At 32.4% G+C, this 115,343-nt stretch carries 116 protein-coding genes and 1 tRNA gene (2 of these 117 only partly in view); 66 read left to right on the top strand and 51 right to left on the bottom strand.

Annotation, left to right across the window (positions count from 1 at the left end; all coding sequences use genetic code 11):
- The 5 genes from ABNT22_RS00765 to ABNT22_RS00785 form a co-directional block, all read right to left on the bottom strand.
- Positions 1-282, bottom strand: the 5' portion of a protein-coding gene (locus tag ABNT22_RS00765) for a succinate dehydrogenase cytochrome b subunit (RefSeq protein ID WP_348716688.1). Its footprint begins 396 nt before the window's first position; 282 of the gene's 678 nt are visible here — the first part of the coding sequence; its start codon is at positions 280-282; its stop codon lies beyond the left edge, outside the window.
- A 110-nt stretch (positions 283-392) separates the two neighbouring features.
- Positions 393-830, bottom strand: a complete 438-nt coding sequence (locus tag ABNT22_RS00770) for a hypothetical protein (RefSeq protein WP_348715477.1) — start codon at positions 828-830, stop codon at positions 393-395.
- A 42-nt stretch (positions 831-872) separates the two neighbouring features.
- Positions 873-1,559 carry an alpha/beta hydrolase gene (locus ABNT22_RS00775; RefSeq protein ID WP_348715479.1) on the bottom strand — a complete coding sequence of 229 codons (687 nt, stop codon included), beginning with the start codon at positions 1,557-1,559 and terminating at the stop codon, positions 873-875.
- 1 nt (position 1,560) lies between these two features.
- Positions 1,561-2,184 (bottom strand): DUF6973 domain-containing protein, encoded by a 624-nt coding sequence (locus ABNT22_RS00780; protein ID WP_348715481.1) that lies wholly within the window; start codon positions 2,182-2,184, stop codon positions 1,561-1,563.
- An 18-nt stretch (positions 2,185-2,202) separates the two neighbouring features.
- Complete coding sequence (locus ABNT22_RS00785; protein WP_348715483.1) at positions 2,203-3,006, bottom strand: LexA family transcriptional regulator; 804 nt, start codon at positions 3,004-3,006, stop codon at positions 2,203-2,205.
- A 311-nt stretch (positions 3,007-3,317) separates the two neighbouring features.
- Here ABNT22_RS00785 and ABNT22_RS00790 point away from each other — a divergent pair, with 311 nt between their 5' ends.
- The 17 genes from ABNT22_RS00790 (at position 3,318) to ABNT22_RS00870 (ending at position 22,144) form a co-directional block, all read left to right on the top strand.
- Positions 3,318-6,872, top strand: coding sequence for a hypothetical protein (locus tag ABNT22_RS00790; RefSeq protein WP_348715485.1), 3,555 nt, complete (start codon positions 3,318-3,320; stop codon positions 6,870-6,872).
- A 235-nt stretch (positions 6,873-7,107) separates the two neighbouring features.
- The gene (locus ABNT22_RS00795; RefSeq protein WP_348715487.1) at positions 7,108-9,714 is read left to right on the top strand and encodes a hypothetical protein; all 2,607 of its coding nucleotides are present in this window, start codon (positions 7,108-7,110) and stop codon (positions 9,712-9,714) included.
- A gap of 19 nt (positions 9,715-9,733) precedes the next feature.
- The gene (locus ABNT22_RS00800) at positions 9,734-10,180 is read left to right on the top strand and encodes a hypothetical protein (RefSeq protein ID WP_348715489.1); all 447 of its coding nucleotides are present in this window, start codon (positions 9,734-9,736) and stop codon (positions 10,178-10,180) included.
- Positions 10,181-10,474: 294 nt separating this feature from the next.
- Positions 10,475-10,870 (top strand): hypothetical protein, encoded by a 396-nt coding sequence (locus tag ABNT22_RS00805; RefSeq protein WP_348715491.1) that lies wholly within the window; start codon positions 10,475-10,477, stop codon positions 10,868-10,870.
- Positions 10,871-11,098: 228 nt separating this feature from the next.
- On the top strand, positions 11,099-11,530 hold the full coding sequence (locus ABNT22_RS00810) for a TIGR02594 family protein (protein WP_348715493.1): 432 nt from the start codon (positions 11,099-11,101) through the stop codon (positions 11,528-11,530).
- A complete protein-coding gene (locus ABNT22_RS00815) occupies positions 11,523-11,951 on the top strand; it encodes a phage holin family protein (RefSeq protein ID WP_348715495.1) in 429 nt (142 codons plus the stop codon). The genes ABNT22_RS00810 and ABNT22_RS00815 overlap by 8 nt, the downstream gene beginning before the upstream one ends.
- A gap of 68 nt (positions 11,952-12,019) precedes the next feature.
- Positions 12,020-12,487: a hypothetical protein gene (locus tag ABNT22_RS00820; protein WP_348715497.1), complete on the top strand. Its 468-nt coding sequence runs from the start codon at positions 12,020-12,022 to the stop codon at positions 12,485-12,487.
- 84 nt (positions 12,488-12,571) lie between these two features.
- Complete coding sequence (locus ABNT22_RS00825; protein WP_348715499.1) at positions 12,572-14,122, top strand: hypothetical protein; 1,551 nt, start codon at positions 12,572-12,574, stop codon at positions 14,120-14,122.
- Positions 14,123-14,129: 7 nt separating this feature from the next.
- Positions 14,130-14,279, top strand: a complete 150-nt coding sequence (locus ABNT22_RS00830) for a hypothetical protein (protein ID WP_348715501.1) — start codon at positions 14,130-14,132, stop codon at positions 14,277-14,279.
- Positions 14,280-14,354: 75 nt separating this feature from the next.
- Positions 14,355-15,881: a hypothetical protein gene (locus tag ABNT22_RS00835; protein WP_348715503.1), complete on the top strand. Its 1,527-nt coding sequence runs from the start codon at positions 14,355-14,357 to the stop codon at positions 15,879-15,881.
- Between the two features lie 95 nt (positions 15,882-15,976).
- Entirely contained in the window at positions 15,977-17,983 is a 2,007-nt protein-coding gene (locus tag ABNT22_RS00840; RefSeq protein WP_348715505.1) for a hypothetical protein, read from the top strand.
- A gap of 169 nt (positions 17,984-18,152) precedes the next feature.
- A complete protein-coding gene (locus ABNT22_RS00845; RefSeq protein WP_348715507.1) occupies positions 18,153-18,752 on the top strand; it encodes a hypothetical protein in 600 nt (199 codons plus the stop codon).
- Between the two features lie 14 nt (positions 18,753-18,766).
- Positions 18,767-18,892 (top strand): hypothetical protein, encoded by a 126-nt coding sequence (locus ABNT22_RS00850; RefSeq protein WP_348715509.1) that lies wholly within the window; start codon positions 18,767-18,769, stop codon positions 18,890-18,892.
- A 104-nt stretch (positions 18,893-18,996) separates the two neighbouring features.
- The gene (locus ABNT22_RS00855; RefSeq protein ID WP_348715511.1) at positions 18,997-19,479 is read left to right on the top strand and encodes an SMI1/KNR4 family protein; all 483 of its coding nucleotides are present in this window, start codon (positions 18,997-18,999) and stop codon (positions 19,477-19,479) included.
- Positions 19,480-19,664: 185 nt separating this feature from the next.
- Positions 19,665-20,513, top strand: coding sequence for a helix-turn-helix domain-containing protein (locus ABNT22_RS00860; RefSeq protein ID WP_348715513.1), 849 nt, complete (start codon positions 19,665-19,667; stop codon positions 20,511-20,513).
- Between the two features lie 680 nt (positions 20,514-21,193).
- On the top strand, positions 21,194-21,751 hold the full coding sequence (locus tag ABNT22_RS00865; RefSeq protein WP_348715515.1) for a carboxymuconolactone decarboxylase family protein: 558 nt from the start codon (positions 21,194-21,196) through the stop codon (positions 21,749-21,751).
- A 30-nt stretch (positions 21,752-21,781) separates the two neighbouring features.
- Entirely contained in the window at positions 21,782-22,144 is a 363-nt protein-coding gene (locus tag ABNT22_RS00870) for a plastocyanin/azurin family copper-binding protein (protein ID WP_348715517.1), read from the top strand.
- 113 nt (positions 22,145-22,257) lie between these two features.
- Here the strand turns inward: ABNT22_RS00870 and ABNT22_RS00875 are convergent, their stop codons facing one another.
- The 3 genes from ABNT22_RS00875 to ABNT22_RS00885 all read right to left on the bottom strand — a co-directional run bounded on the left by ABNT22_RS00875 (position 22,258) and on the right by ABNT22_RS00885 (position 24,532).
- Entirely contained in the window at positions 22,258-23,550 is a 1,293-nt protein-coding gene (locus tag ABNT22_RS00875; RefSeq protein WP_348715519.1) for an aminopeptidase P family protein, read from the bottom strand.
- 73 nt (positions 23,551-23,623) lie between these two features.
- Positions 23,624-24,196 carry a Crp/Fnr family transcriptional regulator gene (locus ABNT22_RS00880; protein WP_348715521.1) on the bottom strand — a complete coding sequence of 191 codons (573 nt, stop codon included), beginning with the start codon at positions 24,194-24,196 and terminating at the stop codon, positions 23,624-23,626.
- A gap of 84 nt (positions 24,197-24,280) precedes the next feature.
- Entirely contained in the window at positions 24,281-24,532 is a 252-nt protein-coding gene (locus ABNT22_RS00885) for a hypothetical protein (RefSeq protein WP_299105542.1), read from the bottom strand.
- Between the two features lie 153 nt (positions 24,533-24,685).
- Between ABNT22_RS00885 and ABNT22_RS00890 the strand changes: the two genes are divergently transcribed.
- Positions 24,686-25,141: a nuclear transport factor 2 family protein gene (locus tag ABNT22_RS00890; RefSeq protein WP_348715523.1), complete on the top strand. Its 456-nt coding sequence runs from the start codon at positions 24,686-24,688 to the stop codon at positions 25,139-25,141.
- Positions 25,142-25,145: 4 nt separating this feature from the next.
- Here the strand turns inward: ABNT22_RS00890 and ABNT22_RS00895 are convergent, their stop codons facing one another.
- Together ABNT22_RS00895 and ABNT22_RS00900 are read right to left on the bottom strand one after the other, a co-directional pair.
- On the bottom strand, positions 25,146-26,108 hold the full coding sequence (locus ABNT22_RS00895) for a succinylglutamate desuccinylase/aspartoacylase family protein (RefSeq protein WP_348715525.1): 963 nt from the start codon (positions 26,106-26,108) through the stop codon (positions 25,146-25,148).
- Complete coding sequence (locus ABNT22_RS00900; RefSeq protein WP_348715527.1) at positions 26,089-26,976, bottom strand: RimK family alpha-L-glutamate ligase; 888 nt, start codon at positions 26,974-26,976, stop codon at positions 26,089-26,091. Before ABNT22_RS00900 ends, ABNT22_RS00895 begins: the two co-directional genes overlap by 20 nt.
- Positions 26,977-27,108: 132 nt before the next feature.
- Between ABNT22_RS00900 and ABNT22_RS00905 the strand changes: the two genes are divergently transcribed.
- From ABNT22_RS00905 to ABNT22_RS00935, 7 genes are all read left to right on the top strand, one after another.
- Positions 27,109-29,931 carry a VPS10 domain-containing protein gene (locus ABNT22_RS00905; protein WP_348715529.1) on the top strand — a complete coding sequence of 941 codons (2,823 nt, stop codon included), beginning with the start codon at positions 27,109-27,111 and terminating at the stop codon, positions 29,929-29,931.
- Between the two features lie 46 nt (positions 29,932-29,977).
- Entirely contained in the window at positions 29,978-30,190 is a 213-nt protein-coding gene (locus ABNT22_RS00910; RefSeq protein WP_348715531.1) for a zinc ribbon domain-containing protein, read from the top strand.
- 23 nt (positions 30,191-30,213) lie between these two features.
- Complete coding sequence (gene folB / locus ABNT22_RS00915; RefSeq protein ID WP_348715532.1) at positions 30,214-30,576, top strand: dihydroneopterin aldolase; 363 nt, start codon at positions 30,214-30,216, stop codon at positions 30,574-30,576.
- A 55-nt stretch (positions 30,577-30,631) separates the two neighbouring features.
- Positions 30,632-30,702, top strand: a tRNA-Cys gene (locus ABNT22_RS00920).
- Between the two features lie 78 nt (positions 30,703-30,780).
- Positions 30,781-31,626 carry an MBL fold metallo-hydrolase gene (locus ABNT22_RS00925; RefSeq protein WP_348715534.1) on the top strand — a complete coding sequence of 282 codons (846 nt, stop codon included), beginning with the start codon at positions 30,781-30,783 and terminating at the stop codon, positions 31,624-31,626.
- Positions 31,627-31,638: 12 nt separating this feature from the next.
- Positions 31,639-33,261, top strand: coding sequence for a S8 family peptidase (locus tag ABNT22_RS00930; RefSeq protein ID WP_348715536.1), 1,623 nt, complete (start codon positions 31,639-31,641; stop codon positions 33,259-33,261).
- Between the two features lie 79 nt (positions 33,262-33,340).
- A complete protein-coding gene (locus ABNT22_RS00935) occupies positions 33,341-35,173 on the top strand; it encodes a M1 family metallopeptidase (protein WP_348715537.1) in 1,833 nt (610 codons plus the stop codon).
- Positions 35,174-35,230: 57 nt separating this feature from the next.
- Here the strand turns inward: ABNT22_RS00935 and ABNT22_RS00940 are convergent, their stop codons facing one another.
- The gene (locus ABNT22_RS00940) at positions 35,231-36,049 is read right to left on the bottom strand and encodes an AraC family transcriptional regulator (protein WP_348715539.1); all 819 of its coding nucleotides are present in this window, start codon (positions 36,047-36,049) and stop codon (positions 35,231-35,233) included.
- Between the two features lie 85 nt (positions 36,050-36,134).
- Here ABNT22_RS00940 and ABNT22_RS00945 point away from each other — a divergent pair, with 85 nt between their 5' ends.
- From ABNT22_RS00945 to ABNT22_RS00975, 7 genes are all read left to right on the top strand, one after another.
- Positions 36,135-36,695 (top strand): YceI family protein, encoded by a 561-nt coding sequence (locus ABNT22_RS00945; RefSeq protein ID WP_348715541.1) that lies wholly within the window; start codon positions 36,135-36,137, stop codon positions 36,693-36,695.
- Positions 36,696-36,775: 80 nt separating this feature from the next.
- Entirely contained in the window at positions 36,776-37,315 is a 540-nt protein-coding gene (locus ABNT22_RS00950; RefSeq protein ID WP_348715543.1) for a PepSY-associated TM helix domain-containing protein, read from the top strand.
- 10 nt (positions 37,316-37,325) lie between these two features.
- Entirely contained in the window at positions 37,326-38,381 is a 1,056-nt protein-coding gene (locus tag ABNT22_RS00955; RefSeq protein WP_348715545.1) for a helix-turn-helix domain-containing protein, read from the top strand.
- 87 nt (positions 38,382-38,468) lie between these two features.
- Positions 38,469-39,320, top strand: coding sequence for a hypothetical protein (locus ABNT22_RS00960; RefSeq protein WP_348715546.1), 852 nt, complete (start codon positions 38,469-38,471; stop codon positions 39,318-39,320).
- Between the two features lie 11 nt (positions 39,321-39,331).
- Positions 39,332-40,204, top strand: a complete 873-nt coding sequence (locus ABNT22_RS00965; protein WP_348715548.1) for a hypothetical protein — start codon at positions 39,332-39,334, stop codon at positions 40,202-40,204.
- A gap of 268 nt (positions 40,205-40,472) precedes the next feature.
- A complete protein-coding gene (locus ABNT22_RS00970) occupies positions 40,473-41,078 on the top strand; it encodes a hypothetical protein (protein WP_348715550.1) in 606 nt (201 codons plus the stop codon).
- A 113-nt stretch (positions 41,079-41,191) separates the two neighbouring features.
- Positions 41,192-42,880, top strand: a complete 1,689-nt coding sequence (locus ABNT22_RS00975) for a glutamine--tRNA ligase/YqeY domain fusion protein (protein ID WP_348715551.1) — start codon at positions 41,192-41,194, stop codon at positions 42,878-42,880.
- A gap of 63 nt (positions 42,881-42,943) precedes the next feature.
- Here the strand turns inward: ABNT22_RS00975 and ABNT22_RS00980 are convergent, their stop codons facing one another.
- The gene (locus tag ABNT22_RS00980) at positions 42,944-44,542 is read right to left on the bottom strand and encodes an Ig-like domain-containing protein (protein WP_348715553.1); all 1,599 of its coding nucleotides are present in this window, start codon (positions 44,540-44,542) and stop codon (positions 42,944-42,946) included.
- Between the two features lie 52 nt (positions 44,543-44,594).
- Positions 44,595-45,185, bottom strand: a complete 591-nt coding sequence (locus ABNT22_RS00985) for a ComF family protein (RefSeq protein ID WP_348715555.1) — start codon at positions 45,183-45,185, stop codon at positions 44,595-44,597.
- A 138-nt stretch (positions 45,186-45,323) separates the two neighbouring features.
- Here ABNT22_RS00985 and ABNT22_RS00990 point away from each other — a divergent pair, with 138 nt between their 5' ends.
- From ABNT22_RS00990 to ABNT22_RS01010, 5 genes are all read left to right on the top strand, one after another.
- A complete protein-coding gene (locus ABNT22_RS00990; protein WP_348715557.1) occupies positions 45,324-45,884 on the top strand; it encodes a class I SAM-dependent methyltransferase in 561 nt (186 codons plus the stop codon).
- A 53-nt stretch (positions 45,885-45,937) separates the two neighbouring features.
- Positions 45,938-46,843, top strand: a complete 906-nt coding sequence (locus tag ABNT22_RS00995) for a hypothetical protein (RefSeq protein ID WP_348715559.1) — start codon at positions 45,938-45,940, stop codon at positions 46,841-46,843.
- Between the two features lie 45 nt (positions 46,844-46,888).
- Entirely contained in the window at positions 46,889-47,791 is a 903-nt protein-coding gene (locus ABNT22_RS01000; RefSeq protein ID WP_348715561.1) for a hypothetical protein, read from the top strand.
- Between the two features lie 100 nt (positions 47,792-47,891).
- On the top strand, positions 47,892-49,436 hold the full coding sequence (locus ABNT22_RS01005; RefSeq protein WP_348715563.1) for a glycine--tRNA ligase: 1,545 nt from the start codon (positions 47,892-47,894) through the stop codon (positions 49,434-49,436).
- Between the two features lie 81 nt (positions 49,437-49,517).
- Positions 49,518-49,742 carry a hypothetical protein gene (locus ABNT22_RS01010; RefSeq protein WP_348715565.1) on the top strand — a complete coding sequence of 75 codons (225 nt, stop codon included), beginning with the start codon at positions 49,518-49,520 and terminating at the stop codon, positions 49,740-49,742.
- A gap of 45 nt (positions 49,743-49,787) precedes the next feature.
- Here the strand turns inward: ABNT22_RS01010 and ABNT22_RS01015 are convergent, their stop codons facing one another.
- Both ABNT22_RS01015 and ABNT22_RS01020 read right to left on the bottom strand, forming a co-directional pair.
- Positions 49,788-51,443: a G-D-S-L family lipolytic protein gene (locus tag ABNT22_RS01015; protein ID WP_348715567.1), complete on the bottom strand. Its 1,656-nt coding sequence runs from the start codon at positions 51,441-51,443 to the stop codon at positions 49,788-49,790.
- Between the two features lie 11 nt (positions 51,444-51,454).
- The gene (locus tag ABNT22_RS01020) at positions 51,455-54,235 is read right to left on the bottom strand and encodes a TonB-dependent receptor (protein WP_348715569.1); all 2,781 of its coding nucleotides are present in this window, start codon (positions 54,233-54,235) and stop codon (positions 51,455-51,457) included.
- Between the two features lie 193 nt (positions 54,236-54,428).
- Between ABNT22_RS01020 and ABNT22_RS01025 the strand changes: the two genes are divergently transcribed.
- Both ABNT22_RS01025 and serS read left to right on the top strand, forming a co-directional pair.
- On the top strand, positions 54,429-55,361 hold the full coding sequence (locus tag ABNT22_RS01025; protein ID WP_348715571.1) for a bifunctional riboflavin kinase/FAD synthetase: 933 nt from the start codon (positions 54,429-54,431) through the stop codon (positions 55,359-55,361).
- 58 nt (positions 55,362-55,419) lie between these two features.
- Positions 55,420-56,694, top strand: a complete 1,275-nt coding sequence (gene serS / locus ABNT22_RS01030; protein ID WP_348715573.1) for a serine--tRNA ligase — start codon at positions 55,420-55,422, stop codon at positions 56,692-56,694.
- Positions 56,695-56,794: 100 nt separating this feature from the next.
- Here serS and ABNT22_RS01035 read toward each other — a convergent pair whose 3' ends face one another.
- Complete coding sequence (locus ABNT22_RS01035) at positions 56,795-56,938, bottom strand: hypothetical protein (protein WP_348715575.1); 144 nt, start codon at positions 56,936-56,938, stop codon at positions 56,795-56,797.
- Positions 56,939-57,161: 223 nt separating this feature from the next.
- On the opposite strand from ABNT22_RS01035, the gene ABNT22_RS01040 reads away from it, so the two are divergent.
- The 5 genes from ABNT22_RS01040 to mgtE are packed head-to-tail and all read left to right on the top strand — an operon-like array spanning position 57,162 to position 61,600.
- Positions 57,162-58,901: a tetratricopeptide repeat protein gene (locus ABNT22_RS01040; protein ID WP_348715577.1), complete on the top strand. Its 1,740-nt coding sequence runs from the start codon at positions 57,162-57,164 to the stop codon at positions 58,899-58,901.
- A gap of 20 nt (positions 58,902-58,921) precedes the next feature.
- Entirely contained in the window at positions 58,922-59,251 is a 330-nt protein-coding gene (locus tag ABNT22_RS01045) for a DUF4286 family protein (RefSeq protein WP_348715579.1), read from the top strand.
- Between the two features lie 5 nt (positions 59,252-59,256).
- Positions 59,257-59,454 (top strand): hypothetical protein, encoded by a 198-nt coding sequence (locus ABNT22_RS01050; protein WP_348715581.1) that lies wholly within the window; start codon positions 59,257-59,259, stop codon positions 59,452-59,454.
- Positions 59,455-59,457: 3 nt separating this feature from the next.
- The gene (gene rsmA, locus ABNT22_RS01055) at positions 59,458-60,270 is read left to right on the top strand and encodes a 16S rRNA (adenine(1518)-N(6)/adenine(1519)-N(6))-dimethyltransferase RsmA (protein WP_348715583.1); all 813 of its coding nucleotides are present in this window, start codon (positions 59,458-59,460) and stop codon (positions 60,268-60,270) included.
- On the top strand, positions 60,251-61,600 hold the full coding sequence (mgtE, locus tag ABNT22_RS01060) for a magnesium transporter (RefSeq protein WP_348715585.1): 1,350 nt from the start codon (positions 60,251-60,253) through the stop codon (positions 61,598-61,600). The genes rsmA and mgtE overlap by 20 nt, the downstream gene beginning before the upstream one ends.
- Before the next feature lie 16 nt (positions 61,601-61,616).
- Here the strand turns inward: mgtE and ABNT22_RS01065 are convergent, their stop codons facing one another.
- Both ABNT22_RS01065 and ABNT22_RS01070 read right to left on the bottom strand, forming a co-directional pair.
- On the bottom strand, positions 61,617-62,273 hold the full coding sequence (locus tag ABNT22_RS01065; RefSeq protein ID WP_348715587.1) for a LysE family translocator: 657 nt from the start codon (positions 62,271-62,273) through the stop codon (positions 61,617-61,619).
- Positions 62,274-62,290: 17 nt separating this feature from the next.
- The gene (locus ABNT22_RS01070; protein ID WP_348715589.1) at positions 62,291-63,334 is read right to left on the bottom strand and encodes a ferredoxin--NADP reductase; all 1,044 of its coding nucleotides are present in this window, start codon (positions 63,332-63,334) and stop codon (positions 62,291-62,293) included.
- Between the two features lie 143 nt (positions 63,335-63,477).
- Between ABNT22_RS01070 and ABNT22_RS01075 the strand changes: the two genes are divergently transcribed.
- The 3 genes from ABNT22_RS01075 to ABNT22_RS01085 are packed head-to-tail and all read left to right on the top strand — an operon-like array spanning position 63,478 to position 65,192.
- On the top strand, positions 63,478-63,816 hold the full coding sequence (locus tag ABNT22_RS01075; protein ID WP_348715591.1) for a PadR family transcriptional regulator: 339 nt from the start codon (positions 63,478-63,480) through the stop codon (positions 63,814-63,816).
- An 11-nt stretch (positions 63,817-63,827) separates the two neighbouring features.
- A complete protein-coding gene (locus tag ABNT22_RS01080; protein ID WP_348715593.1) occupies positions 63,828-64,493 on the top strand; it encodes a hypothetical protein in 666 nt (221 codons plus the stop codon).
- Between the two features lie 6 nt (positions 64,494-64,499).
- Positions 64,500-65,192, top strand: coding sequence for a hypothetical protein (locus ABNT22_RS01085; RefSeq protein WP_348715595.1), 693 nt, complete (start codon positions 64,500-64,502; stop codon positions 65,190-65,192).
- 8 nt (positions 65,193-65,200) lie between these two features.
- On the opposite strand, the gene rsmI is transcribed toward ABNT22_RS01085, so the two are convergent.
- Positions 65,201-65,872 carry a 16S rRNA (cytidine(1402)-2'-O)-methyltransferase gene (gene rsmI, locus ABNT22_RS01090; RefSeq protein WP_348715596.1) on the bottom strand — a complete coding sequence of 224 codons (672 nt, stop codon included), beginning with the start codon at positions 65,870-65,872 and terminating at the stop codon, positions 65,201-65,203.
- A 66-nt stretch (positions 65,873-65,938) separates the two neighbouring features.
- Here rsmI and dxs point away from each other — a divergent pair, with 66 nt between their 5' ends.
- On the top strand, positions 65,939-67,708 hold the full coding sequence (gene dxs, locus ABNT22_RS01095; protein ID WP_348715598.1) for a 1-deoxy-D-xylulose-5-phosphate synthase: 1,770 nt from the start codon (positions 65,939-65,941) through the stop codon (positions 67,706-67,708).
- 8 nt (positions 67,709-67,716) lie between these two features.
- Here dxs and ABNT22_RS01100 read toward each other — a convergent pair whose 3' ends face one another.
- From ABNT22_RS01100 to gdhA, 24 genes are all read right to left on the bottom strand, one after another.
- On the bottom strand, positions 67,717-68,217 hold the full coding sequence (locus ABNT22_RS01100; protein WP_348721658.1) for a hypothetical protein: 501 nt from the start codon (positions 68,215-68,217) through the stop codon (positions 67,717-67,719).
- 70 nt (positions 68,218-68,287) lie between these two features.
- Positions 68,288-69,148: an ATP synthase F1 subunit gamma gene (gene atpG / locus ABNT22_RS01105; RefSeq protein WP_348715602.1), complete on the bottom strand. Its 861-nt coding sequence runs from the start codon at positions 69,146-69,148 to the stop codon at positions 68,288-68,290.
- Positions 69,149-69,210: 62 nt separating this feature from the next.
- Positions 69,211-70,791, bottom strand: coding sequence for a F0F1 ATP synthase subunit alpha (gene atpA / locus ABNT22_RS01110; RefSeq protein ID WP_299105451.1), 1,581 nt, complete (start codon positions 70,789-70,791; stop codon positions 69,211-69,213).
- A gap of 21 nt (positions 70,792-70,812) precedes the next feature.
- Positions 70,813-71,370: an ATP synthase F1 subunit delta gene (gene atpH / locus ABNT22_RS01115; protein ID WP_348715605.1), complete on the bottom strand. Its 558-nt coding sequence runs from the start codon at positions 71,368-71,370 to the stop codon at positions 70,813-70,815.
- Positions 71,371-71,377: 7 nt separating this feature from the next.
- The gene (locus ABNT22_RS01120; RefSeq protein ID WP_348715606.1) at positions 71,378-71,878 is read right to left on the bottom strand and encodes a F0F1 ATP synthase subunit B; all 501 of its coding nucleotides are present in this window, start codon (positions 71,876-71,878) and stop codon (positions 71,378-71,380) included.
- A 97-nt stretch (positions 71,879-71,975) separates the two neighbouring features.
- Entirely contained in the window at positions 71,976-72,167 is a 192-nt protein-coding gene (atpE, locus tag ABNT22_RS01125) for an ATP synthase F0 subunit C (protein ID WP_348715608.1), read from the bottom strand.
- A 35-nt stretch (positions 72,168-72,202) separates the two neighbouring features.
- Complete coding sequence (atpB, locus tag ABNT22_RS01130) at positions 72,203-73,324, bottom strand: F0F1 ATP synthase subunit A (protein WP_348715610.1); 1,122 nt, start codon at positions 73,322-73,324, stop codon at positions 72,203-72,205.
- A gap of 127 nt (positions 73,325-73,451) precedes the next feature.
- Entirely contained in the window at positions 73,452-73,841 is a 390-nt protein-coding gene (locus ABNT22_RS01135) for a DUF6168 family protein (protein ID WP_348715612.1), read from the bottom strand.
- Positions 73,834-74,064 carry an AtpZ/AtpI family protein gene (locus ABNT22_RS01140; protein WP_348715614.1) on the bottom strand — a complete coding sequence of 77 codons (231 nt, stop codon included), beginning with the start codon at positions 74,062-74,064 and terminating at the stop codon, positions 73,834-73,836. Before ABNT22_RS01140 ends, ABNT22_RS01135 begins: the two co-directional genes overlap by 8 nt.
- Complete coding sequence (locus ABNT22_RS01145; protein WP_348715616.1) at positions 74,033-74,443, bottom strand: polymer-forming cytoskeletal protein; 411 nt, start codon at positions 74,441-74,443, stop codon at positions 74,033-74,035. The genes ABNT22_RS01140 and ABNT22_RS01145 overlap by 32 nt, the downstream gene beginning before the upstream one ends.
- 22 nt (positions 74,444-74,465) lie before the next feature.
- Positions 74,466-76,697, bottom strand: coding sequence for a tetratricopeptide repeat protein (locus ABNT22_RS01150; RefSeq protein WP_348715617.1), 2,232 nt, complete (start codon positions 76,695-76,697; stop codon positions 74,466-74,468).
- Positions 76,698-76,786: 89 nt separating this feature from the next.
- Positions 76,787-77,482: an ABC transporter ATP-binding protein gene (locus ABNT22_RS01155; RefSeq protein ID WP_348715619.1), complete on the bottom strand. Its 696-nt coding sequence runs from the start codon at positions 77,480-77,482 to the stop codon at positions 76,787-76,789.
- Between the two features lie 16 nt (positions 77,483-77,498).
- Complete coding sequence (locus tag ABNT22_RS01160; protein ID WP_348727304.1) at positions 77,499-78,965, bottom strand: DUF5687 family protein; 1,467 nt, start codon at positions 78,963-78,965, stop codon at positions 77,499-77,501.
- A 106-nt stretch (positions 78,966-79,071) separates the two neighbouring features.
- Complete coding sequence (locus ABNT22_RS01165) at positions 79,072-79,572, bottom strand: DUF1761 domain-containing protein (RefSeq protein WP_348715623.1); 501 nt, start codon at positions 79,570-79,572, stop codon at positions 79,072-79,074.
- 94 nt (positions 79,573-79,666) lie between these two features.
- Entirely contained in the window at positions 79,667-80,656 is a 990-nt protein-coding gene (locus ABNT22_RS01170) for a DUF4837 family protein (RefSeq protein WP_348715625.1), read from the bottom strand.
- Positions 80,657-80,720: 64 nt separating this feature from the next.
- Entirely contained in the window at positions 80,721-82,037 is a 1,317-nt protein-coding gene (locus tag ABNT22_RS01175) for a lytic transglycosylase domain-containing protein (protein ID WP_348715627.1), read from the bottom strand.
- Positions 82,038-82,135: 98 nt separating this feature from the next.
- Entirely contained in the window at positions 82,136-82,897 is a 762-nt protein-coding gene (locus ABNT22_RS01180; protein WP_348715629.1) for an exodeoxyribonuclease III, read from the bottom strand.
- Positions 82,898-82,966: 69 nt separating this feature from the next.
- Positions 82,967-83,623, bottom strand: a complete 657-nt coding sequence (locus tag ABNT22_RS01185) for a CoA transferase subunit B (protein WP_348715631.1) — start codon at positions 83,621-83,623, stop codon at positions 82,967-82,969.
- A 3-nt stretch (positions 83,624-83,626) separates the two neighbouring features.
- On the bottom strand, positions 83,627-84,328 hold the full coding sequence (locus ABNT22_RS01190) for a CoA transferase subunit A (RefSeq protein ID WP_299105420.1): 702 nt from the start codon (positions 84,326-84,328) through the stop codon (positions 83,627-83,629).
- Positions 84,329-84,343: 15 nt separating this feature from the next.
- Positions 84,344-86,638 (bottom strand): transglycosylase domain-containing protein, encoded by a 2,295-nt coding sequence (locus ABNT22_RS01195; RefSeq protein WP_348715634.1) that lies wholly within the window; start codon positions 86,636-86,638, stop codon positions 84,344-84,346.
- Positions 86,638-87,135, bottom strand: coding sequence for a gliding motility lipoprotein GldH (locus ABNT22_RS01200; protein WP_412766890.1), 498 nt, complete (start codon positions 87,133-87,135; stop codon positions 86,638-86,640). Before ABNT22_RS01200 ends, ABNT22_RS01195 begins: the two co-directional genes overlap by 1 nt.
- Positions 87,116-88,594 carry a regulatory iron-sulfur-containing complex subunit RicT gene (locus tag ABNT22_RS01205; protein ID WP_348715638.1) on the bottom strand — a complete coding sequence of 493 codons (1,479 nt, stop codon included), beginning with the start codon at positions 88,592-88,594 and terminating at the stop codon, positions 87,116-87,118. Before ABNT22_RS01205 ends, ABNT22_RS01200 begins: the two co-directional genes overlap by 20 nt.
- A gap of 181 nt (positions 88,595-88,775) precedes the next feature.
- Positions 88,776-89,618 (bottom strand): alpha/beta hydrolase, encoded by an 843-nt coding sequence (locus ABNT22_RS01210; RefSeq protein WP_348715639.1) that lies wholly within the window; start codon positions 89,616-89,618, stop codon positions 88,776-88,778.
- An 82-nt stretch (positions 89,619-89,700) separates the two neighbouring features.
- Positions 89,701-91,041 carry an NADP-specific glutamate dehydrogenase gene (gdhA, locus tag ABNT22_RS01215; RefSeq protein WP_348715640.1) on the bottom strand — a complete coding sequence of 447 codons (1,341 nt, stop codon included), beginning with the start codon at positions 91,039-91,041 and terminating at the stop codon, positions 89,701-89,703.
- Positions 91,042-91,230: 189 nt separating this feature from the next.
- Between gdhA and pheS the strand changes: the two genes are divergently transcribed.
- The 3 genes from pheS to ABNT22_RS01230 all read left to right on the top strand — a co-directional run bounded on the left by pheS (position 91,231) and on the right by ABNT22_RS01230 (position 93,395).
- Positions 91,231-92,250, top strand: a complete 1,020-nt coding sequence (gene pheS, locus ABNT22_RS01220; protein WP_348715642.1) for a phenylalanine--tRNA ligase subunit alpha — start codon at positions 91,231-91,233, stop codon at positions 92,248-92,250.
- 77 nt (positions 92,251-92,327) lie between these two features.
- Positions 92,328-92,723, top strand: coding sequence for a hypothetical protein (locus ABNT22_RS01225; protein ID WP_348715643.1), 396 nt, complete (start codon positions 92,328-92,330; stop codon positions 92,721-92,723).
- Positions 92,724-92,768: 45 nt separating this feature from the next.
- Positions 92,769-93,395 carry a hypothetical protein gene (locus ABNT22_RS01230; RefSeq protein WP_348715645.1) on the top strand — a complete coding sequence of 209 codons (627 nt, stop codon included), beginning with the start codon at positions 92,769-92,771 and terminating at the stop codon, positions 93,393-93,395.
- 6 nt (positions 93,396-93,401) lie between these two features.
- On the opposite strand, the gene ABNT22_RS01235 is transcribed toward ABNT22_RS01230, so the two are convergent.
- Positions 93,402-93,761 (bottom strand): cupin domain-containing protein, encoded by a 360-nt coding sequence (locus ABNT22_RS01235; protein ID WP_348715647.1) that lies wholly within the window; start codon positions 93,759-93,761, stop codon positions 93,402-93,404.
- A 108-nt stretch (positions 93,762-93,869) separates the two neighbouring features.
- Here ABNT22_RS01235 and ABNT22_RS01240 point away from each other — a divergent pair, with 108 nt between their 5' ends.
- Entirely contained in the window at positions 93,870-95,234 is a 1,365-nt protein-coding gene (locus ABNT22_RS01240; RefSeq protein ID WP_348715649.1) for an alanine/glycine:cation symporter family protein, read from the top strand.
- Here the strand turns inward: ABNT22_RS01240 and ABNT22_RS01245 are convergent.
- The gene (locus tag ABNT22_RS01245; protein ID WP_348727206.1) at positions 95,221-96,930 is read right to left on the bottom strand and encodes a M28 family peptidase; all 1,710 of its coding nucleotides are present in this window, start codon (positions 96,928-96,930) and stop codon (positions 95,221-95,223) included. The two genes, ABNT22_RS01240 and ABNT22_RS01245, sit on opposite strands and share 14 nt — an antisense overlap.
- Before the next feature lie 77 nt (positions 96,931-97,007).
- Entirely contained in the window at positions 97,008-97,727 is a 720-nt protein-coding gene (locus ABNT22_RS01250) for a M50 family metallopeptidase (RefSeq protein ID WP_348715652.1), read from the bottom strand.
- 130 nt (positions 97,728-97,857) lie between these two features.
- Between ABNT22_RS01250 and aspS the strand changes: the two genes are divergently transcribed.
- Complete coding sequence (gene aspS / locus ABNT22_RS01255) at positions 97,858-99,612, top strand: aspartate--tRNA ligase (RefSeq protein ID WP_348715654.1); 1,755 nt, start codon at positions 97,858-97,860, stop codon at positions 99,610-99,612.
- 129 nt (positions 99,613-99,741) lie between these two features.
- On the opposite strand, the gene ABNT22_RS01260 is transcribed toward aspS, so the two are convergent.
- On the bottom strand, positions 99,742-100,215 hold the full coding sequence (locus tag ABNT22_RS01260; protein ID WP_348715655.1) for an OsmC family protein: 474 nt from the start codon (positions 100,213-100,215) through the stop codon (positions 99,742-99,744).
- A gap of 141 nt (positions 100,216-100,356) precedes the next feature.
- Here ABNT22_RS01260 and ABNT22_RS01265 point away from each other — a divergent pair, with 141 nt between their 5' ends.
- From ABNT22_RS01265 to ABNT22_RS01290, 6 genes are all read left to right on the top strand, one after another.
- Positions 100,357-100,827: a DinB family protein gene (locus ABNT22_RS01265; RefSeq protein WP_348715656.1), complete on the top strand. Its 471-nt coding sequence runs from the start codon at positions 100,357-100,359 to the stop codon at positions 100,825-100,827.
- A gap of 4 nt (positions 100,828-100,831) precedes the next feature.
- A complete protein-coding gene (locus ABNT22_RS01270) occupies positions 100,832-101,521 on the top strand; it encodes a helix-turn-helix transcriptional regulator (protein ID WP_348715657.1) in 690 nt (229 codons plus the stop codon).
- A 38-nt stretch (positions 101,522-101,559) separates the two neighbouring features.
- Positions 101,560-102,114, top strand: a complete 555-nt coding sequence (locus ABNT22_RS01275) for a hypothetical protein (protein ID WP_348715658.1) — start codon at positions 101,560-101,562, stop codon at positions 102,112-102,114.
- Positions 102,086-102,916 carry a tetratricopeptide repeat protein gene (locus tag ABNT22_RS01280; RefSeq protein WP_348715659.1) on the top strand — a complete coding sequence of 277 codons (831 nt, stop codon included), beginning with the start codon at positions 102,086-102,088 and terminating at the stop codon, positions 102,914-102,916. Before ABNT22_RS01275 ends, ABNT22_RS01280 begins: the two co-directional genes overlap by 29 nt.
- Positions 102,917-103,007: 91 nt before the next feature.
- Positions 103,008-103,712 (top strand): DUF6503 family protein, encoded by a 705-nt coding sequence (locus ABNT22_RS01285; protein ID WP_348715661.1) that lies wholly within the window; start codon positions 103,008-103,010, stop codon positions 103,710-103,712.
- A 59-nt stretch (positions 103,713-103,771) separates the two neighbouring features.
- Positions 103,772-105,547 carry a chloride channel protein gene (locus ABNT22_RS01290; protein WP_348715663.1) on the top strand — a complete coding sequence of 592 codons (1,776 nt, stop codon included), beginning with the start codon at positions 103,772-103,774 and terminating at the stop codon, positions 105,545-105,547.
- On the opposite strand, the gene glpQ is transcribed toward ABNT22_RS01290, so the two are convergent.
- From glpQ to ABNT22_RS01310, 4 genes are all read right to left on the bottom strand, one after another.
- Positions 105,537-106,517 (bottom strand): glycerophosphodiester phosphodiesterase, encoded by a 981-nt coding sequence (gene glpQ, locus ABNT22_RS01295; protein WP_348715664.1) that lies wholly within the window; start codon positions 106,515-106,517, stop codon positions 105,537-105,539. The two genes, ABNT22_RS01290 and glpQ, sit on opposite strands and share 11 nt — an antisense overlap.
- A gap of 31 nt (positions 106,518-106,548) precedes the next feature.
- Positions 106,549-107,460 (bottom strand): glutaminase, encoded by a 912-nt coding sequence (locus ABNT22_RS01300; protein WP_198938382.1) that lies wholly within the window; start codon positions 107,458-107,460, stop codon positions 106,549-106,551.
- A 154-nt stretch (positions 107,461-107,614) separates the two neighbouring features.
- Positions 107,615-109,513: an amidophosphoribosyltransferase gene (locus ABNT22_RS01305; protein ID WP_348715665.1), complete on the bottom strand. Its 1,899-nt coding sequence runs from the start codon at positions 109,511-109,513 to the stop codon at positions 107,615-107,617.
- Between the two features lie 78 nt (positions 109,514-109,591).
- A complete protein-coding gene (locus ABNT22_RS01310; RefSeq protein WP_348715667.1) occupies positions 109,592-110,518 on the bottom strand; it encodes a PfkB family carbohydrate kinase in 927 nt (308 codons plus the stop codon).
- A gap of 74 nt (positions 110,519-110,592) precedes the next feature.
- On the opposite strand from ABNT22_RS01310, the gene ABNT22_RS01315 reads away from it, so the two are divergent.
- The 7 genes from ABNT22_RS01315 to ABNT22_RS01345 all read left to right on the top strand — a co-directional run.
- Entirely contained in the window at positions 110,593-111,018 is a 426-nt protein-coding gene (locus ABNT22_RS01315) for a SufE family protein (protein WP_348715669.1), read from the top strand.
- A 19-nt stretch (positions 111,019-111,037) separates the two neighbouring features.
- On the top strand, positions 111,038-111,775 hold the full coding sequence (locus tag ABNT22_RS01320; RefSeq protein WP_348715670.1) for a hypothetical protein: 738 nt from the start codon (positions 111,038-111,040) through the stop codon (positions 111,773-111,775).
- 4 nt (positions 111,776-111,779) lie between these two features.
- Positions 111,780-112,100 (top strand): DUF59 domain-containing protein, encoded by a 321-nt coding sequence (locus ABNT22_RS01325; protein ID WP_348715672.1) that lies wholly within the window; start codon positions 111,780-111,782, stop codon positions 112,098-112,100.
- A 1-nt stretch (position 112,101) separates the two neighbouring features.
- A complete protein-coding gene (locus ABNT22_RS01330) occupies positions 112,102-112,611 on the top strand; it encodes a DUF2480 family protein (RefSeq protein ID WP_348715674.1) in 510 nt (169 codons plus the stop codon).
- A gap of 19 nt (positions 112,612-112,630) precedes the next feature.
- Positions 112,631-113,479, top strand: a complete 849-nt coding sequence (locus ABNT22_RS01335) for a DUF3078 domain-containing protein (protein ID WP_348715676.1) — start codon at positions 112,631-112,633, stop codon at positions 113,477-113,479.
- Between the two features lie 83 nt (positions 113,480-113,562).
- Positions 113,563-114,411: a DUF3078 domain-containing protein gene (locus ABNT22_RS01340; protein WP_348715678.1), complete on the top strand. Its 849-nt coding sequence runs from the start codon at positions 113,563-113,565 to the stop codon at positions 114,409-114,411.
- Between the two features lie 89 nt (positions 114,412-114,500).
- A protein-coding gene (locus tag ABNT22_RS01345) for a hemolysin family protein (RefSeq protein ID WP_348715680.1) crosses the window boundary here: on the top strand, positions 114,501-115,343 show its 5' portion. Its footprint extends 285 nt past the window's final position; only the first 843 of its 1,128 coding nucleotides appear in the window; its start codon is at positions 114,501-114,503; its stop codon lies off the right edge, out of view.

Raw genomic sequence — 115,343 nt, forward strand, 5'->3', positions numbered from 1 at the left:
TTTAGCATACTTTACTTGACGAGCACTGTTGTTCTTAATTTCTAAAACGAATCCCATTACAAAGTGAAATACTACACCGAAAATTAATACGGGTTGCATTACGTATTGTACTACTGCATTAGTTCCCATGAAGTGAGATAACTTATTGAAAGTTGATCCGTTATCAGGAAAAATTGATGTTAAATTGATTGCAAAATGCTGTAGTAAAAAGAACATTAAGAAAAATGCCGAAAGTGCCATGGCAAATTTTCTTCCGATAGAAGATTTTAATAATCCCATTATTTTGTTTATTGATTAAATAATAAGCACAAATTTAATGGCTATACACTACTTGCACAAACTTTGCGAATTATTTTGTTAAATATTTAGAATGGGTATAAATAATAAAAAAACTAATCTTTTAATTGAAAGGGTTCAATAGCAATTTCTACTGTTTTCCAAGTGTCAAAAATAGCAGTTAACTTTTTTGTAAAGACCAAACTATCATTGGTTTGCTTAATAGAATCGAAAAGCGAATGCATTTCTCCTCTTAAAAGTGTATGATTATCGGTTACTGCTTTCATGTCTTTCCAAGCAGAAAGATGATTTTGGAATGCTTTATTAAAGTCTTTAGAACAATCTGAAAAGTGTAATTTTTCTACAGAAGAAATATATTTATCTATAGTACTGCTCAAACTGATTTTTTTGCTATCGTGATTTCTTATACTTCCAAGAGAATCGTCTTTTTTCACAATAAGCTCAACACAATTTTTGGTTTTAGTAAATGTGTGCTTGTTGTTTTTACAATTAGCAAGTATGAGTAAACAAGCAAATAAGAATAGAAGTCTCATGAGAGTGTTTTTTTACTAATTTATATTTTAAAAAATTAAAAATCAAGTAATTGTTTGGTTTAAGATAACCGATAATGCTTTTCCTTTTTCAAGAGGAATCATATGTCCGCAGTTTTTTAGATTGACAAAAATTCCTTTTTTTGAGCTTTTAGCAGTTGATTTGATTTCTGAAGATTTTACTAAAATATCATTCTCTGCGGCAATATAATGTATCGGGATTTGTAATTGGATCACCTCTTTTGTTATATCAATTCTCGTAGAAGTGGCTTTGAGTTGACGAATAAGGACATCTTTACCTAGGTCGGCATCCATTTTTTTTATGATATCGATGAGTTTTAGATTTTGATGATTATCTGGGTGCAGAAATTGTTGAATCCTTATTTGTGAAATTCCTTTATAGGAATGCTTTTCTAAAAATTCAATAGTACTGTTTCTGAGTTGGATTTCTTTTTCTTTTAACCCATTCGTGTTTGCAGCAACAATAAATAATTTTTTGACCATTTTTGGGTATTGTGTTGCAAAATTCATTGCAGAAAAACCACCTAAAGAAAAGCCTACAATAATTGCTGGTTCAGATATTTCAGACAGTATGATTTGATTAATGTCTTCAAAAGAATGTGCAGATGTAATATCAATATATGCAGGAAGTATATTTTCTAAATTTGGAAAAACAAATTGCCATAAATCTATTGTACACATTGTACCAGAAATAAAATATACTTTCTGCATTCTAAGGAGTATTGTTTGTGTTAATCAAACACTTATTGTTTTCCCATTTTCCTTTGAGAGAATCCCAAGGGATTTTTTTACCCTCACAAGTTAAAAAGTTACCTTTTACATCTTTTCGAATCATTTTGAGTTTACCCTTGTGGATAGCATTAATGATTTTATATATCAGTCCATCTTTGGTAAGGTTACTTCCTTTGGAGGTAAGACTTAGGCCTACTTCATTATTAAATAAATCCATAGTAGAAGCTATTTTATCTGGAACTTCTCCATCTTCAAGTTTTCGTTTTTTATAGGTTTGGTAGTTTTCTTTTTCATGTGCTTTCCCTAATGATCGAGCTGCGTTTTCACCAATTTCTTGATGTAACCTAGCCATCCAGTAAGCATGACGAAAGGCATCTACTTGTCCACCAGCAATATCACCATCTAGTAGAGGAGATGTTTTAATAGAGTCAGTAACATAGTTGGCTTCTTTTGAGATAGCTAATGCTTTTTGAGCTTTAAAAGGATGCCAAATAACCCACCATTTTTTAGGAGAAGAAAGTTTTGTAAATTTCTGAAAAGAAGATTGAGAAAAAGAACAAATACTTATTAGAAATAGGCCAATAAAAACAACATGTTTCATCATAAAAATAATCGAAACAATTTAGTTTTGTTGCCTGTATAGGTTTTCTTGTAACTCAATAACCCTACTTTCAAGTTCGTGCAATCTATCGTAAATATCTACAGGTTCTGGCATTTGTTTAGAAGCAAACATAGTTACGTACCAAACCTCCATAACTTCTTCAATGTTTATGGTGTAAGTAGGGTAGTTACCGTCTTTATTATCACTTTTTAAAATAAGTTTTCCACGTTCTTCAATACGATTAATAACACGTTTTAAAACAATGCCATCATTTTTACTTACAATAATATATACACGTCCATCTTTAATATCATTAAGGTTTTCAACATATTTCCCAAACACTAAATCACCATCAAAAAAAGTACGGACCATTGAGTTTCCTTGAACTTCAAAACAACGATAGGTACCGTTATTTAAATGGGGCATATGAAAAGAAGGAAGTTGTTCAATATAATCAACATCTCCATAACCATTTAAATACCCTGCCCTAGCTTGAATAGGAACGTATACAACATTTTCGTTTCCTGAATTGTTTACGGCAACTACTTGTGGAACTCCAGAATATGTTTGAATTTGAGAAGTTTCTGATTTTAACATAACTTCACTTTTTCCAAAAAGATAGTCTGGATTTATGTCAAAAACATTGATAATAGAAGATAGAACGTCGTAGCCAGGTTTTGTTTTTTTTCTACTGCCGTCATTTTGCGGACGCCCATTAATAATACTGTCTACAGTGGTTCCGGTGACCCCAATCTTTTTTGAGAATGAAAAATTGTTTAGGTTGAATCGATCTCTAATTGCCGTTATTTTTTCTGAAATTCCCATAATAAGTTAAAATTGACACAAAATACAAAATTAATAAAACTTTTGTTTGTTTATATTGTAAAATGTTGTATATTTGCATTGTTAATGAATTGCTAATATACGAAAAAACTTTAATAATCAAACATTTGTGTAGTTTTAGCGATTGTGTTTTTAAGATTTCAACTTGAATTTCTTCACTTTTTTGAAATCTATACTCGTTTATTCAAACATTTTGTTGAATAAAAAATTAAATCAAGAAAAAAGAACTGTTAGAAAAGCAACAAACAGGGCTCTTAAGAGCTTGATTAAAAATTAATTAAAATTTAAAAGAAATGAGTAAAAAACCAATCAAATCAAACCTATTTAGGTTTGTTACATTACGTAGTCCACAGTTAATTGAAGATAAAGAAACAGGGTTTGTTTCTTTCCCAGAAAGTAAAAAAGCAGAAAGTTTAGCTTTTAAAGCAATTGAATCGGCTACTACAGAAGAAGAAAGAAAAACAGCGTTAGAAGGAGCTTTTGATACTGGTTTTACCCCAGTTGCTGGCAGAATCGAATTGAAAAACATGCATGAAGCATTGTATGTTTTTTCTGGTTGGTTAATGCGTAACAAAACAAGTTTATCTTATGCGAGCATTCAATCAAACCTTTCTGGAGCAACAGCGCTTACATTAGATCAAGAGCGTGTTATTTGGGATAATTTGTTTTATCAAACGATTAAAAAAGAATCTGTATCGGTAAGAGAGCGTTTAATTCAATTATTGGTAACCAATCAGTTCTTAAAAGCATTTAATCTATTTACTAGCGGGTTTAACCAAGAAACAGATGGGGAAATTGTATTTACTGAAGAAAATGAAAAAGAATTTATACGTAGAGCAAACGCAAGTGTTATTATTCCAAAAGATTTACTTGTAGTAACAAGAAAAGAATTGGTGAAATCTGAGGCGGCACCATCATCGGATGCGTTAAAATATATGCAGGCAGATTTAGAAGTGGCATTGGCTAAGGAAAGAGCACAACAAATTGAGGTTTCAATTAAAGAGTTAGAACAAGCTGAAACGGCATATAAAAAAGCGGAAAGTGTACGCTACGATGCTGAATTAAAAGTTTATGAAGATTCTATAGAGCAAATAAAAGCAGATGCTACTCCAGAAATTCAAAGAATTGTAAAGGAAGATGGTTTTTCACGAGAATTAAAAATTTATCCAGAATTACAATTACCAGAATTTGAATTTGTAAAAGGAGCAGAAATTAATAGAGGCGCTGATTCTACATTGTCACCACAAACATTAGAATTGTTAAAATCTGATGAGTTAAAATCATATGAAACATTCGGAGAAGTTAAAAATGTATTACGTGATAAGGCAGAACAGGAGTATCAGTTGGTGTATAAAAAAACACCTCAAGCTTCTCAAAAAGTGAGTATTGGTGGAACGTCTGTATCAATTGACCCTTTAAAAGGAGCACAATTGTATTCTTTTTCAGGATTAGTAGCACCAGCATTGGTTGTTAATAAGAACTCCTTGTCAATGAGTTTAAATGTTGGTTATACAAATGCATATGTTGTAAGTGCGTCTTATGAATTGAAAAGAAAAGACGGAACAAGTACGTTAACAAATACTCAGGTGGAGAAGTTAGGAGAAAATAAAAACCTATTGAGTTTAAAGTTTTTTCCAAATGGAGAAACGTTAACCCGCGGAGAGTATGTGTTTTCTGGTGAACTAACGTTAGATAATGGAATTGAATTAACGTTTAGTGCAGATATGTTTGTAGACGTTAAATTAACAACAAATATATTCCTTTTTAACTTTGCACAGGTTATTGGAAAGTATGCTGGTGTTGCAAAATTAGCTTCTAGTGGAGGTCAAGATACTGGTGGTGATTCGGCGGCTGAAGTAGCTACAGAGGATAAAAACTTATATGGAGTATCTCAGTTAGGAATTGCAGATTTTAGACGTGTAGAGCAAGAGGTTTGTTGTTATGTGCCAGGTGAAGTTTCACATATTGAAAATATCATGGCGCGTGAATATAAAGAACGTTCAACTAGAAAATTAACATCTTCTGAAAGAACTACAGAGAAAACTACAGAAAGAGAAGTTGAAAACTTAACAGACACTACCTCAACAGAACGTAATGAATTGCAAAATGAAACATCATCAATTGTAAATAGCGATAATGCAACTAGTTTTGGAGCTAATGCAAGTGTTTCAGGAGGGTTTGGTAAGACAACGTTTAATGCTGGAACAAATTACAATAATGCTTCATCAAATTCAACATCAAATTCAAACTCACAGGCGCAAACCTATGCACAAGAAGTAACAGAAAGAGCCTTAGAGCGTGTAGTACAAAAAATTAGTACCAAACGTACCTCTCGTATTTTAAGAGAATTTGAAGAAAATAACACGCATGGTTTTGATAATCGTAAAGGAGATAAGCATGTAACTGGAGTGTATCGTTGGGTAGATAAGATTTACAAAAATAAATTGATCAATTATGGTAAGCGTTTAATGTATGAGTTTGCTTTACCAGAACCAGCAAAGTTTTATATTGAATCTTATTTAAAAGTAGATAAACCTGATACACCTAAAGGATTAATTTTTCCAAAGAAACCATTACATCCAAGTGAAATAAAATCTTTTGGAGTTAAAAACGCAAGTGAATTAAATGCAAGTAATTATTTGTTATTAGCATCTGAATATAACTCTGAGATTTTAACAAAACCAAAAGAGATGATTTATGTGAGTGAATCGTATAAATTAGATGCTACAAAAACGGTTGGTGCGTATGAATCATCATCAATTAATGATAATATCAAAATTCCAGAAGGCTATACTTCAAAAGAAGTTACGGTAAGTTACTCTGGGGTTGAAGATGATAGAGCAGCAAGTGCTAAAGGGTTCTTTATCAATGTTGGTAATATTACTATTTCAGATAGAGAAAACCAGCCGAAGCTGCATAAAAAGGTAGTTAGAACGATGTTAAACTTTACTGGAGATGTAGCTGTTTCTGCAACGCAGGTAGATTTTTTCACAGGAAGTATTAATGTTGCTATTGAATGTAAATTATCTGATGAAGGATTAAAGCAATGGCAAAATGAAGCGTATAAAGCTATTATGGATGCCTATAATGAGCGCATGCAAGAATACAATGAGTTTATTATAAATCAAAACATTGGAGAAGAGCCAACTGAAAAGAAAAAAGAATTAAGCTCACAAATTAATAGAGGTATTGAAAAACGTGAATTAAAGCGTATTGCTATTGACTTGATAACAAAACCATTTGAGGTTGTTGCTTCTCGCGATAATTATAAAAAAGATGGAGAGAAGAAAGATTACAGGTATGTAGCAAGAACACCAGAATTTCAAAAGCATACAGAAGTAGTAAAGTTCTTTGAACAAGCTTTCGATTGGGAAATTATGGCGTATACATTTTACCCATATTTCTACGGAGAAGATACGAGTTGGGATGCAAACTTTGAGTATAATGAAGGAAGTGATCCTATTTTCCAAGCCTTTTTACAAAGTGGAATGGCAAGATCTGTAGTGCCAGTACGTCCGGGGTTTGAAGAAGCCGTAAACTGGTATATGAAAACTGGAGAAATCTGGAACGGTCAAGGAATGGTAACTGATATGGATGACGATTTATATGTATCTATTGCAGAAGAAATGCAAACTATTGAAGGAGAAGTTGAAGGAACTTGGGAAACAAGAGTTCCTACTACTTTAACTGTATTGCAAGCAGACTCTGTAGTGTTAAAAGAAGGTGGTTTGCCATGTAACCCTGATTGTGAAGGACAAGGTTTATTTGATGTGAGTACCTACAAAATTGGTGATGGACCAGATGGTGTAGATTATGATATTGTTGGAGACACCAATAATGTAGCGTAAACCTTTGTAGAAAAATGTTTGTTTGAAAACATTTTTCTACACACAATACAGCAACCCTTACCCAAAGTTTTGAAATGTCGTGCAAACTTAGCAAAGTAATCTCTTATCAGAAATACTTAACGTAAAGAGGACTTCCCTCTGCATTTATAACATTACAAATACATCCTCTTCTCTTTGAAATTAAAGAGAAGAGTAGGGTAAGGTTTGTTTTTAATAAACCTTAAAAACAAAAAAAATGCATGCACATATATATGGAAAAAAACACTTTAAACACAAAACCAATTTTAAAGACTTGGTCGTGTTTTCAGATGTAACACAAAATAAAATTGCAACAGAACTGCCCAGTGAAACCCTGTATTTTGAAATAGAAAAAGGATATGACGATGCTGATAAATGGTTTATTCATTTGAATAGCACATTGTCTGGAGAGTATGGAGATTTTTATACTCAAGAAAACCCAACTCCAGTTGGAGAAATAAAGAAATTACAATACGATACCGATAATGATATCAGTGCTTTAAATGGTTTTTTAATAGATGGTGCATTACCCTATTATAAAATTAACGAACGATTTTATGTAAAAATAGAAAACGCAGCACTTTTAGATGAAGTGTTTGTGGGTAAACAATCCAAAAGTAACCAAAAAAGTATTGAATACGATGCTTTTACTACGGTGTTTATTTCAGAAGATGGAGCACAACTATTACAAGCCTATGAGGCGATACAGCAAGTAAATGCACATGAAGTAGTCATTTTTATCGAACGTAATTCGGGCACCAATGCGTTTGGAACAGTATTTAGAATTAAAAAAGGAGCAAATGTAAAAGCACTTATAGAAACAAACAGAACTCGAATTGCTGAAATAGCAAGAGCGTATGGAGTTGATGTTCTTGCAAATGAGTTAAGTACCATGATTGCCGAGGAGCTCAAGAAGCAAAAAGAAAGTAAGTTTTACTTTATGTTGCCTTCAGGAGGAGGTAGGATTATTCGTTGGACGGCAAATGCTACCTTAGGAACTGTTTCAGAAATATTCAAAGAAGTGAGTAGTGGAATAGAAGGTTTTAAGCTAGGAGATGATTATTGGAAAACAGAAGTTGATGGAAAAGAAAACCCTAAGTACAACCCTTTGTTACCGAAACTGAATTTCAATAAAAGTTTTTCGTCAGAAGAACTGGCAAACAAAATATACAAAGAACGTATAGTACCATTAGAAATACCCATTGTAAGTTTTGCAAAAGAACTCAATGAACATTGGTTGTTTAAAAAAATAGTTCCTTTTAAAAGCGAACGAATTTTAAAGTTGTTTCAAAACATACCTAGTATTCTTAAAGAGTTTTTTGACGGAGTAAAAAACAACCTTCAAAACTCCTATAATTTTGTTAATGGATTGCTGGTAGGACTGCTTAACAGTATTATTGATTTTTTCAAGTCTATCTTCGATATTTTAGCTATTTTGGTAGATGTTTTGAATGGAATTATCCAGTCAACAAAGTTCTTTGAAAAGCCAGGGTATTACTTTAGTATGTTGGTAGAAGGTTTTGAAAACCTGATAGATTTGGTACTTAATACGTTTACACTAAAAAACTTAAAAGCCTGGGTACAATTTCTAATATACTTACCAATAGCAACAGCACAAGTGTTAGTAGGTTTGTATACAAAAGCTTCCAATACAAGTGTTACTATCGATCCTGGAGCACTGGGTTATTATACCGGATTTTTGGTAGGATTTATTGCTTCAGAAGTAGTACAGTTTATTGCTACTGGAGGAACCGCCAATATTGCAAAAGCAACCAGAGCAGTATTAAAGTCTTATAAAGAATTAGCGAAGGTAGTTGTTGAAAAAACAGTACAAACAACAGAGCTAACGGTAGAGATAGTGTTAGCAATGTATAGGAAGTTAGATGAGTTTGTTAAAAATATTCCTAAACATTTAGATGATTTAAAAACTTGGGTAAAGGAGTTTGTTGCTGGTCTGCAAGCTAAGGCTTTGGTTATAGATAGTGTAACCTATACTTTAGTAGACCCGCTTTCGATATTCGCTAATAGTCTTTTTAAGCTGTTCAAAGCAAATGCATGGAAAAAACTGAATAATATTGGGGTTTCTATGTTGAAAAATGAAGAGGGGCTGTATACTTTTTATTATAATGATAAAAAACTAGAAGAAGGGTTAACTCAAGATCAAGCTGAAGAATTCTTAAGGGAGTTATTTGTAAAGTCTAAGGATAAATCAGATGAAACTGTTAAAAGATATTTGGATGAAATTTTAAATATTGTGGGGGGAGCGGTTGATATTTTTTCAAAAGGTAAAATTATTGCAAAATTTACTAAAGGGAAAGAGTTAAAGCTTTTAGGAAGGAAGTTTAGAAGAATTTATGGAAGTTCTACTATAGAGCTTAAGCCTAATGCTACTGTAGCTATAACAGGTTTGTTAAAAGATGTTATGAGGATTAAGGAGCTTGGGGAGAAGGTGCCAGGTTTATGGAAGCAAGGGATAAATATTGGAGGAACGGATTTACTGTCATCCCCAATTTGGTTTAAGATTAAAGAAACTTATAAAGGAATTGAAAAATCTGATCCTAAATTGTATTGGAAAAATGTAACGGATGATTTTTGGGATCAGGTAAATAAACCGTGGTTAGATGAGGTAATAAGTAGAGGAGATGATGTTCGTTTTGTGACAAACCCTAACTTAGAAACTGCTAAATATGTTTACTTGAAAGAGTTAGATAAATATGCTGTTGGAGTTGATGGAAAAAAGGTTAAGACGATTTTTGGAAGAGAAGTAGATTATTTAAAAGAAAATGGCTATCAAATAATAGGTGAAATAGCATCAAAAAAATAAAATTAAAGATTATAGTATTATGAATAGTGAAGAAAAATATATTCCAAAGAGTTATCTCACAGTAGAAATGATTAAGGAAGTTATGGAAGAGTTTGATTGGCCTTCTCAGTACGAGGTATTTGAGGATGATGAAATGGTGAATACTTTTATCGTTAAATTTTTAGCATGTGAAATTGAGTTATATGATGTTCCAGAAGATGGAATTAATCTGACTTTTTTAACTTATGATTTTGGTAAAAAATTAGATGCTGAATATTCAGAGGTGGTGTATTTAGAGTGTATAGATAATTATAATCCAGAAAAAGATATAGATGTTGAGTATAATAGTTATACGGATAGGGTGGATGATACAAGAAGAATGGTTAGAAACAAAATGAAAAACTTACAGTATTATCATTTAGGATTTATTAAAGGAGATAATCATGACTGGGTTAATAAATTCTTAGATAGAAAAAATAGTTTGTAAAGAGTTGTTGTTTTTATTGATTCTGGAATTATGGAGAATGAAGAGTTTGGTTTGTTAACAGATGATAGACCTACGAATAAACCTTGGGAGCAATAATTAGAAATTAATATGTAAAAACCCACCTAAATTTAGGTGGGTTTTTTATTGGAAGATGTTGGGTGTTGTTTATTAATTTAAAACGTATTCTTAATTAAAAACAACGAATTCTTATTTTAACAAAACAATATAAAAGTGTTAACAAAGTTTTAAAACATATGTTAATATGTTTATATTAGTCTAATGAAAAAAATAGTTATGAAAAATCCAAAAATTAGTTATGAGAGGTTATTTAAAATAACCTGTAAAAAAAGTGTTGTTTGTTTGGCAGGATCTATGTCTGTTATAAATGGAAAAGTATCTGAAAAGAACTTTGAAAACGAAGTTTACAAGGTTACTTTTTCTGCAATTGTAAAAGATATAAAAATAATGAAAAGTATTATGTTTACTGCTAATGAATGTATTTGTGAAATAGAAATTAAGAAGCTCAAAGAACAACTAGGAATTGTTTTAGAAGGAGATGGAATGCGTTTTAAAATAGTTTCTTTTAAGCATAATTTTACACTTCAGTTTGATCAATTGAATAGTGCTTTTGTAAATACCAGTTCTGTAAAAAATGGAGTAATTTTCTTTGATAAGGATAAATTAGAATAATTCTAAACTAAAACATTATACAAAATAAATTGTAATTTGTTTTGTTTAGTATGTAATATGTTGTATATTTGTATTGCTTTTCTAATAGTTTAATTATTTATTAACCCATTATGTTACGCAGAAACTAAAAAAGTTGAGATTAACCCCGAATCTGGTCAAGAAAAATGAAAAAGAATCTAAAACTTCAAAGTTTATATCTGCTAACGCTTAAAAGAATCAAACATTTGTATGAATAGTTTATTATCAACAGCGTTATCGCAATACGGAGTTAAAGAGGTAAATGGCTCCAAAGATCATCCACAAATTCTAAATTATTTTAAATCTTTAGGATTTGAAGAGTCTAAATTTAAAGACGAAACTGCTTGGTGTAGTGCCTTTGCAAATTGGGTAGCAAAACAAGCAGGTTATGAATACTCTAATAAATTAACAGCGCGTAGCTGGCTAGCAGTTGGAGCTTCTACAAGCAACCCACAACCAGGAGATGTTGTAGTGCTATGGAGAGAAAGCCCTAATAGTTGGAAAGGGCACGTTGGTTTTTTAATAAAAGAAACCAAACGCTATGTGTATTTGTTAGGAGGTAATCAAGGAAATAGTGTAAGTATAAAGGCATACCCTAAAAATAGGGTACTAGATGTAAGAAAGTTGAAAAAGAATGGATAAGTTATCACATATCATTTTTTGGCTATTAGCTTTACTATCGCCTTTAAATGGAGTGTTAACAACCATGATGTTATTAATAGTAGTTGATTTTATTACTGGGTCATATGCAGCCATAAAAAATAATGTTCCTATTCGAAGTATTCGTTTGGGACATACAGTATCTAAATTTTTTATATATAACCTTGTAATAATTTCAGCATATTTTTTAGAAAAACACATTGTAAATGAAGTTCCTTTTTTAAAAATAATAGCAGGATTCATTGCTGTGACTGAGATTAAATCAATTTTAGAGAACTACAATAAAATTTATGGAGTAAACCCCTTTAGAGCATTGCATAATTTGTTAAAACAAACAGGTTTGCAAAGTACCTTAGAGCAAGGTGCCGAAAAACAAAAGAACGAAGAAAAAGAAAAAGTTTAGTCGCTAACATAGTTTTTAGCGCCTCTTTTTTATCAAAAACAATTTAAAAACGATAAAAAAGAAGAAAAATGAAAAAAAGCAAAGAAGAATTAAAACAATTTTTTGAAACAGGTGACAAACCTACACAACAACAATATGCCGATTTAATCGATAGCTATATCGATGCCAAACAACCACAAGGAGAAGCTAATAGAAGATTTGTAATTGATGAAACAGGAGAAGTAAGTGTTGCTTTAGATACGCAAGGAGGAGATACTATTGTAAAAGTATTTGATCTTGCTGCCTTAAATGCAATTGATAGTGTTTCTTATGAGTTAGCACATAATTTTAATATTAAAACTCATGTCAGAGTTGATGTATTAACTGGAGATGGATATCTAGATGCTCCTTTATCTACAAGTTTGCGTCAAAAAGTTGTATTAGACAATGCTGGAGTGATAACTTATGGAGCAAACTTATTAGAGTTTTCTGGTTGGGAAATACCTGCAAATGAGTTGTCAAGTCATAAATTGTTAATAGAATATATATCAAATTAATTAAAACAAAGTTTAGTCGCTAGCATTGTTTTTAGCGCCTCTTTTTTATCAAAAACAATTTAAAAACGATAAAAAAGAAGAAAAATGAAAAAAAGCAAAGAAGAATTAAAACAATTTTTTGAAACAGGAGACAAGCCTTCACAAGAGCAATATGCTGATTTAATCGATAGCTATATCGATGCTAAACAACCACAAGGAGAAGCTAATAGAAGATTTGTAATTGATGAAACAGGGGAAGTAAGTGTTACTTCTGAACAAAAAAGTCCTAGCTATCAGGCAGGAACAAATATCAGCATTGATAATGCAGATCCTAACAATCCAGTTATTAATGCTACGGTAGGAGAAACTGTAGACACGAGTAATTTGGTTCCTTTTACAGGAGGAGTTAAACAATTAGATTTAGCTAATGATATTAAGTTAGGTTCATTGTTAACGAAGGTAGGCAAAGCCAGACATAATGTTTATTTAAAGGATAAAGCAACAGGAAATAATATTGTAAAACATCAAAATGAGTATTGGGATGGTTCTAAATGGCTACCAACATCTGGAATGATGATTGGTTTCAATACAGGAATAAATAACACAGGAGTAAATGCTAGTGGTTATGGAACGAACTCTTTAAAAGACAACACAGGAATAAATTCTAGCGGGTTTGGTAATGGAGCATTACAAAATAACGTTGGAGCAAATTCCAGTGGTTTTGGTGTATCAGCTCTTTTTAATAACACAGGAGTAAATGCCAGTGGTTTCGGATTGAATGCACTGAGTAGTAATACAGGTCATTATGTCAATGCTGTAGGAATAAATACGATGTTACTTAATACGGGTGATAATTCGAATGCTTTTGGATCGGGAGCACTAAGTAATAACTTAGGAGATAGATCTAATGGTTTTGGAAATTACGCGTTACAATTTAATACTCAATATGATTGTAATGGATTTGGATATCATGCTTTGAATAAAAACTCTGGAATCAATTCAAATGGTATCGGAACTAACGCATTAAGATATAATTCAGGAAACGATTCTAATGGGATAGGTAACTCTGCTTTAATTAATAATCTTGGGGCAAGATCTATTGGAATAGGTAGTTATGCTTTAAGGTATAATGAAGGAGGTGATAATATTGCTATAGGTTATAGCTCGTTTGGGAGTTTTTACCCTGATATTTCAAAAGCCAAAACAATTCTGTCTTCTGAAGTTGATATTAATAATAATAGGGTTACCATGCTTAATCATGGGTTTGGAAATAATGGTAGTTTAGTGAACCTAAGATATAGTACAACAGGAACTGCTATTGGAGGACTAAATATCAATGGTATTTTCGTCTTTAAAATTATTGATTCTAACACATTAGAAGCTTCGAGTAATCTAATAAATGAAGGATCGGGACAACATACCTTTACACCTCAATACACTTTTGTAAATACAACAACAATTGGTAATAATTCTCAACCTACAAAATCTAATCAAATAGTTTTAGGGAATACAAGTCTTAACGAAGTAACAACTTCTGGAGATTATGTAAGTACAGGTATTGGTGGTAAAGGTTTGATATTAACCACGCCAGATGGTACAAAACAATATCGCATTAGCGTTGATAACTCAGGTAGTATAATAACAACTTTAATTTAAATTGATAATGAATAAAGAACAAAAAGAAGCGATGACATTTTTAATTAGATGTACAGAATTTGCGCAAGGAAAGGGAATCTTAAGTTTATTAGAGGCTAATAAAGCATTTAATTCAATAAATGTATTAATACCACTGTTAGAGGAAAAAGAACAATAAGAAATTTTAAAAGTTTAGTCGCTAGCATTCGTTTTTGGCGCCTCTTTTTTATTAAAAACAATAAAAAAGAAGAAAATGAAAAAAAGTAAAGAAGAATTAAAACAATATTTTGAAACGGGAGACAAACCTACACAAGAACAATATGCCGATTTAATCGATAGCTATATCGATGTAAAACAACCTGCAGGAGAAGCTAATAGAAGATTTGTAATTGATGAAACCGGAGAAGTAAGTGTTGCTTCGGAACAAAAAACTCCGGAATATACTTTGTCAGATATTGATAATAATAAGTTATCTCTATTAAAAGATGGGGTTAAAGTGAAAGAAATAGACTTAACAACTTATTTAGATGATACGAATTTAGCAAGATTAGTTTCTGGGTCTATAGATGCAAATGGGATTGCAACTTTTATACGTGATGATAGTACCACATTTATAGTTGATTTAAGTAATTTAAAAGAAGATACAACACATTTTGCTAAATTAAATGCAGAGAATAATTTTACTGAACAACAAGTAATACAGTTATCAGGAACAACTAGTGTGGTTGATACGCTAAACTTAAATACTTTTGGTAATAGTGGATTGGGAAGAGGAACTGGAATTTTGTTTAACATTCCGGGAGCAGCTTCTACAGTAAAAGGAGGAAGAATTGCTGTTTTAGGTGATGGTGGAGGAGCAATGACGTTCAATACTGCGCCTAATTATTTAGATTCAGAACCTGTTGAAAGATTGCGAATTAAATCAGACGGTAGTTTTGATTTTAAATCTGGAAAAGTAAATTTTGGAGGAGATTTAAAATTAGAAAATAAGTTATTAGTTGGAGCTTCTACACCAATTGCGGGCGCTCTTGTTACAATGGTAAAAGAAGAAGCAGAAGGAGCCAATAATGTAGGAGCATTTTTCGATCTTAATAATACTTTTGCTGGATCTAATACTAATTTTACTTATGCAAGTGTATCAAGAGCAGATTATAAAGGAACAGGTACTTCCGGAAACATTTATGGAGCTCAATTAATAGGAAGAAATTCAGGAACAGGTACTTCTGGGTTACTGGTGGGATCATACGCTGTAGGAAGTTTTAAGGGTTCAGGAAATACTTCAAATGTATATGGAGCTTTAGGGTATGCAGAAATTGAAGGTTCTGGAACTCCAAATATTGAAACGGTACTTGGAACTTGGTCAAAAGGAGAATTGTCAAATGCAGGAGCAACCATACAAGATGTATTTGCGTCACACTCAGACGTTCGCTTAATAGGAGGAACAGTTACTGGAGATGTTACTTTAAATTATTTAGACTTAAAGTATGATAGCGCAAATGCAGCAGATGTATCGGTTAACAATCTATACTACATCAAGGCAAACAACGATAACTTACCTAGTGTTTCAGGTGAAGCTTATTTTATAAAGTCTGATGTTGCTTTACCAAGTAAATTAAGTGGAGAGTTGGAAACTACATCTTACAAAGTAAGTACTTTAAATACTGCTCCTGCTTCAGCTTCAGACACTGGAAAAACAGGAGAAATTAGATATACTACAGATTACATTTATGTATGTGTTGCAACTGATACATGGAAAAGAGTGCCATTATCAACTTGGTAGTAATATAATAAATACAAAAGTTTAGTCGCTAGCATTCGTTTTTAGCGCCTCTTTTTTATCAAAAACAATTTATAAACAGATAAAAAAGAAGAAAAATGAAACAAAACAAAGAAACTTTAAAGAAATTTTTTGAAACAGGTGATAAACCTACGCAACAACAGTATGCCGATTTAATCGATAGTTACATCGATGCAAAACAACCCGATGGAGAAGCTAATAGAAGATTTGTAATTGATGAAGTAGGAGAAGTAAGTATTGCTTCTGAACAGAAAAATCCGGAATATACTTTATCAGATATTGTGAATAATAAATTATCATTGTTAAAAGATGGAGTTCTTGTTAAAGAAATTGATTTAACAAACTATATAGATGACACCAATTTAGCGCGTTTAGTTTCAGGAACAGTAGATGTAAATGGTATGGCAACTTTTACAAGAGATGATAATACAACTTTTACAGTGGATTTAAGTGGTTGGAAAAATGATCAATCACTACAAGAAATAACAGATAATGGAGCTACCACCACAAATGATATTACTTTAATATCAAATAAAGGAGGGTACATTGCTGAGCAAGTTAATCTACCAAATAATAAATCTATTCAAAATTTTGGGTCTATTTATTTTCAAAATGAATTTGGTATGGCAACAGCTTATGGAATTGATGATTGTCATTACATTGAAACAAATCCAGTACGCAAACAGATAAGAGTGACCCCAGAAGATAAATTTAAGTCATCTTCAGAGCCGGGAACAACAAAATTAGAATATCCTTACAAAGGGAATGGGACCTTTATGTTGGTGACAAAAGATGAAATTCCGGAATATCAAGAAGGAGTTAATATCACTATTGATAAAACCAATCCTTTACAACCCGTTATTAGTGCTTCTGGAGGAGCTTCAACAGGACTAGAACAAGTTACAGAAGAAGGAAAAAAAGGATGGAGATTAATAGGTAAAGACCCTGCTAAATATGGTAATATAGGTTCTAATGCTTTAGATTTATCCACATCAACAATACCTACTACGAACTTTGGAGCTAGAGGTGATAATTCCTTAGCAGCAGGTTTTAATACAATTGCTTCAGGTGCTAACTCTTTTTCAGTAGGAGAAAATTCGAACGCTGGAGGAAAAGGAGCAGTAGCATTAAATAGAAATACTAACGCTGGAGGAATAGGAGCATTAGCTGTTAATTTTAATACTAATGCATCAGGACTAGGAGCTTTTGCATCAGGAGATAGGTCTATAGCATCAGGTAGTTATTCAAATTCATCGGGAGTTAGAGCTATAGCTAGGTCTCTTGGTGAAATTGCAACAGGAATATATAATACTGATTATACCCCTGGTTCAGCTACAACATTGGTTACAACAGATAGAGTATTTGTTGTAGGTAATGGTGCTGATACATCTAATAGAAGTGATGCTCTTATTATTTTAAAAGATGGAACAATTACTGCTCCAAGCTTAACCAATACATTAATAAATACAGCAGGTAATAAATCGCTAATAACTAAAGAATATGCCGATGCAAATTATGCTAGCGGAGGAACTACAGATTTATCTTATGACGCTTCTACTAGAACATTAGCTTCTAGTACAGGTATAGATGCAGTATTACCAGTTGCAGATGCTTCTAATGCAGGATTGATGAAAGCAAATTTTTATGAAGAGGGAACTTTTACTCCCACTATTTCGGGAGTTTCGGGAAGTACTATAGTAAATTACACCTCAAGTGGTTTAAATACCGGAAGATTTGTAAGAGTTGGTAATAAAGTAACAGTAATTTATAGTATAAACTCTCTTAGTGGAGGAGGGGCTAGTTCAGGGTCTTTATTAATAAATGTTCCCAATTCTGTCCCTTTAACAATCGGATTAGACACTCATATTAGTAATATTGATCATTTTAATACAGGAACAGGAGGTACTGCAGTAAATATAGATGGTTTAAAAACAACTAGAGTAGATGGTTTTAGGTTTAGTTTTATTGAACAAGGAGATAGTTCGGTTTTAGATAACATAACTTTTGTAGACACAGGGAACCCTAATACATCAGGGGCAATACATTTAACAATTACTTATTTAACAAACGTATACACTCCTTAAATCAAACTAAAGTTTATAGCCACTAACAATAGTTTTTAGTGGTTCTTTTCTAGTAAAAATTTTAGTGTTTTTTGTTGTTCTAAGGAAGTTTTAATTGCCAGGTTGAGTGCAGTCGAAATCTATCTTTTTTGAGAATAACAAACACCTTTTAACCTAAAACATCAATGCTATGAATTTTTTTAAAACGAAAACCGATAGGTTACTATTGGGGGCAATTATATTATTGTTACTCATTAATTTATTTACAAAGCAAAAAGAAAAAAGAGTACCGCAAGAACCTAAAATAACTATTGTAAGAGATACCGTTTGGCAAACCAAAATAGATACGTTTAAAGTTCAAACAGTAAAATATAAAAAGGTATATGTACATAAGAATGATGTCACCAAAATTATAAAAGATACCATTTTTATAAAAGATACCACCAATTATATAGCTGCTAAAATATACAGAGATACCCTAAATAATACTGATGTAGAAATTTATAGTTATGATTTGGTAAAAGGAAAATTGTTAGACAGTCAACTTTCATATAAACTTAAAGTACCTCGAGAAATTACCATTACAAAAACAATAGAGCATCCGAAAACTTATAGAAGCGGATTATACCTCTTTTCGGAAGTTGGAGGAAATGCGCAAACTTTTGACAATCTAAGTTTTGGTTTACAATACAACAGAAAAGGAAAATGGTTTGCAAGCTACAGAGTCAATTTAAATCAGATACAACAACCAACACATAATGTTGGAGTTGGAGTTCGATTGTTTGACTAAAAAAGAGAAAAAGAATGAATAAAGTAATAACCACAAAAGATCTTGTCAACTACTTAAAAATCCCAGATTTTATACAAAAAGTAAACCAAGAGATCGTAGTCGTAAAAATAACAAAAGAAAAAGAAAAGTTTCAAGAATAAGTATATGATATTAAAAGTATAGATGTCAAAGCAGTTTGGAATGCAAAAGAGGGTAGATTTGTACAAGGTAATAAAGGATTACAAGAATTAAATTTAATAGAATAATGGAAATAAAATATTTAGAGAAATTAGTTGAAAATTCTACTATTGGAAAATCAACGATTAGAGGGGTTTCAGAAAAAGAAATAGATAAAATAGAGGAAAAGTATGGTATAAAATTTCCTCAAGCTTATAGAGAGTTTTTGTTTTTAGCAGGAGATTATTGTGGTGCTTTACCATTATATGATACAGCAGATTTAAAAACAATAGGATCGGACTGGCACCAAGAAATCATGAAAGAAACAATGGAGGAGTTTGGAACAGAAATAGAAAAACCTTTTTGGTTATATGCTGAAAGTAATGGGTGTGAGCAGTTTGTTTTTTTCTATTTAGATGAAGGAGATGATCCATATATTTATGTTGTAGATTATGACCATAATAGCAATTATGAAAAACAAAAAATAGTTAAATCTGAATATACTTTTAGTAAAGGGATAGAAGGAGCTATAAAACAAGCTTATGATATTGTTGAAAAAGGTCTTTGGTAAAATTTTTTCAGCAATGAAAAAGCCACCCGTAAACAGGTGGCTTTTCTTGTTTTGTAAAGTTTAATGTTTTTATTAATTTCAAATACGAAACACAGCAATTAGTTAAACATGATAATGCAGTAACTTTAAAGAAAAATGTTAGCTATCTCGATTTTTCCGACCAATAAAAAAACTATGTAAAGGCCATGGCGGTACAAGATATTATTTCCTATACCTATAAAGATATTTTTAGTTTGCAAACAGTACAGTTTGAAAAAGCTTGTGTGGTAAATGAACCGGAACAAATGCAACAACTAAAAATTATATGGATAAAAGAAGGAAAAGGTACTTATAACATCGACTTTAAAACCTACTCTTTTTCAAATGGAGTGTTGTTTTTTTTATCACCAGGACAAGTGTTTTCTGTAGAATCTGAAAAGATAAAAGAAGCCTATCAACTAAGTTTTCATAAAGATTTCTATTGTATTCAAAATCATGATGCTGAAATTTCTTGTAATGGAGTGTTGTTTAACAATGTATATGAAACACCCCTAATAAAACCCGAAGAAGCAGATGTTGTTAAGTTAGATATGATTATTGATAATATGATTGAAGAATTTCAACAAAAAGAAGCTGCTCAATATGACATGTTACAAGCCTATTTAAAACAATTTATTATTTCAGCAGTTCGAATTAGAAAAGAGCATGATGTTGTAAAAGATGATACAGAAACCAAATTATTCAAAGATTTTAGCATACTCGTAGAGCAAAACTTTAAAAAACTACACAGCGTAACAGATTATGCAAATAGATTAGGTATTTCGCCAAAATCACTTACCAAACATTTTCAAAAGATAGGTGTACAAACACCAAGCGACTTTATTAAAAACAGAATTATTACTGAAGCCAAAAGACAGCTGTTATATTCTTCAGAAGCTGTAAAACATATCGCTTTCGACTTAGGGTTTAATGACCCAGCATATTTTTCAAGATTCTTTACTAAAACTACAGGAAAGTCTCCAAAACAATTTCAAAAAGAAAAAACCACGCTGTAATACACACGTGGATTTTTTGGGGATTAATGAAATAAGGGGAATAAAAAATGTTTCGCAAAAGTAAATTGCATTTTAATTTTTAATGTTAAGAAAAGATTAAGAAATAAAAAAACTCGCAACTTTGGGGGCTACGAGTCGTAAGGGGTTTACATTAGGGGAATGTATAGAGGGGATCTATTATTCATATTTACACTACAAAGATATAAGGTTTTTACAATCAACCAATTAACATAGGTTAATAAATGTGTTTTTAGAAAAAAAACAGGATAAACACTGTAAGATAAAGCACAAAAAAAACTCGTAATACTTGGGGTACACGAGTTTAAGGGGTTTACTATTATAGGGGAAATATATAGAGGGGAATCTATATATAGATGCAACAAATATACATGAGATTTACAATTAAGCAATTAACATATGTTAATAAATGAAAAATATGTAAAATAAATGTTGTCCAAGTATAAGGAACTTTTGTCCATTTTTTGAGGTGTATTCTCGTCGCATCTTTGTATCAGAAATTTTAACCAAGGATTATTTGGTTAACAAAAAAAGAAGAAAGATGAAAGAACAAATAAACATTCAATGCCCTAACTGTTGGGGATACCAAGAATACGATGAGCAATTCTCAGATAGAGAATTATGTAACTGTAAATAATAATAACCTAAAAAAATCTATAAAAATGAGTACAAGAATTCAAACATTAAATCCAGAAACAACTACAGGAGCGTCAAAAGAATTATTTGATGCAGTACAAGGTAAATTAGGATTCATTCCTAACTTAATTAAGGTAATGGGAAATTCTCCAGCTTTATTAAAAACATATTTGACTTTAGGAGAGTTAAATGGAGAAGGAAACTTTTCTAATAAGTTTAGAGAGCAATTGGCCTTGGCTATTGCAGAAGAAAATACATGTAACTACTGTTTATCTGCCCATACAGCCATAGGAAAAATGAATGGTTTAACTGAAGCAGAAACTGTTGAAAATAGAAAAGGATTGTCTTCAGATGCAAAAGTACAAGCAGCACTAAACTTTGCACAACTTGTTACTAAGAATAGAGGAAATGTTACTTCTGATCAAATTGCTGAGGTAAAAGCGGCAGGATATAATGATGAAGATATTTTAGAAATCTTATTAAATGTTGTAGTAAACACATTAACAAATTACGTAAATCACATAGCAGAAACTGAAGTTGATTTTCCAAAAGTAGAAGCAGGAAAGTTTTCAGTGGAAGCATAACCTAAATTATAAACTTAAAATAATATACAAATGAGAAAAATAATAGCAATTTTAGTAGTAGTGATGGGATTCGCATTCCAAGCACAAGCACAAGAAGTAAAAACAGTTTCTTTAGAGCAAACTAAAGGAGAGTTTACCCAAAAATCAATCACTTTAGAAGAAGGAACATACATTTTTGAGATTTCAAACTCTAATGTTGGTCATGATGTAGGATTTGTGTTAGCTCCGAAAGGAAAAACCGACCAAAAGCACCATATCAAGAATGCATATGTTACTTCATTAGTTAAAAATAACTCTAAATCAACATCAAAGAAAGTAGCATTAACAAAAGGCGAGTATGTATATTTCTGTCCGTTAAATCCGACTCCTCAATATACATTACGAGTAGAATAGGTAGATTTTAAAGTTTAATGCTAAGACTCCCACTTTTGGTGGGAGTTTTTTTTGATACATAAAAAAGCCAGATCAATGTAAATTAATCTGGCTTTTTAGAAACGGTACGTTTTTTATTTATTCATAATGTCTTCAATTTCTTCTGCTTCTATAGGAATATTGCGCATTAAATTAAATGGTTCACCAGTTTCTTGGATGACAACATCATCTTCTAAACGGATTCCAAACCCTTCGTCAGGAATATAAATTCCAGGTTCTACAGTAAACACCATATTCGCTTGCATTGGTTCGTGCAATAGTCCATAGTCATGCGTATCTAACCCTAAATGATGAGAAGTACCATGCATAAAATACTTTTTATAGGCTGGCCAGTTCGGATCTTCATTAGCAACATCAGCTTTGTCTATTAAGCCTAACCCTAACAATTCAGAAGTCATAATTTTTCCTACTTCTACATGATAGTCTGCCCAAATAGTTCCAGGTACAAGCATTTTAGTAGCTTCATTTTTTACTCTGTTAACTGCATTGTAAACCTCTTTTTGTCGGTCTGTAAAACGTCCAGAAACAGGAATCATACGAGACATATCTGATGAGTAATTTGCATATTCTGCTCCTACATCTAATAAAATTAAATCACCAGCTTTACACTGTTGGTTGTTTTCGATGTAGTGCAAAACATTGGCATTATTTCCACTGGCAATAATTGGTGTGTATGCAAATCCTTTAGAACGATTTCTTAAAAATTCATGAGCAAACTCTGCTTCGATTTCATATTCCCAAACACCTGGTTGTACAAACTCTAGAGCTCTGCGATATCCTTTTTCTGTAATGTTACACGCTTGTTGCATTAACTCAAGCTCAATAGCGTCTTTTACAGAACGTAAACGTTGTAAAATAGGATTACTTTTAGCTACTGAATGAGCTGGATATTTATTTAATAACCATTTTGTAAAACGAGCTTCGCGCGTTTCTGTTTCTACAGAAGCACGATAATGTTCGTTGGTATTAATGTAAACCGTATCTGCCAAGGCCATCATTTCTGCAAGTACCTTTTCTAAATCTTGTAACCAAAAAACGGTTTTAATTCCGCTCGTTTCAAAAGCTTTTTCTTTAGTAAGCTTTTCTCCTTCCCAAACAGCAATATGCTCGTTAGTTTCTCTTAAAAAAAGAACCTCTCTAAGGTTTTCTTTTGGACAATCAGGAAAAACAACTAATATGCTTTCTTCCTGATCTACACCACTTAAATAAAAAATATCTCTATGTTGTTGAAAAGGTAAGGTAGAATCTGCACTAACTGGATAAATATCGTTTGAATTAAAAACAGCTAAACTATTTGGCTTCATTTGCGCCATAAAGTTTTTACGATTTTTAATAAATAACTGGCTGTTTATAGGATGGTATTTCATAATTGTTTCAATTTATTGTAAAGTTGTTTTCAAAAATACAGAAACAATTTATGTAAAATTAAGCCATTTGGCACTATTTGATAAGTTTTCGAATTCTACTCATATGTCTTGTGGAAATTCCTAAAAAAGAAGCCAAATAATGTAACGGAACTGTTTGTAATAATTCAGGTTCTGTTGTAAGTAATTTTTGATAACGCTCTTCTGGAGACAATGTAAGTAAGTCAATTCTATAATCATCAATTAGAAAAATCTGATTTTCAATCAAATTGAAATAAAATTGATGGAAAGCTTTGTTGCTTTTTAAAAGCTCTTTAAAATCTGTTACGGAAATAACCCAGAGTGTACATTCGCTTAAAGCTTTGATGTTTTTGCGAGAAGGCTTTTTGTGTAAGAAGCTTTGCAGGGCTGAGGTACAGGTGTTTTTTAAACCGAGATAGGTGGTTTTCTCTTCACCAGAAATTTCTATGGAATGTTGAAGGATACCACTTTCTATAAAGCAAAAGTATTTACATACATTACCTTCTTTTACGAAATATTCATTTTTACCAAGAGTTATTGATTTAAAGCAAGAAACGATTTCAGGAATGAACTCGTTTAAAGAATTTTCTTTGATAACAAGTTGTAAGTATGTTTGCAAAGGTGTCACTTAAAAACAGAATTAAAAAGTATGTTTTAAAGGTATAAAAAAAGCCCAACAAAATGTTAGGCCTTGTTCGTTTTATGTTGCTAATTATTTCTTCATGGCAGACTTAATTAAACCAATAATAACCATTAAGACAGCACCTCCAACACCACTACCTGCAATGTTTCCAATTATACCTGAAATGTCAATATTTAGCATACCTAACAGTTGGGAACCTAATCCTCCACCAAGTATACCCACTACTGAGTTCCACAGTGTACCCATTGAAAACTTTTTTAGCAAAGCACCTGCAATATTACCACCTACGGCACCACTTAATAAGCTAATAATTAATTCCATAATTTGTTGTTTTTAATTAGTTAATAGATAATAAATTAACAATAATTTAATTAATAAAGCAAATTGAGGTTAAGTGCGGTTGTTGAAAAACACTTATGATAACTTTAACAAAATCAAACATTTAAATGAGTAACTTTGAGAAAAACCAGTAATATGAGAACAATTGTTGTTATTTTAGTTGTTGCATTTTCTGCAAATATTTTTTCTCAAGAAAAAAAACTAGCAGTGAAAGAAGTAACTGAAGCTGCTAGTAATTATATCAATACTTTTTACAAAGCAGATACCACTTTAGCTTATAAAAGTGTACATCCAAAACTTAGAAAAGTTGGATGGTGGTTTAACAAGAAGAAAGAGCAATATTCAAATGCTTCTGAAATGTCTTTTGATCGACTGATTGGTTTAGCAAAAAGATGGAATGCAAAAGGAGATAGAGCAAATGATAATAGTATACAAAAAGTAGAAATTTTAGATGTATGTGATAAAATTGCAGTGGCAAAAGTTACCGCAGTTTGGGGAATTGATTATTTAAATATGGTACATACAAAAGATGGCTGGAAAATAATCAATATTGTATGGCAATCTGAACCTAAATTTTCAATAAGAGAATAAAATCTTAGCTTCCAAAATGAAATAATGCATCTCCCATATTAACAATTGGGAAGTTGTTTTTTGCAATAATGTATCCGTCTTTTTGAGCTCTTACAGGGAAATTAGTTTCACCGTAGGTGTCCATAATGTTACCAAGAATTTCGCCTTTTTTAACATGAGCTCCATTATTAACTTTAGTATTAAAAATACCTGCCACGCGAGCGCGAATCCATTTTCTTGATTGGATGTGAATTGTTTTTTTTCCTTCAGACACAACTACGCTTTCATGAATCATTTTAAAATGTTTAAGAATACGCAATGTTCCATTGATTCCCTCTTGAATAGCATTTTCTTCTAGTCGTAAAGACTCACCACCTTCATAAACAATAACAGGAATGTTGTTTTTATAACATTCATTTCTAAAAGATTTTGCAATTAATTTCGAGCCAAACATAAGAGGAGCATTAAACAACTTGGCAAGTTTAAACCCTCGCTCATCTTCAGGAGTAAATCGTATTTGAGGAAAATTATTGCGTTGTGCTCCGCCTGTATGAAAATCGATAGCGAAATCTACATTTTTAATAATCTCTTTCATTAAGTAATACGCCATTCTACTAGCTAAAGAACCCTTTCTTGACCCTGGAAAACTTCTATTTACATCTTTTCCATGCATATCTCTAGAGAGATTTAAGAAACCAAAAACATTCAGTAATGGAACAACAATAACACATCCTCGATGTATTTTATAAGACTTGTCAATTAGCATTCTACGAACTAATTCTACACTATTTACTTCATCTCCATGCAATCCTCCTTGAAGTAAAACAGTAGGGCCTGGTTCTTCACCATTAAAAACATATACTGGAATTTCTATTAAAGTACCTGTGGGTAATCGATCTACAGGTATCTTGATGAGTTTAGATTCTCCTAATTCAATTTTTTGCCCCCTAATTTCTACGATCTCGTTTTTATATGCTTTTTGAAACATGCTCTTCTAAAAATTTAACAATAGCTCTGGCTATATCTACTTTGGTATACGCTTCAATTCCTTGTAAACCAGGAGTCGAATTTACTTCAATAAGTAAAGGACCTCGTTTTGATCGAATCAAATCTACTCCGGCTATGTCAAGATTTAGAAGTTGAGCAGCTTTTATCGCTATTTCTTCTTCTTCTGGAGTCAAGTCAATTTTAAACCCACTACCACCTCTATGAATATTAGAACGAAAATCATCTTCAAGTCCCTTGCGTTTCATTGCGGCTACGACTTTATTACCAACTACAAAAGCACGAATGTCTTCACTATTACTTTCTTTGATAAACTCTTGAAGCAAAATATGTGTATTGGTACTATACATGGTATCGATTATAGATTTAGCCGATTTTTTACTTTCAGCTAAAATTACACCAGAACCGTGGGTGCCTTCTTGCAGTTTTATAATGATAGGAGCACCTCCTAGCAAGTCAATTTGTTCGCCAATATTTTCTGGATTTACAGAAAAAAGAGTACTTGGAATTGGTATAGATTCTTTATTCATAATCTGTAAAGTGCGCACTTTATTTTGTGCTCTCAAAATTCCTAAGGAAGAAGCAGTGGTATACACATTGTTCATTTCAAATTCTTTGACAACATCTGAACCGTGGCGAGTTGCTGAAGCGCCTATTCTAGGAATAATAATATCAGCTTTTTCACTAATGTTTTCACCGTCGTAAAAAATTTGATGTTCTCCTTTGCTAAGCTTGATTGAGCATTTTAAATGATTAATAACGTTAACCTTATGCCCGCGTCTTTTAGCTTCTTTAAATATTCTTTGTGTAGAATATATATATTCACCAACCGAGAGAATAAAAATGTTCATAGCTTAAAATAATTGTGCTCTCACAAATCTAATCTTTTATTTTTTATGTTACGAAAAGAATTTAGTATCTGTTAATTTTTTTGATTTAAGATAGTGATGTAGTAACTTCATCCCTTTCTAAACCAAACTCTAATGAAACAAATTATATGTGGATTAGGTTTTTTACTAACCACCACAACCATAATAGCTCAAAATTCAGCTACTTCAGCAGCAATAGTTCAAAAAGCACTTGAGCAAAAGGCACAACTAACCCAAAAATCAACGGTAAAAAATATACCTTTTGAAAATATAGGTCCAACAGTAATGAGTGGACGTGTAGTTGATATTGATGTAAACCCAAATAATACTACAGAGTTTTATGTAGGTTATGCCTCAGGAGGTGTTTGGTATACCAATAACAATGGAACCACGTTTACACCTGTTCTAGATAGTTCTCCAACGCAAAATGTTGGTGATATTGCTGTAGATTGGAAAAATGGAACACTATGGGTTGGTACAGGAGAAAACAATTCATCTCGCTCATCATATGCTGGAATTGGAATTTTAAAGTCTATCGATAAAGGGAAAACCTGGGTTAATGTAGGTTTACATGATTCTCATCACATAGGAAGAATTTTACTAAATCCGAATAATCCAGATGAAGTAGTAATTGGAGTCATAGGACATTTATATTCGTCAAATGTAGAAAGAGGAATTTTTAAAACTACGGATGGCGGGAAAACATGGAAAAAGACCTTATTTATTAACGAAAATACAGGTGTTATAGATGTACAGCAAGCTCCAGATAATTTTAATGTGCTGTATGCAGCAGCATGGGAACGTGATAGAAAAGCTTGGAACTTTGATGGAGATGGAAGAAACTCTGCAATATATAAATCAACTGATGCAGGAACTACTTGGACAAAAGTGTCCGAAAACAATGGTTTTCCAAATGGAGATGGAGTTGGTAGAATAGGATTGGCAGTTTTTGATGAGAACACAGTGTACGCTTTTCATGATAGCCAATTCCGCAGAAAAAAAGAAAATAAAAAGAAAGGAGATTCAAAAGCATTGTCGAAAGATGACTTTAAAACAATGACGGTTTCTGAGTTTTTAAGCTTAAAGGATAAAAAATTAAATACCTATTTAAAAGCAAATGGGTTCCAAGAAAAATATCGAGCCGAAAATGTAAAGCAAATGGTACGAGCGGGATCTGTAAAACCTATTGACTTAGCAAAGTATTTAGAAAATGCAAACGCCTTATTATTTGATACTCCAGTAATTGGAGCTGAGGTTTTTAAAACAGACAATGGAGGTAAATCATGGAAGAAAACACATGAAGGATATTTAGATGATCTTTACTATTCATATGGATATTACTTTGGAGAAGTACGTGTAGACCCACAAGATAAAAATGCAATTTATGTGTTAGGAGTTCCAATATTAAAATCGAAAGACGGAGGAAAAACCTTTACTTCTATTAGTAAAGAAAATGTGCATGCAGATCATCAAGCATTATGGGTAAACCCTAAAAAACAAGGACATTTAATTGATGGTAATGATGGAGGATTGAATATTTCGTATGATGATGGTGAAAATTGGATCAAGTTAAATCAACCAGCAGTTGGACAGTTTTATACTGTGTATGCAGATAACCAAAAGAATTATAAGGTATACGGTGGACTGCAAGATAATGGCGTTTGGGTAGGAAGCCATAATGCAAAAATGGATAAAAGATGGCATCAAACAGGTAAAAATCCTTATGAAAGCATTATGGGAGGTGATGGAATGCAAGTAGCTGTTGACGATAGAGACCCAAATATTGTATATACAGGATATCAATTTGGAAACTATTATAGAATTAACAGAAAAACAGGACAAAACAGGTATATACAACCAAAGCATAATTTGGGAGAAGCACCATATCGTTTCAATTGGCAAACACCAATACATTTGTCAAAACACAACCAAGATATTTTATATCTAGGAGGAAATAAATTACATCGTTCTTTAAATAAAGGAAACGATTGGCAAACTATTTCTGGCGATTTAACACAAGGAGGTAAAAAAGGAAATGTAGCTTACGGAACTTTAACAACAATTGCAGAAAGTCCATTTCAATTTGGAGTGTTGTATGTAGGATCTGATGACGGATTGGTACATGTTTCTATGAATGGAGGAGGTAGTTGGGAAAAAATTTCTAATAGTTTCCCAAAGAATTTATGGGTAAGCAGGGTAATTGCTTCGAAACATAAAAAAGAAAGGGTATATGTAACCTTAAACGGATATCGATGGGATGATTTTACACCCTATGTTTATATGTCAGATGATTATGGAAAAACATGGAAGAATATAGGAGGTTCTTTACCTGCATCACCTGTAAACGTGATAAAGGAAGACCCTGTAAAAAAGAATGTTTTATATCTAGGAACCGATAATGGATTATACGTGTCGTTTGACAATGGAAGTAACTGGGAGGCTTTTGAAAAGGGATTACCAAATGTTGCTGTTCACGATTTAGTAATTCAACCCAAAGCAAAACACTTAATCGTTGGAACTCATGGACGTAGTTTGTACAAGGCAAATGTAGCTCCGTTACAAGAGTTTGATAAAAAGGAAGCGATATTTTCAATTAAAAACATTAGAAAGAGAAGCTCATGGGGAAGTACATGGAGTAAATGGTTAAAACCTAATACACCAGAAATTACCATTCCGTTTTATGTGAATTCGGAAGGAGAAACAGAAGTGAATATTTATTCTGGAGATATTCTAGTGAATTCATTGAAAGTGAAAACAGCAAGAGGATTTAATGAGGTGTTATATGATGTTTCATTTTCTAAAAAAGGGAGAAAAGCATACTTAAAAATAAACAAAGAAGCAGTTCTTAAAAAAGCAAAAAACGACATCTATTATTTACCAAAAGGAAAGTATACTGTTAAAATAAATAATCAAAAAGAAACATTTGAAATAAAATAAAGTGTAACATTTTTAAAGGTTTGTGCTCTTATAAATAAAAAAGAATATGAACAAACCTTTAAATTATGTGTGTCCAAAGTGTAATAATACTTCTTATGAAGTAGGAGAAATGCGTGCAACGGGAGGAACTTTATCTAAAATTTTTGATGTTCAAAATAAAAAGTTTACCAGTGTTACTTGCAAACGATGCAGTTATACAGAGTTTTATAAAGCAAGCACAAGTGCATTGAGTAACATTTTTGATTTCTTTACCAATTAAGAAACATTGGTATCTTTGCTTTTATGGGAATTATACGTGTAAACAACATTCGATTATTTACAAATCACGGATGTTTAGAAGAAGAAGCAAAAATAGGTTCAGAATATAGGGTAGATGTTGAGGTAAAAGCAGATTTATCTCGATCGTCTCAAACGGATGAATTAGTAGATACGGTAGACTATGTACACCTAAATCATATTGTAAAAGAGGAAATGGCTATCCGTTCGAAACTATTAGAGCATGTAGCGCAAAGAATTTTAGATAGAATGTTTAATGAGATACAACTAATTGAGGAAGCGGAAGTTAGCGTAGCTAAAATAAATCCGCCAATTGGAGGAAATGTAGAAGAGGTTGTAATTGTTTTAAAAGATGTGCGTAAAAAGTAAAAAAAGCTTGCAAAAATAGATAAAAACTGTAAATTTGCAGTCCTTATTAGTTTAAGGTGCCGTGGCCGAGTGGCTAGGCAGTGGTCTGCAACACCATCTACAGCGGTTCGAATCCGCTCGGCACCTCTAAAAGCACATCAAATTTGATGTGCTTTTTTGTTTTTCTTAACAAAAAGCTCATAAAAATTCTGCATCTTTGTGGTTATGCGAATTTATCCGATAGAAACTGGTAATTTTAAATTAGATGGAGGTGCTATGTTTGGTGTAGTTCCGAAATCATTGTGGGAAAGAACCAACCCAGCTGACGAAAAGAATATGATTTCAATGGGAATGCGCTGCATGCTTATTGAAGACGGAGATAGATTAACGTTGGTAGATACCGGGATTGGAAATAAACAATCCGATAAGTTTTTTGGATATTACTATTTATATGGTGATTTTTCGCTTGATACTTCTTTAGCACAATATGGATTCCATAGAGATGATATTACCGATGTTTTTTTAACCCATTTACACTTTGACCATTGTGGAGGTGTCATTCAATGGAATAAAGATAGAACCGGTTACATGCCTGCATTTAAAAATGCGAAGGTATGGAGCAATGAACGTCATTGGAATTGGGCAATCAAACCCAATGCTCGTGAAAAAGCATCCTTTTTAACAGAAAACATTAAACCTATTGAAGAAAATGGGCAATTAAATTTTGTTCATAGAAATGCGAAAGATCAGGTAGGTTTTGATGTGTTATTTATGGATGGGCACACCGAAAAACAGATGCTTCCAAAAATAGAGTATCAAGGAAAAACAATAGTTTTTATGGCCGATTTATTGCCAACAGTAGGGCACATTCCATTACCATATGTAATGGGGTATGATACCCGACCACTACTTACCCTAGAAGAAAAAAGAGTCTTTTTAAACGAAGCAGCCGATAAAGAATTCTATTTATTTTTAGAACACGATGCTTACAATGAATTATGTACTGTAAAGCATACAGAAAAAGGTGTTCGTTTAAAAGAAACATTTAAATTTACAGATATATTTAATTAAGATAGAGCGATTATGAGAGTTTTAAAACCCGTATTTTACTCAGCGATAGCAGTAGCTACACTAGCAAGTTGTAAAACAGTAAGTAAAATACCAGTACCAACTGGACCGAATACTGTTGTGAATATTCCAGCTAAAAAAGCAAAATTAACCGATTACGAAAAAGATAATTGGCAACATTTAGATTTGGCTACAGATTCTATACCAGGAATGAGTGTGCTGAAGGCATATGACTTTTTAAAAGGTAAAAAAGGAGTTGAAGTAGTTGTTGGAGTTGTAGATAGTGGTACTGATTTAAAGCACGAAGATTTAGTTGATGTTGCTTGGGTTAATGCTGATGAAAAACCAGGAAATGGAATAGATGATGATAAAAATGGATATGTAGATGATATCAACGGATGGAATTTCTTAGGAGATTCTTATAAAGAAAACTTAGAGTTTGAGCGTATTATGAAAAATCCATCTATAGCAGATGCTGAAACTGCTAAGGAGGTAAAAGAATATTACGATAAGGAATTAAAGAAAGCAGAACAAAGTAAAGCTAGATACGGACAAATTTTAATGGCTGTAGAAGGTGCTGATGGACTTTTAGCTAAACATTTTGGTAAAAAAGATTATACGCACAAAGAAATAACTGCAATCAATACACAAGATGAATCATTAAAAGGAGCTATTGCAACTGCAGAGAGAATGCATGGTTTTGGTTTATCTTTAGGAGATGCTAAAAAAGAATTAGGAAAACTAATTGATGGTGCTAAAAAAACAATTAGCGGTGAAAGTTTAAAAACTAATTACCGTAAAGTTGTAGGTGATAATCCAGAAGATATTAATGATAAACCAGGTTATGGAGATAATAAGTCTGGTCATCATGTAAAAGATGAGGCACATGGATCTCACGTTGCTGGTATTATTGGTGCAACTAGAGGAAATGGGAAAGGAATGGATGGTGTAGCAAATAATGTAAAAATTATGGCGGTTCGTTCTGTGCCAGACGGAGATGAGTATGATAAAGATGTTGCTTTAGGTATTCGTTATGCTGTTGATAACGGGGCAAAAGTAATTAACACAAGTTTTGGTAAGTCTTTTTCTCCACATAAACAATGGGTATATGATGCAATTAAGTATGCAGCAGATAAAGATGTATTAATTGTAAATGCAGCAGGAAACTCAAGTAAAAATATTGATGTTGAAAAAACATTCCCAAATGATGCACCTGACTTATTAAATGAAGTTTCAGATAACTTTTTAACAGTAGGAGCAATGAGTGCTAACTATGACAAAAATTTACCAGCTACTTTTACAAACTATGGTAAGGTAAATGTAGATGTTTTTGCTCCTGGGGTTAGAATTCATTCAACTACTCCTGATGGAGAATATAAGAAGTTCAGTGGTACATCGATGGCTTCTCCAGCTACAGCAGGTGTAGCGGCTTTAATTCGTTCATATTATCCAGAATTAAGTGCTAGTCAAGTAAAGCATATCTTAATGAACTCTGGAACAAAGATTGATTTGAAAGTTATCAAGCCTGGAACAAAAGAAGAATTAGTTCCTTTCTCAGATTTATCTGTTTCTGGTCGTGTAGTAAATGCTTACAATGCATTACGTATGGCTGATAGAATGGTAAACGGAAGAAAATAACTTAAGTTTATAAAAGCATAAAAAAAGAGCATTGTTTAATGCTCTTTTTTTGATGAAGCATACAACTAAAATATACAATATGAAGAAAATTTTATTCGGCCTTTCTTTATTATCTATGGTTGCTTGTGCAAGCAACAAACAAATGTCTCATAAAGGACAAACTGATGATAAAGGGTACTGGCAACAGCACGCAGATTATACTATGGATATTGATATGGATGTAAAAACATATCAGTATAAAGGAACACAAAAATTAGTGTATACGAACAATTCTCCAGATGTGTTAAATAAAGTGTATTACCACTTATATTTTAATGCGTTTCAACCGAATTCTCAAATGGATATTCGCTCTAGAAATATTGCCGATCCAGATGGAAGAGTAGGGGATAGAATTAGTAAGTTAACACCTTCTGAAATTGGATACATCAAAGTAGGATCTTTAAAGCAAAATGGAGTAGCAGTTTCGCATGAAACAGTAGGTACTATTCTAGAGGTTACTTTAAATCAACCTATTCAACCAGGAGAAAGTGTAACTTTTGATATGATTTTTGATGCACAGGTGCCAAAGCAAATCCGTAGATCTGGTAGAAACAGTAAAGAAGGGGTTGCTTTGTCAATGACGCAATGGTATCCTAAAATGGCAGAATACGACTTTGAAGGATGGCACACACCTCCATATTTAGGAAGAGAATTTCATGGAGTTTGGGGTAATTTTGATGTAACACTTCATATTGATAAAAATTATGTAGTTGGAGGAAGTGGTTATTTACAAAATCCACAAGAAGTAGGACATGGTTATGAGAACAAAGGAGAAAAGCTAAATCTACCTTCTGGAAGTAAATTAACTTGGAAATTTAATGCGCCAAATGTACATGATTTTACTTGGGCTGCAGATCCAGACTATACCCATGATGTTTATAAAATGAAAAATGGGGTAGATTTACATTTCTTATACAAGAAGACACTTGATGCGCAATTCTTAGAAAACTGGAAAAAACTGCAACCTAAAACAGCAGACTTAATGAAGTATTTTAGCGAGCATATTGGTCCTTATCCATATAAGCAATACTCAGTAATTCAAGGAGGAGATGGAGGAATGGAGTATGCTATGTGTACTTTAATTACTGGTAAACGTAAATGGGGAAGCTTATTTGGTGTTACAGCACACGAGTTAGCACATACATGGTTCCAGTTTTTATTAGCTACAAATGAAAGCAAACACCCATGGATGGATGAAGGGTTTACAACCTATATTTCTAATAAAGCAGAGAATGAAATATTAAATGAAGGAAAAGAAAATCCTCATTCTGGTTCTTATAGAGGATATAACTACGTGGTAAAAAATAATATAGAAGAACCATTATCTACGCATGCAGATAGATACCATTTAAATACTGCTTATGGAGTAGCGAGTTATTCGAAAGGAAATATCTTTTTATCACAATTAGAATATATTATTGGAGCAGAGAATGTAGCAAATACATTGAAAAAATATTTTAATGATTTTTCATTCAAGCACCCTACACCAAATGATATTAAGCGCACTGCCGAAAAGGTATCTGGAATACATTTAGATTGGTATTTAAATGAATGGACACAAACAACACATACAATTGATTACGGAATAAAATCTGTAAATGGTAAAGAGATTACTTTAGAGCGTATTGGTAAAATGCCAATGCCAATAGATATTGAAGTAACTTATAAAGATGGCTCTAAAGAGATGTTTAATATTCCATTACGAATGATGAGAGGAGAGAAACCAGGTACTGCTAAGAAATTAGAAGATTGGACTTTTGCACATCCTACATATAGTTTTTCAACTAAGAAAGACATAAAATCTGTAGAAATTGATCCATCAAAACTAATGGCTGATATTAATTTAGAAAATAATACGGTTACTGTAGAGTAACACGAAGGTATCTTTTAAATATGTTTAAAAAAGGTTGAGAATATTCTCAACCTTTTTTTATTGAAGCGTTAGTTGTTTTTGAAGCTTAGTTGGTGTTAAACCCGTATGCTTTTTTATAAAGATGCTGAAGTTAGATGGGCTGTCAAAATTGTAATGATAAGCAATCTCTTTATGTGTTAATTGTTTAAAAGCTAAATCTCTTTTAATGTTAAGAATAAGAACATTATGAATGTATTTCAGAGGAGTGTAATTGAGATCTGATTTTACAATTTCGGTTAATTTTTTTGTAGAAATACTTAATTCTTTGGCGTACTCAGAAACCGTTAAATTACTAATATGTTTTTCTACTAAATCAATAAAGTGAATGGTAACTTCATTCAGTTTGTTTTTCTTTGATTTTATGTTTTGCTCTTCAAGTGAATATAGTAGGGAAGAGAGCATATGAATCGTTTTTTCTCTGTAAAAAACAGATTTGCTTTTTTGTATATCTATAATGCTATTTAATAAAGAAAAGAACACTTCAGACAAAGCAGAATCTTCCTCAAAAATTACTTCAGACTTGGTAAAGCTTTTGAGTAAAGTGAACGAATCACTAAAAGGCATTTCTCTTGTAAATTGTATGAGCAATCCATCAGCATCAGAATTCCTTTTTACCAAATGAATCTGTTTGGGTTTTACAATATAGCAGCTATTATCTTCAATAGGAATTTTTTCAAAATCAATTAATTGATAACCTCCGCCTTTTTCAAAAAATAAGATTTCAAAATAATTATGTTTATGAATAGTATTAAAATCATAACTATTGTCATGAGATATTTTCTCAATATTGATATTATATGAGGTGTTTAGATCGTGGGTAGGGATATCTATTGGCATAAATTCATAAGTTATATTCTGTTTTTAATAACTTTTGATTTTTAAGAGTAAATACTTTTGCGAGACACTTTAAATTTTAAAAATAATGAAAAAAATAGTTTTCACTTTAATAGCCTTAATAGCGCTTACAAATGTATATGCACAAACAACTTGGAAAGTAGATAAAGCACATTCATCTATCACTTTTTCAGTTTCTCATTTTATGATTTCAGAGGTTACAGGAAACTTTGGTAAATTTGATATTACTGCGGTTAGTAATGAAAAATTCGAAGAACCAAAATTTGAAGTTTCAATAGATGCAGCTACAATCAATACCAATCAATCTGGAAGAGATAATCATTTAAAAGCAGCAGATTTTTTTGATGTTGCAAATCATACAAATATTGTATTCAAGAGTAATTCATACAAGAAGTTAGAAGGAAAAGATTTCGAAGTTACTGGACAAATAACTATTAAAGGAGTTACAAAGGAAGCTGTTTTTAAAGGAAGATTGAATGGAATCATAGAAGGAAGAGGAGGAAAGAAAAAAGCAGGATTAAAATTGACAACCTCTATTAAAAGAGAAGATTTTAATGTAGGAAAAGGAATGAAGCCTATAGGAAAAGATGTTGAGGTAGTTGTTAATATCGAAATGAACGAACAATAAGATATCTTTAATTTTTAACATCATTTTAAACCCAAGAAATACTATCTTGGGTTTCTTTATTTAACGCTTTTAATAAAATAATGAAAATAACAAATAGAAGTTTACATAGAGATTTAGCATATTTTTATGTTGGATTAATTATCGCATTTTCTTTTTCTGGAATAATATTAAACCATCGTCAAGATTGGTACCCTATGGATTATACCTATGAAAATAAACCATTTGATTTAACAATTCCTTCGGAAGAAAAAGAACTTACAAAAGAATACATAACTGAACTTACCAAGGATATTGGAAAATATGATGGGCATAGAGTAAGAAACGGAAAAATTAGAGTGTATTTTAAAGATAATATCATCTTAGATGCAGATGCTAAATCAGGAGAAGGAGTTGTTGAGTATAAAAGGAAAGTTCCTATTATAGGGCATTCAATGTATTTGCATAAATCAACAAACAACTTTTGGGTTTGGTATTCAGATATTTTTGGAATAGCCATGTTAGTTATTGCTATAACAGGGGTTTTAATTCCATTAGGGAAAAAAGGATTTAAAGGAAGAGGTTGGAAATTAGCCGTAGCGGGAATGCTATTCCCTTTACTGTTTTTATTTTTATTCGCTTAAATAGAATTAGATGGACTCAATAACCTTAGATTTTAGTATGTTGTCTATTATAGATGTGTTATCTATAGCAACGTCTTTAATGCTAGGATTTTTATTTATTTCACTTAAATCTAGAAATCAAAAGGCGAATATATTTTTAGGGCTTTTTTTATGGTCTTTGGCAATAGAAGTATTAGATGCGTTTTTAGAGTCGGTACAATTTAAAGAAGTTGAGGTGCACGTATTACAAACCTCTTTAGCAACCATTTCTTTGTTGTTTTTATATGTAAGACTAACTTTTAATTTGAGTATTGAGTTAAAATCTGTGTTACTATTCCTACCTTTTATTATAGTTAACTTTTTTGATTTTCCTGAAGAGCTTATAAAATGGTTTGAGTATTGTTTTAATGGTGTGCTTTTATTACTCTTGTTAAAAGAAGTAAGAAACCATCAAAAGAATATAAAAGATTACTATTCTGATATTGAAAACAAGAGTTTAAATTGGATTAAAACAATTGTATTTATTTATCTCTTTTTCTACGTGTTTTGGATTCTTGAAGAAATAGTTGGTGTGGCAAACGAAGACGTTATGCATTACTTCGCTGCTATTTCTACTATTCTTACTTTTTTTATGATTTATTGGATTGCCTACAATGGATTTTCGCAAATTGAAATATTTAAATCAAAATTGTTTCTAGAGGAAGAGGTTCAAGAAGTAAAGGAGTATAAAGAAAAAGATGCGAAAGATTTATTCGATAAAATTATAAATCAAATCGAAGAGGAGAAGATTTATACAAATAAAAACTTAAATCTACGATTGCTTTCGGAAAAAGTAGGAATTAGAGAAAAAGAACTGTCCAGACTAATTAATCATCATACTCAAAATAATTTTTACTACTTCATTAATAAATTTAGAGTAAAAGCCTTTAAAGAGTTACTGTCTTCTAAGAAAGCAAAGCAATTATCACTTTTAGGTTTGGCAAACGAAGCGGGGTTTTCTTCCAAGTCCACCTTCTATGCAGTTTTTAAAAATATTGAAGGAATTACTCCTAAACAGTACCAAAATCAATTAAAAAAGTCCGAATAACCGTTATTCGGACTTTTTTAATGAACTAAGCTATAGTGTTGGGCAGTCTTTTGCTGTTATACATCATAATGATAAAATTTTCAAAGTATGATTAAAAAAGCTGTTTTAACAAGTATGTTGTTTTCTATTTTAATGAGTTGTATGTCTTGTTCAAATAATGATACAATCGTTAAAAATGATACATTATCTCTAGAAGAATATTTAAAAAAGAATGCAGATTATGTGCATAATATCTATGGATTTTATATTGTAGGAAGCGCTTCAAAACCTAAAGAAGCCACCCCAAATACAACTACAGGAAAAGAAATATTCGAACATAGTGTGCGTCTGTTTAGTAGTTTTTTGGATCAAAATAATGATGGGGAGGTTGACGATGATAAAAAGAATTTAAACCAATGGCTTGCACAAAAAACCATGTTTATTTCTGGGCCGTTAAAGATGGTAGATAAAATATCAGAAGCTTCACAATTAAGAAAAAAAGGACTTTATGGAATGAGTATGCAAACAGATAATTGGCCTTATGTAAAAAACTACAACGGTAAAGGTTGGACTTTAGATAAGCTTTCATCTTCAACATGGAGGCCGCAAGTATTTAATGCATTATGGGAGGAAGTTTTTCATACAGTAACAGAAGCAATAAGTAGAACTGATAATGAGTTTGCTTTTACAAATGGTAAAAAGTTACGTCAATTTATGGAAGATGATATTGCCGCAAAAACTTATGATATTTCGGAACAAAATGCTGCTGAAAATGGAAATTATGATAAAGTAACTGCGGTGAATGAATATATACATCAAATTTGGGCAATCAACTTTGCTGGGTTAAGTGAAAAACTGAATTCACATCAAAAAAAGGCATTGGAGTTTATGAAAACTAAAAAAGTGCCAATGTCAATAGATGCTAAATATAACAGAATGATAGGAACAAAAATTAAGTAAAATTAGATAATATGAGAAAATTAATGAAATTAGGAATGTTGGTGTTTGCCTTGATTGTTATGGGATGTGTTGCTTGTTCTCAAAATGATGATCCAATTAATAATGGAAATCAAAATGGAGTTATTAACGAAGGGAATGACCCTAATTTTAAGATTATAGCAAACTCAGATGCAGGAATGTCTAGCTTTAATAGAAAAGTGGTGGTTTTTGGAATAGACATTTATGCAGTGGCTAAAGTAGAAGACGCAAAATTATTACATGCGGCTAATGTAATGGCGCAATACTTAGATAATAATGAAGATGGAGTTGTTGATAACATCAAGGTGTTAGAGGAAATGAAAAAGAATAAAGCATTTTTGTTTATGTGGAAGTCAGAATCTGATATGAACAATATCAATCCACCTTCAGGTAGATTGGGACAGGATTTAGGAAACGAAGAAACAGTACCGAATTATGTTACTGGAGGTAAGAAAGGTCGTTTTGATGCGTCATTAGAAGAAGTGTGGCATATTATTACACATGCAGGGTATTCGAAAGCGTATCCTGAGGTGTTTGGCGAGAATGCAGGAACATCGTTAACAAATGCTATGGACAATGCAAGAGGTGGTAGTTTTACAAGTATACCAAACCCTTATCCAGCAAATGCTTGGTATACTTATGACGATACAACTTGTACCTACGATTGCCAGGCTACAGAATATTTTTATTGGGCAATGAGCTCTATTTTAGGAGCACAAACCACTAGGTTAAATGAAATTCAACAAGAGTGGAGGTTGAATACTAAAGACAAAGTTCAAAAAACAGATGCTGCGATATACGGGTTATTAACAGATAACCAATATAAATTCCCAACGGAGTTACCCGATGGAACTTATAAGAGATAAGTTTGGCGTATTCTTAAATGAATGTTTCTAAATATCACTAGAAAAACCCCAGTAAAACTGAGATGTGAAGTAGGGTAAATCTTTTTGATATTGTTTTAAATAAAAGCGAATAGCTTTTAATGTTGTACTTTATCACTGAAGAAGAAATTGGAAGTATAACATAAGTTTTGTGCGAAAAGCGCATACTTCAGATGTCATCCTGAAAAGGGATTTGATATAACTGAAGTATGTGCTTTTTTTATTTGATAAATTTTTAAAACAGGTAAAGATGAAAGTAAGAAAGATTGTGTTGTTAATAACAACAATATTTGTATTAGTTGCTAGTTGTAGTAGCAATGATGAATTAGTAAATACTCAGAAAACTTTTGGAATATTCAGAGTATTGGATGATGGAAAAACTGTTGAAATGAACGGAACAATTAATAGTTCTTCATTAGTCAACTTTAATAAGTTGTTTACGCGTTATTCAGAGATTAACAAGATTAATATTAAGAACTGTGATGGTTCGTCTGACGATCGAGTAAACTTGCAACTTTCTAAAAGAGTATTTGATTTAAATATAGAGATTCATTTATTGGAGAATGCTGAAATTGCTTCAGGAGGAGTAGATTTCTTTCTAGCAGGAAAGAAAAGAACTAGAGATATAGGAACGAAGATAGGCGTACATTCTTGGTCGGATGGAACAAATGAAGCTACTGATTTTCCAGAGGGGCATGCCAATCATTTACCGTATATAAATTATTACAAATCAATTGGTTTTAGCGATGCAGATGCAAAGGCATTTTATTATTTTACAATTAATGCTGCAAAAGCACGTGACATACATTGGATGACCGAAGCTGAAATCCTTAAATATAAAATGTTAACACCATAGAGTGCTTCAGTTTAAGTGGATATGAACTCCTTTCTAATTAAAAGAAAGGAGTTTTTATATTTAGGAAAGAGCTCAACTATTTTCATTAATTTTGCACTTCAATTTAAGAGAAAATGTCAGAAGAAAAGAAATCATTAAATTTTATTGAACAAATCATTGAAGAGGATTTAGCGAATGGGATGCCTAAAGAAAACTTACGCTTTCGTTTCCCACCTGAGCCTAATGGATATTTACACATTGGTCATACAAAAGCTATAGGAATTAGTTTTGGTTTAGGAGAGCAATACAATGCTCCAGTTAACCTTCGTTTTGACGATACAAACCCTGCAAAAGAAGAGCAGGAATATGTAGATGCTATTAAGCGAGATGTGGCATGGTTAGGATATCAATGGGAAAACGAATGTTATTCTTCTGATTATTTTCAGCAACTATATGATTGGGCTGTTCAATTAATAAAGGATGGAAAAGCATATGTAGATTCTCAAACTTCTGAAGAAATGAGAGAACAAAAAGGAACTCCTACGCAAGCAGGATCTAATAGTCCATACAGAGATAGAAGTATTGATGAAAATTTAGATTTATTTACACGAATGAAAGCTGGTGAGTTCGATGAGGGAACTCATGTATTACGTGCTAAAATAGATATGGCTTCTCCAAATATGTTGATGAGAGATCCATTAATGTATCGTATATTAAAGAAAGCACATCATAGAACTGGAAATGATTGGGTAATTTATCCTATGTACGACTGGACACATGGAGAGAGCGATTATTTAGAACAAATATCTCATTCTTTATGTTCTTTAGAATTTAAACCACATAGAGAATTGTATAACTGGTTTAGAGATAATGTATATGAATATAGTAAAGAAGCCTTTCCTTTAGTTCCTAAACAAAGAGAGTTTTCTCGTTTAAACTTAAGCTACACAGTGATGAGTAAGCGTAAGTTAATGAAGCTAGTGGAAGAAGGAATTGTATCTGGATGGGATGATCCGCGTATGCCAACAATTTCAGGATTACGCCGTAGAGGATATACCCCAGTAGCTATTCGCAATTTTGTAGAAACCGTTGGAGTTTCGAAAAGAGAAAATGTAATTGATGTTGCACTGTTAGAGTTTAAGATTAGAGAAGACTTGAATAAAACGGCTAATAGAGTAATGGGAGTTCTAAATCCTGTAAAATTAGTAATTACTAATTACCCTGAAGGCGAAGAGGAATTCTTAGTTGCAGAAAACAATCCAGAAGATGATAACTCTGGAAGTAGAGAAGTCCCTTTTTCAAGAGAATTATATATTGAAAGGGAAGATTTCAAAGAAGAAGCAAACCGTAAATATTTTCGTTTAACTATTGGGAAAGAAGTACGTTTAAAGAACGCTTATATTATCAAAGGAGAGTCTTGTGTAAAAGATGAGGCAGGTAATATTACAGAAATTCACTGTACATACGATCCTTTAAGTAAGTCTGGTAGTGGTACAGAAGAAAGTAAACGTAAGGTAAAAGGAACTTTACATTGGGTTTCTATAAAACATGCTGTGCAAGCTGAGGTTAGAGTATACGATAGATTATTCTCTGATGAAGCTCCTGATAGTCATAAAGATAAGGATTTTATGGAATTCTTAAATCCGAATTCTTTAGACACGATCAATGCTTTTGTAGAGCCTAGCTTAAAAGAAGCAAAGATTGGAGATAGATTCCAGTTTCAGCGTTTAGGATATTTTAATATGGATGATGACTCAACTTCAGAAAAACTAGTATTCAATAAAACAGTTGGATTGAGAGATAACTGGGCAAAAAAGAAATAGTACCCAAAGAAGAATTATAATTATTAACTAAAAAGGCCTGCTAATTTTTTAGCAGGCCTTTTTTTATTTTATCGTAAAAACTTCATTTTGAATAACCCAGTTAGCTCTAAGTTTAAATTCCGTTTCATAATAAATTATTTTTTCAGGCTGTATCTTTTTTAGAAAATTACCTGTATCCCATTTTCTGTTATTGTTTTCATCAATAATTGCCCTCACCGAATATTCTTTAGGCTCTAATAAGTTGAATTCTATTTTCTTAGAGGAAGAGATATATTCAGTTTTTACAACTTTATCTTTTTGAAGTAACTCAATAATTAAAGGTTTGTTTTGTTCGTTTTTTATCTCTAAAATAATACTACCATAGTCTTCAGCTTCTAAAGTTTTAAAGCTATAGTTTAAACTGTCATTAGAAGTTTCGTAAAGGTCTATAATTCCCTTTGGTAATACTTTTAGACTATATCTATTGTTAGGAGTTTGTTTAAATAGTACTGCCAGCTTGTTGATTCCTATTTTTTGCAGTTTGTAATCAATATTTACAGTGTCTTTATCAATTAATGTAAACTTACTAGTATCATGCTTTACTATAGGGTTGTTTGTAGTTAAAAACAGCGTATCTGTTGGGTGTAAGGTTGATGAAATATTTGATTTAACATTTATAGAATCAACTTTTTTCTTTCGTAATCGAACCGTTACTGTATCGATAAATTTTTGATGAGATACTTTAAAGTTTAAAGAATCAGCCTCTACTAAAGAATGCCAGTAATTTAGCGTGTCTTTCTCTTGTTCAAATTGTGTAAAATATTTGAAATCATTAGGTACTTGAGAAAGTAGTTCTATTTTTAAATCTTTTTGTTTTCCTTCAAAACCAAATTCAATTTTTCCTTTAGATACTTCTTTTGCCTTTTTAAATTGAAAAGGTTGTATTTCTTTAAAAAACACAATATCCTCTTCAATAATGCTGTCTTTTGGTAATAGTATAGGATCTTTTAAAAAACCTATTTTATCTGTTTTTGAATTGAAGATAAAATCATTTGCTTCTTCTTTTAAAGCTAACAATACATATTTTCCTTCTCTAATGTTTGTTATATTAAAAAGAGTAGAATCTAAAGTGTTGGTGATGTAGTCAGGTTTACGCTTATAAACAATAGAATCGTTATAAGTGCTATCTACTCTATAAAGAAGGACATTTATATTTTTTTGAGTTTCTTTTTCTAGTGCATCAGCAACGTTACCTTTTACAGATAAAGAATCAATATAAGTTCCTGTAGAAAAAACATATTTAAAACTTTCTAATTTGTTGTTTTCATTATTGTCCTGAACAGCATTACCAAAATTAAAGGTATAGGTGGTGTTGGGTTTTAAAGTGTCTAGTATTTTGATGTTTATGTACTTACTAGCAGTTCCTTGTGGTGTAATTAAAGGAGGGTTTTTCATTGGAGGAGAAACGACAAGTTGTTTTTGTAGTTCCTTTAAAACGATATATTCATCAAAATGAATTCGGATTTTATCTTCTTTAAAGTTTACAGATTCGTAAGGAGGTGAAGCTGTTACCATGATAGGAGCAGTTTCATCTTTCGGACCACCTTCAGGCCTTCCTCTTCTAGCACAACCTATGGTTAATAATACTAATAAAAGAACAAAAATTTGATTGAAGTACTTCACAAACTCTTTTTTAAATTCATTATCAAAAGTAGTAAATATGCAGCATAAAATTTTAGGTTTTTTCGGTAAAGGCCATGGTTGCAATACTAATTGTAATGTTTGGAGTATTTAAAAGTTCGTTACAACAAGCTTGTAGTGTTGCTCCAGTGGTAATAACATCATCAATTAGTAAAATATGTTTATTTTTAAATATTTGATTGTCAGACAGTTTGAAAGAAGTGTTGTCATTTGAAAAACGTTCGAATCGTTTTTTAAAAGTTTGAGTCTTTGCTAAAGAAATTTTAACTAAAATTTGAGGTTTGTATTCGGCATCAAGAAGATTGGCAAGTGTTTTTCCAAAAGTACTTAGTTGGTTATATCCTCTTTTTTTTAATTTTTTATAATGTAAAGGAACAGGAACTATATAATCTATATTTTTAAAAACATTAGATTCTTTCAGTTGACTTCCAAACCAATTAGCAATGTAATCACCAAGCTCAGGACGATTTTTATATTTTAAGTTATGTATAATTTTTTGAGTGATTCCATGTTTTTGATAATATAAAAATGAACGCACATTTTTAACAGGAATCTTTCCTAAAAAAGTAGCATGTAGTGTAACATTTGTATGGGGGTTGTCGTCAATAATTGGTAGATCATTCAAACAGTGAGTGCATAAATGTTTTTCATTTTGCAACAATGTTGTTTCACAGTTTACGCACAGATTAGGAAAAAATAAATAGAATATATCTTTTAAATATCGCATATTTACAGGGAAAAACTTCAGTTAAACAAAAAACAATTGAGTAAAAAGATACAATTTTTTAAGGAGGCAGTAAAAAATTATAAAACATCTGGTACGGTAACACCAAGTTCTAGATTTTTGGCTAAGAGAATGTTAAAGCAAATTGATTTTTCAAAAGCCGAAATTATTGTTGAACTAGGTCCAGGAGATGGAGCAATTACCAAAAGAATTTTAAAGAAGATACAACCCAATACTGTTTTAATCTGTTTTGAAATTAATGAAGCTTTTTATTCGGAGTTAAAAAAAGTAGAACACTCACAATTAATTGTTTTAAAAGCCTCGGCAGAACATATTAAAGAAGAACTTCATAGACTTGGATATGATAGTGTAGATTATATTGTGTCGAGTCTACCACTTACAATAATACCAAAAGAAATATCATCGAATATTTTAAAAGAAAGTTATACTTCACTTAAGAAAGAAGGCTTGTTTATTCAATATCAATACAGCCTAACGTACTACAAAAAATTAAAAAAGGTATTCGGAGATTTCATTGAGTTAGATTTCGAGCCTTTGAATTTCCCGCCCGCTTTTGTATATAAGTGTACTAAAAAATAGTATATTAGCACACAAATTCGACGTAATCACTTAATGTCCCCCTTTGATATTAAATGAACAAAGAAGCTAAAAGATATTATTATGGCTTAATCATCTTTTTGCTTTTTTTAATCGGAGCTATAGGTATTTTGTCTTATCAAAATGCACGTGACTATTCTCGATTAAAAGGAGTATTTGATGAAGAAAAAAAAGAGCTGGAGAAGAGTCTAGGAAATGTAATTGAAGATTATGAAAGCGCATTGACTAGTAATAGACACTTGTCCTATAAAATTAATGAAGAATTAGAAAAACTAATTCTTTTAAGAGATTCTGTAAGTAATCTAAAAGAAACCAATTATGGTTTGATGAAGCACTTCAGAAACAGAATCTATGAATTAGAAAAAACAAATAAGGAGTTATTTGTACAAATAGATTCGTTATACGCTGAGAATAATGTTCTTAATGAGGAGAATTTAGGTGTTAAGAAAATTCTAAACGAAAAAGAAAACCAAAACAGTTTATTAAAAAGAAAAAACAGATATTTAAGAGCAACTAAAGAAGATTTAGAAAAGAAGATTGCTTCTGCAGTAGTTATTGAAACTACTCCAATAAAAGCTGAAGCAATGAAGAAAAAGAATAGTGGCAGGCATGTGTCTACAAGTAGGTCTTATAGAACAGACGCTTTTAGAATATCTTTTGATTTATTAGAGAATAAAATAGTTGATCCAGGACTTGTTCCTGTATTTGTTCAAGTGTTAGATGAAAATAATACCATTATTTCTAAAAAAGGTAAAACAGCAGTAAAAGGTGGTAAGAAGGTGCCTTACAGTGATGCTTTTTTAGCAGAATACCATAATAAAGAAATAAATGTTATATCTTTCATATCTGTAGAAAGAGAAATGATTAAGAAAGGAGTATATACTATTAAAGTTTTTGTAAATGAAATGTACTCTGGAGAAACAAAATTAAAGTTGAAATAAATGAATATATAAATATTAGTTGAACCCCCTAACCATCCCTTAATTATGAATCCCCTTAAGAAAAAATCCAACGCGATTATTTATGCATTGTCATTAGCCTTTGTTTTTTTAGGCCTTTATTCCCTCAAAAAAACCAATGACTACACCGAATTAAAAGGTGTTTTTCTTCAAGAAAAAAAAGATTTACAAGCCAATTTAGATGAAATGATAAAGGATTATACAGATGTTGTAGTCCGAAAAAAAAGATTGTCTAAGAGACTTAAAGTTGAGCTGGTAAAGATGAAGAATCTTAGAGATTCTATCGCAACACTAAAACTAGATAATTTTGACCTTATTCGAAAGTATCGAAGAAAAATAGCAACATTAGAAAGAGAAAATCGAAATTTATTTATTAGAATAGATTCGTTAAATACCGCTAACCAAGCATTAGCTCAAGAAAATACAATAGCAAAGGAAATTTTAGTTCAAAAAGAAACGATTAATGTTAACTTGGAGAAAAAGTACAATGAGCTAGAAGTTAAGCAGCAAACATTAGAGAAGAAAGTTGCAATTGCTGGAGTTATAAAAACAAGCCCTATTAGAGCTGTTGCGATGAAAGAAAGAAGTAGTGGTAAACTAGTAACAACTTCTAGATCAAGTAGAACAGATGCGTTTAAAATTAATTTTGATTTGTTAGAGAATCCTGTAACAAATTCAGGAGAAAAAACGGTTTACATTCAAATTATTGATGAGAATAAGAAAGTTGTTTCTCCAAAAGGAAAAGCTAGTTTAAAAAATGGAGCAATGATCCAATACACAGATTCATTAGAGGTAAATTATTTAAATGATAGAATGAGTTTGGTTTCTTTTGTTTTGGTGAACAGAGATGATGTAAATAAAGGAAAATATACCGTGAGTGCTTTTGTAGATGGTAATTATACTGGAAATGCAGTTGTAAAACTTAGATAAAAAATAAAAAAAATAGTTTTTTAAGTGAAGAATAAAGTTATTCTTCACTTTTTTTTTGTGTTATAGTCAATAGTTTGATAGCTTATTTTATTTTTGCACCATGGCAAAACAAGAAGATCAATTTAAAAAGGTATTATCACACGCAAAGGAATATGGATATGTATTTCAATCGTCTGAAATTTATGATGGTTTAAGTGCGGTGTATGACTATGCTCAAAATGGAGTTGAGTTAAAGAAGAACATTCGAGAATATTGGTGGAAAGCAATGGTGCAAATGCACGAAAATATTGTAGGTATAGATGCTTCTATTCTGATGCACCCTACAACATGGAAAGCTTCCGGCCACGTAGATGCTTTTAATGATCCTTTAATTGATAATAAAGATTCTAAGAAACGATATAGAGCAGATGTTTTGGTAGAGGATTACTGTGCTAAAATTGAAGGGAAGATTGATAAAGAAGTAAAAAAGGCGGCTAAGCGTTTTGGTGATGCTTTTAACAAAGAAGAGTTTGTTTCTACTAATGGAAGAGTACTTGGGTACCAAGAGAAAATTAATACAATTTTAGGGAGATTAGCTAGGTCTTTAGAAAATGAAGATTTGGCTGATGTAAAATTATTAATTGAGGAACTAGAAATAGCTGATCCATTAACGGGATCTAAAAACTGGACAGACGTTAAGCAATTTAATTTAATGTTTGGTACTCAATTAGGAGCTTCTGCAGAGAGTTCAATGCAAGTATATCTAAGACCAGAAACAGCTCAAGGTATTTTTGTGAATTTTTTAAACGTTCAAAAGACTGGACGTATGAAAATACCATTTGGAATTGCGCAAACAGGAAAAGCTTTTCGTAACGAAATAGTTGCACGACAATTTATTTTTAGAATGCGTGAGTTTGAACAAATGGAAATGCAATTTTTTGTAAAACCAGGGACGCAGAGAGAATGGTATGAGCAATGGAAAGAAACACGTTTAAAATGGCACCTGTCTTTAGGAATGGGAGAAGAGAATTATCGTTTCCATGATCATGAAAAATTAGCACATTATGCAGATGCTGCCGCTGATATTGAATTTAAATTTCCTTTCGGATTCAAAGAATTAGAAGGTATTCACTCACGTACAGATTTCGATTTGAAAGCGCACGAAGAATTTTCAGGAAAGAAATTGCAATATTTTGATCATGAAGAAGGTAAAAGTTATGTGCCATATGTAGTTGAAACATCTATTGGTTTGGATCGTATGTTTTTAGCGGTGTTTTCTAAATCTTTACAAGAGGAAGAATTAGAAAATGGAACGACAAGAACAGTATTAAAATTACCAGCTGTTTTAGCACCTGTAAAAGCGACAATAATGCCATTAACAAATAAAGATGGTTTGCCAGAAATAGCTCAAAAGATTTATGAAGAGTTAAGATGGGAGTTTAATACTATCATCGATGATCAAGGGGTAAGTATAGGTAAGCGTTATAGAAGACAAGATGCTGCAGGGACACCATTCTGTATTACTGTAGATCACGATACGTTAGAAGATAATACAGTTACCATTCGTCATAGAGATACAATGGAGCAAAGAAGGGTTAAAATTGATGAATTAAGAGCTATTATTAAGGAAGAGGTAGATGTACGCTCTTGGTTAATGAAAATGTAATAGAATCATTTATAAATAAGTTTAAAACCTATCAATTAACGTTGGTAGGTTTTTTATTTTTGTAGGATTAAAAGAATTTTGATGAAAACAGTACTGAAAATATTATTTATCATCTTTTTACTATGGATGGTTACGGGAGCATATTTGCTAAATACAGAGCATCCTAAAGCACGAATAGTGATGGGGTTAGGGGTTTTGTATATGGCCTTTATATTAATGCCAATATTTATTTATCATCGTTATAAAGATGGTAAGTATAAGAAGTATATAATTAATAACAATAGTAATAAAAAAGAGGAGATTTAAATCTCCTCTTTTTTATTACGATATTGTACTATGTATACTCTTCTATTATTGTAAAAGAGGTGAGTAGTTCGTTGGGTAATCTTCAGATTTTGCTAACCCATTAGTTGCTTGTCCAAAGTTAGAACCGTAAGCAGTATCAATAGCTTCTAACATTTTGTTAGCCATCAATGCATACCCCTTACCAGTTAAGTGAATACCGTCTAAACTAACTAAACCTCCAGTTACTAAACTAGTCGTTAAAAGGTTGTTGTCAAAAGGTAATCCGGTAGTTGCTGCTTGCTGTAATATAGCATTAAAATCTACAAATGCATAACCGTTTGCATCAGCTTTAGCTTTTAAACTAGTGTTGTAATCGTCTGTAGCAGTTTTAATTTCCATTTGCTCTTCTGGAGTTAACACCCATTTATCAGCTAATGGTAACGTAACACCTTCTGCTGAGAATTGACCAGCTAATGAAGCAGGTAATAACCCTCCACTTGCAGCAATTAAGTTTGCTGCTGCATCTGTATTTACTGTTGAAATAATAGTGCTACTAGGTAAAACAATTAAGTCATCTTCAGTTGCAGGTCTAGCTTGTCCATATTGGTTACCCATTAACTGTGCAACTAAAGGAGCTGCAGAAGCAGGTAATCCCAAAGATTGAACAAAAGGAACAAAAGCTGGATTAGCACCTAATGCAGCAGTAATTGTTGCTGATAAAGGAGCTAAGTTCTCATCATGAATAATAACTGGATTTGCAGCAGTTGTAGAAAATTGAACAATTCTTTCTGTTTCTCCTAAAGCAGAAAATACTTGATTTAAAGCACCGTAAACAGTGTTTAAGGTTGGTATTTGAGCTGCTAATGCAGGATTAGATGGATCTAATGGTGCATGAGGTACAGTTGTAAAGTATGGTAAACTTGTAATATATGGAACGTTTGCAATAAGCCCTTTAGCATTGGTAGCAGCTAAAGCATTTATTGTTAAATCTAAAGCCCCGTTGAAAGTAGCAGTTGGAGTGATAGGGTTTGATCCGTCTCCTCCAGTAATTGCATATCCTAAAACATCATTTCCTCCAAATTCTGATAACGTAAAGAAAGTTGGATTTTGAGCAACCGCTAAACCAATAATTGAGGTATTTGTATTTCCAGCAATTCTAATCGCGTATGGATTCGCTGCAGCAGGAAAATTAGCTAAGCTTCCGTAACCATCTGCAAGTAAATGAAAACTTTTAGCTCCTGGTACACCTAAGTTACTAAAAGGTCCTGTAGGATTATTTAAAGCAAAATCTGTAGTAGACATTGCCAAAGGATTTAAGCTTGTTAAAGAAGCTGGTCCTGTACCATTAAAAACTAATCTTTCTGCAAATAATCTTTGTCCTGTAGATGGGTTGATAACAGGATTTCCAGCTAAAATAAGCCCTCCAAAGTTATCGTTCATTAAAGGTTGAGAGAAATTACCTCCACCTACCATAGCAAATTTCTTAGCTAGTGTATTAGGGAAAGAATTTTCTTGAGCGGCTTTAAATAAAGCGTTGTCTGTAAAACCAGCAGTAAATGAAGCTCCGATTGCAACATACTTAGAAAAATCAGCTGAACCTGCACTTGCAGTTATAGTTTCAGAAGAAGCTTCCTTTATTTCTGGCAATGTATTGTCTACATCACAGGCAACAATACCTGTGATTAGTGCAGACAAAAAAGTATATTTTATAATATTTTTCATTGTGTCTTTTTTTAGTTGTTAATAGTCCAAGAGATGTAGTATTGAGATCCAATAGCACCAACACCTGGAGCACTTAAGTACTCTTCACCTGTTAAGTTAGTACCTCCAACTTTAAATATAGATTTAATAGATGGTACAGCATAGTTAATTTGAGCATCAATTACAGTTCTGTCTTCAACATTTCCTTCTAAGAAAGTAGATTGCCAGTAAAATTCGTTTTGCCAACGAGCACTTACATTAAATCCGAAGTTTTCAAATAAGTTAGGGTGGCCAAATTGTGCTTTAACTTTGTGTTCTGGAGTGTTAAATCCAGCTTCAAAATCAGGATCTTTAGCTTGATCAAAATCAAATTTAGACCAAGTATAGTTTAATCCAACGTTAAATCCATTAAATACTTTTGTGTTCAATCCAAGACCAATTCCGTAAGAAGTTACATCAACTTCTGAGTTTGTTTTAGTACTAATAGCAACTCTACTAGCACTACTAGATAATGCCGCTAATGCTAAAGCATCTGGAATTCCATTGTTGAAAGAACCAAATAAAGGAACAATAATATCTTTGTTTGCGATAAAGTTTTCATATTGGTTGTAGTATGTACTAAAATCAACAGATAATTTGTTTTCTCCTAACGGAATAGCACCACGATAACCAACTTCAAAAGCAGTAACTTTTTCAGGTTTTACTAAATCAGTAGTAGTTAACGTTGGAGTTCCAGCTCTCAATGAAGCAGCAGATACCCCTCTGGTAAATGCATCTCTACCAGTTATAGTGTAATTTGTTCCGTTGAAAGATTGATTTACAACAAATCTATCTAAATTATCTTCAGCAGTACCCATAATGAATCCAGCACCAGTACCTAAACCAATATATTGATCTTGCGTAGTTGGATTACGGAAACCTGTTTGGAATGAAGCTCTGAAGTTATGGTTTTTAGTCTCACCAGCAGCATATGCTAAAGATACTCTTGGAGAGAAGTTACCATCAAAGTTTTGAGCTTTATCATATCTGATAGATCCAGTAAACTTTAATCTATCATCCATCATTTTTTTCTGAATTTGAGAATATACTCCGTACTCATCATAGCTAATAGGACTATCTCCATCGGTATAGATAGTTCCGAAAGAGTTTAGGTTGTATTGACGATAAGAACCTCCAAATTGAACTTCTGCCCAGTCAATATAATCACGTAAGTTTAAGTTACCATCTGCGTGGTAGTAGTTCGTGTTGTCTCTAAATTTAGAACCTGTTAAAAGATCTGGGTCAGCAGTAACTTCGTTGAGAATTCTAGTGAATTCAGCAGAACCTGGCTCTGGACGTCCAGTATCTGCAACGTCTCTTGCAGCTTGATGAATTTGAGCTTCCGTTAAACCTAATGGGTTACCTGCTAGATTAATTCCAGCAATTGTATTGATGTATTCACCGAACCAAGCAGTGTTTGATTTCCACTTGCTGTTAACACCAATAGCAGCAAAACGAGTATCGTAAGAGTCTCCAGCATCTTCTCCAGCAAAATAACCTCTAATAAAGAAGTTTTTACCTCTTACTTCTAATTTATGTTGCTCCATAAAGAAGTTCTTTAAACTATATCTGTTTTGTCCTTGGTAAATAGTGTTACCAGTACCAAATTTAGAATTCCAAATAATTTCAACTCTATCATTTCCTAATGGACGATAGTGAATAGCACCGTTAAACTTAACACTTTTAGCTTCGTAGTTCATTAAGTCTCTTTCGTGGTATCCTGTTCTACTTACGTTAACATTAGGAATGATTCCTAACCCACCTGAAGCTTCTCTAATGTTTGTAGAAACCTCATCACCGTATACATTCGCACCATCATAGTTAGGATCAGAAGCAGGGTTTCCTGGCTCTCTAAAACCTGGAATATAAGTTCCTCCAATACCATTGGTATTTCTCGTATCAGTAGCATGCCATTCTTCACCTTTTAAATAGCTTAAACTAACTTTTGCAGCAAATTTATCATCAAAAACATGCGCCATTCTAATACTTGCATCATAGTATGCATTGTCACCAGCAGCTTCTTGACTAGTAATTCCTCCTTTTAATCCTACACTGATCCCTTGATCATCAAAAGGGTTTCTACTTGTCATTAACATGATACCGTTAAATGCGTTTGCCCCATATAAAGCAGAAGCAGCACCTGGTAAAATTTCTACACTTTTCACATCTAATTCAGAAATACCTAAAAGGTTTCCAATTGCGAAGTTTAAGGCAGGAGATGCATTATCCATTCCATCTACTAACTGAACGAAACGTTCATTACCAAATGTAGCAAAACCACGAGTATTAACTGTTTTAAAAGTTAAACCTCCTGAGTTTACATCAACTCCTTTTAAATTTTCTAAGGCGTCATAGTAAGAAGCAGAAGCAGCATTTTTAATTGCTCTAGAATCAAAACGCTCAATTGTTACAGGAGATTCCATAACACGTTCTGGAGTTCTAGAAGCAGATACTACAACCTCGTCTAAAGAAGTAGCATTCTCCGTTAAACTAACTTCAACAACTTGGTTGTTTTGAGTTATTTCAACACTTTTTGTTTGGTACCCTAAAGAAGAAATTTCAATAGTAAAGGGAGGTTGATCAGTCACTGTAAGGGTAAAATTCCCATCAAAATCAGTAGTCGTACCTACAGCTTTCCTTGAAACCTTAATGTTTGCTCCTGGTATTCCTTCACCTAGAGCTGCATCTTTAACTGTACCCGAAATGGTTGTTTGAGCAACCATTGCAGCTGAGCTAAACAGCACAAATGCAACAAGTAATAGTCTTTTAATCATAATGTAAATTAATTTGTTAACTAAAGCGCAAAATACAATTTTTTTTTATTTATAAAATATATGTAAACAGATTTTGTGATAATATCATTTTTGACGTTAATATTTTGTAAAATGTGCATTTTTGAAGAAAATAGAGTAAGTTTTTAGAGAGTTTTATGCATAGTTGTACCTTTGTAAAAATAATTTTGGACGATTGGAAATAACCCACTCAATTTTTGATTTTAAGCCGACGGAAGAAACCATTGTAACCATTGGAACATTTGATGGTGTTCATATTGGACATCAAAAAATCATTGAAAAATTAGTGAAAGAAGCTCGTAAAACAGGGAAAAAATCTGTTCTGTTAACATTCTTTCCTCACCCAAGAATGGTACTTCAAAAAGATGCTTCTATAGAATTGATAAATACGATCAATGAAAGAGCAAGTCGTTTAGAAAAATTAGGACTCGATTACTTAATTATTCATCCTTTTAGTAAAGAATTTTCCAGACTTACTGCATTAGATTTTGTACGTGATGTTTTGGTAAATCAACTAAATACACACAAATTGATTATAGGATACGATCATCATTTTGGGAAAAATAGGGAAGGGAATATAGAACAGCTAACAGAGTATTCTCATTTGTACGACTTTACAGTGGAAGAAATTCCAGCACAAGATATAGATGATGTTTCTGTAAGTTCTACAAAGATAAGAAGAGCTCTTTCTGGTGGTGAATTAAGAACGGCTAACAACTACTTGGGATATCATTTTTCTTTAACTGGAAAAGTGGTCAATGGAAAAAAGTTAGGAGGAAAGATAGGGTACCCAACCGCTAATATAGAAGTTGAAGAAGCGTATAAATTGATTCCAAAAACAGGGGTTTATGTTGTAAAGTCTGTAATCGATAATCAAAAAGTTTACGGGATGATGAACATTGGTAATAGACCAACGGTAAATGGTGAATATCAAACAATAGAGGTGCATTTTTTTGATTTTGATGATGACTTATATGGTAAAAAACTTACCGTGGAGTTGATGTACTATTTAAGAGAAGAACAAAAATTTGATTCAGTAACTTCTTTAATGAATCAACTAGAGAAAGATAAAGAAGACTCACTTTTACATATTCAAACAAACCAATAAATAAGATTGCTTAAATCTGTAACAAGCTATATCTTTGCGTTTCTTAAAATTTAAAAAGATGTTACAGGTTCAGTTTATTAGAGAAAACAAACAAACTGTTTTAGAAGGATTGGCAAAAAGAAATTTTGCGAATGCAGAAGCAATAATTGAAGAAGTATTAACTGCTGATGAAGCTCGTAGAGCTACACAAGTTTCATTAGATAATGTTTTAGCTGAATCTAATAAAATATCCAAGGAAATAGGTGGGCTTTTTAAATCTGGAGAAGTACAAAAAGCTAACTTACTAAAAGAAAAAACGGGTCAATTAAAAGAGCAATCTAAAGAATTATCAGAGAAGTTAAACGAAGCAGCAAATACTTTACAAGGGTTGTTGTATCAAATCCCAAACATTCCACATGCTTCAGTTGTTGCTGGTAAAAATGAGGAAGATAATGAAGAAATTTTTAAGGAAGGAATTGTTCCAGAATTAGGAGAAGAAGCATTGCCTCACTGGGAATTGGCGAAGAAGTATGATATTATTGATTTCGAATTAGGAGCGAAAGTAAGTGGAGCAGGTTTTCCTATTTTCAAAGGAAAAGGAGCTCGTTTACAGCGTGCATTAATTAGTTATTTCTTAGATAAAAATACTGCTGCAGGATATACAGAAGTGCAAGTTCCGCATTTAATTAATGAAGCTTCGGGTTATGGTACTGGACAATTACCAGATAAAGAAGGTCAAATGTATCATGTAACAGGAGATGATTTGTATTTGATTCCTACTTCAGAAGTTCCTATTACGAATATGCACAGAGGTGATTTATTGCAAGAAAGTGATTTGCCAAAAGCGTATACGGGGTATACACCATGTTTTAGAAGAGAGGCAGGAAGTTATGGAGCACATGTAAGAGGTTTGAATCGTTTACACCAATTTGATAAGGTAGAACTTGTTCGTGTGGAGCATCCAGATAATTCATACAATGCTTTAAATGATATAGTAGAGCATATCAAAGGGATTTTACGTGATTTAAAATTACCGTATCGTATTTTACGTTTGTGTGGAGGTGACACTGGATTTACAGCTGCACTGACATTTGATTTTGAAGTGTATTCTACAGCACAAAATCGTTGGTTAGAAATTAGTTCAGCATCAAATGTAGAATCTTTTCAAGCAAATAGATTAAAGCTACGTTTTAAAAATAAAGAAGGAAAGAGTCAATTAGCACATACATTAAATGCAAGTTCTTTGGCTTTACCAAGAGTATTGGCTGGAATTCTAGAAAACTATCAAACTCCTGAAGGAATTAAAATACCAGAAGTATTGGTTCCATATTGTGGTTTCGATATCATTGACTAAAAAGTCTTTATCAAAATATATTATATGAAAAACCCAAGGCTGCAATACGCAATCCTTGGGATTTTTCTTTTATTCCCCTAAAAATAAATATATATAATCATTAATTGGCAACTACCGCTACCATTAATTTTTTGTACTTGTTCATTTCTAACAACGCTTCAAAATATTTAGATATTTGACCATTCTTCATAAACTCATTAGCATTGTTTCTTGCTGTTTCGTATTGTTTAGTTAAGTTTTTCATAGTTCCTGTTGTTTAGTTATGTTATTAATAAGACAAAGTTCATGCCAAAATGTTACAAACATGAAATAAAAACCAGTGGTTTTAATAAACTATTAACAATTAAATAGTTAATTCCCCTACTTTTTTAAAATGAATTGTAAAAAATCATAGAACCTCAAAAAACTAAGTTTTGATTTCATAAATTTGTTATATGAAGAAGACCTTTCTGTTTATATTTTTGATAATGAGTTCGCTAGTATGGGCGCAACAAAATGATTTTATTATAGCTGAAAATTATTTTAGAAATAATGAATATCATAAAGCATTATCCATATATGAATCGTTGTATGAGAAAAGCCCTTTCAACACAACTTATTTGAGAAGATTAATTACCTGTTATCAAGAAACAGAACAATATAACGTTGCAGAAAACTTACTTTCAAGAAAGTTAAAAGAACAACCGAGATTATCTTTTTTACATGTGATTCTTGGAAATACTTACGAGAGACAACAAAAGAAAGAAGCTGCAGAAGATAGCTATAAGAAGGCATTAGAATCACTCAATAAAAAATCAGGATATGGAACTATTGTAGCTAGCTTGTTTAGAAATTATACAAAATTAGACTATGCAATAGAAGCTTACGAAAAAATTATGGCAAACAACCCAAATTCGAATTATGGGTTTCAACTAGCACAAATTTATGGTGAAAAAGGAGATTTTGAGAGAATGTTTGAGTCTTATGTAAATTTAGTAGACAAGAACAAGAACTACCTAAATAATGTAAAAAGATATACTTCAAGATATATCAATGATGATGCTGAAAATGAAAATAACATTTTGTTTAAAAGAGCTTTGCTAAGGAAGTCTATTAGCAATCCAAAAGATATTTGGAATGATTTATTGGCTTGGTTATTTATACGTCAGAAAGAATATAGTAAAGCATTGATACAGAAGAAAGCGTTATTAGCTCGAGATCCTGATAAATTAGCAGCAATTAATGATTTAGGTAAAATTGCACTTGATAATAAAGATTACGAAACTGCTAAAGAGTGTTTTGATTTGGTAATTGAAAAAACAAATTACCCAACAGATAAATTCATTGCAATAAATAATAACTTAAGAATAGCTGTTGAAACGAAGCAACCTAATGTTGACGAGCAGTTTCAGATGATTTTTAAAGAATACGGGATTAATCGTAATACGTTTAGAACCCAAATTGCATATGCAGATTATTTGACCTTTGAAAAGGGAAGCCCTGAAAAAGCCATAGAAGTATTAGAGGGAGCAAAGAAACATGCTAACTCAAAATTTTCAAAAGCTACATTAAAACTTAAACTAGGTGATGTTTTAGTGTTTACAGAAAAATTTAATAAGGCTCTTATCTATTACTCACAGATACAAACACAGTTTAAAAATCATTTTTTAGCTCAGCAAGCACGTTTTAAAGTAGCACAGGCGTCTTACTTTAAAAATGATTTTAAATGGGCAAAAGCACAATTAAAAGTATTAAAAGGATCTGCTAGTCAATTAATAGCAAATGATGCAGCTGCTTTGTTTTTGATAATTTCAGATAATGAACCAAAAGACAGTGTCTCTTCAGGGTTAAAGGAATATGCAAAAGCAAGTTTATTGGCATACCAAAGTAAAAATGAGGAAGCGGTTGCATTACTAAAAGAGGTCATTACTAACTTTAAAGGACAACCGATAGAAGACGAAGCCTTATTTAAACAGGCAAAAATATATATTGAACTAAAAAGATATGACGAGGCTATTTTAAATTATGCGAAGATTTTAGAAATGGATGCTGAAGGTATTTTAGTAGATGATGTGTACTATCATTTGGCTAAATTATATCACAATGAATTAAATGATATAGAAAAGGCAAAAGAATACTATCAAAAGATTATTTTTGACCACCCCAATAGTATCTATTTAGTAGACGCTAGAAAGAAATTTAGAAAGTTAAGAGGAGACAATATTTAAAATATTAAAAGGAATTAATAATGTATATATATAACGTAACAGTCAATGTAGACGAAAGTATTCATGCTGAATGGTTAGTGTGGATAGAAAAACATATTCCAGAAGTGTTAGCAACAGGTAGATTTGTTAGTGCTAAAATGACGCAGGTTTTGGTTGAAGAAGAAATGGGGGGAATAACCTACTCAATACAATATACAGCAAAATCTAGAGAAGATTTAGATGCTTATTATAAGCACGATGCAGATAGATTAAGAAGTGATGGTTTAACTCGTTTTGAAGGGAAATCGTTAGCCTTCCGCACTGAGTTAAAAGTGATCAATGAATTTTATCCTGTTGTGAGTAGTAACTAGATAAAATGAATCAAGTTGTTTATAGAAATAGAAAGAAAATTTTAATTGTAAGTGTTTTTCTATTAATCATAGGATTTGTAATGACTTACTTGAAATATGGTATTGAACCGTGGGAAACAATTGGAGGATTTTTATGTGGAATAGGAATTTCTTTTGGAATTATATCTTTAAGTTCAAAAAAAATAGAATCTAATAGATTGTAATTAATGACTGTAAGAGCAAAGAAACATTTAGGACAACATTTTTTAAAAGATGAGAATATAGCGAAAAAGATTGCAGATTCTTTAACAGAAAATGGGTATGATAATGTATTAGAAATAGGTCCGGGAATGGGAGTACTAACAAAATATTTATTAGAAAAATCACCAAAGGTTACCGTAATGGAACTTGATTCTGAATCTGTAGAGTACTTGCAAGAAACTTTTCCTGTGGAGCATATTAAATTAGATACTTCTAAAGATAAATTCAATATTCTAGAAGGGGATTTTTTAAAACAAGATTTATCAGCTATTTTTAAAGGAGAACAAGTTGCTATTATTGGTAACTTCCCATATAACATTTCTTCTCAAATTGTTTTTAAAGCTATAGAGAACCGAGATATAGTTCCTGAATTTTCTGGAATGTTTCAAAAAGAAGTAGCACAAAGAGTTGCTGAGAAGGAGGGAAGTAAAACGTATGGGATCTTGTCGGTTTTAACCCAAGCATTTTATGATGCGGAATATTTATTTACCGTACCGCCAACGGTTTTTAACCCACCTCCAAAAGTAGACTCTGGAGTTATAAGACTTATAAGAAAAGAAAATTATACACTTCCAGTTGATGAGAAACTGTTTTTTAGAGTAGTAAAAACAGCATTCAATCAACGAAGAAAAATGTTACGAAGTAGTTTAAAATCCTTTAAACTTTCGGATAGCTTGAAAGAAGACCCTATATTTGCGATGCGTCCCGAGCAATTGTCGGTTGAACGTTTTATTGAATTGACATCAAAAATCGCAAACGATGGCATTAGAAATCACTAAAGAACTTTTAGATAACGTACGAGCACTTATTCAAGATAAGAAAGACACTGCGCTTTCTGATTTTTTTGCAGATGTACACCATGCTGATATTGCAGAAGTATTGGACGAATTGTCGTTTGATGATGCAGTATATATTATTCGTTTGTTAGATTCTGAAACTACTTCAGAGGTGCTAATGGATGTTGATGAAGATGTACGAGAAAAAATTCTTTCGCAGCTTACAGATAAAGAAATTGCAGAAGAAATTGAAGAGCTTGACACCGATGATGCAGCAGATGTAATTGCTGAGCTTCCTGAAGATCGTAAGCAGGAAGTAATGCAACAGATAGAAGACAAAGAGCACGCTAAAGAAATTGTAGAGCTTTTACGTTATGATGAAAACTCGGCTGGTGGTTTGATGGCTAAGGAGATGGTGAAAGTGAATGAAAACTGGAACGTCTTAACTTGTGTAAAAGAAATGCGTGTTCAAGCGGAAGAAGTTACAAGAGTACATTCTATTTATGTAGTTGATGATGATGGAAAGTTAAAAGGAAGGCTTTCTTTAAAAGACTTGTTAATGGCGTCTACTAGATCAAGAATAGCAGATGTTTATATACCAAGAGTAGATTTCGTGAATGTACACGAATCTGCAGAAGAGGTGGCTAATATAATGCGTAAATATGACCTTGAGGCCATTCCGGTAGTAGATGAATTGGGAGTTTTGGTTGGAAGAATTACTATTGATGACATTGTGGATGTCATTAAAGAAGAAGCAGAAAAAGATTATCAATTAGCGGCGGGTATTACGCAAGACGTAGATTCTGAAGATAGTATTTTAGATTTAACAAAAGCACGATTACCATGGTTGTTCTTAGGTCTTTTAGGAGGAATAGGAGCTTTCTTGATCATGGGTAATTTTGAACATACCTTTAAAGAGAATGCTGTTTTATTCTTTTTTACTCCGTTAATTGCCGCTATGGCTGGAAATGTTGGAGTGCAATCATCAGCAATTATTGTGCAAGGTTTAGCAAATGATGAGGTAAGAGGGAGTATGAAAAACCGTTTGATAAAAGAGATGCTATTAGCATTGTTAAACGGTGTGGTATTAGCAATTTTCTTGTTTCTTTTTGTATTTGTCTACGAACAAGAAATGATGAAGGCTTTGGCTATTTCTGTATCGTTAGTAGTGGTTATTGTGGTTGCAGGTTTAATAGGAACCTTTATTCCTTTGTTTTTACACAAGAGAGGAATAGATCCAGCTATTGCTACAGGACCATTTATTACTACCAGCAATGATATTTTTGGAATCTTGATTTACTTTTTAATTGCACAGCTTATTTTAGGAGTATAACAAGCATAAATTGAAGTTATACGTTGTCTATTATCTCTTCTAAAGGAATAAAAGCTTTAAGCATAAGAAAAGCACCAAAAACAATAAGTAAAACTCCCATAGCTCTTTTAATTCTATAAATAACTAGAGGAGTCATTTTCTTTTTAAGTTGTTTGGCTAATATTATCTTTACTAAATCTGTTGTTAGATACCCTATAATTACAGTGACAAAATACCAAAAAATAGAATTTGGGTTCATGTTTAGCGTGGGGCCAACAACAACCATAATACCAAGCCAACCAGCCAATACACCAATATTTATAAAGTTTAAAAAGAAACCATTTATAAAAAGTCTAAAATAATTATTAGCCTTAGGAACTTCTACTTCAGTTTCATCAACTTCTTTTTTATTATTCTTATCTAAGTAAGTAATAAGACCATAAATTACTAGAATTAGACCCCCAACGAGAAACAAACGAGGGTCATCTTTAATTTTTTCTAGTAAGCTTCTACTACCATAATATGCGATTAGTATGAAACTAATATCACCAAGAATTACACCTAAATCAAAAGCAATAGCTGCTCGCGCCCCTTTTAAAATACTAGTTTTAATGAGCATAAAAAAAACAGGACCAATCATAAAGGCCATGAAAACCCCGATTAAAAACGCATCCTTTAGTGTAGTTAGTTCCATAGTAATTTTTTTAATTTTTATACGTCGTCAAAATCAAGTACAACTTTCGCAGTGGTTGGATGCGCCTGGCAGGTTAAAACTAACCCTTCTTCTAATTCGTCATCAGTTAAAATAGAGTTTTTAGTCATTACCGCTTTTCCTTCAGTTACCTTCGCAATACAGCTACTACAAACACCTCCTTGGCACGAGTATGGAGCGTCTAACTTATTACGTAAACTAGCTGCTAACAACGTATCTGTTTGTTTCATAGAAAATGTAGTTTCTTCATCATCTAATAAAACAGTGATTTCACTTTCTCCATTTTGTATAGCATCTGTATTTTCTTCAGAGGTAGAGGCTGTAAATAGTTCAAAATGAATATGCTCTTTGTTAAAACCGTTCTCTTGTAAGGTTTCAGAAACCACATTGATCATTTCCTCTGGCCCACATAAAAAAGCAGCATCAAAAGAAATATTTTTATAAATATTCTTTACAAAATAATTGGTATGCGATTTATCGATTCTACCTAACAAAGTATCTTCATTACGTTCTCTACTAAATACATAGTGTAGTTTTAAACGATCAGTATATGTCGTTTGTAAAGTATTTAACTCATTGTAAAAAATAGTGTCTTCAGTAGACTTGTTACCATAAATCAATGTAAAAGTAGATGAAGAATTTTCTAACACTGCTTTTACCATAGAAATTACAGGAGTAATTCCACTACCAGCGGCAAACCCAAGATAATTTTTATCGTTTTGTGCTTCTAAAGTAAATTTACCTTCAGGAGCCGATACTTCTAATTCATCTCCTTGTTTCAATTGAGAAGTAGCGAATACAGAAAATTTACCATTTTCAACCGCTTTTACTGCTACTTTCAGCTCATTACTGTTTGGAGAAGCGCATATAGAATACGCTCTACGAACTTCTTCATTATTAATAATTGCTTTTACAGTAACATATTGCCCTGAAATAAATTGAAATGTATCTTTTAAATCAGAAGGAATATTAAAAAGTATAGAAACGGCGTCTTTTGTTTCTTTAATTATTTGTTGTATAGATAGTTTATAAAAAGTACTCATGTAGTCAGTTTTGTTGGGCAAAAATAACAAACTCCTTACGAACAAAAGTTAGAGTTCTTATAAAATTATACCTAAGATTTTTATGTATAAGAAAATTATGTATATTTGTATACCTAAGTTTTTTGGGTATAATACTAAAGTTTATGGGAAATCAAAAATTGTATAAAGGATCATTACAAACTATTATTTTGAAATTATTGGCTCAAAATGATAAAATGTATGGTTATGAAATTACACAAAAAGTAAAGGAATTGACAAAGGGAGAATTGCAAATTACAGAAGGTGCTTTATATCCAGCATTACATAAACTAGAAGCAGAAGGTTTATTAGATGTTGAGGTGACCAAAGTAGGAAACCGATTACGTAAGTACTATAAACTTACAGAACAAGGGACTACAGAAACAGCAAATAAGTTGGCAGAAATGCAAGAATTTTTAAAAACAATGCAACAATTAGTGAATCCGCAATTGGGATTAGAATAATTTGATTAGCTATGGAATTAACTAAGGAACAAATAAAAAGAATTGATGCTTTTTTGGAAGGAATTGGAGTAGAGTATATAGATATTCGACTGGAAATGGTAGATCATATTGCTAGTGAAATAGAAGAAAAAGTAGATGATGTAGATGCTTTTTTTGATAATCAAAGGTTTCAAACTCCTTTTATAAAATATATGTTGAGTCAAAAGTTGAGACTCTTCAAGAATTATAAGAAGCAAGTAAAGAGAAGTTTTTGGTTTAATATTATAAAGATAATTATTGATGTTTTTAAAGAAGGAATAGCTCCTTTGAATGCGTTGTTTATTTCTTTATTTATGGTAATGATATTTTTTGTTGGAAAATTGAACTTAGCGTTTGTTACCAATGCTGCTTTTGTGGCTTTTTTTGTAAGCTATTGTTATATGACATTTCTGTTTCACAAGCTTAGAAAGAAGTTTGGAAATATCAGGCTACTTCAAGCTTATGCAGTGATTTTAACTTGTACCTATTTGATCTCATTATATATACCAACGTTAATATTTCCTTTTTTTGATGGGCAAGATTATACCATTTTTAACTTATACAAATTAGCAGCAATGTTAAGTGTTAACTTTTTAGTTTATAAGAGTTATATGAGCAGAAAAAATACAATTGAAACCTATTGTAGAACTTTTATTTAATAGCCTATGGAATTAACAAACAAACATATTGAACAATTATACAAGTTTACACGCCAACATTATGTAGAGCATTATGATGTACAAACTGAGTTGGTAGATCATTTAGCAAATGATATTGAGCAAATATTAGAAGAAGATACTTTCTTAACATTTGAGCAAGCTAGAGATCGCTCGTTTAAAAAGTTCGGTGTATTTGGATTTATGGATGTTGTTGAAGAGAAACAAAAACAGATGGGGAAACAATATTTTAAGTTAATCTTGTCTTTTGTAAAAGAATGGTTTCAATTACCTAAGTTAATCTTAACATTGGGTATTTTTTATATGTTCTTTTTGTTACAAGATTTTTCTTTTTCCTATTACATGTTAACGGTATTGTACTTGGTGGTGTTTGCAGTTGAAATTGGCATTATGATCAGTAGAAAAAGAAAATATAATAGAAAAGTAAAACGTACTGGAAGACGTTGGATGTTTGAAGACATCATTGTTTCACAAGGTTATGGAAATATAGCTTTTATGTCATATTATGTATTATACTTTACTTCTCCTGAAAACATGGGGAGCTCAAGTTTAGTTAGTAAAATATTGGTTGCTTTTGCCATAACACTGGCAATAATTGTTGGCTATATTTCAATGGTTATGATTCCTAGCAAATCAGAAGAACTATTAGCGAAACAATATCCCGAATATATCTTGAGCTAGGCTATAGCTTATTTTTTACCTTCAACAATAATTACAATTTCACCTTTAGCAGGTTTTTCAGTATAATATGATAATACTTCTTGTACGCTTCCTCGTTTGGTTTCTTCATATAATTTGGTCAGTTCTCTAGAAACAGAAACCAACCTATCTTCTCCGAAATATTCAGCAAAATGGCTTAAGGTTTTTAATAACTTATGAGGACTTTCATAGAAAATCATAGTACGTGATTCTTTAGCTAATAACTTTAAACGAGTTTGTCTTCCCTTTTTGACTGGTAAAAAACCCTCAAAAACAAATTTGTCGTTTGGTAAACCCGAGTTAACTAATGCAGGCACAAAGGCAGTTGCACCTGGTAAACATTCTACAGCTATGTTATTTTGAATACAAGCACGAGTAAGTAAAAAACCAGGGTCTGATATTGCAGGAGTACCAGCATCCGAAATTAGGGCAAAGGTTTCTCCACCTTGCATACGCTTAATGAGTATATCTACTGTTTTATGTTCGTTATGCATATGATGCGATTGCATTGGAGTGGTTATATCAAAATGCTTTAAAAGTTTTCCACTGGTACGAGTGTCTTCAGCAAGAATATAATCTACTTCTTTTAAAACGCTTAAAGCTCGAAAAGTAATATCTTCTAAGTTTCCAATCGGTGTAGGTACAATATACAATTTACTCATGCTACAAAACTACAAAGTTTTTGTGCTATTTAAATGCCAGTACAAAGCTTTTTGTACTTTTGTTTTATGCAAAATGAGCTGTTAGATAAAATTAAGTTGCCTAAAGATATTCGACAAATATCGATACCGAAACTACCGATGTTAGCAAAGGAGTTGAGAGATTTTATTATTGATGTAGTGGCCACCAAAGAAGGTCATTTAGGTGCAAGCTTGGGAGTTGTAGAGTTAACTATTGCACTACATTATGTATTTAATACACCCGAAGATATGTTAGTTTGGGATGTTGGACATCAGGCTTATGGGCATAAAATTTTGACTGGAAGAAAAGATGTTTTTCATACGAATAGACAATTAGAGGGAATTTCTGGTTTTCCAAAGCGAAGTGAAAGCGAGTATGATACTTTTGGAGTAGGGCATTCATCAACCTCCATTTCAGCTGCTTTAGGAATGGCTATAGCTTCACAATTAAAGGGAGAAAATAAGCACCATATTGCCGTTATTGGTGATGCGTCTATTGCAAGCGGAATGGCTTTTGAAGCATTGAATCATGCTGGAGATACCAATGCAAACCTATTGGTTATTTTAAACGACAATGCTATTGGCATTGATCCATCCGTAGGAGCTTTAAAAGACTATTTAACGCGTATAAAGTCTATTCGTAATGATGTAGAGCAGCATAATATTTTTGAGGCGTTAAACTTTGATTATTCTGGTCCTATAGATGGACATAATTTAGAAGAATTAATTACTGAGTTAAATAGATTAAAACAAATTGAAGGTCCAAAATTTTTACATGTTATAACTACCAAAGGAAAAGGATTAAAACAAGCAGAACAAGATCAGGTTAAATACCATGCTCCAGGTAAGTTTGATAAAATTTCTGGAGATGTATTGCCAAAACAGCAGAGTAAGTTTACCAAGTTTCAAGATGTGTTTGGAAAAACTATTGTAGAGTTAGCTGAGGTGAACAACAAGATTGTTGGTATCACACCGGCAATGCTTACAGGAAGCTCTTTAAAGTTTATGTTAGAAGCGTTTCCAGAAAGAACATTTGATGTTGGGATTGCAGAACAACACGCTGTTACACTGGTAGCAGGTATGGCGACAGAAGGATTGATTCCGTTTTGTAATATCTATTCAACATTTTTACAAAGAGCATATGATCAAGTAATACACGATGTGGCGTTGCAAAACTTACCAGTAATTTTCTGTTTAGACAGAGCAGGATTAGTAGGAGAAGATGGAGCAACACATCATGGAGTGTTTGATTTGGCTTATTTACGTTGTATACCAAACTTGATTGTTGTTGCACCTCGTAATGAGATTGAGTTACGAAATATCATGCATACTTCACAATTAGGCTTAGAAAATCCAATAGCAATTCGATATCCTAGAGGTAAGGGGAGGTTGGAAAAGTGGCAGCTACCGTTTGAAACAATTGAAATAGGAAAAGGTGAATGTTTAAAAGAAGGTTTTAAGGTTGCAATATTGTCTATTGGAACGATAGCGAATAATGTTATTGATGCGATAGAGGAAATAGAAGAAAAAGAAGTATTTGCACATTATGACATGCGTTTTGTTAAACCATTAGATAAGGAATTATTGCATGCTATTTTTGATCAATTCAATACAATTATTACGATTGAAGATGGAACTATAAGTGGGGGATTTGGTACGGCAATATTAGAATATGCTGCTGAGGTAGATTATAATGGAAGTATTCAGCTATTAGGGGTACCAGATAATTTTATTCATCATGGAACAGTGAAAGAACTACAGAAGTTATGCGGAATTGATAAAGACTCGATAAAAAGTGAATTGTTAAGTTATTTATAAATCAATTCTTATTTGATAGTAAATGAAATTGGAGGAAGTATGTATTTCACGTTTACAATTTTTCTTGCTTCTCTTCCTGGTTTCATTTGTGGTAGGAGTTTCACAACTCTTAGACCTTCTTTTCGTAATTTTGGATGAATAGCTCTAACAATTATATTTGATGGGTTTCCCTTTCTGTTAATTGTAAATTCAATAATGGTATTATAGGTTCCAGGTAGAAGTAAAGGTTTATAATTTTTATTATGCTTGTTTTTCTTTTTCTGTATGATAATTTCTTGTTGTAATGTTTTGATAATTGAGTAATTAAAATGTTGTTGAACATGTTTTTCTAATTGTGTATTCATACAGGTTCTTTTAGTTTCTTTTGTTGTCAGTTTATCACATTCAGAAAGTAAAGGAACAACATCTACTATTTGAGAAGATATATAATCTCCGGAATCATTAGTGTTTGAAGTTTGTCCGTAGATTGTCGTACAGAATAATAATAAGATTAGATATATATATTTCATAGATTTTAAATATAAAAAAAGCGAACCAATTTGGTTCGCTTTTTTATTTTATTGATTGACTTCTATGAGTCTAGTTGTTTAATGCTTCAGCACCACCTACAATCTCTAAGATTTCTCCAGTAATTGCAGCTTGACGTGCTTTGTTATAAGTTAACTTTAAATCGTCACGTAACTCCTTAGCATTATCAGTTGCTTTGTGCATTGCAGTCATACGAGCTCCGTGTTCGGCAGCAAATGAATCACGTACTGACTTGTATAACTGAGTTTTTAATGACTTTGGAATTAACTCTAAAACGATTTCTTCTTTCGATGGTTCGAAGATATAGTCTAAGTTTACGTCTGCATCAGTTTCTACAGGCTTAATAGGCAAGAATTGCTCTACCTGAGGAATTTGAGTTGCAGCGTTCTTAAATCTGTTATAAATAACTTCGATTCTATCGTAAGATCCGTCAACATATAAATCCATTAACTGTTGAGCAATACCAGAAACATTATCAAATGTTAAGTTATCAAAAACATCATTTCTGTTGTCAATAACCTTATATTCTTTTGATAAGATATCGTTTCCTTTTTTACCAATAGTTAATAATTCAACAGTAGTATTACCGTATTTTTCATTGATTGTTTTAACTGTTTGCTTCACAATAGAAGAGTTAAAACCACCACATAAACCTCTGTTAGAAGTTACAATTACTAATAATACTTTGCTTACTTCTCTTTGCGTTGAATATACTCCACCAGCGTCACTATCTAAAGTAGCACTTAAGCTTTGTAATAATTCAGTAAGCTTAGATGAATACGGGCGCATAGCTGTAATTGCATCTTGAGCTTTTTTCAACTTTGCAGCCGATACCATTTTCATGGCAGAGGTAATCTGCATTGTTGATCCAATTGAAGTAATTCTGTTACGTATTTCTTTTAAGTTTGCCATCTAATTTGAACTTAAAATTATAAAAGCTCCCGCCCGAAAGCGGGAAGTTATTTTTTTGTTTATTAAGCTGTATACTTAGCTGAAATCTCCTTAGCAGCGTCTTCTAATACAGCAACTGCTTCGTCAGTTAATTTTCCAGCTTTTAAAGTATCTAACGTATCTCTGTGCTTAGCATTTAAGTACTCGATATAGTTAGCTTCGAATTCTTTTACTTTGTTTACAGGTACGTCTTTTAATAAGTTTTTAGAACCTGCATAGATAATTGCAACTTGATCTTCTACAGTAAAAGGATCTCCTTGATTTTGCTTTAAGATCTCTACGTTACGCTTACCTTTAGAGATAACGTTCATAGTAGCAGCATCTAAGTCAGAACCAAACTTAGCGAATGCTTCTAATTCACGGTATTGAGCTTGGTCTAATTTTAATGTACCAGATACTTTCTTCATTGATTTAATCTGAGCAGAACCCCCTACACGAGATACAGAAATACCTACGTTAATTGCAGGACGAACTCCTGAGTTGAATAAATCAGACTCTAAGAAAATCTGTCCATCAGTAATCGAAATTACGTTTGTTGGAATATATGCAGAAACGTCTCCAGCTTGAGTTTCAATAATTGGTAATGCAGTTAAAGATCCTCCACCTTTTACTTTACCTTTTAATGATTCTGGTAAATCGTTCATTTCAGCAGCAATAGCATCATCATTAATAACTTTTGCAGCACGCTCTAATAATCTTGAGTGTAAGTAGAAAACGTCTCCAGGATACGCCTCACGTCCTGGTGGACGACGTAATAATAAAGATACCTCACGGTAAGCAACCGCTTGCTTAGATAAATCATCATAAACAATTAAAGCTGGTCTACCAGTATCACGGAAATATTCTCCGATTGCAGCTCCTGCGAATGGAGCATATACCTGCATTGGTGCAGGATCAGATGCGTTAGCAGCTACAATAGTAGTATAAGCTAAAGCTCCTTTTTCTTCTAACATGTTTGCGATTGCAGCAACTGTAGAACCTTTTTGTCCTACTGCAACATAAATACAGTAAACTGGCTCACCTGCATCGTAAAATTCTTTCTGGTTTAAGATAGTATCAATAGCAACTGTTGATTTACCAGTTTGACGGTCTCCAATGATTAACTCACGTTGTCCACGTCCAATAGGAATCATTGCATCTACAGATTTAACACCTGTTTGTAATGGTTCAGTTACTGGTTGACGATAGATTACCCCAGGAGCTTTACGCTCTAATGGCATCTCATAAGTTTCACCTTCGATTGGTCCTTTACCATCGATTGGATTACCTAATGTATCTACTACACGTCCAACAATTCCTTCTCCAACTTTTAAAGAAGCAATTCTTTCTGTACGTTTTACTGTAGATCCTTCACTTACTCCTGTTGATGATCCTAATAATACCACACCAACGTTGTCTTCTTCTAAGTTTAATACGATTCCTTCTAAACCGTTACCAAAATCTACTAATTCACCATATTGAACATTTGATAAACCGTATACACGAGCAATACCATCACCCACTTGTAATACAGTTCCAACTTCGTTTAACGTAGCTTTCGCCTCGAAATTTGTTAATTGTTCCTTTAAAATTGCTGATACTTCAGCTGGTTTAATTGCTGCCATCTTATATAATTTGATGTATAATTAAATTTTTGGAATATAATGACTATTGTCAAATTCTCTTCTTAATTCATTAAATTGGTTAGAAATACTCGCATCGTATTGAACATCTCCAACGCGTAAAATAAATCCTCCTAAAATATCAGGATTTACTATATTTTCAATATTAGCTTTGTTTCCAGTGATCTCTACGATCTTAGCTAATACTTTTGTTTCTAATTCTTTACTTAAAGGTACTGCGGTAGTAACCTTTGCTACTTGCATGCTTTTGTAGTAATCGTAAATAACAGAGTATTGCTTAGCAATAGGCTCTAACATTAACATACGTTTGTTTTCTTCTAATAAGTTAAACAAACCTTTAACAATGTTGTTTACGTTTTCCCCGAAAAGTGCAGTTAATACTTTACGCTTATCTGCAGCTTTAATCACAGGGCTCTTAAGCATTGCATCTAAATCGTTACTTCCAGCAATCGTGTCAACAATAAACTTCATGTTATCATTCACCTCTGTTTCTTTACCTGACTCTTTTGCTAGGTTTAAGATTGCTTTTGCATAACGTAATGCTGGTCTTCCTGCTTTCATTGAGTGATTAGTTTAAAGTAACGTCTTCTAACATTCCTTCAACAAGCTTTAATTGATCGTCTTGTGAAGCTAATTCTTTTTTAACAACAGTTTGAGCTATACCTATAGATAAGTCAGCTACCTGCTTTTTAACGTGTGCTAAAGCTGCTTGCTTTTCTTGTTCAATTGAAGCCTTTGCGTTTTCAATTAACTTAGCTGCTTCTTCAGAAGCTTCTTCTTTAGCATCAGCAACGATCTTATCTTTAATCTCACGAGCTTCTTTTAACATTGCGTCTCTTTCTGCTCTAGCTTCTTTTAATAATCTATCGTTATCAGCCTGTAAGTTTTGCATTTCTTTCTTTGCTTCTTCAGCTGCGTCTAATGCATTTTGGATACCTTCTTCACGTTCCGTTAACGAAGCTAAAATTGGTTTCCAAGCAAACTTACCTAATAAAAATAGTATTATAAGAAGGATTATCACTTGCATGAAAAATAACCCTGGAGAAAAATCATTTAATAACTGATCCATTATATATGTAATTTATTCTTTTAAAAAATATTATTGTTTAATTTGAAAACATTTCCTGCAACCAACCGTTACAGGAAAATGTTTTTTGTTTTGTTTCTTAGTTTCCTCCTAAGATTAAAGCACCGAAAGCTAAACCTTCTAATAATGCTCCGATGATGATCATCGCTGTTTGGATTTTACCAGCAGCCTCAGGTTGACGAGCAATTCCTTCCATTGCTTTTCCACCGATTTGACCTAATCCGATTCCTCCACCGATTACGATTAATCCTGCTCCAATTAAATTGTACATACTAATTGATTTATATAATTAAACAAATTCTTATTCTAATGATGTTCGTGTTCTTCTACCGCCATTCCAATAAATAAAGACGATAACATTGTAAAAATAAATGCTTGTAAGAACGCTACTAATAGTTCTATTACCATTATAAATGTTGCCAACACTAAAGACATTGCAGTTGAACCAACTACAGTGAATGATTCTTTCATAGTAATCATTAAAGCAATTAAACTCATTACTACGAAGTGTCCAGCTGTAATGTTTGCAAATAAACGTACCAATAATGAGAAAGGTTTGATTAATACAAAACCTATTAACTCAATAACTGCTAAGATTGGTCTTAACACTACGGGAACTCCTGGCATCCATAAAGTGTGTGCCCAGAAATCTTTCGTTCCACTTGCTAAATAAATTACTGCTGTAAATAATGCTAAACAAACTGTAATAGCTATTTGTCCGGTTACGTTAAATCCTAATGGAGTTAATCCCATTAAGTTTAATATCCAGATAAAGAAGAATACCGTTAATAAATAAGGCATGAACTTCTTATATTTTTTCTCACCAATATTTGGTCTTGCAATTTCGTCTCTTACGTATAATACTAACGGCTCTAATATACGACCAACTCCTGTAGGAATTGCTCCTTTTTTGTACCCCTTAGCCAACGCTCCAAATCCTAAGAACATTAATAAACCTGCTATTAAAATTCCAAATACACTTTTAGTAATAGAAAAATCTAATACTTTGTGAGCATTGGTAGCATGATGCGTGTCATCAAAAGACACCGCTGTTGCCCCTTCGTTTAATTCATAAATTTTACTATGAATCTTTACTAATTTCACATCACCTCTATCAACGATTACGGTACCGTCATCATTGTGATGAAAAGCGGAAGACATAAAGGTTTTTAAACCTTTGCTAGTCCAAACAATTACGGGTAATGGAAACCCTACATGTTTGCGCTCACCTGCATCGTTTGTGTACGAGTACAAAGCAAAGTCATGCGAATCTGCTAAGTGATGTTTGATATACGCCTTAATTTTACTTGGTGTGTTTACTTGTCCTCCTTTATCTGAAGAACCACCACCTCCTGCAAATGCAGTGAACGAAGAAAATACTATTGCTAGTATTGTTAAAAACTTGATAGAATTTTTTGCTATCATCATACCTTTACTAAATATAGATTTATGCTCTCTAAATTTCCGTGCAAAGGTACACAATTAATTAAAACTACAAACCCTTTTTTTGTCTTAGTTTTTTAAAGATGTTTTTTTAAGGAATTGCATAGTTGATTTAACTAAACTGTTTGTTATTCAGTAGTTTTGAAACCGCAATAGCTTCAATGATTAAAAATAGGAATAACGGGATAACAAGAGAGACTCTTTCAGGTTTGTTAAGTGCTTCATTTGCAAAGACAGATGCTTGAAAAATTAGGACAAAAAATCCGATCTTTAAAAATATTGATGCGAGATAGGCATATCCTGCTTGGTTAGGTAATTTATCAGCAACTAGTTCAATAATGGTGTATACAATAAGTGCAGAGATCACATGGAAACTATACACTTTAAGTAGTGAAAAAGATAAATAGATATCTTTAGTAGCTAACGTGTAGTCATGAGAAAAAAAGCTGATAGCAAATATTAAAAGAATGGTTGCTGTAAAATAAAAAATACGCTTAATCATTATCTTTTGAAAGGTTTGTTACTTGTACAATTACCGAAAGCATAGCTCCGAAAACGGCTACAAGTGTACAAATTTTTGTGTAAAGTTGATCGTCGTTTGGAAATTTTTGATCTAACCATTCACCTAGTAAACTTCCTAAGTAAATGGTTAAACCCATTTGAAGTGCGATTCCACTGAATCGGATAAATTTATTAAGCGGTCTTTTCTTTTCGCTTTTCTTCATCTTTGTTTAATTCTTTCACAGCACCTTTCATAGAACATGTTGCGTTAAAACTTGCTCCTGGTTCTACTGATAATTTTCCAATAATAACGTCTCCGTTAATATTTGCAGATGATTTAACTGTTAAGGTATTAGTAACCATTAATTCACCAGAGAATTTACCTTCAACATCAGCATTGGTACATTCTACTTTACCTTTAATTAAACCGGTTTGACCTACGATTACTCTTCCTTCTGTTTTAATAGTACCTTCTAATGTACCATCAATTCTAAAATCTCCTTCAGAGATAATATCACCAGTAATAGTAGTGTTTTGTCCGATGATGTTTCTTTCTGATACTTTTTTTTCTCCTGAAGATTTTTTACTGTCTTTACTAAACATGGTTATGGGGAAATTTATTTTTTTATTCTATTCGTTGACTAATTTGTTTTGCTTTTTCGCCAGCTTCGGTGTTTGCATAACTCAAAGCTACAAAATTTAATGCTTTTTTGTAGGCTTCTTTGTCTTGGTATTTACCTATTGCTAAGGCTTTTAGAAGTGCAAATTTAGGGATTAATTCCGAATTAGCTTTACTCGGAGTGTAGTTATCTATTTGATTTACAACTTCTTCGAATTTACTTTCTTTATATAAATAGTATAGTTCTTTGTATTTTTCTTCATCTTCGTCTTCATTTTTCTCTTGGTCAATTTTCTTTTCAGGATTTAAAAGGATTTGAGCAAAAGTGGTTTCTGGGTACTTTGTTAAAATGATATTTTTACTAGTATCTGCCTTGTCATTATCATTTACCCTAGTGTATAATTGGTATAGGTGATAATTGATAGGGAGCTCTAATTCATTGTCTTTTTTTACTTTTTGTAAGCGTTCTAAATTTTGTATTGCTTTCTTATTATTTTTAAACTGCTCTTTGTAAATAAGACCTAATTGATATAGGGCTTCATTTCTGTCAATTTTTAGTTTTTCAATTTCTGTAGCATCCGTAGGAATAGCATCTAAATAAGTAGATAATTCATATCGTTTATTTACTTTTTCTTCAGAATTAGCCAGTTCATCAAGAGAAGAATCACTAATAACAGATTTGTCAGAAATTCTCCAATTGTCTTCTAAAGGTCGATTTCCCCAAACACGTTGAAACTCTCCACGACCAAATGCTATAGTTTGGTTACTGTAAAAATACCATTTACCACTATTGTTTGTGTTCACTGAATTTCCACCTCCAAAAGAGTTTCCAAAATTCTGTGAGTTTAGTAACTGTTGACGTTTGTCTTCGTCTTCCTTTTTAATTTTTTCAATATATGCTTCAAAGAAAGCTGTTCTTTCGGCTTTATTCATAGCTACTAAATCTAATATACTATCGTTATTAGTAACTAAGTCTTCATACTTTTTAAGTGTTGTTAACCCTTTGTTTTTTCTTTTAATCCTACGAATTCTTTTCTCCTGATCAAAATCTTTCGATACATTCTGTAAAACGCTGTCGTAATAAGAACCAGCTAATAAATAATCTTCTTTTTGAAAAGCAATATTTCCTAGACTTTCGTACGCATAAGTTTTTTGATACTTTGTGTTGTTTTTTGCTTTAATAGATTTTTTGAAAAACTCTACAGCCTTATCTGTTGCTCCTCTGCGTTGTTCTAAGACACCTGCTTGATAATATAAAGAAGCTAAAAACTTACGGTTGTCTGAATTTCTAATAAGCTTGCGTAAACGGTATAGGACCCCTAAAGCGGCAGAATCATTTTCTACATTTTTAGCAAGTTCAATATTTGCTCTTATACGATATTTATAAGGTGCTTTTTTTAAATCAGATAATCTTCTAAAAACCATGGTAGCAGAGTCTTTTCTGTCTAATTCACTATACACTTGTCCTAAAATGAACATGTTTCTAGCCGACTGATCTGCATTTTTAAAAGTTCGTGAAGCTAATTTTAAATGATCAATTACTTTTTGAATAGTATCTGTTTTTTCATAAGCCATTGCCATTGCTGTATGTGCTTGTTCTCTTTGTAAATCAGAAAGTGTTTTTTCGTTTTTGTCTAAGTCGATTAAGAGCTTTAGAGATTCAATGGCAAATTTTTCGTTGTCAAGTCTAATATTCGCTTTAGCTCTCCAAATTTTAGTTTCATATATAAGGTTTGCCTTAGGGTAGTTGGCAATGATATAATTAAAAGCATCAATAGCAGGAATAAATCGTTGTGTATAATATCTCGACTTTCCTAACAATAAATAGGCGTCATCAATTTGACGGTTTTTTTCATAACCGTTGATATTCATAGAATGGGTTTCTATAGCTTTTCGAGCTTTGTCTTCGGCCTTATCAAAAGAGGTAAGTTTAGATGTATCATCACTGCTATCATCAGTATCGTCAAAACCTGTACCTGGTTGAAATACTGGCGAAGCAATTTTTCTTTCATCAAAAGTAATCGGCTCTATTTGTAATCGTTTCCAAAAATTATCTTTATGCTCTTGTTCAATTTCTTCTAATCCTTTTAAAAAGGCTTGCTCTCCATTAAACAACACATTGTATTTTGTGGTTAAAGCATGGAAATTACGGTTAATAAAAGAATCCTTTTTTACACTGCAAGAGTATGTGACTACAATTATTACCGCGAATACTAAAATTTTTGAAATTTTCTTCATACAAATTACGCCTTTACTTAACAACAACATTCTTTGTGTGTTATTGTATGTAAAAGCGTAAAAATAGTAATAAAAACCAAATTATTTACTTAAGCTGAAAAATAGCTTTCTAATTCTTGTAAGGTTTCTTGTGAGGTGTTAATATCTTTTACTACGTTTCCTTTATCTAACACAACAATTCTCTCGCAAACTTCGGTAACATGACTTAAGTCGTGACTTGAAACTAAAACGGTTATATCTTTATCTTCTGTAAGTTTTTTGATCAAGTTTTTCAAACGAATTTGTGTAGTAGGATCTAAATTAGCAAAGGGCTCATCTAAAATTACTACTTGAGGATTTCCCATCATTGCAGCTACAATACCAGCCTTTTTTTGATTTCCTTTACTCAGATCACGTAAGTACTTTCTTTTTCCTAATATTTCTCCATTGAAAAACTCTTCAAATTGAGCTAAAAAAGTTTTAACATCGGCTTTGTTCATTCCTCTTAAATCTCCAATAAAATCAAAATATTCATCTGGAGTTAGGTAGCTAATTAAAAAACTTTCATCAATAAAAGAACCTGTAAAAGTTTTCCAGTTTTCGTTTTGATTAACAACAACTTCGTTGTTTACTATTTCTCCTGAAGTGGGGCGTATTAGGTCTAGTAATAAGTTGAATAATGTTGTTTTTCCAGCACCATTGTTTCCTACCAAACCAAATGATTGACCTTTTGGTATTTCTAAGTGTTCAACATTTAATACTTGAGTTGACCCGTATTTTTTTGAGATATTATTTATTGTAATCATTGTGTGTTAAGTTTGGTTAGTCTTTTTGTTTAAATCCGTTGATTGTAGCATATTTATTTTGTTGATATTTCTTTTCTATAAAATTCATCAGTGGTTTTTTAAGTGAAAAGAAAATTACTCCAATCATTGCGATACTTATAATCGCTGCATTAAAGCTAAAGAAATGGTTAATTATAGCATATATTAATATTGGCATTAAAAGGACTGGAATCATTACAATGAATTGAGCGGCGCTTGTTCCTTGAGTGTTTCCAAATCCGCTTGCATCTAAATCGATTCTTTTTTTGTTAAAGGCTCCCATATAAAGCATAATTAATGGGGTAAACCCTAAGTTGAAAAAGAACCCTGCAACAATTAATAAGTATTTATGAAGTCCAAAGTAGATGTATGGAGTACATAGAACGAATAATACAACAGTCATCACAATCATTAAATACCATTTGCTTTCTAAAAATTTACGATAAGAAAAACTTTGACTCATATACATTCTATAATGTTCACTATCCCATGCAGGAATAAACTGTCCGTAGTTCATAGCAAAACCTCCTGTCATAAAAATACAAGCATATAATTGCATGACTTCTGAATCTTTATAGGATTCCATTGTAAAGAACATTAATCCGAAAAGTAAAAAGAAAAAGGACATAAAAAACACTGTTTTTGTTCTTTTGTTTCTCCAAATTAGACGCATGTCATTTTTAATAAAGGGAGCTACATCTCCTAATTTATTTACAAATGACAAATCAGATGTTTTTACTTCTTTTTCTACAGTTCGAATTGCTCCATCTAAATAAATAACTTTTGATAATTCTTTAAAGTTTAGGTAATACAATATTATAACTAAAGGAAGGCCAATTAATGCAAGAATAGGGGTGCTATATAGTGCATAAAAGATGCTTCCGAACATTCCAGTAATATCGAATAGATTGTATTTGTAGGTAATACCCAGAACTCCTAAAAGAACAATTAAAACTCCTAAGGCTATGTTGTTTTTGTTAATTAAAAAATTAATAAAATTTAAACTTAGGGCCAACATAATCATAAAAGAAGTCCACCCTAAAACACCCGCGACATTATAATCTTTAATGATTAAAACGAAGGCAAATGGAATATATAAAAAGAAAGAACCTATATTAAAGAATGAGAAAATAGATTTTGTTAAAACATAATTTACCAATTTACTTTTCTTAATAGGAAGAAGAAGCATAGGTTTAATATCCATTACTGGAGTCTTTTGCATTAAATAGCGAAAGATTAAATCAGATATTACTAGAAAAATTAAGAACTGATTTACAATTACAAAAGGATCTTGGTTTGGAAATGTTTTTTCTAAGAGAAAATACCCACCAGCCCCTAGAGATAAAAAAGTCACTAAAAGATAAAGGGCGAAAAAGCCCATTATTATCTTAAGAGCTATATTTTTCCCGAAAGAAGCGGAACGAAAAAACTGTTTCCATTCTAAATTTAAAAAACGTGCTATCATTTGGCTATTAATTAGTTGATAACCATTAGTAGCGTGAATCAATTTTTTGTTACAAAAAAAGCGTCAAAAAAAATTGACGCTTTGAATATATTGTAAAATAATAAGGTTATGCCCACTGACAAATAATACCTCCCATTAAGGCTAATGTAACGGTCCAATAACCAACATTTATAAAGATATACTTGAATGATTTTCTTTCAAACAAAGCTTTAGTTCCTAACACTGGTAGTATGAAAAATATTCCTGTTAATACTCCATGTAAAGCACCGTGTTTAAAAGTTCTGAAACGATCTCCGAAGTTACTCATGAATTCTTGGTAATAAGCATATGCACCACCTGTTTGTTCCATAAATCCAGGATCTCCTGCTAGGGTAGAAAACACACCGTATTGATGAATTACTAAGAATTGTATAAAGAATGCAATTAGTAAACTAAAGACAAAACTTAGTCCAAAAATTAAGAGCATATTACCTCCTTCAATGTCCTTTTGAGTAAAGTTCATTTCTTTCATCCAAGCTTTTTGAAATAACATTGGACCATACCAGACAAATCCCATTACCATAGGAACGAAAGCAGCTCCTAAAATTGCTAAATAGTTTGTTTCCATTATAAAAGAGTTTATAGTTAATGTAATCAAATATAACAAAAAAAGCATCAAACTTAATTTGATGCTTTTGATTGTCAGTTGTTTATGTTTTTTTTTAAAACTTAATTGATTTAGCAATTGCTTCTAATTCGAAAATAAAATCTCGTTTGTTTATTGATGGGGCATAGGTAAATCCTTCTACAACTACCAAACGATTGTTTTCTTTATCAACAATGGTGTAGTTTAAAAAAGGTCCGGCCATGAAATCATTTTTCACTTCCCATTTACCGCGTGTTTCGTATGCTTTTTTACCATTTACTTCTGCTTCAAAAGTATGAGGAGTATAGGCTTGTTCGGTAATCATATACATTCCTTCTTTACTTCCTGGAATATGTTTTTTACCAATAGTATCTCTTACCGCAGTAATGTTATCTGCAACTTTAGTTTCATCTTCTAAAGGAAGACTGTATATTAAAATATTGTTAGATCCATCACCTCGAGCAATTCCACTCATTAAATGTTGTCTCATCCATAAGAAGTTTCCAGAGTCGTCAACAACGTTATATCGCTTAGGAATGTCAATAGTAACTCCTAAGTTTTGAAGTGTTTTAAATTTTGTGTGATCTAAACGCTCTCTTTTAAAGATATTTTGAATGAATTTGATGTCTTCATCTTTAAAAACCTTCATGATTTCTTTTCCTCTTGTACGAATTAAATTGATTAATCCTTCTTTGTCTTTTGCTGTTGCATATACTATTACTTGAGGCTTAGCATATTTGTTTTTGCTAATTTTAATTGACTCTTCTCCGCCTTCTTTTAAAAATAAAATAGCTTTGTTATTCCTCATAAAAGAAACAAATCCAGAAGGGTCAATTTGACTTACAGATAAAAGTGTTTCAGGTTGCGGTAACCCTACTTGATGTTCTCCAAATACAGTGCGTATTTCATCTCCTAATTTACCATTCCAATCAGCAGATTTTGTCACTACTAATATTTTATTGGTATTTCCGCTTGAAGTAGGAAGTGTGATTTCAGCTTTGCCATCATTCTTACACGATGTAAATACAGCTGAAATTAGTGTTAGTAGTAAAAGTAGTTTTTTCATAATTGGTTTTTATATTAATGTACTTGTATGAACTTTGTTCACCAAAAATTGTTCCAGTTTTAAATTATAATCTTCTCGGGTAAATACTTAAACGTTGCCCTATTTTTAAATTGTTATTACGCAAACCATTCCATCGCTTAATATCTCTAACACGAACTCCAAATTTATTGGCAATTTTACCAAGATAATCTCCACTACGAACTTTGTAACGAATACGTTTATCCATTTCAAAATATTTTGGTAATGGTTTTTCACGCTTGGCATCCATAGAATCAGCTAAAGCATAAATTTCTTTTTCTTTATTTAAATACTCAATAAGCTTAGATCTTGGAATTCTTACGGAGTAATCTCTGTTTTTAACAAAAGGAATGATATCTAATTTGTATTGTGGGTTTAAGAAAGAAAGTACATCTGTTGCGATGCTTGTTTTTTCTGAAATTTGATCAAAACTAACAGTTCTTTTTACTCTAATTGTATCGGTTTCGAAATGTTGAATTTTCGGACTTTGAGGATATAAATCATGTGCTTTAGCATATTCGAAAATGTACATAGTTGCGTAAAACGCAGGGACGTACCCAGCAGTTTCTCTTGGTAAAAACGGTCTAATATTCCAATAGTTTCTATACCCTCCAGATCGTTTTATGGCTTTTAATACATTACCTGGTCCTGAGTTATAAGCGGCCAGAGCTAAGTCCCAATCACCAAATATTTTATATAACTGACTTAAGTATTTACAAGCTGCAATGGTTGCTTTTTCAGGGTGTTGACGTTCATCGAGATAAGAACTTATTTTTAAGTCAAATTGTTTTCCCGTTCCATACATAAATTGCCATAAACCCATAGCACCAACATACGATTGGGCTCTTGGTCTTAAGGCAGATTCTACAATAGCCAAATATTTCATTTCTATAGGGATATTGTATCGATCTAAATGTTGTTCAAACATTGGAAAATAATACTCTGCTCTAGCCATTAAAGCAGGATAGTATTTTTTACGATGTTTCAAGTAACTGTTGATTACTTTTTCTAAGGCTGGATTATAAGCTAAGTGAAAAGGTGTGTTCTCATCTAAGAGAGATAACCTTTCTTTTAGAATGTTTGAATCAATCTTTTTAAAATCACCATTGGTAAACTTAAGGTCTTTATCGTCTAACACATATTGAATACTATCAAACAAAGAAGAGTTAAAACGTTCGTCGATTAATAAGCTGTCTATTAATTTCAAATCATTGTCTGTAAACAATTCAGGAGTTTTAGTGGTGTCTTTCGCAATAGCAATGGTATCCACTTTTTTTTCAATAACTGAAATTGAATCAACCGGTTGCTGTTGAGCAAAGATAGATGTGCATGATAGTAATAGTAGTAAAAAGGTTTTTTTCATTATATACTTTTAATAATTAAAACCGCAGTTTATCATGTATGATGGTACTGGGTATATTAGAAATCGTTGCGCGATTAAAAAGTATGGTTTGGTTGATTTTATATGTCTAACTCAACTGCAATAGGGCAGTGGTCTGAATGTTTTGCTTCTGGTAAAATATAGGCTCTACTAATTTTCTCTTTTAAAGGTTCAGTTACCATGGCATAATCCAATCGCCACCCTTTATTGTTAGCTCTTGCGTTTGCACGATAACTCCACCATGAATACTCTTGTCTGTCTGGATTTTTAAAACGGAAGCTATCGATAAATCCACTATCAATAAAGTTTCCTAACCATTCGCGTTCTTCTGGTAAGAAACCAGAAACACCTTTCATTTTTGGGTTGTGAATGTCTATTTCTTCATGACAGATATTATAGTCTCCACAAATAACTAAATTCGGAATGGTTTTTCTCAGCTCCGTAGCGTACTCTAAAATTTCGTCCATGTACTTGAACTTATAACCTAAACGGGCATCATTGGTTCCTGATGGAAGGTACATACTCATAATAGATATATCATCAAAATCTACACGAAGGTTTCTTCCTTCAAAATCCATAGATTCAATCCCAGTTCCGTACTCGATATGATTTGGTTCTGTTTTACAAAAAATGGCTACAGAAGAGTATCCTTTCTTTTCTGCCGAAAACCAATAGTGAAAAGGGTAACCTGCATTTTCAAATTCAGTTACATCTAATTGTTCTTTATGTGCTTTGGTTTCTTGAATACAAATTACATCTGGATTTGCAGCTTGTAACCAGTCAATAAATCCTTTTTTTAGTGCTGCACGTATACCGTTTACGTTGTAAGATATTATTTTCATTTCCTCTTTTTATAAAACACAAAAACGTAAAGTAGCTACTTTACGTTTTTTTATATTCATATTATTTTGTTAAAAATCCATTTCTGGAATTTCTCCATTCACAACTAAGGTTCCTTCCGTAGCTGCTTGAATTTCTTCAACAGTAACTCCAGGAGCTCTTTCTAATAGGTGAAAAGCATTGTCTTTAATTTCCAATACAGCTAAGTTGGTTACAATTTTCGTAACACAACCTACCCCTGTTAGTGGTAATGAACATTTCTTTAATAATTTAGATTCTCCACGTTTGTTAGTATGCATCATTGCTACAATGATATTGTCAGCAGAAGCCACTAAATCCATAGCTCCCCCCATTCCTTTTACCATTTTTCCAGGAATTTTCCAATTGGCAATATCTCCATTTTGAGCAACTTCCATAGCTCCTAAAACCGTAAGTTGAACGTGTTGTCCGCGAATCATTGAAAAACTTGTTGCTGAATCAAAAATAGACCCTCCGTCTAATACAGTAACCGTTTGTTTTCCCGCATTGATTAAGTCGGCATCTTCTGTTCCTTCAATAGGAAATGGCCCCATTCCTAATAGTCCATTTTCAGATTGAAACTCAACTTCAATTCCTTCTGGGATATAATTTGCAACTAAAGTAGGAATTCCTATCCCTAAATTAACATACCATTTGTGCTGTAATTCTTTAGCTATTCTTTGTGCTATTTGTTGTTTACTTAATGCCATGATTTATGATTTAGGAGTTACTGTACGTTGTTCAATTCTCTTTTCATACTTTTCTCCTTGAAAAATACGTTGTACAAATATTCCTGGAATATGAATTTGATTTGGATCTAATTCTCCAGCAGGCACTAATTCTTCTACCTCAGCAACCGTAATCTTAGAAGCACCACACATATTTGGATTAAAATTACGAGCGGTACCCTTAAAAATTAAGTTACCAGCAGTATCTCCTTTCCAAGCTTTTACAAATGAATAATCTGATTTAAAAGCAGGTTCTAAAACATACATTTTACCATCAAATTCACGAGTTTCTTTTCCTTCAGCTACTTCTGTTCCATAACCAGCAGGTGTATAGAATGCTGGGAAACCCGCTTGAGAAGCTCTACATTTTTCTGCTAAAGTTCCTTGTGGAGTTAATTCAACTTCTAATTCTCCTGATAACATTTGACGTTCAAACTCATCATTTTCTCCAACATAAGAAGAAATCATTTTTTTGATTTGTTTATTTTGTAATAATAAACCTAAACCAAAATCGTCCACTCCAGCATTATTTGAAATACAGGTAACATCTTTTATTCCTAATCGTACTAATTCAGCAATGGCATTCTCTGGAATTCCACAAAGACCAAAACCTCCAAGCATAAAGGTCATCCCGTCTTTAACACCAGCAACTGCTTCTTGTACGTTATTTACTTTTTTATTTATCATCGTTGGTTGTTTGTTTTAAAATTCAGTGTCTTCCTCGTCTTCTTTTTGCTCGATTTCTTCCTTAGTTTCCTCAACTTTAGTACAATCAATGTTAATAGTGAGTTCTTCTGAAGGTTTTTCAAAATCTTCGGCACTAATGTTTAAGGTTTTGTCGGCATAACATTTTTGCATATACAATGCCCAAGACGGAAGAGACATAACAGCTCCTTGCCCAAGACCAATTCCGTAGAAGTGAGTTGCGCGATCTTCACCTCCTGTCCATACACCTGTAGCTAGGTTAGGAACAATTCCCATAAACCATCCGTCTGATTGGTTTTGAGTAGTTCCTGTTTTACCTGCAATTGGGTTGGTAAACTTATAAGGAAAACCTGTGATAGCATCTTTACGAGAATTATTACTTGTACGTAAATAAACTCCAGATCCAGATTGAGTAACTCCCTTCATTAAATCTAAAATAACATAAGAAGACTCTTCACTTAAAACTTCTTTTGTTTTTGGGACAAAATCTTCTAAAACCGTTCCGTTTTTATCTTCGATTCTAGTAATCATCATAGGGCTTACACGTAGTCCTTTGTTCGCAAAAGTAGCGTACGCACTAGTCATTTCTATTAATGATAATTCTACCGAACCTAATGCAATAGATGGGTTTGCTTCAATTTTTGATTCTATTCCTGATGATTCAGCCAAACGAGCAACATTAACAGGTTCTACCATATCAATTAATTGAGCTGTAACCACATTTGTAGACTTTGCAAGTGCTTCTTTTAAGGTTAATTCTCCACCATATTTTAGGTTAGAGTTTTTCGGAGTCCAGTCTTCAGGCATACCATATTTTTCTTTTGGAATCGTATATGGTGTGTTTGGAAGTTTGTCACAAGGAGACATTTTTAATTGGTTGATGGCAGTAGCATAAACAAAAGGCTTAAAAGTAGATCCTACCTGACGCTTTTGTTGTTGAACGGCATCATATTTAAAATACTTATGATTGATTCCTCCAACCCAAGCTTTAACATGACCAGTTTGCGGTTCTATAGATACTAATCCAGAACGTAAGAAGTGTTTGTAGTAAACAATAGAGTCGTATGGAGTCATTACTGTATCACGTTCTCCCTTCCAGGTGAATACAGTCATGTCGGTTTCTGTTTTGAAATTCTTTTCAATCTCTTTTTCAGATTTCCCTGCAGCTTTTAATCTCTTGTAACGGTCAGAATTTTGTTTTGCTCTTCTTATAATTCTAGCAATTTGGTCTTTTTCTAAGTCATAAAATGGAGCCGTTCTGTTTTTCTTTTGCTCTTTATTAAAAAAACTTTGCAAATTAGCCATATGCTGTGTTATCGCTTCTTCTGCGTATTGTTGCATACGAGAATCAATTGTAACATATACTTTTAATCCGTCTTTGTAAATGTTATAAGGTTCACCATTTGGCTTTAGATTGTTCTTAGCCCAACCTTTTAAAAACTGTTTTACATTTTCTCTGAAATAAGTTGCTAAACCATCACTATGACTTTCTGGAGTAAACTTAATTTTCAATGGTAGTTTTTGAAGTGAATCTCTTTCTTGCTCAGTAATAAATCCGTTTTTGGCCATTTGAGAAAATACTACATTTCTTCTTTGTAAAGATTTTTTCTTAGAACGTTCTCTATGCGGATTGTATTGACGAGGATTTTTAAGCATAGCCACTAAAATAGCAGACTCTTGTAAGTCTAAGTCTCTTGGTTCTTTACCAAAGTAAATACGAGAAGCTGAGCGAATACCTGTTGCGTGAAATAAGAATCCTTGCGTATTTAAATACATGGTCATTATTTCTTCTTTGGTATACTGACGCTCAAGTTTTACTGCGACTACCCATTCTTTTACTTTTTGAGAAAGTCTTTTCAATAGGTTTTTAGCACCTCCTTGATTAAATAAGTTTTTAGCCAACTGTTGTGTAATGGTACTTGCTCCTCCTTTTCTACCAAAGTTGGCTACAGCTCTCGCAGTACCTTTAAAATCAATACCTGCATGATCGTAAAAACGTTCATCTTCTGTAGAAACTAAAGCTTTTACAAGGTTAGGGGATAGGTCTTTGTATTGAATAGGAGTTCTGTTTGCTTTTACATAGTATTTTCCTAAGGTTTTACCATCTGAAGAAATAACTTCAGTTGCCAAGTCACTTTTAGGGTTTTCTAATTCTTCAAAAGTAGGAAGTGCACCAAAAGCACCCCAAGAGGCAAGTAAAAAGATTAAACAAAGAGAAAGTAATCCTCCTAAAACGATTCCCCAGAACCATTTAATAAACTTGCTAAAATCTGTTGTTTTTTTCTCAGCCATTATTGTGTTTTTTCAATTCTAAATCCTACATCAGTAACTCCTTCTAGAGACTCAACTCCATGAACTTCGCCATTTTTTCTCATAGATTGACGTACTTTAAAGGTATATTCTCCTGATTTAGGAAATGTTATATTTTCTTTATAAAAAAGTTTATTTTCTTTAATGTCAGAAAATCCTTTCCCTAGAAACTTACCTGTAACATCGGTCATATCATACTCTAAAGTGTCTACAATTTTTTGACCATCAGGAAAGTCTATTTGAGCAATTAAAAATAAATTACTAAAAGGATAGTTTTTGTTGTTTCTTAGATTTATAAAAAGGTTTTTCTTTTGAATAGTATCATTTATAGAAAACAAAAATGCAACAGTATTATCTTTGTTCCAAGCTCCTTTTGGAATGGAAGTATACTCATCAAACTCTTGTTTAGAGTCGCAAGAAGTTAAGCTAAAGAAGATGAGTGCCATGAAGACATAAATACTATTTTTCTTTGTTTCCAGCATTGTTATTGTTGTTTTTTCGTCTATTCGGATTTCTCCTTTTTTGATTGTTCTGCTTTTTATTTTGAGGTTGCTGATTTTGCTTTTGTGTACCTTCTGGTTTAGGTTTGTTGCTTCTCTGTTTGTTGTTGTTTCTATTGTTTTTTCTAACAGGTCTCTTGCTTTCAGTACGTTTATTTTCTGGGGTGTTGTTTTTCTTTCCAGAATCTTTTTTTACTGGTTTGTTCGAAGACTTGTTTGAGTTTGAAGCCTTATTTGAATTTGATGTTTTGTTTGTTGGTTTTTTTGTGTTCGTGTTTGAACTCGTTTTTTTATTGACTGGCTTTCTTCCACGTTTTCTATTTCTCCTTGGTTTTTTTGGAGTGTCAAAACGAGTTAAACTATCTTGCCCAACAACATTTTCAAAATCTATTGTAGCTTCTTCAAGTATTTCTGCTTCATATTCTTCTAACGGAGAAGATACTTCGTTATTTTCATTAAGCTCAATAATTTCTTGAACTTGATCTAATGACAGTTTAAACCATTTAAAACTTTCTTCTTTATAGGTATACCAAAGTAGTTTTTTAAAGATGTCCATTTTTACAAAAACGGCATCTCCTTTTTCTGTTTTAAGAACTAAATCTTGTTTTGGAAAACTATCTAGGGCTTCAAGATAGGTGTCTAACTCAAAATTTAAACAACATTTTAATTTACCACATTGTCCTGCTAGTTTTAAAGGGTTTAATGATAGTTGTTGATAACGTGCAGCTGCTGTATTAACTTTTCTGAAGTCAGTTAGCCAAGTAGAACAGCATAATTCTCTACCACAAGATCCTACACCTCCTAATCGAGCTGCTTCTTGACGCATTCCTACCTGACGCATTTCTACCCTAATAGAAAAAGCACTTGCTAAATCACGAATTAATTGACGGAAGTCTACCCTGTCATCAGCAGTATAGTAAAAAGTAGCTTTGGTTCCATCACCTTGAAACTCTACATCAGAAAGTTTCATTTGTAATCCAAGCTTACTAATAATTTCTCTACCTCGTCGTTGTGTTTCTGGTTCGCGTTCTCTCGAGGCTTGCCAAACGTCAATATCTTTTTGACTTGCTTTACGATATATCTTTTTTACATCATCACTGTTTTCTTCTACTTTACGTTTCTTCATTTGAACCTTTACAAGTTCACCTGCTAAAGAAACAATACCAATATCATGACCAGAAGAACCTTCAACAGCCACAATATCTCCCATAGAAATAGAAACGTTTTGTGTGTTTTTGTAAAAATGTTTTCGTCCGTTCTTAAAACGAACTTCATAAATATTAAAAGGAGCTTCACCTGAAGGTAAAGTCATATTCGATAACCAATCAAAAACGGCCAATTTATGTCCACTACCACATGTTCCTGTTCCGCAATTTCCATTGCTTTTACATCCATTTGGAACGCCGCTTTTGTTAGTTGAGCAACTGCTACAACCCATTTTATGTATATATTTTATAAATATTTTTTAAACCTGCTTTTGAAGTCAGTATCAAAAAATATGTTAATCATTGATTTTTAGTTAGATAAAGTTTCTGTTTTTGAAACTATTTCTAACGAGTAAAGATACAGATTCTAGTGGAAAGAGAAAATGCAAATTTTAGTTAATAAGATATTGTAATTTATTTTGAAAGAAAATCAATGCAGGTTTTAATAGTTTCCTCTAACTCTGGTGGTAACGAAGTGGAACTCCAAGGGTGTCTTGCATTGAAAACATGATCAGCATTTTTAATAATTTTAAAAGAGCTATTTGGGTTCCATTCATGTTGAATCTCCCCTTCTTTTATAAAAACCGAAGTATCATTGTCTCCATGAACAATTAAATGAGGAATGTTTAAGTTTTTAATTGCGGCTTCAATGTTTAGACGACCTTCATTTTGTTTAAAATCTTCATAAAATTGATAAAAATGTGGCATTTGTTGTTTTGTTCTTCCATTCAGAACATATTTTACACCTTCTTTTTTCCATTGCTCTAAATCACCAACGGTTGCAGTTCTTTTTCCGAAATCGCAAACACCCGCTAATGTGATGACGTTGCTTATTTTGTTGTTTTCTGAAGCTTTTATAGTAACAATTCCACCACCTCGACTATGACCTATAAGCGTAATGTTGTTGAGGTTTGTTTCTTTTTTATTAACTATTGATTGGTGTAGCCAATCGATAACAGTTTCTAAATCATCTAATTCTTTGGTGTAGTTGTTGTTTCCGAAGGCTTCCAAATCGGGAAAATCGATAGGTTGTTCAATAGTACCTCCATTGTGAGAGAAATTAAACTTTACAAAATAAAAACCTGTATTAGCAAATGCTTCAGCCATCAAATTCCATGCTCCCCAGTCTTTAAATCCTTTATATCCATGACAAAAAATAACAACAGGTTTGGGGGTGTTGTTTTCTTTGTAAAAAGTGTCAATAAGAATTGGTTTGTGATGTTTGCTCTGTATTATTTGATTGGTAATTTGCTTCATTAAGATTTTTGTTTAAAGGTTTAAAAATAAAAAAAGCGCATCAATAATTTGATGCGCTTTGATTTTATAATAAGTTGAAAAATTATACAACACCTTGGTCTATCATAGCCTCAGCTACTTTTACGAAACCAGCAATGTTTGCACCTTTTACATAATCAACATAATCTCCTTCTGTACCATATTTTACACATGCTTCATGAATGTTATTCATAATTCCGTGTAATTTACTGTCAACTTCTTCACGAGTCCAAGATAAACGTAAAGAGTTTTGAGACATTTCTAAACCAGAAGTAGCAACACCACCAGCATTTGAAGCTTTACCAGGAGCAAATAAAATCTTTGCCTTATGGAATACTTCAATAGCTTCTGGAGTAGAAGGCATGTTAGCTCCTTCAGACACACAGATACATCCGTTATCTACTAATGTTTTAGCTTCTTCACCGTTTAACTCATTTTGAGTTGCACATGGTAAAGCTACATCACACTTCACTCCCCAAGGTCTTTCTCCTTTGAAGAATTTAGCTGAAGGATATTTTTCTACATATTCGTGAATACGACCACGCTTAACATTCTTTAGTTCCATAACGAAAGCTAATTTTTCAGCGTCAATTCCGTCTTCATCATAAATATATCCAGAAGAATCTGATAAAGTAACTACTTTAGCTCCTAATTCAGTAGCTTTTTCAGTAGCGTATTGAGCAACGTTTCCAGATCCAGAAACAGCAACAACTTTACCATCAAAAGATTTTCCGTTTGCTTTTAACATGTTTTCAGCAAAGTATACATTTCCGTAACCTGTAGCTTCTGGTCTAATTAAAGAACCACCCCAAGTTGCACCTTTACCAGTTAAAACTCCAGTAAATTCGTTACGTAAACGCTTGTATTGACCAAACATAAATCCAATCTCACGTCCACCAACACCGATATCTCCTGCAGGAACATCTGTGTCAGGACCAATATGACGAGCTAACTCAGTCATGAATGATTGACAGAAAGCCATTACTTCACGGTCAGACTTTCCTTTTGGGTTAAAGTCAGAACCTCCTTTACCACCACCCATTGGTAATGTAGTTAATGAGTTTTTAAATACTTGCTCAAATCCTAAGAACTTTAAGATTGATAAGTTTACAGATGGGTGAAAACGTAAACCTCCTTTATAAGGTCCAATAGCAGAGTTAAATTCAACTCTATATCCTCTATTTACTTGCGTTTCTCCATTGTCATCAACCCAAGGTACTCTAAACATTAAAACACGCTCTGGCTCCACCATGCGCTCTAATAATTTTTTACCTTGATATTTAGGGTTATTTTCTATAAATGGAATAATTGCCTCGGCAACTTCGTGAACTGCTTGTAAAAATTCTGGTTCATATGCATTACGTTCCTTAACGTAATCCATAAAAGCATTTATTTTAGATTCCATAAAAACTTAGTTGTTCTGTTATAATTTGTTTCAAAATTTACCCTGCAAATATAGTTAATTTACAATTCGTTAAATTTTATTTTATACTTTATTTAACGTCTTTCTTAAACGTTTTCGTAAACAGTTGAAATTCCTCTTATTTTTTCATAAAAAAGCGTAAATTTGCGACTTAATTTTTTTTGAAGAATTATGTTAGATAAGGTAAAAGAATTGATTGGTGATGTACAGGCTTTTAAAGCTACGTCTAAAGAGGAGGTTGAAGCATTCAGAATTAAATATTTAGGAAGCAAAGGATTGTTAAAAGATTTATTTGCTGAATTTAAGAATGTAGATACCGAATTACGTAAAGATTTTGGACAAGCTTTAAACAACTTAAAAAAATCTGCTGAGACAAAAGTTAGTGAGTTAAACGAAGCACTAGAAAGTGCTGTTGAGGAGAAAGGAGTTTATGGAGACTTAACTCGCCCAGCAGAACCAATTGAATTAGGATCACGTCATCCAATATCTCTTGTAAAGAACCAAATTATAGAAGTATTTAACCGAATTGGTTTTACCGTTTCTGAAGGCCCAGAGATTGAAGATGATTGGCATAATTTTACCGCTTTAAATTTACCAGAGTATCACCCTGCACGTGATATGCAGGATACATTCTTTATTGAAAAGAACCCTGATACTTTGTTAAGAACACATACTTCATCGGTGCAAGTACGTTATATGGAAAACAACGAACCACCAATTCGTACAATTTCTCCAGGACGTGTATTTCGTAATGAAGATATTTCTGCACGTGCACACTGTATTTTCCACCAAGTAGAAGGATTATATATTGATACTGACGTGTCTTTTGCCGATTTAAAACAAACCTTGTTATACTTTACGAAGGAGATGTTTGGCAAATCAAAGATTCGTTTACGTCCATCGTATTTCCCATTTACAGAGCCAAGTGCTGAGGTAGATATTTACTGGGGATTAGAAACAGAAACAGATTATCGTATAACCAAAGGAACAGGTTGGTTAGAAATTATGGGATGTGGAATGGTAGACCCTAATGTATTAAAGAATTGTAATATCGACCCAACAAAATATAGTGGTTATGCGTTTGGAATGGGAATAGAGCGTATTGCAATGTTGTTATACCAAATTCCAGATATTAGAATGTTCTATGAAAACGATAAGCGTTTCTTAGAGCAATTTAAATCGGTGATTTAATTTTAAAGAAGATTCAAAGCATATATAAAAGACGAAAGCATACATACTTTCGTCTTTACTTTTAAAGAACATATTTTATGAGAAAAGATATTCATATACCTGAGGTTACTGGAGTAGAAATTGCGGTTGTTTTAGATAAAAATGAAAAGGATCATTCAGATGAATGGGGAGTGTATATCATTAATAGAAAAGAAGTTGATTTAGAGATGGTGGTCATTGTTTCTCAAGGATTTTCAGAAACGAAAAAGACTTCTTTGTTTAGAAGAAAGATAGATGTATTACCAGCAAATTCATATTCTAAATTTGAGGTAATGCAACCAGAATTATTTGCTTTAGATAATCGCTTTCAAGTAACTTTTTTTCAAAACAATCAGTTGCATGATAAAACCTATATATTCCAAGCAGAAACCATTCAAGAAGCATTTACACGTGATATAGATATCTTAGGAAAGAAAGGTATTGCTATTAAATAATAAGTGTACCTTTAGCAACGATTAATTCTTTATCCCCCGATCTACATGGAAGAAATTTTAAAAATTACTAGCGGACTTTGCTGGTCAACGGTATACATCGTTTTAATTTACAATGGTTTTAAGTATAAAAGCTACGGAATGCCTCTGTTGGCTCTTGGACTAAATTTTGGATGGGAGTTTTTTTATAGTTTTTATGAATTAGATGTAAATGATATTAGCTTACAACGATGGATTAATATTTTTTGGTTTGTGTTAGACGGGGTGATTGTGTACCAATATTTTAAGTTTGGTAAACAATACTTTCCGAAGAAGATATCTGGAAAGCTCTTCATTCCTTGGTCTATATTAATTTTTGCTAGCTGCTTCCTCATAGAATATATGTTTCTGTACGAATTTGGAAGAAGTCAAGGAGCAAAGTATGCAGCTTTTTTACAAAACTTAATAATGTCTTTCTTATTTATAGACTTATTGCTAAAAAGAGCAAAAATAGAAGAGTTTTCTATGACGGTTGCTGTTTGTAAATGGATAGGAACTTTGGCTCCAACTATTTTATTCGGATTAGAAAGTAACTTTATTCTTGTTATAGGAGGATTATGCTGTATAGTAGATATGATTTATATAGGAGTATTGTACTCGTATAAAAAACAAATACGTAGTGTTGCTTCTACATAATTAATGTTAGATAGACTCGTAACTTTCTACAGTAATATCGGCCATTACATTTCCGGTATGTTTGGTGCTTAAAGGTTCAAACAAAAGAAGATGTACTTCTTCTTTAGCCACAGGTTTATGGTCTACTCCTTTGGGTACAATATAAAATTCGCCTTCATTTACTGTAACAGTTTCATCTCTTAATTCAAGAATCAATTGGCCTTTTAAAACCATAAACAATTCATCTTCATTTTCATGATTATGAAAAACAAATTCTCCTTTAATTTTAGCTAATAGTATTTGTTGCCCGTTTAATTCACCAATTTTTTTTGGAGACCATCTATCTGAAAATAAATTTAATTTTTCCTGAATGTTTATTACCGACATTTTTTTGTTGTTTTAGTTCTTGTTTGTTTTGAGCTGATTAAATTACTCTTTTTAGAGGCAAAAATGCTTTATGTTTTGTTAAATTAGTTGACTCTAAAATAGAAATATATGTTTTTAGGAATTCAAGAAACAGTTGCCCAATTTTCTTCATGGGTGTGGGGAATCCCGTTATTAATTTTATTAATAGGAGGTGGGTTATTTTTATTTATATACTCAGGATTAATTCCTTTTAGATATATAGGTCATGCTGTGGCGGTATTAAGAGGTAAGTATGATAAGCACGATTCTCCTGGAGATTTATCGCATTACGAAGCCTTATCATCTGCTATTGCTGCAACGGTTGGAATGGGAAATATTAGTGGAGTAGCAATTGCTATTGCAACAGGAGGTCCGGGTGCTATTTTTTGGATGTGGGTAAGTGCATTTGTAGGTATGGCTACCAAGTTTTTTACTTGTAGTTTATCGGTGATGTATCGCGGGAAAGATGAAGAAGGAAATACCAAAGGAGGCCCTATGTATGTAATTACTGAGGGCTTAGGAAAAGGATGGAAACCTTTAGCTGTATTCTTCGCTTCGGCGGGTTTAGTAGGAACATTGCCAGCATTTCAAGCAAATCAACTTACACAAACGTTAATAGATGTTTTTCAAGTACAGGAAGCTAATTATTTTACAGCGAAATTACTATTAGGTATTTCAATTGCTATCATTGTAGCCTTGGTAATTTTTGGTGGAATTAAACGTATTGGAAGTGTAGCAGGGAAATTAGTACCCGTAATGGTGGTAGTATATTTAATCACAGTAGCTGCTATTTTACTTTTAAGAATAGAGGAAGTACCTGCGATTTTCGCATTGATTTTTGAAGATGCATTTACAGGGAAATCTGTTTTAGGAGGGGCTTTGGGAGCTTTAATTATTACAGGGGTTAAAAGAGCCGCTTTTTCTAATGAGGCCGGTTTGGGTACGGCACCAATGATGCATGGTACGGCAAAAACGAAGGAACCAATTAGAGAAGGATTGGTAGCGATGTTAGGACCTGCAATAGATACGTTGTTAGTTTGTTCGTTAACTGCGTTTGCTATATTGGCTTCTGGCGTTTGGAAAGGCTTTGAAGGGAATGGAATATCCATGACCTTGGCAGCTTTTGATGCCGTACTCCCGTATAATTCAGGAAGTGTTATATTGACTATTTGCGTATTGATTTTTGCTTTTTCAACATTATTCACGTACTCGTTCTATGGTTTTAGTTGTTTGAGTTTTTTAACCAATTCTAAAATAGGGAAGTCTTATAACTATATTTACATTGTTACTATTGTAATAGCCTCTATTATCAAATTAGATTTTGTTATTAATTTGATTGATAGCGCCTATGCATTAATGGCTATTCCAACAGTATTGTCTACTTTGATATTAGCTCCAAAAGTGAAAAAAGCGGCAACAGTATATTTTGATAAGTTAAAAACTAATTCTTTTTAAACTCCTGAAGTCTTTTTAGTATTTCAGTAGCTAAAGAATCTATTTTTTTAGTAGTCTTTTCAAGTTGTTCTTGATGATTTTTTGAGTCTTTTACAATGTCTAAAGTTGTTTGAGAAGCTTTAATATACCAATCTTTCCAAGTAGTAATAATCTTGTTTTGAGTCACTAAAGAATCTCCTTTTTTCAAATAGACTTTGCTTTGTTTTTCTTCTTCTAATAATCTAGAAACGGCAGCGGTTTCAATATTGTGAAGTATCATGTTAGCAGTTGTATCATTACTGTTTAAAAGTGCATATGCTGAGGCTAAAGAGGCAACTCCAACATTTTTAAGAGTCGTCTTAGAAACCTTATCAATTCGGTCATTGTCGGTATGATAAAACTGATCTGTAAAATGCCAAAATAAAACGCTTGGAATATTGCCTTTTAAAAAAGGAACATGGTCACTACCGCCTTCAAAAGGGTTGGTGTTTACGACCCAATTCGCTCTTTTACCTTGCTCTTTAAACTTGTGAATTAAAAAATCATTTAAATAGTGCGGAGTCATTTCTTCAAGTTTCATTTTTCGTCCACCCCATTCGGTATGTTTATCTTTTCCACGGGTCCAAATTGCACTTGGATCCGGCATTTTTTCAATTAAAAAAGTTCCTCCTGTTTTTTCAGTGTCTTCACCTACCATATCTAAAGAAATTCCCCATTTGATGTCTTTAGCTCGAACACTATCCTCCTTTACATATCTATTGGTAGATACAATTTCATCTCCCCATAAAAAGGTTAAGGTTCTATGAGGGGTAAATTTTTTCTCTTTCATGAGTTTGGCAGTGAGGGTGGCCATTTCTAAAGCAACCCCAACACCTGTTGCATTATCGTTTGCTCCTGGTTCTTGTATATGAGCACTAAAAACTAAACGTTCTTTAGGATATTTGCTTCCTTTGATATCAGCAACAATGGTTAATTCTTCAGATGGATAAATATTGGTTTTAATAGATACGTTTAAAAAAACTTTTCCTTTTAACAACTCCGCTTTTAATCTCTCTTTCGCTTCATAAGACATGGCAATTGCCCATGCTTTTAACTCTTTATTTAAAGGAATGGATCTAAATTGAATAGACGTGGTGTTTTTTTGAGGTTGTAAATACTTGGGGTTACTATAAGTAATAAGTCCAGCAGCTCCTCTTTCTACAATAGCCTGATTAAATATTCTGTGCGGATGGGTTTCTGCAAAAACAATTTTACCTTTAACATCAAGATCTTTAATCGTTTTTAGATCTTTAATATATACAACTTCAGCAGAAACTCCTTCTTTAGGAGTGCTGTAAGAATTTAAAGCAATCATATTTCTATTGGTGCTATGTTGTAAAAGAGGCGTTTCTTCACCATTGATTGTTACAGTAGCATCTACCGATTCCCATGTAGGCTTTTCTAAAGGTCTTTTTTCTATTCTGTACGTTAAATGATGAGTAGTTGTAGCCTTTTCTTCACTAACAAATCCAGACTTCTCAAGTTCTTCTGCAATTTTATAGACACTTTTATTAAAACCAGTATTTCCTACAACACGCCAATATTTTTCTACAAAAGAAGTGGTTTCATAGGCTAAATCACCAGTAAACTCTTGGTTTAAAACATCAAAATAATTTGAAGTATTTGTTTGTGGAGTTTCTTTTGAATTTTTACAACTTAGAAAAACTAAAAGTAACAATAACGGGAGGCAAGATTTTTTATACATAACTGGTTTTTGTGTGTTAAATGTACGCTTTTATAGCGCTTTAAATGGTGTTATTTTCTAAAATAAAAACGAACTCCTTTATAAACTATGTAAAGGCTAATAAGAATAATTAATAATGCCCAAAGCCAATAGGTTCCAAAACTATTTTCGGCTATGTTTTGAGTATCCGAGTTTAACACTTGATTACCTCTTGTAAATTGTTTGGTGAATAAATAATCCAATTGTAAATAACTGCTAAAAATTGCTTGTAACCCAAGAAATAACAAGGTGCTCAGTTCTAATGTTTTGTTTTTAGTAAATGAAATAATGCCTAAGGTAAGAGCAAAAACACTAAGCGTTATAATTCCCCAAAAAGAACGAATCCATAACAGTAATGAAAGGATTATAAAAGCAATTAAAATTCGCAAAGCTATAGAAGCTGTTCTTTTGGTTTTGGCACTTATGATAAATAAAGTACCTACAATGGTTGTTCCGAAGAGACCTCCAGCTGCAACCAGAGCTCTCGAAATATTATAAGGTAAAAAAGCATTGCTAACACTGGTGTAAGCAGTACCACCACCATTTCTATAAATTTCAAGATGGCTAAAACTACCGCCCAATAACAATGCAGTAATTCCATGTCCCATTTCATGAAACCAAGTACCTAACAATCGAAAAGGATATTGTGCTATGGAAAACACAGGCAGCTGTAATAAAATGAAAATAAGTACAGTGGCTGTTAAAATAATGTAGTGTTGTTGTTTAGATATTCGAGGGTTGTTAATTTTCATAGAATGAATACTATTTTCAATAGTTCGGTAATTTTTTCTATAAAATTACAATATTTAGGAGAAAACTAAGGGATGGTAATTTTTTGCATACAGACATTATAGTTAAATTTGCACCTCAAAATTTCAAGAAATGTACAGAACGCATACTTGTGGCGAGTTAAGAGCGTCGCATATCAATACAGAAGTAACCCTTTCAGGTTGGGTGCAAAAATCACGTGATAAAGGATTTATGATTTGGGTAGATTTACGTGATCGTTACGGAATTACACAGTTAATTTTTGACGAAGAACGTACTGCTAAAGATTTAATGGAGAAGGCAAAAACCTTAGGGCGTGAATTTGTAATTCAAGTAAAAGGAACTGTAATTGAGCGTGCTTCTAAAAACGCAAATATTCCTACTGGAGATGTTGAGGTATTGGTTGCTGAATTAGAAATTTTAAATGAAGCTAAATTACCACCATTTACAATTGAAGATGAAACAGATGGGGGAGAAGATATTCGTATGCAATATCGTTATTTAGATATTCGTCGTAATCCAGTAAAGAATAGCTTAGTGTTCCGTCATAAAGTTTCTATGGAGGTACGTAAGTATCTTTCAGATAAAGGATTTATTGATGTAGAAACTCCGTATTTAATCAAATCTACACCAGAAGGAGCACGTGATTTCTTAGTGCCTTCTCGTATGAATGCTGGTCAGTTTTATGCATTGCCGCAATCGCCACAAACCTTTAAGCAGTTATTAATGGTAGGTGGAATGGATAAGTACTTCCAGATTGTAAAGTGTTTTAGAGATGAAGATTTACGTGCCGACCGTCAACCAGAGTTTACACAAATAGACTGTGAGATGGCTTTTGTGGAGCAAGAAGATATTTTAGAGATTTTTGAAGGAATGACACGTCATTTGTTAAAAGAAATCAACGGAGTTGAGGTAGATAAATTCCCAAGAATCACTTTTGATGAAGCAATGCGCAAGTACGGAAATGACAAGCCAGATATTCGTTTCGGGATGGAGTTTGGTGAGTTAAACGAAGTAGCTCAACATAAAGAATTCAAAGTGTTTAACGATGCTGAATTAGTAGTTGGTATTGCTGTTCCAGGAGGAGCTTCGTATACACGTAAAGAAATTGATAAATTAATTGACTGGGTAAAGCGTCCGCAAGTAGGGGCTTTAGGAATGGTATATGTAAAGTGTAATGAAGATGGTTCGTTTAAGTCGTCTGTAGATAAGTTCTATGATCAAGAAGATTTAGCAAAATGGGCGGAAGCTACTGGAGCAAAAGCAGGAGATTTAATCTGTGTGCTTTCTGGAAACACCAATAAAGTACGTGCTCAATTAAGTGCATTACGTATGGAGATGGCAGAACGTTTAGGTTTACGTAAACCAGATGAATTTGCTCCATTATGGGTAATTGATTTCCCATTGTTAGAATTAGATGAAGAAACAGGTCATTATCATGCAATGCACCACCCGTTTACTTCACCAAAACCAGGTCAGTTAGAATTATTAGATACAAACCCAGGTGATGTAAAAGCAAATGCATACGATTTAGTATTAAATGGAAATGAAATCGGTGGAGGTTCTATTCGTATTCACGATAAAGAAACGCAAGCTATTATGTTTAAGCATTTAGGATTTACAGAAGAAGAAGCAAAAGCTCAGTTCGGATTCTTAATGGATGCATTTGAATATGGTGCGCCACCACACGGAGGTTTAGCATTTGGTTTAGACCGTTTGGTAGCAATTTTAGGAGGGCAAGAAACAATTCGTGATTTTATCGCATTCCCTAAAAATAACTCAGGACGTGATGTAATGATTGATGCACCAGCAACGATTGACAATGCACAGTTAGAAGAGTTAAGTATTCAATTAGATGTAAAAGAATAATAGTACGTCATTACGAGCCAAAGCGAAGTAATCTGTTATAGGAATTCAACAGACAAAGATTGCTTCATTTTATTCGCAATGACATTTAAAATATAAACCCTGTTTTCTATTGAGAACAGGGTTTATTTTTTATGACTTATCAATACATATTGGGTTGTGTTCAATTGTAAAATTAACCGAGTTAGCTATAAAACAATATTCATTAGCTTTTTGATGTAAGGCTATTGCTTTTTCTTTCATAGAGGCCTCTAAAACGGTAACTGTTGGGTTTAAGATTACTTTAGAGAAACTACCTTTTCCATTTGCATCTATTTTCATAACACCAGAGACGCCATCTTGGTAAGCGGTTATGATCACATTTTCTTCAGAGCATAAATGCAAGTACCAAAGCATATGACAAGATGCTATAGCTGTAATTAAAAGTTCTTCAGGGTTATGTTTTGTGCCATCTCCTTTAAATGCTGCGTCGGAGGAACCTAAAATTGGTGGTTTATTATTTATGTTCATAGTATAGCTCCTTTCATAACTATTATAATTCAATGTTCCTTTTCCATTGTTTCCAGTCCAAATTACTGTTGCCGTATAATTAAAATCTTTTTTCATAATCTTTAAGTACTTGAGTGTTTCTTATTTATAATTTGATGTAATACTTCAACAAAGAAAGAGCAACAAAAACAGGAATAGTTCATTCTAAAATGAACTATTAAAATTGCCATCGATTTACCTTTGAGGAAAAGAAAGAATATGGACTCAAAATCGATTATTTTATTAAACTTTAAAGAAACCAGAAGAAGAAGTATTAACTTGTGGAAAGGAATTCCTTTTGAATATTTACATTGGAAACCTGATAGTGAAGCTATGAGTTGTATCGAGATGATTCGACATGTGTTAGAAGCAGAACATTTATTTCATACCATTATAAAAAATAGAGGTAATTTAGGCGATTATACATCGCCTTGGGAAGGTTTAGCGTTTATAGACGTGCAATATGAATTACAATTCGCAGAGCCTTATAAAGTAGAATTGTATGGGATGATAGAACAACTATCTGAAAGCGATTTAACAAACATTATTATTGATCGAAAAGAAGTAAACCAAGTAAAGCAGTTGGGAGATTATTTAAATAGAATGGTGTATCATGAAGCGGTTCATACTGGACAATTATTAAGTTATTTAAGAACATTGAATATTACAAGACCGCAAATTTGGGATTAATCCTATGGAAAGTTTAGAAAATGATTTTAGTGAAATAGCCAGTTTATTAGGAGATAAATCTAGAGCAATAATGCTTTGGAATTTACTTGATGGTAGAGCATATACGGCGACAGAATTGGCTAACTGTAGTGCAGTTTCTTTACAATCGGCAAGTAATCATTTAGCGAAACTTCTTCAAAAAAATATTCTTACTGTAGAAAAGCAAGGAAGACACCGTTATTATAGGTTTAGCTCGCCAGAGGTAGCTCAGGTCATTGAATCTATGGCTAGTTTACTTTCCCTACAAAAAGACTACAAAAAAATAAAAAGACCAAAGGCTACAGCTTTTACCTATGCAAGAACATGCTATCAACACTTGGCAGGTGAAGTAGGAGTAAAGATTACAGAGGCTTTAGTTTCTCAAGAAATCATCACTCCTGTAGAGAAACAGTATATAGTTACCCATAGTGGAAAACAATGGTTTTTAGATTTAGGAATTAACACTGAGAAAATTCAAAATGCAAAAAGATCTTTTGCTCATCAGTGTTTAGATTGGAGCGAAAGAAAACATCATTTGGCAGGCGCACTTGGAGATGCTTTTTTAGAAACTATGTTAGCAAATGATTGGTTTCGAAAACATAAAAACACTAGAGAGTTGGTACTTACTTCTAAAGGAAGTTTTCATCTAAAAAAACTTTTAAAAATAGATCTATAGCACGTAACTATTCTGAAGATTTTTAGTAATTTCATTTTATGAAAAAAAAGAAAATTGTTAAAGGAATTTTAATTGGCCTAGCTACTATTTTAATAGCAATTGTTGGAGCAATATCTTATAGCTACTTCTATATGAAAAAGGCTTACAATACAGAAAATAAACCATTTAAAAACTATGTAGGGTATATAGATCAAAGTAAGGCATTATTAAATGACACTTATAAGTTGTGTAATGATGGAAGTTTACTACATACCTATAGTGGTGCAGGTTTAAAGGCGTATAAAGGAACAAAAAAGAAGTTTAGAGATACTTTAAACAAAGAGTTTAATACAAATACATATACTGATTCTGGCTATGTAAACTTTAGGTTTTTGGTCAATTGTGAAGGGAATGCAGGTTGGTTTGAGATAATTGAAATGGATTTAAATTTGAAAGAACAACCAATGAATAATACATTGGTCAATGAGCTTTTAGAGTTTACTTCTGGTCAGGAAAGATGGAATGTTTTATCATACCATGATAAACCTCATAACTATTATATGTATGTTTCTTATAGAATTGAAAATGGAAAAGTTACAGAAATTATCCCTTAGTCTAATCATTTTTGCAGTATTGCTATGTTGTAATCAAGAGCAACAATCAAAAAGAGAACTTGCTGAAAAAAGATATAAAGAAGCTGTGTGGTTTACACAAGGCTCCATACCTTTTCAAAACGGTATTGTAGAAGCAATAGAAATAGATCCAACGTATGAACAAGCAGTTTATGAATTATCTGTAGCGCATTTAAAAAGAGGAATGCCGCATAAATGGTTACCTCAATATAACAAAGCTGTGCAATTAGATTCGGTAACGAGAATTCCTTGGAGAGGTTATTTATACTTATGGTTTTATAGAGATTATAAAAAGGCAATCGCAGATTTTGACGCAAGTGACATACTCACCCCTAACTTTGTTGATGCTCCTCAAGGACTGAGTGTAGATGCATGGAGAGGAATCGCATATTTAGGATTAAAAGATTACAAAACATCTATTCAGTATTTTGATAAATATTTAAAAAAAGAAATAGAAGATTTTGGTGAGCAATATGTAGATGTAACTGCATTTTTATACCAAGGAATAGCTTATTTAGAATTGAAAGATTATGAAAAGGCTGAAATCTGTTTTAATAAACTAATAAAAAACTCGTATGGCTTTAGTGCAGATGGAAAGTATTACAAAGCGTTGATACTATTTAAACAAAATAAAGCAGAGGAAGCTAAAATTATGATTGAAGCTGCGCTCAAAGATTTTAATGATGGTTATTTTAACAAACGACCATATGTAGAAACACTAAGGCAATTGTATTTGGAAGATTTAACAGATTTAGAATCTTCTATAAACTCAAATAATAGCTAAAGCGAAGTGATTTGTCTACAGAAAAATAAAGCCCGTTCTTAACAGAGAGCGGGTTTTTATTTTTTTAAATGAATTTTGCTACTTTTAGAATATGAAAAAACTACTTATACTTTTTATTTCGATACTATCGGTTCAATCGTATGCCCAGGAGCTTACAGGAAAACAGTTATTAGATAAAGCAATTCAATATCATGATCCAAATGGAAATTGGGAAACATTCAAAGGAACTTTGTTAGTTACCATGGAAACACCTAAAAGCCCGAATAGAGATAGTGAAATACAAATAAATCTTCCAGAAGAATATTTTTATGTGAAAGCTTCTAGAGGAGAAAACACTACAGAATATACCATTGATAAAGATGGGTGTAAAATAGGTTTTAACGGACAAGAGAATCCATCAGAAGCAATTTTAAAGGAACATAAATTGAGTTGCGATCGTGCTAAACTATACAAGAATTATTATACGTATTTGTATGGGCTTCCAATGAAGTTAAAAGATCAAGGCACTATTATTCATGATAAAGTAACACGTAAAACTTTTAAAGGAAAAGAGTATTTGGTCTTGAAGGTTACTTACGATCAAAAAGTAGGCTCAGATACCTGGTATTTCTATTTCAATCCGGAAACTTATGCTATGGAAGTGTATCAGTTTTTTAAAGAAACACCAACAAGTGGAGAGTATATTTTATTATCTGATGAGGTGACTATCAATGGGGTAAAAATGCCTAAGAATAGAGCTTGGTACTACAATAAAAATGATGGTTATTTAGGAACAGATATTTTAAAAAATAAATAAATAATATCGTTGCGAGAAATGGGGCAATCGTTTATTTTATCCGCAAAGTTTACCGTAAAATGCCAAACACAAAAAAACTATTTAAAAAATTACTCATTTGGAGATATAAATATATTTCTGAAAGACAGTTTGTATATGTACTGAGTGTTTTAGTTGGTTTTTTAGCGGGTTTAGGTACGCTGGTACTTAAAAATCTCACCTTCTTTTTTCAAGATATCTTAGAAGGAAGATTTATTAAAGATATCCATTACCTGCTTTATTTTATATTTCCAATAATTGGACTTTTTATTGTTTTCTACATAAAAAACCGGTTCATTAAAAAGGAAATTGGGCACGGTATTTCAACTACTTTACATGCTATTTCTAAAAGAAGCGGAATCATTGAACGTTATAAAATGTATGCTTCTTTATTAACAGCACCTATTACGGTAGGATTTGGAGGGTCAGCAGGATTGCAAGGACCTGCTGTAAGCACAGGAGCGGCATTAGGATCAGGGGTAGCACAGTTGTTTCATATGAATACCAAAACACGTATGTTACTTATTGGATGTGCTACTGCCGGAGCGATGTCATCGATGTTTAAAGCACCAGTTGCTGCCATTATTTTTGCGGTAGAGATTTTTAGTTTAGACTTGGCCTTTGCTTCACTAGTTCCATTGTTATTGGCATCGGTTTCTGCAGTGATTACTTCGTATTTTTTCTTAGGGAAAGATGTGTTACTTGGATTTCAATTACAAGATGAATTTCAAATAAACGATTTATTGTTTTACGTGCTGTTAGGAATAGGAACAGGAATAGCTTCGGTGTATTTTTCTAAAATCTATTTTGCAATTACCAATTTTTTCAAAAGAATCAAGAAGCCTAAACATCGCCTAATTTTTGGAGGTATTATCATTGGTTTGCTACTGTTTTTAATTCCGCCATTATATGGAGAAGGATACCATTTAATTAATAGTTTATTAGAAGGAAATGCCGTAGAAGCTTTAAAAGATATTCCGTACAGTTTAAACTTCGAGAATACATGGACGGTTATTATTTTTCTATTGATAATTACCTTGTTTAAAGCTATAGCAATGACTACTACATTTGCTGCAGGTGGAGTGGGAGGTATTTTCATTCCAACTTTGGTAATGGGAAGCGCTTTAGGAAATGTATTTGCCAAAGTGATTAATCAGTTTGGAGGAAATGTTTCCGAAAGTAATTTTACGCTTATTGGAATGACAGGGTTAATGGCAGGAGTGCTTCATGCTCCTTTAACTGCCATTTTCTTAATTGCGGAAATTACTGGAGGGTATGAATTGTTTGTTCCTTTAATGTTGGTAGCAGCTATTTCATATGCATTGACAAAGTATTTTGTGTCGAACTCTATTTACACTATTGAACTGGCAAAAAGAGGGGAGTTGATTACACATGATAAGGACAAAAATGTGCTGATGATGATGAAAATAGATAAGTTAATTGAAAAGAACTTTGTAGCTATTCATCCAGACATGACCTTAGGTGAAATGTTAAAAGAAGGAGTGGCAAAGTCATCAAGAAATCTATTTCCTGTGCTAGATGATAAACAACGCTTTATAGGAGTTGTTTTGTTAGATGATATACGTCCGTTATTATTTGAGCAGGAGATGTATGATAAGTTAACAATAGAGGTGTTAATGAAGAGTGCTCCTGCGGTTATTTTTCATAATGATACTACAGAACAAGTAATGCAAAAATTTAAAGAAAGCGGTGCCTGGAACCTTCCTGTGGTAAAGGACAATAAGTACTTAGGATTTATATCAAAATCTAAATTGTTATCGGTGTATCGAAAAAAACTTATTGAGGTTACTGTTTAGAAAGGAACGCAACCATCTTGTCTGGAAAATCTGTAAATCCACCATCTACATTGGCGTCAATCAATAAAGTATGCATCATTTCATCAAAAGAAGAAAACTCGTCCAATTGATCAGCTCTAAAAGTGTACGGGTGTACTTTTAAACCATATTTATGTGATCGTTCGACTAAATTCGTAAAGGTAAATTTTCCATCTACTTTTTTCGATAAAAGTTGTTTGTACCAAGGCCCAATACCATCTGCATAAGTTGCAAAATGTGCTAATTGTTTGGTCTCTTCTTCAAATTCGATCAATTGAACTAAAAACAAATCTGAGTTTAATTCTTTTCTAACACGTTCGAGTTCTTTGGCGTCAAAACATTGAAAAATACACTTGTCGGATTTGGTGTTGTATCCGTATTCACTAAGAATGTCCAAAGTAATTTTGGCAATGTCTTTTCCGTTGTTATGATGAAACTCTGGATTTTTAATTTCAGGATAAATCCCAATATTCTTACCAGTACTATAGTTTAATCCTTGAATCAGTTCTATTTCTTGTTGTAAAGAATGCAGTTTGAAGTTTCCTTTTCCTTTTGGAAAACGATTTGAGTAAAACTGTTTTCCTGTTTTAGGATTAAATCGTTCTGTAACTTGTAATTGTTGTAATTCATCGAAAGTAAAGTCAATTACATAATAACGATTGTCAGCTCTTTTTCTGTCAGGAAAAACTTCGTAAGCATTGGTAACATCATCTAAATAAATATCATGAATCACTACTGGGACATCGTCTTTACTTAGTACCAAATCTTGTTCTATATAATCTGGATTCATTGCATGGGCCATAGCTTTGGCTTCCATAGTGTGCTCAGGTAAATATCCAGAAGCTCCTCGATGTGCAACTACAATTTTGTTTCCCATAATTTTTGATGATGATTTAGAGGTGTTACAATTGTATAAAATACATAAAACAAATATGAAAATTAGTTTTTTCATGAATGATAAATTTTAAGTATTGTGTTAATATTTAAAAGATAGATAATTCTGTTACTGTAGTGAAGCTTTCTAAAAACTTCATCCCTCTATAAGAGTTGCCTTTTTCATTTAGTTTCGGGCTCCAAACAGTAATACAATATCTGCCTGGGTGAACCGCTACAATTCCTCCTCCAACACCACTTTTTCCAGGGAGTCCAACCCTAAAAGAAAACTCTCCAGATTCGTCATAGAAACCACAGGTTTGCATAATGGCATTTATTCTTTTCGTTTTACTTATACTAAGTACATTTTCTCCTTTGATATTAAAGTTGGTATTTGCCAAAAACATAAAAGTTTTTGAGAGTTCTTGACATGTCATTTCTATAGAGCACATATTAAAATAGAAATCCAAAACTTGTTCTGGATGATTGGTTATGTTTCCAAAAGACTTAATATAGTTACATAATGCTTTATTTCTATAACCAACAGAAGCCTCTGATTTTGCTACTGTCTCTGAAAATTGAATTTGATCACAATTGCTAATTTCTCTTACATATGTTAAAAAATCCTCTTTAGGGTTTTTAAGCTCACTTACAAGAATATCACAAATAACGATTGCACCAGCATTGATAAACGGGTTTCTAGGGATACCGTGGTCTGATTCTAATTGAACTAAAGAATTAAAAGAGGTTCCAGAAGGTTCTACACCAACACGATCCCATATACGATCCCCTAGTATTTTATAAGCCAAACTCAATGATAAAACCTTTGATATACTCTGAATAGAGAACTTTTTTTGCCAGTCTCCAATTCCATGTTCTTCATGTTCAGTAGAAAGAAAACATGCACCAAAATTATCTGCACTAACTTTTGCTAGCTCTGGAATATACGTAGCAACAGTACCATTGTTTTCTTCTGAAACAACGGTTTGATAAATATCTTTTAAAACAGCTTTATAGTTAATTGTTTTAAGTTCCATGTTTTTATTTAATTCAAAAAAATCTAGAACTAAAATAAAGGAATTTATCGAACAGTAAATGTTCTCTTTTCTGATTTTTAGAAATAAAAAAGACCCCATGAATATGAGGTCTTTTATGTAGTCTAATATGTTTATGATTTTAATAAGCTCGTTTGTCGTTTCCTTCGTAATAATTTATAAAGGCATTGTTTACTACTCTATGACCTCCATCGGTAGGATAGTTACCTGTAAAATACCAATCTCCTAAATTATCCGGACAAGCTTTGTGGAGTCCACTTACCGGTTGGAAAATTACTTCAACATCTGCTTTAATTTCAGAGGTCTTCAACATTTCAGCAACCTTCATAGAAACTTGCTCATCGGTAAAAGGAGCATAGATCTCTTTTACATAATTTACAATGTCCTTGTCTTGATTTGCTTGTTGTTGTTTACATTTATTGTAAACGTCTTCTATTACTTGTTCTTGCCCTGTTTCTTTTAATAATTCAACTGCTGCTTTAAAGGCAATAAAATCACCAATTTTAGCCATATCAATTCCGTAACAATCTGGGTAACGAATTTGAGGAGCAGATGATACTACCACTATTTTCTTCGGATTTAAACGGTCTAAGATTTTAATAATACTCTTTTTAAGAGTTGTACCGCGTACAATACTATCGTCTATAATAACTAAGTTATCGGTAGGTTTTACCACTCCGTAAGTAACGTCATATACGTGCGCTACTAAGTCATCTCTACTACTATCATCCGTAATAAAAGTACGAAGTTTAGCATCTTTAATAGCTATTTTTTCAAAACGAGGACGTTGTGATAGTATTTCAGTAACGCGCTCTTTTGAAAGCTTTCCTTCACCAGCTATAATAGCATCTGTTTTTTGTTTGTTTAATACATCTTCTGCAGCTTCAATCATTCCAAAGAATGAAGTTTCTGCTGTATTTGGTATGTATGAGAATACGCTGTTCTCTAAGTCGTGATCTATAGATTTTAAAACTTCAGGAAAAACATATTTACCTAAGTTTTTACGCTCTTCATAAATAGAAGCATCACTACCTCTTGAGAAATAAATACGCTCGAAAGAACAAGCTTTTTTCTCTCTAGGAGTTAATACTTCTTTCATAGAAACGTTTCCGTTTTTCTTTATGATAAGTGCATTTCCACGTTCAATTTCCTTAATTTCTTCAATAGGAACATTAAAAGTAGTTTGAATAACTGGTCTTTCAGAAGCAACTACTACTACTTCATCATCTTTATAATAAAATGCGGGTCTAATTGCTGATGGGTCTCTTAATACAAATGCATCACCGTGTCCAATTAATCCGGCCATAGCATAACCACCATCCCAATTTCTAGAAGAACGTTTTAAAATACGTTGTATATCCAGGTGCTCTTCAATAAAGGGAGAGGCATCTTTTTTGTTTAAACCTTCAGCTTTTGCTTTTAAATACAAATCGGAAACTTCATCTTCTAAAAAGTGTCCAATTTTTTCCATTACCGTAACAGTGTCAGTAGCTTCTTTAGGGTGTTGACCTAATTCGATAAGCTCTTCCATTAACTCTCCAGAATTGGTCATGTTAAAATTACCAGCCACGATTAAACTTTGATGTCTCCAGTTACTTTGACGTAAGAACGGATGTACATTTTCGATGCTGTTTCCTCCAAAAGTACCATAACGAACATGCCCTAAGAATAGATTTCCTAAATATGGAATGTTCTCTTCTTGCCATTTTACATCATCAAGTTTATCTTGGTTTTTCTGAAAAACTCCGTTAACACGCTCGTTAATTTGTCCGAAGATATCTTGGATAGGACGTGTTTTGTTAGAACGAATTCTACTAATGTATCTCGTTCCAGGCTCTACATTAAATTTAATACTTGCTAAACCTGCACCATCTTGTCCGCGATTGTGCTGTTTTTCCATCAACAAGTACATTTTGTTTACACCATAAAATGCAGTTCCATATTTCTCTTTATAGTATTCCAATGGTTTTAACAATCTTACCATTGCAATTCCGCATTCGTGTTTTATAGCGTCACTCATTTAATTTTTAGTTATTTAGTTGTGTTGTAGGTGTGTTGTTGTATAAAAAAATCCGCACCAAAAAGCGCGGATTTATAATTATGATAATTCGATATCAAATTGTGTTAATTCTTTAAATGCTTGCAAGCGAGTTTGAACTTCTTCGCTAGTTAGCTCTTCCATGCGCAGTGTTCCAAATTTTTCAACACAGAACGATGCTAAGTTGGAACCGTAGATAATTGCGTTTTTCATGTTTTCAAAAGAAATATCTTCAGTCTTAGCTAAATATCCACAGAAACCTCCAGCGAAAGTATCTCCTGCTCCTGTTGGGTCAAAGACCTCTGCTAATGGTAATGCTGGTGCAAAGAACATTTTTCCTTCATTAAATAATAAAGCTCCGTGCTCTCCTTTTTTAATTACTACATATTTAGGTCCCATTTCATGAATCTTCTTAGCAGCATTTACTAATGAATATTCTCCACTTAATTGACGAGCTTCTTCATCATTGATTGTAATTACATCAATACGCTTTAAAACTTCATGTAAATCATTTAAAGCAATATCCATCCAGAAATTCATTGTATCTAAAACAACTAATTTAGGACGCTCGTTCATTTGATCTAATACAGAAGCTTGCGTTAATGGGTGTAAATTACCTAACATTACAATACCAGCATCTTTAAAATCTTCTGGAACTACTGGTTGAAAATGTTCTAAAACATTTAATTCAGTTACTAAAGTATCACGAGAGTTCATGTCATTATGATATTTCCCACTCCAAAAGAACGTTTTTCCGTCTTTTACGATTTCAATACCATCAGTGTTGATTCCTTTAGAATTCATCATATCTAAATAATCTTGAGGGAAATCTCCTCCTACTACAGAAACAACTCCAGTTTTTACTCCAAATTGAGAAGCTGCTAATCCAACGAAAGTTCCCGATCCTCCTAAAATCTTATCCGTTTTACCAAATGGTGTTTCAATTGCATCGAACGCTACCGTACCTACTGCTAATAATTTACTCATTTCTTAAATTTAATATGTAATTTTGCACATTCAAATAAAATCTGTCTGTGACAGTGCAAAAATAGTTCTAAAAAATGACTATCAAAGAAATACAAGAAGAAATTATTGACGAGTTCTCAATGTTTGAGGATTGGATGGAGCGTTATGAATATATTATTGAATTAGGAAAGTCTTTACCTCTTATTGATGCAGCCTATAAATTAGATGAAAATTTAATTAAAGGATGTCAGTCAAAAGTATGGTTGCATTCTGATTTAGAGGGAGATATTTTAAAATTTACTGCAGATAGTGATGCTATTTTAACAAAAGGGATAGTAGCGTTATTATTGCGTGTTTTTTCCGACCAATCACCACAAGCCATACTAGATGCAGATACGGCTTTTATTGACGAAATCGGATTAAAAGAACACTTAAGTCCAACACGTGCGAATGGATTAGTGTCGATGGTAAAACAAATTAAAATGTATGCAATCGCGCAACAATCTAAGTTGAGCAATTAATACAAATGCTATAAAATCTATGAAAAAGAATTATTATTTGCTTATTGCTATGATTATGTTAATAGTTTCTTGTTCAAGTAACGAAGAACCTATTAAGAAGAACCTAAAATTACCTGTAAAGCTTGAACAAGTAGAACTGGCCGAATCAAATGTGTCTAACTATATATATGATGAAGACAATAGATTAGTAAAGATATTAACAGGAAAAGGAGATGTTGTCATAGATGAAGTAGTTTACAGCAGCGGTAATCTAATAAGATTAAATCAACCAGGAGGTACTGCTGATGTGTACGAGTATGATGATAGTGTAATAAAAAAGCACACAAGACTGCAGGATAATGTTCCTGTAGAAATAAATGAATATACATATAAAGATGGCATCGTGATTACGGAAAAAGTAACATTTAAGTTTAGGATTCCTGAAATTATCACTGTTTATAATTATGACTATAGCCTTGGTTCTAATATTGTAAAAAAGGTAAACGCTATAGATTCAAAGGATTTTGAAGTAATTGTATACGATGGGAAAAAATTTCCATTTTCTGGAGCAGACTATTTAAAAAGAGTTTTTCCTTTTACATCATATGGTAATGTTATAGAACAAAAGTCATATACTAACAATGTTTTGAGTTCTACAACAACAAACACGATTACTTATGATAATGATGATTTTCCAGTTAAAATAGTTGTTAAAGCTGTTAACGGTAGTGGAGATTATATTTGGGGAGAAACTAGAAATTATACATACAATCAATAAAAAAATGACTGAAGATAAATTAGAAGAATTAGGAGACAAGATAGTAAGGGTGTTGAAAACGATTTTCGATCCAGAAATCCCGGTAGATATTTATGAGTTAGGATTGATATATGATGTTTTTGTATCAGAAGAAAATGATGCAAAAATATTAATGACCCTAACATCACCAAATTGTCCAGTAGCTGAAACTTTACCTGTTGAGGTAGAAGATAAAGTGAAGTCTTTAGATGAGATAAATAATTGTGAGGTTGAAATTACATTTGATCCTACCTGGACGCAAGACATGATGAGTGAAGAAGCTAAATTAGAATTAGGACTTTTGTAAAATGGCAGATGAAATAATAAATAGAGTAGCAAATAGTAGTTTAATAACTATTGACTTAGAAGATTTTTATCCTAAAGGAAGTCGTGTTGTTTTTGATGTAAAAGACTGGCTATTTGAAGGGCTTATTTTGAGAGAAAAAGATTTTAGAGAACAGGTTAAAAATCATGATTGGAACCAATATAAAGATTGTTATGTAGCATTAACTTGTTCTACTGATGCAATCATTCCTTCATGGGCCTATTTATTATTAACCACAGAATTAGCTGTATATACACATAAGGTAGTTGTAGGTGATTTAGAACTATTGGAAACAGTACTTTATCAAGAAATTATTAATGATATTAACGTTGAAGAATACGAAAATAAACCTGTTATCGTAAAAGGATGTGCTAATAAACCTATTCCCCCATCAGCATATACCTTATTAATAGAAAAAATACAACCTATTGCTAGAACTATTATGTTTGGTGAAGCATGTTCAACAGTCCCTCTATTTAAAAAGAAAAAATAACCCTATAGGAAACTTCAAAATGAAAAAACTACTACTAATTGTTTTCATTTGTTGTACTCAAATAGCCCTAACTCAAGAAAAAAAAGATAGTATTCCTAAAAAATGGACCGTTGGAGGAAAGCTAACTTTTTTACTAAATCAATCTTCATTTTCGAATTGGACTGCAGGAGGTAGTAATACTGTTGCAGGGAATATTGGTGTAAACTATGATTTCAATTATAAAAAGAAGAATTGGAACTGGGATAATAAAATAATTTCTAGTTACGGATTGAGTTATGTAGATGAACAAGGAGTTCGAAAAACAGATGATAGATTTGAATACAATTCATTATTAGGGTTAAAAGCTCAACGTTATTGGTTTTTCTCTTTCTTTAGTAATTTCAAAACTCAGTATACCAAAGGATACGATTACAAACAAGAACCTAAAGTAGAAGTTTCTAACTTTTTTGCGCCAGCTTATTGGAGTTTTGGACCTGGTATGTTATGGAAAAAATCAGACAATGAACGTATAAATATTGCTCCAGCAACAGCTCGATTTACCTTTGTTACTGATGAGTTTTCTGGGAAGTATGGTGTTAAAGAAGGAAAAACGACTGACCTGGGTCTTGGTTTTAACTTATCTGCTTACTTCAAATACGTTATAATGGAGGATGTAACAATGGAAAATATTTTAGCAGTATATTCAGATTACTTAAATAATCCTCAAAATATTGATATAGATTACCAGCTTAACTTTTTTGTCAAAGTAAATAAATGGTTGTCTATGAACTTAGGTTTCCATACTATTATTGACGACAATGCTTCAAGTAAAATACAGTTTAAAGAAGTCTTTGGTTTAGGGATAAACTATCTTTTTCATCAAAAGTGACTTTTTTAAAATATCTTTGTCTAACTAAAGCGAGTACGTATATTTGCGCGCTCAAAAAATCAAAATAGTAAAATAACAAAACAATGAAAAAATTATTAGCTATCGCTGTTTTATTTGGAGCTTTAACAGTAAGTGCACAAGAAAAAAAGGAAGAAAAGAAGGAAGGTTGGAAAAAAGAAGGGAATATTAGTTTTTTATTCAATCAATCTGCATTCAATAATTGGTTAGCTGGGGGTACAAATAGTATCTCTGGAACTTTAGGGTTAAATTATGATTTTAATTATGTTAAGGGAGATTGGACCTGGGACAATAAATTGATCGCTTCTTATGGTTTAACTAAATTAAAAGGACAAAGCGTACAAAAAACAGATGACCGATTAGAGTTAAATTCGTTATTAGGTAAAAAAGCTACTGGGAACTGGTATTATTCGGCGTTTTTTAATTTTAAAACACAAATGTCTTCTACGGATGTGGAAGGAGTTCAAACATCGCATTTTTTCTCCCCAGCATATTTTCAGTTTGGACCTGGTATGTTATGGAAGAAACACGATAATTTAAAAGTAAATATTGCTCCAGCAACATCAAAATTAGTGGTTGTAGCTAGCGATTTTACTGATGGTTTACCTGCCGGAGCGTCTTATTTTGGAGTAGCTCCAAACGAAACAACTCGTTATGAATTAGGAGCTGCTATTAGTGGGTACTATAAATTTGAAATAATGGAAAATGTTTCTGTTGAAAATATTTTAAACTTATACAGTAATTATTTAGAAGATTTTCAAAATGTTGATATCGACTATACAGTAAATGTTGTTATGAAAATTAATAAATATTTGTCTGCTAACTTAGCGTTACAAACTATTTATGATGATAATGCCTTTAGAGGTTTTCAAACAAGAGAAGTATTTGGTTTAGGGGTTAACTATATTTTTTAATTCGAAACCATTTAGATAAAAATAATAAACCTTAAGAAGAAATTCTTGAGGTTTTCTTTTTTGTGTATTTTTGACTAAAATTTTGAAAAATGACTTTATTAATAGTTTTTGCAATTGTATCTATCTTCTTTTCGTTTCTATGTTCCATTTTAGAAGCAGTTTTACTGAGTGTTACTCCAACATTTATCAATGTAAAAAAGAAAGAAGGAAAGGTTTTTGCAACAGAGTTAGAAGAGCTTAAAAAAGATGTTGATAAGCCGTTAATTGCCATTTTAACCTTAAACACTATTGCGCATACTGTAGGTGCAATTCTTGTGGGTGTGCAAGCAAAAGTAGCATATACAGAATTATATGGTAGTAATAAAGTTTCATATTTCGGAGTAGAATTTACAGAAGAGTTAATGGTAGGGGTAGTTTCTTCTATAATGACAATACTTATTTTGGTGGCATCTGAAATTATTCCTAAAACCATCGGGGCAACGTACTGGAAGAAATTAGCTGGGTTTACCTCAAAAACATTAAAGATTTTAATGTTCCCATTAAAATGGACAGGTATTTTATGGTTGCTTCAATTAACAACTAAATTAATAGGAGGAAAAGGGGCACATGGAGAAAGTGTGTTGAGTAGAGAAGACTTTCATGCCATGACAGATATTGCAGAACAAGAAGGAGTGTTTAAAGAGAGTGAAAGTAAAGTTATTCGTAACATGATTAACTTTAAAGAAGTGCAGGCAAAACATATTATGACACCTCGTACTGTGTTAAAAACTGCTGATGAAAATCAAACAATACAGTCCTTTTTTGAAGAAAATAAATCGTTGCGTTTTTCAAGAGTACCGGTCTATGCTAATAATCCAGATAACATAACGGGCTATATACTAAAAGATCAAATGTTGTTGGCAATGGTTGAGAATAAAGGAAATGAACCTTTA

Source organism: Tenacibaculum sp. 190130A14a, from assembly GCF_964048965.1.
In the GTDB taxonomy this organism is placed as follows: domain Bacteria; phylum Bacteroidota; class Bacteroidia; order Flavobacteriales; family Flavobacteriaceae; genus Polaribacter; species Polaribacter polynesiense.

Coding starts and splice junctions, on each gene's coding strand:
- ABNT22_RS01000 (WP_348715561.1), top strand. CDS start 46,889: ATGAATCCCCTTAAGAAAAAATCCAACGCGATTATTTATGCATTGTCA.
- ABNT22_RS00955 (WP_348715545.1), top strand. CDS start 37,326: ATGGACTCAATAACCTTAGATTTTAGTATGTTGTCTATTATAGATGTG.
- ABNT22_RS01145 (WP_348715616.1), bottom strand. CDS start 74,443: ATGTTTAGTAAAGACAGTAAAAAATCTTCAGGAGAAAAAAAAGTATCA.
- ABNT22_RS00895 (WP_348715525.1), bottom strand. CDS start 26,108: ATGTTTCAAAAAGCATATAAAAACGAGATCGTAGAAATTAGGGGGCAA.
- ABNT22_RS00875 (WP_348715519.1), bottom strand. CDS start 23,550: ATGAAATACCATCCTATAAACAGCCAGTTATTTATTAAAAATCGTAAA.
- ABNT22_RS01085 (WP_348715595.1), top strand. CDS start 64,500: ATGGAATTAACAAACAAACATATTGAACAATTATACAAGTTTACACGC.
- ABNT22_RS01150 (WP_348715617.1), bottom strand. CDS start 76,697: ATGAAGAAAATTTCAAAAATTTTAGTATTCGCGGTAATAATTGTAGTC.
- ABNT22_RS01140 (WP_348715614.1), bottom strand. CDS start 74,064: ATGAAGAAAAGCGAAAAGAAAAGACCGCTTAATAAATTTATCCGATTC.
- dxs (WP_348715598.1), top strand. CDS start 65,939: ATGCAAAATGAGCTGTTAGATAAAATTAAGTTGCCTAAAGATATTCGA.
- ABNT22_RS00970 (WP_348715550.1), top strand. CDS start 40,473: ATGAAAGTAAGAAAGATTGTGTTGTTAATAACAACAATATTTGTATTA.
- ABNT22_RS01340 (WP_348715678.1), top strand. CDS start 113,563: ATGAAAAAATTATTAGCTATCGCTGTTTTATTTGGAGCTTTAACAGTA.
- atpH (WP_348715605.1), bottom strand. CDS start 71,370: ATGAAAGCAGGAAGACCAGCATTACGTTATGCAAAAGCAATCTTAAAC.
- serS (WP_348715573.1), top strand. CDS start 55,420: ATGTTACAGGTTCAGTTTATTAGAGAAAACAAACAAACTGTTTTAGAA.
- ABNT22_RS01160 (WP_348727304.1), bottom strand. CDS start 78,965: ATGATAGCACGTTTTTTAAATTTAGAATGGAAACAGTTTTTTCGTTCC.
- ABNT22_RS01120 (WP_348715606.1), bottom strand. CDS start 71,878: ATGGATCAGTTATTAAATGATTTTTCTCCAGGGTTATTTTTCATGCAA.
- ABNT22_RS01010 (WP_348715565.1), top strand. CDS start 49,518: ATGAAAACAGTACTGAAAATATTATTTATCATCTTTTTACTATGGATG.
- ABNT22_RS00795 (WP_348715487.1), top strand. CDS start 7,108: ATGCATGCACATATATATGGAAAAAAACACTTTAAACACAAAACCAAT.
- ABNT22_RS01195 (WP_348715634.1), bottom strand. CDS start 86,638: ATGGCTGAGAAAAAAACAACAGATTTTAGCAAGTTTATTAAATGGTTC.
- ABNT22_RS01230 (WP_348715645.1), top strand. CDS start 92,769: ATGGAAGAAATTTTAAAAATTACTAGCGGACTTTGCTGGTCAACGGTA.
- ABNT22_RS01185 (WP_348715631.1), bottom strand. CDS start 83,623: ATGGCATTAAGTAAACAACAAATAGCACAAAGAATAGCTAAAGAATTA.
- ABNT22_RS00925 (WP_348715534.1), top strand. CDS start 30,781: ATGCGAATTTATCCGATAGAAACTGGTAATTTTAAATTAGATGGAGGT.
- ABNT22_RS01005 (WP_348715563.1), top strand. CDS start 47,892: ATGGCAAAACAAGAAGATCAATTTAAAAAGGTATTATCACACGCAAAG.
- ABNT22_RS00805 (WP_348715491.1), top strand. CDS start 10,475: ATGAAAAATCCAAAAATTAGTTATGAGAGGTTATTTAAAATAACCTGT.
- atpA (WP_299105451.1), bottom strand. CDS start 70,791: ATGGCAGCAATTAAACCAGCTGAAGTATCAGCAATTTTAAAGGAACAA.
- ABNT22_RS00865 (WP_348715515.1), top strand. CDS start 21,194: ATGAGTACAAGAATTCAAACATTAAATCCAGAAACAACTACAGGAGCG.
- atpB (WP_348715610.1), bottom strand. CDS start 73,324: ATGATGATAGCAAAAAATTCTATCAAGTTTTTAACAATACTAGCAATA.
- glpQ (WP_348715664.1), bottom strand. CDS start 106,517: ATGAAAAAACTAATTTTCATATTTGTTTTATGTATTTTATACAATTGT.
- ABNT22_RS01335 (WP_348715676.1), top strand. CDS start 112,631: ATGAAAAAACTACTACTAATTGTTTTCATTTGTTGTACTCAAATAGCC.
- ABNT22_RS00965 (WP_348715548.1), top strand. CDS start 39,332: ATGAGAAAATTAATGAAATTAGGAATGTTGGTGTTTGCCTTGATTGTT.
- ABNT22_RS00845 (WP_348715507.1), top strand. CDS start 18,153: ATGAATTTTTTTAAAACGAAAACCGATAGGTTACTATTGGGGGCAATT.
- ABNT22_RS01305 (WP_348715665.1), bottom strand. CDS start 109,513: ATGAGTGACGCTATAAAACACGAATGCGGAATTGCAATGGTAAGATTG.
- ABNT22_RS01040 (WP_348715577.1), top strand. CDS start 57,162: ATGAGTTCGCTAGTATGGGCGCAACAAAATGATTTTATTATAGCTGAA.
- ABNT22_RS01250 (WP_348715652.1), bottom strand. CDS start 97,727: ATGAAAATTAACAACCCTCGAATATCTAAACAACAACACTACATTATT.
- ABNT22_RS00930 (WP_348715536.1), top strand. CDS start 31,639: ATGAGAGTTTTAAAACCCGTATTTTACTCAGCGATAGCAGTAGCTACA.
- ABNT22_RS01175 (WP_348715627.1), bottom strand. CDS start 82,037: ATGAAAAAAACCTTTTTACTACTATTACTATCATGCACATCTATCTTT.
- ABNT22_RS01320 (WP_348715670.1), top strand. CDS start 111,038: ATGAAAAAGAATTATTATTTGCTTATTGCTATGATTATGTTAATAGTT.
- ABNT22_RS01330 (WP_348715674.1), top strand. CDS start 112,102: ATGGCAGATGAAATAATAAATAGAGTAGCAAATAGTAGTTTAATAACT.
- ABNT22_RS00780 (WP_348715481.1), bottom strand. CDS start 2,184: ATGATGAAACATGTTGTTTTTATTGGCCTATTTCTAATAAGTATTTGT.
- atpE (WP_348715608.1), bottom strand. CDS start 72,167: ATGTACAATTTAATTGGAGCAGGATTAATCGTAATCGGTGGAGGAATC.
- ABNT22_RS01020 (WP_348715569.1), bottom strand. CDS start 54,235: ATGATTAAAAGACTATTACTTGTTGCATTTGTGCTGTTTAGCTCAGCT.
- ABNT22_RS01065 (WP_348715587.1), bottom strand. CDS start 62,273: ATGGAACTAACTACACTAAAGGATGCGTTTTTAATCGGGGTTTTCATG.
- ABNT22_RS00905 (WP_348715529.1), top strand. CDS start 27,109: ATGAAACAAATTATATGTGGATTAGGTTTTTTACTAACCACCACAACC.
- gdhA (WP_348715640.1), bottom strand. CDS start 91,041: ATGGAATCTAAAATAAATGCTTTTATGGATTACGTTAAGGAACGTAAT.
- folB (WP_348715532.1), top strand. CDS start 30,214: ATGGGAATTATACGTGTAAACAACATTCGATTATTTACAAATCACGGA.
- ABNT22_RS00910 (WP_348715531.1), top strand. CDS start 29,978: ATGAACAAACCTTTAAATTATGTGTGTCCAAAGTGTAATAATACTTCT.
- ABNT22_RS00950 (WP_348715543.1), top strand. CDS start 36,776: ATGAAAATAACAAATAGAAGTTTACATAGAGATTTAGCATATTTTTAT.
- ABNT22_RS00770 (WP_348715477.1), bottom strand. CDS start 830: ATGAGACTTCTATTCTTATTTGCTTGTTTACTCATACTTGCTAATTGT.
- ABNT22_RS01165 (WP_348715623.1), bottom strand. CDS start 79,572: ATGGAAACAAACTATTTAGCAATTTTAGGAGCTGCTTTCGTTCCTATG.
- rsmA (WP_348715583.1), top strand. CDS start 59,458: ATGACTGTAAGAGCAAAGAAACATTTAGGACAACATTTTTTAAAAGAT.
- ABNT22_RS00810 (WP_348715493.1), top strand. CDS start 11,099: ATGAATAGTTTATTATCAACAGCGTTATCGCAATACGGAGTTAAAGAG.
- ABNT22_RS01190 (WP_299105420.1), bottom strand. CDS start 84,328: ATGATAAATAAAAAAGTAAATAACGTACAAGAAGCAGTTGCTGGTGTT.
- ABNT22_RS01210 (WP_348715639.1), bottom strand. CDS start 89,618: ATGAAGCAAATTACCAATCAAATAATACAGAGCAAACATCACAAACCA.
- ABNT22_RS01075 (WP_348715591.1), top strand. CDS start 63,478: ATGGGAAATCAAAAATTGTATAAAGGATCATTACAAACTATTATTTTG.
- aspS (WP_348715654.1), top strand. CDS start 97,858: ATGTACAGAACGCATACTTGTGGCGAGTTAAGAGCGTCGCATATCAAT.
- ABNT22_RS00830 (WP_348715501.1), top strand. CDS start 14,130: ATGAATAAAGAACAAAAAGAAGCGATGACATTTTTAATTAGATGTACA.
- ABNT22_RS00775 (WP_348715479.1), bottom strand. CDS start 1,559: ATGCAGAAAGTATATTTTATTTCTGGTACAATGTGTACAATAGATTTA.
- ABNT22_RS00855 (WP_348715511.1), top strand. CDS start 18,997: ATGGAAATAAAATATTTAGAGAAATTAGTTGAAAATTCTACTATTGGA.
- ABNT22_RS00785 (WP_348715483.1), bottom strand. CDS start 3,006: ATGGGAATTTCAGAAAAAATAACGGCAATTAGAGATCGATTCAACCTA.
- ABNT22_RS01035 (WP_348715575.1), bottom strand. CDS start 56,938: ATGAAAAACTTAACTAAACAATACGAAACAGCAAGAAACAATGCTAAT.
- ABNT22_RS01045 (WP_348715579.1), top strand. CDS start 58,922: ATGTATATATATAACGTAACAGTCAATGTAGACGAAAGTATTCATGCT.
- ABNT22_RS01240 (WP_348715649.1), top strand. CDS start 93,870: ATGTTTTTAGGAATTCAAGAAACAGTTGCCCAATTTTCTTCATGGGTG.
- ABNT22_RS01260 (WP_348715655.1), bottom strand. CDS start 100,215: ATGAAAAAAGATTTTAATTATACGGCAACAGTAATTTGGACTGGAAAC.
- ABNT22_RS01180 (WP_348715629.1), bottom strand. CDS start 82,897: ATGAAAATAATATCTTACAACGTAAACGGTATACGTGCAGCACTAAAA.
- ABNT22_RS00900 (WP_348715527.1), bottom strand. CDS start 26,976: ATGAACATTTTTATTCTCTCGGTTGGTGAATATATATATTCTACACAA.
- ABNT22_RS01310 (WP_348715667.1), bottom strand. CDS start 110,518: ATGAGTAAATTATTAGCAGTAGGTACGGTAGCGTTCGATGCAATTGAA.
- ABNT22_RS00945 (WP_348715541.1), top strand. CDS start 36,135: ATGAAAAAAATAGTTTTCACTTTAATAGCCTTAATAGCGCTTACAAAT.
- ABNT22_RS01135 (WP_348715612.1), bottom strand. CDS start 73,841: ATGATTAAGCGTATTTTTTATTTTACAGCAACCATTCTTTTAATATTT.
- ABNT22_RS01275 (WP_348715658.1), top strand. CDS start 101,560: ATGAAAAAAAAGAAAATTGTTAAAGGAATTTTAATTGGCCTAGCTACT.
- ABNT22_RS01050 (WP_348715581.1), top strand. CDS start 59,257: ATGAATCAAGTTGTTTATAGAAATAGAAAGAAAATTTTAATTGTAAGT.
- ABNT22_RS01155 (WP_348715619.1), bottom strand. CDS start 77,482: ATGATTACAATAAATAATATCTCAAAAAAATACGGGTCAACTCAAGTA.
- ABNT22_RS00995 (WP_348715559.1), top strand. CDS start 45,938: ATGAACAAAGAAGCTAAAAGATATTATTATGGCTTAATCATCTTTTTG.
- ABNT22_RS01080 (WP_348715593.1), top strand. CDS start 63,828: ATGGAATTAACTAAGGAACAAATAAAAAGAATTGATGCTTTTTTGGAA.
- ABNT22_RS01270 (WP_348715657.1), top strand. CDS start 100,832: ATGGAAAGTTTAGAAAATGATTTTAGTGAAATAGCCAGTTTATTAGGA.
- ABNT22_RS01325 (WP_348715672.1), top strand. CDS start 111,780: ATGACTGAAGATAAATTAGAAGAATTAGGAGACAAGATAGTAAGGGTG.
- ABNT22_RS00790 (WP_348715485.1), top strand. CDS start 3,318: ATGAGTAAAAAACCAATCAAATCAAACCTATTTAGGTTTGTTACATTA.
- ABNT22_RS01265 (WP_348715656.1), top strand. CDS start 100,357: ATGGACTCAAAATCGATTATTTTATTAAACTTTAAAGAAACCAGAAGA.
- ABNT22_RS01100 (WP_348721658.1), bottom strand. CDS start 68,217: ATGAAATATATATATCTAATCTTATTATTATTCTGTACGACAATCTAC.
- ABNT22_RS01015 (WP_348715567.1), bottom strand. CDS start 51,443: ATGAAAAATATTATAAAATATACTTTTTTGTCTGCACTAATCACAGGT.
- ABNT22_RS00860 (WP_348715513.1), top strand. CDS start 19,665: ATGGCGGTACAAGATATTATTTCCTATACCTATAAAGATATTTTTAGT.
- ABNT22_RS00885 (WP_299105542.1), bottom strand. CDS start 24,532: ATGGAATTAATTATTAGCTTATTAAGTGGTGCCGTAGGTGGTAATATT.
- pheS (WP_348715642.1), top strand. CDS start 91,231: ATGTTAGATAAGGTAAAAGAATTGATTGGTGATGTACAGGCTTTTAAA.
- ABNT22_RS01170 (WP_348715625.1), bottom strand. CDS start 80,656: ATGAAAAAACTACTTTTACTACTAACACTAATTTCAGCTGTATTTACA.
- ABNT22_RS00815 (WP_348715495.1), top strand. CDS start 11,523: ATGGATAAGTTATCACATATCATTTTTTGGCTATTAGCTTTACTATCG.
- ABNT22_RS01225 (WP_348715643.1), top strand. CDS start 92,328: ATGAGAAAAGATATTCATATACCTGAGGTTACTGGAGTAGAAATTGCG.
- ABNT22_RS00870 (WP_348715517.1), top strand. CDS start 21,782: ATGAGAAAAATAATAGCAATTTTAGTAGTAGTGATGGGATTCGCATTC.
- ABNT22_RS01070 (WP_348715589.1), bottom strand. CDS start 63,334: ATGAGTACTTTTTATAAACTATCTATACAACAAATAATTAAAGAAACA.
- ABNT22_RS01290 (WP_348715663.1), top strand. CDS start 103,772: ATGCCAAACACAAAAAAACTATTTAAAAAATTACTCATTTGGAGATAT.
- ABNT22_RS01285 (WP_348715661.1), top strand. CDS start 103,008: ATGAAAAAACTACTTATACTTTTTATTTCGATACTATCGGTTCAATCG.
- mgtE (WP_348715585.1), top strand. CDS start 60,251: ATGGCATTAGAAATCACTAAAGAACTTTTAGATAACGTACGAGCACTT.
- ABNT22_RS01280 (WP_348715659.1), top strand. CDS start 102,086: ATGGAAAAGTTACAGAAATTATCCCTTAGTCTAATCATTTTTGCAGTA.
- rsmI (WP_348715596.1), bottom strand. CDS start 65,872: ATGAGTAAATTGTATATTGTACCTACACCGATTGGAAACTTAGAAGAT.
- atpG (WP_348715602.1), bottom strand. CDS start 69,148: ATGGCAAACTTAAAAGAAATACGTAACAGAATTACTTCAATTGGATCA.
- ABNT22_RS00975 (WP_348715551.1), top strand. CDS start 41,192: ATGTCAGAAGAAAAGAAATCATTAAATTTTATTGAACAAATCATTGAA.
- ABNT22_RS00835 (WP_348715503.1), top strand. CDS start 14,355: ATGAAAAAAAGTAAAGAAGAATTAAAACAATATTTTGAAACGGGAGAC.
- ABNT22_RS00825 (WP_348715499.1), top strand. CDS start 12,572: ATGAAAAAAAGCAAAGAAGAATTAAAACAATTTTTTGAAACAGGAGAC.
- ABNT22_RS01205 (WP_348715638.1), bottom strand. CDS start 88,594: ATGGGTTGTAGCAGTTGCTCAACTAACAAAAGCGGCGTTCCAAATGGA.
- ABNT22_RS01315 (WP_348715669.1), top strand. CDS start 110,593: ATGACTATCAAAGAAATACAAGAAGAAATTATTGACGAGTTCTCAATG.
- ABNT22_RS00840 (WP_348715505.1), top strand. CDS start 15,977: ATGAAACAAAACAAAGAAACTTTAAAGAAATTTTTTGAAACAGGTGAT.
- ABNT22_RS00800 (WP_348715489.1), top strand. CDS start 9,734: ATGAATAGTGAAGAAAAATATATTCCAAAGAGTTATCTCACAGTAGAA.
- ABNT22_RS01235 (WP_348715647.1), bottom strand. CDS start 93,761: ATGTCGGTAATAAACATTCAGGAAAAATTAAATTTATTTTCAGATAGA.
- ABNT22_RS00935 (WP_348715537.1), top strand. CDS start 33,341: ATGAAGAAAATTTTATTCGGCCTTTCTTTATTATCTATGGTTGCTTGT.
- ABNT22_RS00960 (WP_348715546.1), top strand. CDS start 38,469: ATGATTAAAAAAGCTGTTTTAACAAGTATGTTGTTTTCTATTTTAATG.
- ABNT22_RS00820 (WP_348715497.1), top strand. CDS start 12,020: ATGAAAAAAAGCAAAGAAGAATTAAAACAATTTTTTGAAACAGGTGAC.
- ABNT22_RS00850 (WP_348715509.1), top strand. CDS start 18,767: ATGAATAAAGTAATAACCACAAAAGATCTTGTCAACTACTTAAAAATC.
- ABNT22_RS00940 (WP_348715539.1), bottom strand. CDS start 36,049: ATGCCAATAGATATCCCTACCCACGATCTAAACACCTCATATAATATC.
- ABNT22_RS00890 (WP_348715523.1), top strand. CDS start 24,686: ATGAGAACAATTGTTGTTATTTTAGTTGTTGCATTTTCTGCAAATATT.